This window comes from Morganella psychrotolerans, assembly GCF_001676055.1.
In the GTDB taxonomy this organism is placed as follows: Bacteria; Pseudomonadota; Gammaproteobacteria; order Enterobacterales; family Enterobacteriaceae; genus Morganella; species Morganella psychrotolerans_B.
On record NZ_LZEX01000023.1, the window covers coordinates 173,014 to 288,356 of the forward strand.

Annotated in this window: 96 protein-coding genes, 1 tRNA gene and 7 pseudogenes (2 of these 104 only partly in view); 63 read left to right on the forward strand and 41 right to left on the reverse strand. The window is 48.9% G+C overall.

The window, feature by feature from the left end:
• The 4 genes from AYY17_RS12745 to mtr all read left to right on the forward strand — a co-directional run.
• A protein-coding gene (locus tag AYY17_RS12745; protein WP_067424201.1) for a diaminopimelate dehydrogenase crosses the window boundary here: on the forward strand, positions 1–562 show its 3' portion. 332 nt of this gene lie to the left of the window's left edge; the window shows 562 of its 894 coding nt (coding positions 333–894); its start codon lies off the left edge, out of view; the stop codon is at positions 560–562.
• Positions 563–1,070: 508 nt separating this feature from the next.
• Positions 1,071–1,169, forward strand: a complete 99-nt coding sequence (gene tnaC, locus AYY17_RS21745; RefSeq protein ID WP_074401133.1) for a tryptophanase leader peptide — start codon at positions 1,071–1,073, stop codon at positions 1,167–1,169.
• A 142-nt stretch (positions 1,170–1,311) separates the two neighbouring features.
• A complete protein-coding gene (gene tnaA / locus AYY17_RS12750; RefSeq protein ID WP_067424203.1) occupies positions 1,312–2,709 on the forward strand; it encodes a tryptophanase in 1,398 nt (465 codons plus the stop codon).
• A 220-nt stretch (positions 2,710–2,929) separates the two neighbouring features.
• Positions 2,930–4,174: a tryptophan permease gene (gene mtr, locus AYY17_RS12755; protein WP_067403728.1), complete on the forward strand. Its 1,245-nt coding sequence runs from the start codon at positions 2,930–2,932 to the stop codon at positions 4,172–4,174.
• 54 nt (positions 4,175–4,228) lie between these two features.
• Here mtr and AYY17_RS12760 read toward each other — a convergent pair whose 3' ends face one another.
• Positions 4,229–6,340: a peptidase domain-containing ABC transporter gene (locus tag AYY17_RS12760; protein ID WP_067424205.1), complete on the reverse strand. Its 2,112-nt coding sequence runs from the start codon at positions 6,338–6,340 to the stop codon at positions 4,229–4,231.
• 286 nt (positions 6,341–6,626) lie between these two features.
• Positions 6,627–7,892, reverse strand: a pseudogene (locus AYY17_RS12765) (HlyD family secretion protein); the annotation flags it as partial.
• Between the two features lie 530 nt (positions 7,893–8,422).
• Between AYY17_RS12765 and AYY17_RS12770 the strand changes: the two are divergent.
• From AYY17_RS12770 to AYY17_RS12795, 6 genes are all read left to right on the forward strand, one after another.
• Complete coding sequence (locus AYY17_RS12770) at positions 8,423–8,716, forward strand: class IIb bacteriocin, lactobin A/cerein 7B family (protein ID WP_067424207.1); 294 nt, start codon at positions 8,423–8,425, stop codon at positions 8,714–8,716.
• Between the two features lie 373 nt (positions 8,717–9,089).
• A complete protein-coding gene (locus AYY17_RS12775; protein ID WP_067424209.1) occupies positions 9,090–9,380 on the forward strand; it encodes a class IIb bacteriocin, lactobin A/cerein 7B family in 291 nt (96 codons plus the stop codon).
• A gap of 550 nt (positions 9,381–9,930) precedes the next feature.
• Entirely contained in the window at positions 9,931–10,230 is a 300-nt protein-coding gene (locus AYY17_RS12780) for a class IIb bacteriocin, lactobin A/cerein 7B family (protein WP_067424211.1), read from the forward strand.
• 141 nt (positions 10,231–10,371) lie between these two features.
• Positions 10,372–10,665, forward strand: coding sequence for a class IIb bacteriocin, lactobin A/cerein 7B family (locus AYY17_RS12785; protein WP_067424212.1), 294 nt, complete (start codon positions 10,372–10,374; stop codon positions 10,663–10,665).
• Positions 10,666–10,999: 334 nt separating this feature from the next.
• Positions 11,000–11,293 carry a class IIb bacteriocin, lactobin A/cerein 7B family gene (locus tag AYY17_RS12790; RefSeq protein WP_067424214.1) on the forward strand — a complete coding sequence of 98 codons (294 nt, stop codon included), beginning with the start codon at positions 11,000–11,002 and terminating at the stop codon, positions 11,291–11,293.
• 332 nt (positions 11,294–11,625) lie between these two features.
• A complete protein-coding gene (locus AYY17_RS12795) occupies positions 11,626–11,907 on the forward strand; it encodes a hypothetical protein (protein ID WP_067424216.1) in 282 nt (93 codons plus the stop codon).
• Between the two features lie 319 nt (positions 11,908–12,226).
• On the opposite strand, the gene AYY17_RS12800 is transcribed toward AYY17_RS12795, so the two are convergent.
• Positions 12,227–13,054 carry a phosphoenolpyruvate hydrolase family protein gene (locus AYY17_RS12800; protein ID WP_067424217.1) on the reverse strand — a complete coding sequence of 276 codons (828 nt, stop codon included), beginning with the start codon at positions 13,052–13,054 and terminating at the stop codon, positions 12,227–12,229.
• Between the two features lie 11 nt (positions 13,055–13,065).
• Entirely contained in the window at positions 13,066–14,280 is a 1,215-nt protein-coding gene (locus tag AYY17_RS12805; RefSeq protein WP_067424218.1) for a Tm-1-like ATP-binding domain-containing protein, read from the reverse strand.
• A gap of 222 nt (positions 14,281–14,502) precedes the next feature.
• Between AYY17_RS12805 and AYY17_RS12810 the strand changes: the two genes are divergently transcribed.
• Positions 14,503–15,153 (forward strand): TetR/AcrR family transcriptional regulator, encoded by a 651-nt coding sequence (locus tag AYY17_RS12810; protein ID WP_067424219.1) that lies wholly within the window; start codon positions 14,503–14,505, stop codon positions 15,151–15,153.
• Positions 15,154–15,158: 5 nt separating this feature from the next.
• Here the strand turns inward: AYY17_RS12810 and AYY17_RS12815 are convergent, their stop codons facing one another.
• The gene (locus AYY17_RS12815; RefSeq protein ID WP_067424220.1) at positions 15,159–15,638 is read right to left on the reverse strand and encodes a hypothetical protein; all 480 of its coding nucleotides are present in this window, start codon (positions 15,636–15,638) and stop codon (positions 15,159–15,161) included.
• Between the two features lie 291 nt (positions 15,639–15,929).
• Between AYY17_RS12815 and AYY17_RS12820 the strand changes: the two genes are divergently transcribed.
• A complete protein-coding gene (locus tag AYY17_RS12820) occupies positions 15,930–17,546 on the forward strand; it encodes an amidohydrolase family protein (protein ID WP_082981390.1) in 1,617 nt (538 codons plus the stop codon).
• Between the two features lie 64 nt (positions 17,547–17,610).
• On the opposite strand, the gene fbpC is transcribed toward AYY17_RS12820, so the two are convergent.
• The 7 genes and pseudogenes from fbpC to AYY17_RS12855 form a co-directional block, all read right to left on the reverse strand.
• A complete protein-coding gene (gene fbpC, locus AYY17_RS12825) occupies positions 17,611–18,660 on the reverse strand; it encodes a ferric ABC transporter ATP-binding protein (protein ID WP_067424222.1) in 1,050 nt (349 codons plus the stop codon).
• A gap of 16 nt (positions 18,661–18,676) precedes the next feature.
• The gene (locus tag AYY17_RS12830) at positions 18,677–20,755 is read right to left on the reverse strand and encodes an ABC transporter permease (RefSeq protein WP_067424224.1); all 2,079 of its coding nucleotides are present in this window, start codon (positions 20,753–20,755) and stop codon (positions 18,677–18,679) included.
• A gap of 180 nt (positions 20,756–20,935) precedes the next feature.
• Positions 20,936–21,967 carry an ABC transporter substrate-binding protein gene (locus AYY17_RS12835; RefSeq protein WP_067424226.1) on the reverse strand — a complete coding sequence of 344 codons (1,032 nt, stop codon included), beginning with the start codon at positions 21,965–21,967 and terminating at the stop codon, positions 20,936–20,938.
• 16 nt (positions 21,968–21,983) lie between these two features.
• A pseudogene (gene uhpC, locus AYY17_RS12840) lies at positions 21,984–23,287 on the reverse strand (MFS transporter family glucose-6-phosphate receptor UhpC).
• An 84-nt stretch (positions 23,288–23,371) separates the two neighbouring features.
• Positions 23,372–24,919: an MASE1 domain-containing sensor histidine kinase gene (locus AYY17_RS12845; protein ID WP_067424228.1), complete on the reverse strand. Its 1,548-nt coding sequence runs from the start codon at positions 24,917–24,919 to the stop codon at positions 23,372–23,374.
• A 3-nt stretch (positions 24,920–24,922) separates the two neighbouring features.
• The gene (locus tag AYY17_RS12850) at positions 24,923–25,552 is read right to left on the reverse strand and encodes a response regulator transcription factor (protein ID WP_067403773.1); all 630 of its coding nucleotides are present in this window, start codon (positions 25,550–25,552) and stop codon (positions 24,923–24,925) included.
• A 165-nt stretch (positions 25,553–25,717) separates the two neighbouring features.
• Positions 25,718–26,062, reverse strand: coding sequence for a YacC family pilotin-like protein (locus AYY17_RS12855; protein WP_067403776.1), 345 nt, complete (start codon positions 26,060–26,062; stop codon positions 25,718–25,720).
• Between the two features lie 212 nt (positions 26,063–26,274).
• Here AYY17_RS12855 and cueO point away from each other — a divergent pair, with 212 nt between their 5' ends.
• The gene (gene cueO, locus AYY17_RS12860) at positions 26,275–27,894 is read left to right on the forward strand and encodes a multicopper oxidase CueO (protein ID WP_067424230.1); all 1,620 of its coding nucleotides are present in this window, start codon (positions 26,275–26,277) and stop codon (positions 27,892–27,894) included.
• 239 nt (positions 27,895–28,133) lie between these two features.
• Entirely contained in the window at positions 28,134–28,673 is a 540-nt protein-coding gene (gene hpt / locus AYY17_RS12865; protein WP_202906090.1) for a hypoxanthine phosphoribosyltransferase, read from the forward strand.
• 485 nt (positions 28,674–29,158) lie between these two features.
• Here hpt and AYY17_RS12875 read toward each other — a convergent pair whose 3' ends face one another.
• Together AYY17_RS12875 and can are read right to left on the reverse strand one after the other, a co-directional pair.
• A complete protein-coding gene (locus tag AYY17_RS12875) occupies positions 29,159–29,749 on the reverse strand; it encodes a hypothetical protein (protein ID WP_067424233.1) in 591 nt (196 codons plus the stop codon).
• A gap of 169 nt (positions 29,750–29,918) precedes the next feature.
• Positions 29,919–30,578 carry a carbonate dehydratase gene (gene can, locus AYY17_RS12880; RefSeq protein WP_067403807.1) on the reverse strand — a complete coding sequence of 220 codons (660 nt, stop codon included), beginning with the start codon at positions 30,576–30,578 and terminating at the stop codon, positions 29,919–29,921.
• A 183-nt stretch (positions 30,579–30,761) separates the two neighbouring features.
• On the opposite strand from can, the gene AYY17_RS12885 reads away from it, so the two are divergent.
• From AYY17_RS12885 to AYY17_RS12915, 7 genes are all read left to right on the forward strand, one after another.
• Positions 30,762–31,688: an ABC transporter ATP-binding protein gene (locus tag AYY17_RS12885; RefSeq protein ID WP_067424236.1), complete on the forward strand. Its 927-nt coding sequence runs from the start codon at positions 30,762–30,764 to the stop codon at positions 31,686–31,688.
• Positions 31,685–32,455, forward strand: a complete 771-nt coding sequence (locus tag AYY17_RS12890) for an ABC transporter permease (protein ID WP_067424238.1) — start codon at positions 31,685–31,687, stop codon at positions 32,453–32,455. Before AYY17_RS12885 ends, AYY17_RS12890 begins: the two co-directional genes overlap by 4 nt.
• A gap of 349 nt (positions 32,456–32,804) precedes the next feature.
• Complete coding sequence (locus AYY17_RS12895) at positions 32,805–34,259, forward strand: serralysin family metalloprotease (RefSeq protein WP_067424240.1); 1,455 nt, start codon at positions 32,805–32,807, stop codon at positions 34,257–34,259.
• A gap of 121 nt (positions 34,260–34,380) precedes the next feature.
• Positions 34,381–34,683, forward strand: a complete 303-nt coding sequence (locus tag AYY17_RS12900; protein ID WP_067424242.1) for an AprI/Inh family metalloprotease inhibitor — start codon at positions 34,381–34,383, stop codon at positions 34,681–34,683.
• Positions 34,684–34,759: 76 nt separating this feature from the next.
• Positions 34,760–36,475: a type I secretion system permease/ATPase gene (locus AYY17_RS12905; protein ID WP_067424485.1), complete on the forward strand. Its 1,716-nt coding sequence runs from the start codon at positions 34,760–34,762 to the stop codon at positions 36,473–36,475.
• Positions 36,465–37,781, forward strand: a complete 1,317-nt coding sequence (locus AYY17_RS12910) for an HlyD family type I secretion periplasmic adaptor subunit (RefSeq protein WP_067424244.1) — start codon at positions 36,465–36,467, stop codon at positions 37,779–37,781. Before AYY17_RS12905 ends, AYY17_RS12910 begins: the two co-directional genes overlap by 11 nt.
• A gap of 4 nt (positions 37,782–37,785) precedes the next feature.
• The gene (locus tag AYY17_RS12915) at positions 37,786–39,141 is read left to right on the forward strand and encodes a TolC family outer membrane protein (RefSeq protein ID WP_067424246.1); all 1,356 of its coding nucleotides are present in this window, start codon (positions 37,786–37,788) and stop codon (positions 39,139–39,141) included.
• On the opposite strand, the gene panC is transcribed toward AYY17_RS12915, so the two are convergent.
• The 5 genes from panC to sfsA form a co-directional block, all read right to left on the reverse strand.
• Positions 39,119–39,979, reverse strand: a complete 861-nt coding sequence (panC, locus tag AYY17_RS12920; protein ID WP_067424248.1) for a pantoate--beta-alanine ligase — start codon at positions 39,977–39,979, stop codon at positions 39,119–39,121. The genes AYY17_RS12915 and panC overlap by 23 nt on opposite strands.
• A gap of 52 nt (positions 39,980–40,031) precedes the next feature.
• Positions 40,032–40,514 carry a 2-amino-4-hydroxy-6-hydroxymethyldihydropteridine diphosphokinase gene (gene folK / locus AYY17_RS12925; protein WP_067424250.1) on the reverse strand — a complete coding sequence of 161 codons (483 nt, stop codon included), beginning with the start codon at positions 40,512–40,514 and terminating at the stop codon, positions 40,032–40,034.
• The gene (gene pcnB / locus AYY17_RS12930; protein ID WP_412779022.1) at positions 40,511–42,013 is read right to left on the reverse strand and encodes a polynucleotide adenylyltransferase PcnB; all 1,503 of its coding nucleotides are present in this window, start codon (positions 42,011–42,013) and stop codon (positions 40,511–40,513) included. Before pcnB ends, folK begins: the two co-directional genes overlap by 4 nt.
• A 427-nt stretch (positions 42,014–42,440) precedes the next feature.
• On the reverse strand, positions 42,441–42,896 hold the full coding sequence (dksA, locus tag AYY17_RS12935; protein WP_067424251.1) for an RNA polymerase-binding protein DksA: 456 nt from the start codon (positions 42,894–42,896) through the stop codon (positions 42,441–42,443).
• Positions 42,897–43,084: 188 nt separating this feature from the next.
• Positions 43,085–43,795 carry a DNA/RNA nuclease SfsA gene (gene sfsA / locus AYY17_RS12940; protein WP_067424253.1) on the reverse strand — a complete coding sequence of 237 codons (711 nt, stop codon included), beginning with the start codon at positions 43,793–43,795 and terminating at the stop codon, positions 43,085–43,087.
• 92 nt (positions 43,796–43,887) lie between these two features.
• Here sfsA and hrpB point away from each other — a divergent pair.
• The 5 genes and pseudogenes from hrpB (at position 43,888) to AYY17_RS12965 (ending at position 50,088) form a co-directional block, all read left to right on the forward strand.
• A pseudogene (hrpB, locus tag AYY17_RS12945) lies at positions 43,888–46,337 on the forward strand (ATP-dependent helicase HrpB).
• A gap of 205 nt (positions 46,338–46,542) precedes the next feature.
• Positions 46,543–49,056, forward strand: coding sequence for a bifunctional glycosyl transferase/transpeptidase (mrcB, locus tag AYY17_RS12950; protein ID WP_067424254.1), 2,514 nt, complete (start codon positions 46,543–46,545; stop codon positions 49,054–49,056).
• Positions 49,057–49,228: 172 nt separating this feature from the next.
• Complete coding sequence (locus tag AYY17_RS12955; protein WP_032097815.1) at positions 49,229–49,480, forward strand: type II toxin-antitoxin system Phd/YefM family antitoxin; 252 nt, start codon at positions 49,229–49,231, stop codon at positions 49,478–49,480.
• Complete coding sequence (locus AYY17_RS12960) at positions 49,470–49,751, forward strand: type II toxin-antitoxin system RelE family toxin (protein ID WP_067424256.1); 282 nt, start codon at positions 49,470–49,472, stop codon at positions 49,749–49,751. The genes AYY17_RS12955 and AYY17_RS12960 overlap by 11 nt, the downstream gene beginning before the upstream one ends.
• Positions 49,752–49,755: 4 nt before the next feature.
• Positions 49,756–50,088: a HigA family addiction module antitoxin gene (locus tag AYY17_RS12965; protein ID WP_328585540.1), complete on the forward strand. Its 333-nt coding sequence runs from the start codon at positions 49,756–49,758 to the stop codon at positions 50,086–50,088.
• 59 nt (positions 50,089–50,147) lie between these two features.
• On the opposite strand, the gene fdnI is transcribed toward AYY17_RS12965, so the two are convergent.
• From fdnI to AYY17_RS12990, 4 genes and pseudogenes are all read right to left on the reverse strand, one after another.
• Entirely contained in the window at positions 50,148–50,807 is a 660-nt protein-coding gene (gene fdnI / locus AYY17_RS12970) for a formate dehydrogenase-N subunit gamma (protein WP_067424260.1), read from the reverse strand.
• The gene (gene fdxH, locus AYY17_RS12975; RefSeq protein WP_067424262.1) at positions 50,800–51,693 is read right to left on the reverse strand and encodes a formate dehydrogenase subunit beta; all 894 of its coding nucleotides are present in this window, start codon (positions 51,691–51,693) and stop codon (positions 50,800–50,802) included. Before fdxH ends, fdnI begins: the two co-directional genes overlap by 8 nt.
• A gap of 9 nt (positions 51,694–51,702) precedes the next feature.
• Positions 51,703–54,751, reverse strand: a pseudogene (gene fdnG, locus AYY17_RS12980) (formate dehydrogenase-N subunit alpha).
• A 271-nt stretch (positions 54,752–55,022) separates the two neighbouring features.
• The gene (locus tag AYY17_RS12990) at positions 55,023–55,808 is read right to left on the reverse strand and encodes an AraC family transcriptional regulator (protein WP_067424264.1); all 786 of its coding nucleotides are present in this window, start codon (positions 55,806–55,808) and stop codon (positions 55,023–55,025) included.
• Between the two features lie 536 nt (positions 55,809–56,344).
• Here AYY17_RS12990 and AYY17_RS12995 point away from each other — a divergent pair.
• The 4 genes from AYY17_RS12995 to AYY17_RS13010 are packed head-to-tail and all read left to right on the forward strand — an operon-like array spanning position 56,345 to position 60,895.
• Positions 56,345–58,765, forward strand: a complete 2,421-nt coding sequence (locus AYY17_RS12995) for a DMSO/selenate family reductase complex A subunit (protein ID WP_067424266.1) — start codon at positions 56,345–56,347, stop codon at positions 58,763–58,765.
• Positions 58,762–59,406 (forward strand): DMSO/selenate family reductase complex B subunit, encoded by a 645-nt coding sequence (locus AYY17_RS13000; RefSeq protein WP_067424268.1) that lies wholly within the window; start codon positions 58,762–58,764, stop codon positions 59,404–59,406. Before AYY17_RS12995 ends, AYY17_RS13000 begins: the two co-directional genes overlap by 4 nt.
• The gene (locus tag AYY17_RS13005; protein ID WP_067424270.1) at positions 59,399–60,310 is read left to right on the forward strand and encodes a dimethyl sulfoxide reductase anchor subunit family protein; all 912 of its coding nucleotides are present in this window, start codon (positions 59,399–59,401) and stop codon (positions 60,308–60,310) included. The genes AYY17_RS13000 and AYY17_RS13005 overlap by 8 nt, the downstream gene beginning before the upstream one ends.
• Positions 60,311–60,322: 12 nt before the next feature.
• Positions 60,323–60,895: a molecular chaperone TorD family protein gene (locus tag AYY17_RS13010; protein ID WP_067424272.1), complete on the forward strand. Its 573-nt coding sequence runs from the start codon at positions 60,323–60,325 to the stop codon at positions 60,893–60,895.
• A gap of 126 nt (positions 60,896–61,021) precedes the next feature.
• On the opposite strand, the gene AYY17_RS13015 is transcribed toward AYY17_RS13010, so the two are convergent.
• From AYY17_RS13015 to hemL, 3 genes are all read right to left on the reverse strand, one after another.
• Positions 61,022–61,348, reverse strand: coding sequence for a low molecular weight protein tyrosine phosphatase family protein (locus AYY17_RS13015; protein WP_067424274.1), 327 nt, complete (start codon positions 61,346–61,348; stop codon positions 61,022–61,024).
• On the reverse strand, positions 61,345–61,575 hold the full coding sequence (locus AYY17_RS13020) for a hypothetical protein (RefSeq protein ID WP_067424276.1): 231 nt from the start codon (positions 61,573–61,575) through the stop codon (positions 61,345–61,347). The genes AYY17_RS13015 and AYY17_RS13020 overlap by 4 nt, the downstream gene beginning before the upstream one ends.
• 154 nt (positions 61,576–61,729) lie before the next feature.
• On the reverse strand, positions 61,730–63,010 hold the full coding sequence (gene hemL / locus AYY17_RS13025; protein WP_067424278.1) for a glutamate-1-semialdehyde 2,1-aminomutase: 1,281 nt from the start codon (positions 63,008–63,010) through the stop codon (positions 61,730–61,732).
• A gap of 318 nt (positions 63,011–63,328) precedes the next feature.
• Here hemL and erpA point away from each other — a divergent pair, with 318 nt between their 5' ends.
• From erpA to AYY17_RS13055, 7 genes are all read left to right on the forward strand, one after another.
• On the forward strand, positions 63,329–63,673 hold the full coding sequence (gene erpA / locus AYY17_RS13030; RefSeq protein ID WP_067367774.1) for an iron-sulfur cluster insertion protein ErpA: 345 nt from the start codon (positions 63,329–63,331) through the stop codon (positions 63,671–63,673).
• 666 nt (positions 63,674–64,339) lie between these two features.
• Positions 64,340–65,023, forward strand: coding sequence for a radical SAM protein (locus AYY17_RS22335; protein ID WP_235845380.1), 684 nt, complete (start codon positions 64,340–64,342; stop codon positions 65,021–65,023).
• A complete protein-coding gene (locus AYY17_RS22340; RefSeq protein ID WP_235845381.1) occupies positions 64,930–65,688 on the forward strand; it encodes a hypothetical protein in 759 nt (252 codons plus the stop codon). Before AYY17_RS22335 ends, AYY17_RS22340 begins: the two co-directional genes overlap by 94 nt.
• Positions 65,678–66,355 (forward strand): TorD/DmsD family molecular chaperone, encoded by a 678-nt coding sequence (locus tag AYY17_RS13040; protein WP_067424281.1) that lies wholly within the window; start codon positions 65,678–65,680, stop codon positions 66,353–66,355. The genes AYY17_RS22340 and AYY17_RS13040 overlap by 11 nt, the downstream gene beginning before the upstream one ends.
• A 35-nt stretch (positions 66,356–66,390) precedes the next feature.
• The gene (locus AYY17_RS13045; protein WP_067424283.1) at positions 66,391–68,970 is read left to right on the forward strand and encodes a molybdopterin-dependent oxidoreductase; all 2,580 of its coding nucleotides are present in this window, start codon (positions 66,391–66,393) and stop codon (positions 68,968–68,970) included.
• Between the two features lie 15 nt (positions 68,971–68,985).
• Positions 68,986–69,528 carry a DMSO/selenate family reductase complex B subunit gene (locus AYY17_RS13050; protein ID WP_067424285.1) on the forward strand — a complete coding sequence of 181 codons (543 nt, stop codon included), beginning with the start codon at positions 68,986–68,988 and terminating at the stop codon, positions 69,526–69,528.
• An 11-nt stretch (positions 69,529–69,539) separates the two neighbouring features.
• Positions 69,540–70,394 (forward strand): dimethyl sulfoxide reductase anchor subunit family protein, encoded by an 855-nt coding sequence (locus AYY17_RS13055; protein WP_067403877.1) that lies wholly within the window; start codon positions 69,540–69,542, stop codon positions 70,392–70,394.
• Positions 70,395–70,541: 147 nt separating this feature from the next.
• Here AYY17_RS13055 and AYY17_RS13060 read toward each other — a convergent pair whose 3' ends face one another.
• Positions 70,542–71,510 (reverse strand): macro domain-containing protein, encoded by a 969-nt coding sequence (locus AYY17_RS13060; RefSeq protein WP_067424287.1) that lies wholly within the window; start codon positions 71,508–71,510, stop codon positions 70,542–70,544.
• Between the two features lie 331 nt (positions 71,511–71,841).
• Between AYY17_RS13060 and AYY17_RS13065 the strand changes: the two genes are divergently transcribed.
• From AYY17_RS13065 to AYY17_RS13070, 3 genes are read left to right on the forward strand one after another with little or no spacing between them, the layout of a single operon-like run.
• A complete protein-coding gene (locus AYY17_RS13065; RefSeq protein WP_235845382.1) occupies positions 71,842–73,248 on the forward strand; it encodes an anti-phage dCTP deaminase in 1,407 nt (468 codons plus the stop codon).
• Positions 73,223–73,354: a hypothetical protein gene (locus AYY17_RS22565; RefSeq protein ID WP_268873033.1), complete on the forward strand. Its 132-nt coding sequence runs from the start codon at positions 73,223–73,225 to the stop codon at positions 73,352–73,354. The genes AYY17_RS13065 and AYY17_RS22565 overlap by 26 nt, the downstream gene beginning before the upstream one ends.
• Positions 73,351–73,533 carry a hypothetical protein gene (locus AYY17_RS13070; RefSeq protein ID WP_067424289.1) on the forward strand — a complete coding sequence of 61 codons (183 nt, stop codon included), beginning with the start codon at positions 73,351–73,353 and terminating at the stop codon, positions 73,531–73,533. The genes AYY17_RS22565 and AYY17_RS13070 overlap by 4 nt, the downstream gene beginning before the upstream one ends.
• 74 nt (positions 73,534–73,607) lie before the next feature.
• On the opposite strand, the gene btuF is transcribed toward AYY17_RS13070, so the two are convergent.
• The gene (btuF, locus tag AYY17_RS13075; RefSeq protein ID WP_067424291.1) at positions 73,608–74,429 is read right to left on the reverse strand and encodes a vitamin B12 ABC transporter substrate-binding protein BtuF; all 822 of its coding nucleotides are present in this window, start codon (positions 74,427–74,429) and stop codon (positions 73,608–73,610) included.
• A complete protein-coding gene (gene mtnN, locus AYY17_RS13080) occupies positions 74,426–75,127 on the reverse strand; it encodes a 5'-methylthioadenosine/S-adenosylhomocysteine nucleosidase (RefSeq protein ID WP_067424489.1) in 702 nt (233 codons plus the stop codon). Before mtnN ends, btuF begins: the two co-directional genes overlap by 4 nt.
• 138 nt (positions 75,128–75,265) lie before the next feature.
• On the opposite strand from mtnN, the gene dgt reads away from it, so the two are divergent.
• The 8 genes from dgt to AYY17_RS13120 all read left to right on the forward strand — a co-directional run bounded on the left by dgt (position 75,266) and on the right by AYY17_RS13120 (position 88,365).
• Positions 75,266–76,783, forward strand: coding sequence for a dGTPase (gene dgt / locus AYY17_RS13085; RefSeq protein ID WP_067424293.1), 1,518 nt, complete (start codon positions 75,266–75,268; stop codon positions 76,781–76,783).
• Positions 76,784–77,056: 273 nt separating this feature from the next.
• Positions 77,057–78,178 carry a glutamate-cysteine ligase family protein gene (locus AYY17_RS13090; RefSeq protein WP_067424295.1) on the forward strand — a complete coding sequence of 374 codons (1,122 nt, stop codon included), beginning with the start codon at positions 77,057–77,059 and terminating at the stop codon, positions 78,176–78,178.
• Between the two features lie 500 nt (positions 78,179–78,678).
• A complete protein-coding gene (rlmD, locus tag AYY17_RS13095; protein WP_067424297.1) occupies positions 78,679–80,019 on the forward strand; it encodes a 23S rRNA (uracil(1939)-C(5))-methyltransferase RlmD in 1,341 nt (446 codons plus the stop codon).
• 9 nt (positions 80,020–80,028) lie between these two features.
• A complete protein-coding gene (gene relA, locus AYY17_RS13100; RefSeq protein ID WP_067424299.1) occupies positions 80,029–82,263 on the forward strand; it encodes a GTP diphosphokinase in 2,235 nt (744 codons plus the stop codon).
• A gap of 215 nt (positions 82,264–82,478) precedes the next feature.
• Positions 82,479–83,285: a nucleoside triphosphate pyrophosphohydrolase gene (gene mazG, locus AYY17_RS13105; protein ID WP_067424301.1), complete on the forward strand. Its 807-nt coding sequence runs from the start codon at positions 82,479–82,481 to the stop codon at positions 83,283–83,285.
• A 204-nt stretch (positions 83,286–83,489) separates the two neighbouring features.
• Complete coding sequence (gene pyrG / locus AYY17_RS13110) at positions 83,490–85,127, forward strand: glutamine hydrolyzing CTP synthase (RefSeq protein WP_067424303.1); 1,638 nt, start codon at positions 83,490–83,492, stop codon at positions 85,125–85,127.
• Positions 85,128–85,199: 72 nt separating this feature from the next.
• Positions 85,200–86,498 (forward strand): phosphopyruvate hydratase, encoded by a 1,299-nt coding sequence (gene eno, locus AYY17_RS13115; RefSeq protein ID WP_067403904.1) that lies wholly within the window; start codon positions 85,200–85,202, stop codon positions 86,496–86,498.
• 481 nt (positions 86,499–86,979) lie between these two features.
• Complete coding sequence (locus tag AYY17_RS13120; protein ID WP_067424491.1) at positions 86,980–88,365, forward strand: SLC13 family permease; 1,386 nt, start codon at positions 86,980–86,982, stop codon at positions 88,363–88,365.
• A gap of 102 nt (positions 88,366–88,467) precedes the next feature.
• On the opposite strand, the gene mltD is transcribed toward AYY17_RS13120, so the two are convergent.
• Together mltD and gloB are read right to left on the reverse strand one after the other, a co-directional pair.
• The gene (gene mltD / locus AYY17_RS13125; RefSeq protein WP_067424493.1) at positions 88,468–89,865 is read right to left on the reverse strand and encodes a murein transglycosylase D; all 1,398 of its coding nucleotides are present in this window, start codon (positions 89,863–89,865) and stop codon (positions 88,468–88,470) included.
• Between the two features lie 82 nt (positions 89,866–89,947).
• A complete protein-coding gene (gene gloB / locus AYY17_RS13130) occupies positions 89,948–90,703 on the reverse strand; it encodes a hydroxyacylglutathione hydrolase (protein ID WP_067424305.1) in 756 nt (251 codons plus the stop codon).
• Positions 90,704–90,745: 42 nt separating this feature from the next.
• Here gloB and AYY17_RS13135 point away from each other — a divergent pair, with 42 nt between their 5' ends.
• A complete protein-coding gene (locus AYY17_RS13135; protein ID WP_067424307.1) occupies positions 90,746–91,477 on the forward strand; it encodes a methyltransferase domain-containing protein in 732 nt (243 codons plus the stop codon).
• Between the two features lie 14 nt (positions 91,478–91,491).
• Here AYY17_RS13135 and rnhA read toward each other — a convergent pair.
• Positions 91,492–91,961 (reverse strand): annotated as a pseudogene (gene rnhA, locus AYY17_RS13140) (ribonuclease HI).
• A 61-nt stretch (positions 91,962–92,022) separates the two neighbouring features.
• On the opposite strand from rnhA, the gene dnaQ reads away from it, so the two are divergent.
• The 4 genes from dnaQ to AYY17_RS13160 all read left to right on the forward strand — a co-directional run bounded on the left by dnaQ (position 92,023) and on the right by AYY17_RS13160 (position 94,577).
• On the forward strand, positions 92,023–92,796 hold the full coding sequence (gene dnaQ / locus AYY17_RS13145) for a DNA polymerase III subunit epsilon (RefSeq protein ID WP_067424309.1): 774 nt from the start codon (positions 92,023–92,025) through the stop codon (positions 92,794–92,796).
• Between the two features lie 41 nt (positions 92,797–92,837).
• On the forward strand, positions 92,838–93,092 hold the full coding sequence (locus tag AYY17_RS13150; RefSeq protein WP_067424311.1) for a YkgJ family cysteine cluster protein: 255 nt from the start codon (positions 92,838–92,840) through the stop codon (positions 93,090–93,092).
• A gap of 156 nt (positions 93,093–93,248) precedes the next feature.
• Positions 93,249–93,325: transfer RNA gene (locus AYY17_RS13155), tRNA-Asp, on the forward strand.
• Positions 93,326–93,782: 457 nt separating this feature from the next.
• The gene (locus tag AYY17_RS13160) at positions 93,783–94,577 is read left to right on the forward strand and encodes a DUF4225 domain-containing protein (protein WP_067424313.1); all 795 of its coding nucleotides are present in this window, start codon (positions 93,783–93,785) and stop codon (positions 94,575–94,577) included.
• Positions 94,578–94,939: 362 nt separating this feature from the next.
• Here AYY17_RS13160 and AYY17_RS13170 read toward each other — a convergent pair whose 3' ends face one another.
• Positions 94,940–95,413 carry an Hcp family type VI secretion system effector gene (locus AYY17_RS13170; protein ID WP_067424317.1) on the reverse strand — a complete coding sequence of 158 codons (474 nt, stop codon included), beginning with the start codon at positions 95,411–95,413 and terminating at the stop codon, positions 94,940–94,942.
• Between the two features lie 604 nt (positions 95,414–96,017).
• Here AYY17_RS13170 and tkt point away from each other — a divergent pair.
• The 4 genes from tkt to fbaA all read left to right on the forward strand — a co-directional run bounded on the left by tkt (position 96,018) and on the right by fbaA (position 101,682).
• Positions 96,018–98,012, forward strand: a complete 1,995-nt coding sequence (gene tkt, locus AYY17_RS13175; RefSeq protein WP_067424319.1) for a transketolase — start codon at positions 96,018–96,020, stop codon at positions 98,010–98,012.
• 267 nt (positions 98,013–98,279) lie between these two features.
• The gene (gene epd / locus AYY17_RS13180; protein WP_067424321.1) at positions 98,280–99,302 is read left to right on the forward strand and encodes an erythrose-4-phosphate dehydrogenase; all 1,023 of its coding nucleotides are present in this window, start codon (positions 98,280–98,282) and stop codon (positions 99,300–99,302) included.
• 66 nt (positions 99,303–99,368) lie between these two features.
• Positions 99,369–100,535: a phosphoglycerate kinase gene (gene pgk, locus AYY17_RS13185; protein ID WP_067424323.1), complete on the forward strand. Its 1,167-nt coding sequence runs from the start codon at positions 99,369–99,371 to the stop codon at positions 100,533–100,535.
• 70 nt (positions 100,536–100,605) lie between these two features.
• The gene (gene fbaA / locus AYY17_RS13190) at positions 100,606–101,682 is read left to right on the forward strand and encodes a class II fructose-bisphosphate aldolase (protein ID WP_067403924.1); all 1,077 of its coding nucleotides are present in this window, start codon (positions 100,606–100,608) and stop codon (positions 101,680–101,682) included.
• A gap of 58 nt (positions 101,683–101,740) precedes the next feature.
• On the opposite strand, the gene AYY17_RS13195 is transcribed toward fbaA, so the two are convergent.
• From AYY17_RS13195 to AYY17_RS13220, 6 genes and pseudogenes are all read right to left on the reverse strand, one after another.
• Positions 101,741–102,229 carry a tellurium resistance protein TerW gene (locus tag AYY17_RS13195; RefSeq protein ID WP_067424325.1) on the reverse strand — a complete coding sequence of 163 codons (489 nt, stop codon included), beginning with the start codon at positions 102,227–102,229 and terminating at the stop codon, positions 101,741–101,743.
• A 213-nt stretch (positions 102,230–102,442) separates the two neighbouring features.
• Entirely contained in the window at positions 102,443–103,390 is a 948-nt protein-coding gene (locus AYY17_RS13200; protein ID WP_067403930.1) for an HpcH/HpaI aldolase/citrate lyase family protein, read from the reverse strand.
• Positions 103,387–104,465 (reverse strand): annotated as a pseudogene (locus tag AYY17_RS13205) (cysteine protease StiP family protein). Before AYY17_RS13205 ends, AYY17_RS13200 begins: the two are co-directional and overlap by 4 nt.
• Positions 104,458–105,240 (reverse strand): HAD family hydrolase, encoded by a 783-nt coding sequence (locus AYY17_RS13210; RefSeq protein WP_067424496.1) that lies wholly within the window; start codon positions 105,238–105,240, stop codon positions 104,458–104,460. The pseudogene AYY17_RS13205 and the gene AYY17_RS13210 overlap by 8 nt, the downstream one beginning before the upstream one ends.
• Positions 105,233–106,375, reverse strand: a complete 1,143-nt coding sequence (locus AYY17_RS13215; protein WP_067424495.1) for a phosphoribosyltransferase domain-containing protein — start codon at positions 106,373–106,375, stop codon at positions 105,233–105,235. The genes AYY17_RS13210 and AYY17_RS13215 overlap by 8 nt, the downstream gene beginning before the upstream one ends.
• Positions 106,376–106,382: 7 nt before the next feature.
• Entirely contained in the window at positions 106,383–107,441 is a 1,059-nt protein-coding gene (locus tag AYY17_RS13220) for an ATP-grasp domain-containing protein (RefSeq protein ID WP_067424327.1), read from the reverse strand.
• A 318-nt stretch (positions 107,442–107,759) separates the two neighbouring features.
• On the opposite strand from AYY17_RS13220, the gene AYY17_RS13225 reads away from it, so the two are divergent.
• The 6 genes from AYY17_RS13225 to AYY17_RS13250 all read left to right on the forward strand — a co-directional run bounded on the left by AYY17_RS13225 (position 107,760) and on the right by AYY17_RS13250 (position 112,379).
• Complete coding sequence (locus tag AYY17_RS13225; RefSeq protein ID WP_067424329.1) at positions 107,760–108,347, forward strand: TerD family protein; 588 nt, start codon at positions 107,760–107,762, stop codon at positions 108,345–108,347.
• Complete coding sequence (locus AYY17_RS13230; RefSeq protein WP_067424331.1) at positions 108,347–109,522, forward strand: TerD family protein; 1,176 nt, start codon at positions 108,347–108,349, stop codon at positions 109,520–109,522. Before AYY17_RS13225 ends, AYY17_RS13230 begins: the two co-directional genes overlap by 1 nt.
• A gap of 18 nt (positions 109,523–109,540) precedes the next feature.
• Positions 109,541–109,996, forward strand: a complete 456-nt coding sequence (locus AYY17_RS13235) for a tellurite resistance TerB family protein (RefSeq protein WP_067367691.1) — start codon at positions 109,541–109,543, stop codon at positions 109,994–109,996.
• Between the two features lie 20 nt (positions 109,997–110,016).
• The gene (locus tag AYY17_RS13240) at positions 110,017–111,051 is read left to right on the forward strand and encodes a TerC/Alx family metal homeostasis membrane protein (RefSeq protein ID WP_067424333.1); all 1,035 of its coding nucleotides are present in this window, start codon (positions 110,017–110,019) and stop codon (positions 111,049–111,051) included.
• Between the two features lie 43 nt (positions 111,052–111,094).
• Positions 111,095–111,673 (forward strand): TerD family protein, encoded by a 579-nt coding sequence (locus tag AYY17_RS13245; RefSeq protein WP_067367685.1) that lies wholly within the window; start codon positions 111,095–111,097, stop codon positions 111,671–111,673.
• A 130-nt stretch (positions 111,674–111,803) separates the two neighbouring features.
• A complete protein-coding gene (locus tag AYY17_RS13250; RefSeq protein ID WP_067424335.1) occupies positions 111,804–112,379 on the forward strand; it encodes a TerD family protein in 576 nt (191 codons plus the stop codon).
• 83 nt (positions 112,380–112,462) lie between these two features.
• Here AYY17_RS13250 and ggt read toward each other — a convergent pair.
• Positions 112,463–114,234, reverse strand: a pseudogene (gene ggt, locus AYY17_RS13255) (gamma-glutamyltransferase).
• Between the two features lie 195 nt (positions 114,235–114,429).
• Positions 114,430–115,343, reverse strand: partial view of a dipeptide/tripeptide permease DtpB gene (gene dtpB, locus AYY17_RS13260; RefSeq protein WP_067424336.1) — the 3' portion only. The gene runs 568 nt beyond the window's last position; the window shows 914 of its 1,482 coding nt (coding positions 569–1,482); the start codon falls outside the window, past its right edge; the stop codon is at positions 114,430–114,432.

Consider the following 115,343-nt stretch of genomic DNA (forward strand, 5'->3'; position numbering starts at 1 on the left):
CACGGCGATTATCTCCGCCGGATGGGATCCCGGGTCTGATTCGATTGTCCGTACACTGATGCAGGCGATGGCACCCAAAGGGCTGACTTACACCAATTTCGGACCGGGTATGAGTATGGGACACAGTGTGGCGGCTAAAGCCATCCCTGGTGTAAAAGATGCGCTCTCCATGACCATTCCTATGGGCACAGGTGTTCACCGCCGTATGGTGTATGTTGAGTTATCAGAAGGTTATGATATAGATACTGTGACTGCACAACTCAAAGCCGACAGCTATTTCTCTTCTGATGAAACGCACGTCCGTCAGGTTGACAGCGTCGATGCACTGAAAGATGTCGGACACGGTGTGTCGATGATCCACAAAGGTGTATCCGGAAAAACACATAATCAGTTATTTGAATACACAATGCGTATTAATAACCCGGCATTAACATCTCAGTTTATGGTGTCTGCTGCGCGCGCTGCGTGCCGTCAGCAGCCGGGGGCTTACAGTGTGATTGAAATTCCGCCGGTCAATTTTCTGCCCGGTGATGTGAACAGCTGGATCCATAAACTGGTGTAACTATACTCGTCATACTTCGGGATGCCTGGGTGTTGACTGCGCTCAGCTTGACGGGTCACATAGTTTACCTATGCTCCCCGGCAATCTGAGCTTGTCGCCTACATGCATCCGGAATTATTTAGAGTATCTGTCGATGTTAGAGAGTAAAAATAAAAAAAAAGTGGTGAAAGCCACTTTTTTTATTGTTCCCGAAACAGCTAATTAACTTAACTGTTATATATGCAGTGTTATCTGGTCTTCTTTCTTTCTAAGATATAAAAAAACTCAATAAGATGAGGGGCGATTAATGAAACCGCACCATTCATGTAAAAGTGTTAAATACAGGACAAAAATGCAAAGATGCAATAACATCCGCAATTGATTAAATTTATTAATGGCATTGGTTTCAATTGGAAATAATGTCATTTATTTAATCATTTTATATATTAATTATGAGACATTCATCATAGACAAAAGGATTATTCAATGTAATTTTGTACATTACTTATCCACTGCAGGGGGCTTGTGTATGAATTTCTTATCCATTCAAAGTCGTCTTACTGATGCCTGTCATGCACAGGCGTGGTTTAATATTGACCATCGTATCTCCAATTTCTTTCCGAACTAATTCTCCCTCCGCGTATTTTCTTAAAATAAATAATTAAAAAACACACGAATAAATACCGTGGCTGTTTCTGTATCTCCTGTATTTTATTTTTAATAAAACGGGAGGCAGAATAATAAACAGCTGCCTGACGGAGAATTAAATAATGAAACGTATTCCTGAACCGTTCCGTATTAAAATGGTAGAAAATATCCGCATGACCACCCGTAATGAGCGCGAAGTTGCGCTGAAGGAAGCCGGATATAACCCGTTTTTATTACCCGGGGATGTGGTTTTTATCGATCTGCTGACAGACTCAGGTACCGGTGCAATGAGTGATCGCCAGTGGGCGGGCCTGATGATGGGAGACGAGGCGTATGCCGGTTCCCGTAACTATTATCATCTGTGTGATCAGGTGAAAAAGCTGATTGGCTATCCGTTTACCATTCCGACACACCAGGGACGCGGCGCGGAGCAGATCTTGTTCCCGTCACTGATAGCCCGCCGCCGTAAAACCGGAGCGGATAAACCGGTCTTTATCTCAAATTTCCATTTTGATACAACGGCCGCTCACGTTGAGCTGAACGGCGCAAAAGCAATTAATGTCGTCACACCGAAAGCCTTTGATACTACAACATATTATGACTGGAAAGGGGATTTTGACTTAGATCTTCTCAATGCTGCAATTGCAGAACACGGCGCAAAAAATGTAGCCGCTATTATTACCACCGTGACCTGCAACAGCTCCGGCGGACAGCCGGTGTCGATGGCTAATATGAAAGCGGTGTACGACATCGCGAAGAAACATGATATCCCGGTGGTGATCGATTCTGCCCGTTTCTGTGAAAACGCCTGGTTCATTAAACAGCGCGAAAAAGGGTATGCAGATAAAACCGTCAAAGAAATCGTCAAAGAGATGTACAAATACGGAGATATGCTGACAATGTCGGCGAAAAAAGATTCTCTCGTTAATATCGGCGGGCTGTGCTGTTTCCGTGATGATGAAGACCTGTTTAATGAAGTGCGTATCCGTTGTGTGCCGATGGAAGGTTTTGTGACATACGGCGGTCTGGCAGGACGTGATATGGAAGCGCTGGCAATCGGGCTGGAAGAGGGGATGGATGAAGATTATCTCCGCTACCGCATTTCGCAGGTTGAATATCTGGGAGAGCGCCTGCGCGAAGCCGGTATTCCGATCCAGTTCCCGGTCGGCGGGCACGCGGTATTTGTCGATGCGAAAAAAATGCTGCCGCATATTCCGGGCGATCAGTTCCCGGCGCATGCCCTGAATAATGCGCTGTACCTGGAGTCAGGCATACGCGGCGTGGAAATCGGCTCTCTGTTGTTAGGCCGTGATCCGGAAACCGGTATTCAGAAACCATCTCCGATGGAGCTGCTGCGCCTGACTATCCCGCGTCGTGTGTATACCAACGACCACATGGACTATATCGCAGATGCATTTATCCGCCTGATGGATAACGCATCAGCGATCAAAGGGCTGACATTTACTTATGAACCACCGGTTCTGCGCCACTTTGTCGCCCGCCTGAAACCTGTCATGTAGCTCTGTTATATACCCAACGTCATTCAAGATGCAGGCAGGCGGCAAAGGAAGATAGACGGGGAGCATAGATAAACTATGTGACTCGGCTATCTGAGAGCAGCCAACGAACCTGCAGTTTGAATGAATAAGGGTATGTAAACCTGTCGTCTTACAGGAGGATGTTGCGGCATCCTCCTGAATTCAAAAATAATCATAATGTTAAGCCACCAGAGGTACTCTTATGGCTACTGTTCCTGCGTCTTCTGTTTCGCCGTCGGTATTCGGCGGGGCAATGATTATCGGCGGAACTATCATCGGAGCGGGAATGTTTTCCCTGCCGGTGGTAATGTCCGGCGCATGGTTTTTCTGGTCGGTTGTGGCGCTGGTTTTTACCTGGTTTTGTATGCTGCATTCAGGGTTAATGATTTTAGAAGCAAATCTTAATTACCGGGTCGGTTCAAGTTTTGACACGATCACCCGTGATCTTCTGGGAAATGGCTGGAATATTATTAACGGAATAACGATTGCCTTTGTTCTCTATATTCTGACCTATGCCTATATTTCAGCCAGCGGATCTATTTTGGGGCATACCTTCGCTCAGATGGGGATTAATTTGCCCGGGCGGATGGGCGGGTTTTTATTTGCGCTGGTGGTAGCGTTTATTGTCTGGCTGAGTACAAAAGCAGTCAGCCGGATGACGACCATTGTTCTGGGAGCGAAAATTCTGACCTTTTTTATGACATTCGGCGGTCTGCTGTGGAATGTCAAACCTGCCGTATTACTGAATGTCGCCCAGCCGGATGCTTCTTATCTGCCTTATGTTCTGTTTACGCTGCCGTTTTGTCTGGCGTCCTTTGGTTTCCACGGCAATGTGCCGAGTCTGATGAAATATTACGGCAAAGATCCGGGTAAGATCCGCCGTTGCCTGACTATCGGTACACTGATGGCACTGGTGCTGTATATCATCTGGATGCTCGGTACAATGGGAAATATTCCGCGTCCGGATTTTATTCCGATTGCGGAAAAAGGCGGAAATATTGATGTTCTTGTGCAGGCACTCAGTGGCGTGTTGCACAGCCGGGGACTGGAGCTTCTGCTGATTGTGTTCTCAAACTTTGCTGTTGCCAGTTCGTTTCTCGGGGTGACATTAGGACTGTTTGATTATCTCGCGGACTTGTTTAAATTTGACGACAGCAAATCCGGGCGGCTGAAAACAGCCGGGGTAACCTTTATTCCGCCAATGCTGGGCGGACTGATTTACCCGGATGGTTTTATTTATGCTATTGGTTTTGCCGGTCTTGCGGCGACAGTCTGGGCAGCTATTGTGCCTGCATTACTTGCCCGTGAATCACGTAAACGTTTCGGCAGTCCGCAGTTCCGGGTCTGGGGCGGAGAGGCGATGATTTGGCTTATTCTGAGCTTCGGGGTACTTAACGCGGTAGTTCATATATTGTCGGGTTTTAATCTGCTGCCGGTATACAGATAGAAAATCCCGCCGTCCTTCATAAGACGGCGGGACTTCACTCATTCATTTATTCACTCACTCAGCAGGCGGGCTCAGATTAATGACCCGGTCTGCTGATTCAATAGTCGACTCGCGGTGAGCAATAATCAGGCGGGTTATCGGTAACTGACGGATAGCCTGATTAACATAGGATTCACTGTCTTTATCCAGCGCACTCGTCGCTTCATCCATAAACAGAATACGCGGTTTGCGGTACAGAGCACGGGCGATAAATACCCGCTGCTTTTGCCCGCCGGACAGACCTTCGCCCAGCTCACCTATCAGCGTTTCATAACCCATCGGCATCTGCGTGATAACATCATGAATAAAGGCGGCCTGGGCGCAGGCGACCATCAGCGGTTCATCCGGGTTTTCGGTAAAGCCGCAGATATTTTCACGAATGGAGCCGGAGAACAGTTTGTCATCCTGCATAACGCAGGCGATCATTTTGTGATAGTTATTCACACCGAGCTGTCGGATATCAATATTATCAAGAAATACCTTGCCCTCTGTCGGTTCAAACAGACCGCACAGCACTTTCATCAGCGTTGTTTTACCGGAACCGGATGCGCCGATAATCGCCACACTCTCTCCGGGCTTTATCGAGATATTAATATTGTGGAAAATCGGTGGTGACTGGCTGTCGTAGCTGTAAGCCAGATCTTTGGTTTCCAGTCCGGCGGCTTTCATCTGCGGCTCATACGGGATATCCGGTTTTTTATTTTCCGGTTCATTCAGGGCGATATCTGAAATACGCTCGTTGTGCAGGCTCATCATCCGCAATTGCAACAGGAATTCAATGACGGATGCGGCCCTGTCAGAGAATTGCTCACGGTAGGCGCCGAATGCCACAAACATCCCGATAGTCATCTCGTTGTCAATGACCAGGCTGGCCCCAATCCACAGAATAGCTATTTGGTCGCATGCCATAATAAAGGTATTGACCCCGCCGAACAGCAGGTTCATTTTTGTCAGCCGGATACCGGTATTGATGGAATCTACTTTCAGATTCAGCCAGTGATTACCCCGGCGCTCACTCATTCCCTGGGTTTTCACTGTGGTGATGCCGTACAGAGACTCCATAAAATAGGAACCGGCGCGCGCTTCTTTGATCAGGGATTCTTCTGAGAGCTGGCGGTAATAGCCATAGGTTGCCAGACGCAATGCAATATATGCCGTGGTAAATGCCAGTACAATCCAGGTCAGATGTCCGCCGTAGAGGATCATCATGATAAATACACCGATCAGCATGATGCCGTCCATGATCGCCCCGACCACACTGGTGGTAAAGGTTGATCGCAGGGCATCAAGGGAGGCAAAACGGGACTGGATATCCCCGAGCTTTCTTCGCTCAAAATAGCCGAGCGGCAAACGCAGCATGTGGGTGAACAGCCCGGATTGCCACTGAACATTAATCAGTGTCTCCATTATCAGAGTGGCCCAGGCCCGGCACATACTGACGGCGGCGCGCAGCAGAATAAAGAAGAGCAGGCCGATGGCTATCAATGACAACAGCCCTTTATCACCGGCGGGTATTGCATGGTCCATTACCAACTGAGTACCTATCGGCATAATCAGTCCGATGGCTTCAATTACCACAGAGAATGCAAAGATTTTCAGCAGGGCTTTTTTCAGCCCGTGAATATTCCCGATAAGCTTACGCAGGCTTAGTTTTTTAACTACTTCCTGCTTAGTAAAGGTACTGCCGGGCCAGGCTTCCAGCGCAACCCCGGTAAAGTTACGGGACATTTCTTCCATCCCGACCACACGGCGGCCGTATGCCGGGTCGTGCAGGACAAAACGATTTCCTTTTATTTTTACCAGCACCAGGAAGTGATTGAAATCCCAGTGTAAAATACACGGCAAACGCAGGTTCGGCAGATCTTCCATGTCCAGCGACAGTGCACGGGTTGTCATGCCCAGCTCTGAGGCAATACCCGTCAGCCCGGCCAGTGTTGCACCACGGGCGGACAGGTTAAACTGCTGTCGCAGAGAGATAAGGTCGATACTCTTACCGTAATGCGCGGAAATCATTGCCAGACTGGCAAGCCCGCACTCAGAAGATTCCGTCTGGTGAATAACCGGAATGCGCTGACGAATATTGATGTCGAGCTTTTCAATGATGCCTTTGATTGACAAACGGCTCATGAAGCCTCCCGGTCAACAGGCAGGCCGGAGATTAGTGTCCGTTGTGTCATGTTTTATCTGCTCCCTTTCCGTGGGCTGACGATGATGGTGGTGTACCGAAGGCTCCCAGTGACGGTTTGCCGGTTTCCGGTGGTGAACCCGCGTTACTTTCCGGTACGGTGTCCTGATATACATGTTCAGGATTAACCGGTTCCGGCAGGTTGAGTGCGGGTTGCACCGCTGACAGGCTGGTTAATTTCTGTGTTTCCTGAACCACGCCGGACAGCGGGTTTTCGTTGGCAAACTCAACCGGACCGGAAGCACTTTGTTTCATGTCGTAGAACGGTGATACCATCCACTGATAAATCTTCCGCTTTTCCAGGAAGAGGGAAGTGTTGGCTTTCATCCCGTTTTGCAGACTTAGTTCGCGGCCGTCATAAGCAATCATCTGCTTTTCCGGGCGCACAATGACTTTATAGTAAGGTATTGATTGTACTTGGTTACTTTTTGGTGCACCCGCGTAAGTCATCATCTCCTGCGGGGATGCCGGTGTTTTGGAGATAACCTCAATAACCGCAGCGAACTGACCAAATTTCTCAGCCGGAAACGCTTCGTAGCGGATATTGACGGCATCGCCGATATTCAGATACGGCAGTGCATCATTGGGAACCCAGAGCACCAGCCAGTATTGGGTAATATTCTCAGGAAGAATTTGCAGCAGCGTATCACCCGGGTTGACCATCTGCCCGACAGTCACCCCCAGTGAGTCAACGCGTCCGTCTGTCAGGGCGCGGACAATAATTTCACCGCCGACATCAGTATTAACTAACTCTTTTTGTAACTCGTAGCGCTGTAATTCCATCTGATAAATCCGGTTATCAAATTCAGCTGCCTGAGTGTAGATCTGGCTTTCCAGTGAGGTTATCTGCAGTGCATTCTGTTCATTCTGTCCGCTGAGGCCTAACAAACTGTTTTGCTGGGAATAATAAGTCACAACCTGATTAAGTAACTGATCTTTATTAATCAGCCCTTTTTCCTGGTAACCACGATAATTTTCCATATTCTGTTTCATTATCGAAATCCCTTCTTCGGCACGTTTAACAATGCCGGTCGAACGCCGGAATGCATCGACATAAAGGCTTTTTTGTTTCTCCAGGGCATCCTGTGTTGCACGTTTATTATCTTCCAGACGGGCGATAATTGTATCTATACGCTGTAACTGGTTTTCAATCTCACGGCGCTGGTTCTCATTTACAACCCCGCTGGAGGTTGCTTTACTGACATCGATGACATAAACCGGCTCGCCTTTTTTAATATGCTGGCCTTCACGGACATATTGTTTTGTGACAAAGCCCTGAACATTCGCGTAGATAGTAACAGCACGCGGGTAAGTGGTAACTTCTCCGGTCGCAACCACCTGACGGGTGTAGGATCCGAAAATAATAAATAGAAGAAAAATGAATAAAAATGCTGAGCAAGCAGCTGTAATTATCCATAGCGGAATACCGGGTAAAAGCATCGCTTTTCCCCGCCATTTCATTTTTCTGTTATCGAGAGCTTCCTGCCGGAACAATATGGACTCCAATCCTTAATCAGGAGGTGAGTAAATAAAATTACTGAAGTGTTCAATCCCTTTGAAGTGATTATTTTAATCATCAGGAATATTTTATCGTATCCGAAAATATACGTATTTACAGAAAAGGAACAGAGTAACGGCATAAATAATTAGTATTATCAGAATTATCGCATCCTGATAAATAAGAATTTTTACCTTTCATTTTCATTGTTGCGTATGTTCTGTACGATATTTTTTCATATGGTAATAGTTTTAACAGGCTTGGATAGAGTTTATTTGTTTGTGTGGATTTTTTCAAATAAAAGAATGATGAACGTGATTTTTTCAGATTAAGTATAAAATATTAATTAAGATTATTATTAATTTTAAAAAAGAATACATAACGAGGCTTTTTCTTGAAAAGCAAGGGTGTATACTCATCATCCATTACAGCGATTATATTAACGTGCTGTAATGTATGCCAGCCCCGAAATAATGGGAAACTGGTCAGGGATAATATTTCCGAACGGAAAATAAGGGAATGAAAAATGAAAGAATTAACTGCTCAACAAGTTAATGAAGTAAATGGCGGTCTGTTAGGTCTGGGTCTGGTATTCGGTGGCATTGGTGCTGCAATGGGTACTGCTATCGGTGGGATCGTTGATGCAGGCTGTAAAGCAGGCGGTTATACCACTAACTTTAAACAATCTGGTGCAATGTTAGGTGGTGGTATCGGTGCTGCTGTAGGCCTGAGCCCAATCTTAGCAACAGCAGGTATCGGTTTTGGTGTGACCAGCATTGTTGGTAATGCAAAAAGCATCAAAGCACAGAAAGGCTTGTAATTTATAATATATTATCCCGCTGATTCGGTGTAACACTATTATCCTGAATAAAGCGGGTAATAATATTATTGTGTTATTAAAAAACCGCTTCTCTCCGGAGCGGTTTTTTGTTTTTTAATATGGTTTTCAATCATATTTTATTCATGCGATACGTATTTATCTTTAAAAGATAAATGAGAATATAGTCATTTTATTTACCTTGCTTGCTATTAATGAGCTATTCGTGCGAAATATATCCTGATTTATGATGATTTTTTTATTTTATGTATAATGGCGACTTTCTGAAGTGAAATTAGTTTTTTTATTTCTTCAGGTAAATACTCTTTCTGTTTTATTACGGATATCTCTCTGCTAAATATGATAAGGAAATACAATGAAAGAATTAAACATAAATGAAGTTAGTCATGTTTCCGGTGGCCTGATTTTAGGTGCAGCAATCGGTAGCGTAGGTGCAGTTATGGGTACAGCGATCGGCGGGATTGTTGATGCAGGTTGTGCTGCTGGTGGTTATAAAACTAACTTTAAAGCATCTGGTGCAATGTTAGGTGGTGGTATTGGTGCTGCGGTTGGTTTAAGCCCGACTTTAGCAACCGCTGGTATTGGCCAGGGTGTTGTCAGCATCGTAAATAATGCGAACAGCATTAAAGCACAGAAACGCTGGTAGCCGTTGCATAAGTAATATTACCGTTGTCAGAAATAATCAGAATTAAGATCTGGTTTATCTGATTACTGGTATTTACTTTGTTATAATAAAGATCTGATATTAAGTTTTTTAATTTAATCAGATCTTTTTTTATATCTGTTATTTATACTGATATTTTAATCGATGAGAATCCTCCTATTATTTCCACTCATATTTTGTTTTTTTAATAAAATAAACGTACTTGTTTTTATTTAAGGGTTTTCCACTTGATTATTTTTGGTTTTATTTGTTTTCTTTTTAATTCATGTTGTTGTGGTGCTTGTCTTTCTTTTGTGTATCAATAAGGTTAATTTTTTACTCACTATATTTTATTGTCTTATGTTAACTATATATTAGTTCATGTTAATTTTAATATTAAGGTGATTTGTTTTAACTTATTTTATGACTATACTCAGAACAGCTGAAGAAAAGTATATCTCTCAGTTTGTATTATAGAGTGTGGCGCTTATTAGTTAACAGTGACCCACAGTCAAAGGATTTGATTTACGTATATTTGTATAAGGAGATCACGATGAAAGAATTAACTAAAAGCGAACTTAATGAAGTCAATGGCGGCCTGTTAGGTCTTGGTCTGGTATTTGGTGGTATTGGTGCTGCACTGGGTACAGCTATCGGCGGGATCGTTGATGCAGGTACAGCAGCTGGTGGTTATAAAACCAACTTCAAACAGTCCGGTGCCTTATTAGGTGGTGGTATTGGTGCTGCGGTTGGTTTAAGCCCAATTTTGGCAACCACAGGCATTGGCATGGGTGTTGTCAGTATTGTTGAAAATGCTAAAAGCATTCGTGGCCAGAAAAAAGGCTTTATTTAATTCAGTGATATAAGCATTGATAGTTTCACTTGTTCAGTAAATAAATTTTTTTTCTTTCGGTTTTGTATCATGAGTGGGTGGTAATAGTATTTACCATGGTAAAAAACCTTATTTCTGTATGGTAAGCATAAGGAAATCACTATGAAAGAATTATCACAACGTGAAATTAATGAAGTCAATGGCGGCCTGTTAGGTCTTGGCCTGGTATTTGGCGGTATTGGCGCAGCACTGGGTACAGCTATCGGCGGGATCGTTGATGCAGGTGCGGCTGCAGGTGGTTATAAAACTAACTTCAAACAATCCGGTGCCTTATTAGGTGGTGGTATTGGTGCTGCGGTTGGTTTAAGTCCGCTTCTGGCAACTGCTGGTATTGGTATGGGTGTTGTCAGTATCGTTGAAAACGCCAAAATTATTCGCGGTCAGAAAGTACCTTAATAATTAACGTAAAGCTTAATATCTTTATTTTTTAGTAAGCTATCAGATAAATACTATTCTGTGTTTAATCTGAATGTTTAATTATGGTTTTATATTAAAACCCGGTGTCCTATTATAGGTCTCCGGGTTTTTTAGTATTGTGATTAATTTTCCACAATTATAATTACGCTATTTTTAAAATAATCATTAAGATTTGTTTATTTATGTTATGTTATGCGTATAATGACCCTGTTCCTGAATGGAATGATAGAGTCTCTCTTATTTTGGTAAAACAACAAAAACAATTTTTAATATAAAGATGTGTTGTTGTTATGTAATTTTATAAGGAAATAAAATGAAAGTATTATCTTCAAATGAAGTTAACAATGTATCTGGTGGTCTGATCCTGGGCAGTATCTTTGGTGCTGTTGGTTCTGCAATGGGTTCTGCTATTGGCGGGATCGTTGATGCTGGTTGTGCATCAGGTGGCTATAAAACTAACTTCAAAGAGTCTGGTGCTCAGTTAGGTCACGGTATTGGTGCAATTGTTGGTTTAAGCCCAATCATGGCAACTAAAGGTATCGGCGCAGGCGTTACCGGTATTGTAAATAATGCACGCAGCATCAGAGCCCAGAAAAAAGGGTTCTGATTTAATTATTCTTTCTCATTACACTAAATGTTTTTAAATAAATATTATTGTATTGACTTAGTATAATTTTGGGGAAAGCCTGAATGAATATAATATATTCTTCGGGCTTTTTTAATTCCGGAATAATGTGTTTATTATAACGTAATAAAATAGTCGCAATTTAAAATTAATATTTAATAATTATCTGTGTTTATTTTTCTATGATCTTCTTTTTTTGATTTTAGTAATGTGTATAATATTTTCATTACAATGCAGGATATATTGTAATAAGCATATTACCATGTTAATTGGTGGTATAAATAGTAAGTGTTTTAGTATATAGGGAAATAAAAATGAAAGTATTAGCACAAACAGAATTAAATGATGTAAGTGGTGGTTTGATTCTTCTTTCTGCACTGACTTCATCTTATGGTGCTTCTATGGGTCAGGCTATCGGTTCAATTGTTGACGTGTCTTATAAAGTTGCCGGTAAAAATACCAACTTTGCACTTGCTGGTGCAACATTAGGCTCTGGTATCGGTGCTGCGGTTGGTTTAAGCCCGGTTAAAGCCATTGCAGGTATTGGTCAGGGCGTTAACCTGATCATTGATAACGCACGTATCCTGAAAGCATAAAAATCCATTTATGGCTGGTGTTATTCTTATAATATTATCTGATTAGTATTATACCCTTATTCATTCAAACTGCAGGTGTGTTGGCTGCGGTCAACCAGCTGGGTCACATACTGATGTATGCTCCCCGTCTGTTTTCCCTTGCCGCCTTCCTGCACCCTGAATGACGTTGGGTATATATAATTAAGATCTGACTTTAATAAGTCAGATCTTTTTATCGTTTGATTTGTGCTGAAAAAACGCAGATAAAAAATGCCTGCAACAGATATTGCAGGCACCCGGTGTCGGCTTTTGCCTGTGAAGACAGGCATAATGGTGATAACTATCTTTTTATATTTTTAAAGGCTTCGGTTGTCGCTTTCAGTGCTGTTTCTGCCGGTAAACGCTCCATAGAGCTGGCTCCGTAAAAACCGTGGCACTCAGGACAGTGTTCTAAAATATATTGCGCATCTTCCGGCGTGGCGATAGGCCCGCCGTGGCACAGGATAATCACATCCGGACGGATAGCTTTCGCCGCTTTCGTCCAGTCATTAATCATGTCAATGCAATCATCCAGGGTCGTTGCTGTTTCGGCACCAATATTGCCGCCGGTCGTCAGACCCATGTGCGGAACCAGAATATCGGCTCCCGCCTGTGTCATGGCAATGGCATCTTCACGGCTGAAAATATACGGTGTGGTAAGAAGCCCTTTCTCATGTGCTTTACGGATCATATCGACTTCAAGCGCATAGCCCATACCGGTTTCTTCCAGATTGGCACGGAATTTCCCGTCAATCAGCCCGACCGTCGGGAAGTTTTGTACCCCGGAAAATCCGGTTGCTTTGATCTCATCAAGAAATTTGTCAAACTGACAGAAGGGATCTGTTCCGTTAACCCCGGCTAAAACAGGGGTGTGTTTTACCACCGGAAGGACTTCTTTCGCCATATCCATCACGATTTCATTCGCATTGCCGTAAGCCAGCAGACCTGCCAGCGAACCACGCCCGGCCATACGGTAACGTCCTGAATTATAAATTACGATAAGATCGATACCACCGGCTTCTTCGCATTTTGCAGACAACCCTGTACCGGCACCGCCACCGATAATCGGCTCGCCGCGTGCGATCATATCATTGAATTTTTTAAGTAGTGCGTCACGGGAAAGTGGCATGCTGTGTCTCCTTATTTCGCCCGTAGTATCTGGTGTTGGTTAATGACAAATCGGGTAAATTCCGGGTCATTAATATGATACGGGCATTTGAGTAAAATACGTTTTTCTGTTTGTTTATAATGAGTTTCAAAAGCATCAATAAAAGCGTGGTCAGCTTCTGGTGACCAGAACGGTGCACCTTCGGCATCCAGTGCGGAAAAGCCACCTTCAGGAATGATAAAAATAACATCACCATTACAGCGGTTGAGTTTTTCTGCTATCCAGCGTCCCATTTCTGCATTTTCTGCCGGTGTGGTCCGCATCAGTGTGACCTGGGCATTATGATGATAAAACTGCCGGTCTGCGTACTTCTCCGGTACGGTAGACGGGCGGGAGAAATTCACCATATCAAGCGCGCCGCAGGAGCCGATATACGGCGTTTCTGAACGGGCAATGGCACCAAAACGGTCTTCATCACAGGCAAGAACGCCGCCGAAAAGGTAATCACACACCTCTGTCGTGGTCAGATCCAGGATACTGTCGAATAATTTATCGTCCGCCAGTTTTTCCATCGCCTTGCCGCCGCTGCCGGTGGCGTGAAAGACCAGACAATCATAATCTGTATCCAGTTCTTTACTGAGTTGCTGAATACAGGGTGTGGTGACACCAAACATTGTCAGTGCAATGGCAGGTTTATCAGTTACCTGCTCTTCCTGATTAAAGTAAACCGCCCCGGCAATTTGATTTGCCGCGTTACGGAGAACTTTACGTGAAATTCGGTTCAGGCCGGAGACATCAGTGACAGAGTAAAGCATGGCAATATCGCTTGCGCCGATATAGCCGGAAATATCACCGGATGCCATGGTGGAAACCATGAGTTTGGGAATGCCGATTGGCAGGGATTGCATTGCTGGTGTAATCAGTGCCGTTCCGCCGGATCCGCCTAAACCGAGAAGTGCTGCTATATCATGTTGTTTTGCAATAAAGCATTCAAATGCGACAGCCATCGCCGCAATAGCCTGACCGCGATCGCCGCAAAACACAGCATTTTCACCCTCAGGGTGGCATGCCGCAACATCGCGGGCGCAAACATCGGCTTCCCGTGCTAACTGACCGGGTTTGGTGGTTAAATCTACCGTCCGTACAGTTAAGCCGGTGCGCTGAATTAACCCGCTGATGTAAAAAATTTCATCACTTTTCGTATCAAGCGTTGTGGCGATATAGATAGCGCCTTTATTGTTAGTCATTGTTAACCTCAAAGGTATACCTGATGTCTGATAACGCATGATAACCAAAGTGAGACGACAGTATCATTTTGTTTGGCTGATTTTGAGACATTAGTCTCAATTTGTCTATCTTTAAATCATATTTATAATAAAAAATGGTCACAATGGTGTTGCAGGCGGGGATGTTGTGTAAGATAGCGACGCAAAAACTTACAGAAAGCATGTTTAAAGGATAAATCAGTTATGGCCTGTACTGATGATGGAGTGCCTTATTCCGGCACCCGGAGAAGGACATTTAATTTACTTATTAACACGGCACTGACTCTTTTTGAGCAGGGCGCGATTCCGTCAGTATCTGAACTGGCAGCCGATGCCGGTGTTTCCCGTGCAACGGCATACCGTTATTTTCCGACACAAAGTGATCTGATTTCTGCCACCGTCAATGCCAGCCTGGGCCCGATTCTGACCTGGCGTTCGGACAGCCCGGAGACACACACCCGCATGGAGCAGTTGCTTGCATTTGCGTATCCGCAAATGTTTAAACATGAAGGGGCATTACGTGCCGCGCTGTATGTGTCGTTACAGCAGTGGGCACAGGATCGCTCAGCATCTGCCAAATCGCAGGTTAATGATGAGAAAAAACTGATCAGAGGGCACCGTAAAGCGATTCTGGCAAATGTGGTGGAGCCGCTGAAAAGTCAGGTGGATAACGACACGCTGGATAAAGTTATCCGTGCATTTTCATTGGTTTATGGCTCAGAAGTTTTTCTGGTGATGAAAGATATCTGGAAGATGGATGATAGCGGGGTCATCGATATTACACAATGGATGGCAAAAGCGATTATCAACCAGGCACTGTCCGACAGCCGGGCGGATCAGGATCAGCAGCCGTAACCTGATTATTCTCTGACCTTAAAGCGCAGGGAATAGACCGGATCAGAAGTGCCGCACATGGTGCGGTAGGACGTACCTTTTATATTTACCCGAACGTTTCCGCGCTCCGGCGGTGTACCCTGCAGGCGGGCGGCGATCAACGGGCGTTCTTCCGCTTTCATCACACGCGTCTGCCATTCTTCTTCTGTGATAAGCGGTATCCATTCACCGGCGTTATTTTTTGATAAAAGCGTGACTATCATCCATTCCGGCTTACCGGTGACATCAAAGGGGATCATCCCGGAGTGAGGGGCAACCTCAATGATTTGATCATAAGGCTGAGCCACTGTTGCATCCGGAACCGGAATTTTTGTTACAGACTCCGAAGGCGTGAACAGAGTCATACTGCCGCACATTGCACCATAAAATACTCCACAGCCGCTCAGCAGCCCGCACAGTGCAAGAATACCTGTTTTCCTGATTAATCCGTTAACTACCGCCGACATCCTGTTTCTTACCCCGGTTAGATCTGTGAAAAACACAACCCGCAGTGTATACCCTTATCCATTCAAACTACAGGTTCGTTGGCTTCGCTCAGCCAGCCTGTAATCTGAATGACGTTGGGTATAACGAAATTACGCAGGAAAAACTGTGTGCCGTATCCGGCTGCACATAAAATCACACAATATGTACTGGAGAATACGAATTACTCTTGTTAGACTTTCATTCTGTACTGGTGGGTACAAACCCACCTGTGCGTTGATAACTAACAGTGCGATAAGCGGAGTAATAACGAAATGACAGATAAAGCGCAGGATCCCTCAAGACGATCTTTTCTGAAAAATGCCGGGATAGGAACAATGGGCCTGGCGGCCGGGGCTATCGGCAGCCACTCAGCGTTAGCCGGCGGTAACCCGGTATTGACAGGCGCGGATGATAAAAATAAAACCTATATTAAAACGGATAAACGTAACAAGCTGATTTATAACGGCTATCTCATCACAATGGATGAAGAGTTCGGGGATATTGAAGACGGCGCAGTGCTGGTTGACGGCGACAAAATTATTGATGTGGGTCCGGTATCTAAATTTGCCAATGTGGATGCGGAACTGATTGATGCTGATGGCGGTATTATTCTTCCGGGGATTATCGACAGTCACCGCCACACCTGGATGTCTCTGCTGCGCGGGATTTCGGCAGACATGTCACTGGCGGGTTTTCTTGGCTCCACGTTTTATGGCATCGGCTCGGTAATGGAAGCAGAAGACATCCGCATGGCGGCATTAGTCGGCTCAGTGGAAGCACTGAATGCCGGTGTGACAACTATTCTCGACTGCTGTGACTGTGTGAATTCACCTGATCACGCACCGGCGGCAATTGAATCCCTGCGTGCATCCGGGATCCGCAGCATCTACGCCTATGGTATGCAGGCGTATGATTTTAAAGGACCAAACCGTTTCCGCAGCCATCAGCAACGCCTGGATGTGATGAAACAAATGCATCAGCAATATTATGGCTCCGGCAATAAAACCCTGAACCAGATGGGTGTCCTGCTGAGTGATTTCGGGACGCTTCCGTTTGCAGATACAGCGAAAGAGATCGAGCTGGCAAATGAATTGGGTATTTTTGTGGCATCTCACACCGGGGCGGCAGAAAAATCAATCCTGCTCAAAGGCCTGCATGAACTGAAACATAATAACCTGCTGAAACCGGGACATTTACATATCCATTGTACTTCGCTGGACAACAGCGAGTGGGATATTCTGAAAGAAACCGGCGGTAAAGTGTCTATCGCACCGGAAACTGAAATGCAGATGGGGATGGGGCGTCCGCCGTTCCGTGCCAGTATCGATCATGGTTTTAAACCGGGTCTGAGCAGTGACATCGTGTGTGTCGGTTCCGGTGACCTTTTCTCTCAGATGCGTCTGGGGCTGCAGTTCCAGCGCTGCATGGACAGTGAAGCGGAAGCAAACCGTACCGGAAAAACCACCACTAAGATTGGTTTAGGTGTGCGCGATGCACTGACCTGGGCAACACACGGCAGTGCGGAAGCGATGGGGATGGAGAAAGAAATCGGCTCAATTACCAAAGGTAAAAAAGCGGATATCGTGATTGTTTCTCAGAAAGAAGCCTTTGTACCATCAAGCTATCCGGCGGGCTCTGTTGTATTACAGACCACGGCATCCGGGGTGGATACGGTGATTGTGAACGGTGATGTGAAAAAACGCTTTGGTAAACTGACCCAACAGAATACGGATAAAATCCGTTCTGATGCGACAGAAGCACTGAAACGTATTCAGCATGCCGCGAAAAAACTGCCGAAACAAACCGCAGAAGAAGTGGCTAAATTCTTTGACGCGGCACAGGATCAGGCACGTGAGAATTTCTCAGCGGGTTACAGTTATAAAAAATAAGTAAACGTGAGCAGTGGCTAAAAAAAACCGCACCATTTTGGTGCGGTTTTAATATTAATGTAATTTATTGTTTTTCTTCAAGAATAAACATACCGTACGGATGAATTTGCAGGAACAAACTCTCTCCCGCAGACGGCTGTAATTGAGTGGCATTGATTTGCAGCAGCATTGATTGCCCGTGCCAGTCTACAGTCACTTCATACTGCGGCCCCATATAAGCAACATGCGTGACTGTACAGCGCTGGCTTTCATCACCCTGTAAACTCAGGGTAATCGCTTCAGGGCGAACCCCTACAGTGACACTGCTTTTCTCTGTGACAAACTGCGGCGGACGCGGCAGGCGGTAATTGAAAATCTCCACAGCATCATGACTTAATGTGGCCGGGAAGATATTGGCATCCCCCATAAAGCTTGCCATAAATTTTGATGCCGGCTGGCGGTACAGCTCCTGCGGTGAACCGAGCTGCATAATCTTCCCTTTATTCATTACCAGCACCATATCGGAAACGGCAAACGCTTCGCTCTGGTCGTGGGTGACATAAAGAGAGGTGATATTAAATTGCTGCTGTAATTCACGGATTTTTTCCCGCATGCTGCGGCGCAGGTTGGCATCCAGGTTACTCAGCGGCTCATCAAATAACAGCACTTTCGGTTTGAGGATCAATGCACGCGCCAGTGCGACACGCTGCTGCTGTCCGCCGGAGATCTGATCAACAAAGCGATCGCCGAACCCGGCGAGATCGACCATCTCCAGAGCTTCTTCCACGCGCTCTTTGATCTCTGCTTTCGGACGCCCGAGCATTTTCAGCCCGTAACCGACGTTGTCCCCGAGAGACATGTGCGGGAACAGGGCATAAGACTGGAACACCATACAGATATCACGCTGCTGGATGGAACGGTCAGTTACATCCTCGCCATCAATAAACATCTTCCCTTCAGTCGGTTTTTCCAGACCGGCAACCAGGCGCAGTACCGTGGTTTTACCGCAGCCGGACGGGCCGAGCAGTGTGACCATGCTGCCTTGCGGAATGGAAAGACTTAAATCGTCGATGACCGTGTTGGTGCCAAAGCGTTTAGTCACATTTTTTAATTCAACAAAACTACGTTGTGTCATGTCGGTTACTCCGTGATTACTGTGCATTTTTGGCTTTGGAACGTGAAACACGGGCTTCGCCAATCAAAAAGTCGAACAGGAAGATAATCGCCAGCATCACGACGATAAGAATTGAACCATACGCAATCGCCACGCCGTATTCGCCGTCTTCCACCCGGTTGAGGATGTACGCGGTTGCCACGCGGGTGTCCGGTGTGACGAGGAACACGATGGCGCTGACCGTGGTTATCGCACGGACAAAGCTGTAGATAAGTGCTGAGAGAATCGCCGGGCGCAACAGCGGCAGCAGGATGTGGAAAATTGTCCGCATTGATCCCGCGCGCAGGCTGAGTGAGGCTTCATCCAGCGATTTATCTATCTGTCCCAGACCGGCAATACCGGCACGGATCCCGACCGGAACGTTACGCATGGTCATGGAGATAATGACGATAGCGGCAGTACCGGTGATATAAAACGGTGAATCATTAAAGGCGAGAATGTAAGAAACCCCTGCGACTGTGCCCGGTACAGCAAAGCAGAGCATGGTGGTGAATTCGATGGTTTTCTTACCCCGGAACTCCTGGCGTACAACAATGTAAGCTATCAGCAGACCAAGAACCGCCGTGATTGGTGCAGCGATACCAGCGTAGAGCAGGGTATCGAGCAGTGAAGGCCACGCGCCGTCATTCATGCCCTGACCAAACAGTTTGACAAAGTTATCCAGGGTTAAGGTGTAATCCACGCCCCAGTTTACAGTGAAGCTACCGTAGAAAATGCTGCCGTACAGTACCAGGTTGAAGACCACCCAGATTGCCAGGAAAATAGTCACAAAGGTAACCAGTGCCACCGGTAATGGCTGTACATCACCACGGTAGGATTTTCCGGAAACCGTGACGTAAGAGCGCTTGCCAATCCACATATACTGCACACAGAAGATAAGCAGGGAGAAGACCAGCAGGGATGCACCCAGGGTACTTGCTGCCTGATAATCGAGCTGGGAGCCGGTGATATAGAAATAGATCTGTGTGGCGAGCACATCAAAGTTACCGCCGAGAACCAGCGGGTTACTGAAGTCTGCCAGTGATTGCACAATAACAATCAGGAACGCATTCGCCAGCGCCGGTTTCAGCAGTGGCATAAAGACGTTGAAAAACGTCTGAAAACGGTTGGCGCGCAGGGTATAAGAGGCTTCTTCCAGCGACGGGTGAATCGTTTTGATAGCGCCGTCGAGGATCATAAAGGACATCGGTGTAAACGCGAGCACTTGTGCCAGCCAGATACCGGTGAAACCATACAGCCAGTTGGTGTTTTCAAGCCCGGCGTAAGTCGCCAGAAATTCGGTTACATACCCGGAGCGTCCCATCATCAGTGTCACACCCAGCCCGACAATAAACGGCGGGGTAACAATCGGCAGGATAGAGAAAATACGGCCGATAATGGCAGAACGTTTGGCGATTCGGGTGGTATAAATAGCCAGGATCAGCCCGAAGAAAGTACATCCCGCACCCACGGCGAGGGAGAGAATTACAGAGTTCCAGATAACCTGCACAATATGGGACTGCGTCAGGATCGCGACAAACGCGAAAGGCGCGAAATCCCCGTTATTGTCCGTGAACATCGGGATGAAAATCGCGACACTCGGGAAGACAATAAATACGGCAATCAGCCCGACAACGGCAATCAGTGATCCGATAACAAACTGATCGCCACCCAGCCATTCCAGGCGTTTGAGGGCGAGGGTCATTATCATGCCGAGTGAAATAAACAGCACAATGGCAGAGTAACCCAGTCCTTTGCCTTCCCATATTGCGCTGAGAATAGTCACAACCAGGGTCAGTGCCGCAATGGCAATATCGGTGTAGTGCCGGCTCCGCTGGTTACGGGACGCCGGTGTCAGCGGACGGAAAAACAGCACTGACGGCAGCAGATACCAGAGCCAGCTGATGTTAAGTCCGTTCCAGCCGTAAGCGGCTAAAATTTCATCTTGTGTGGAGTCGGTTAAACCATAATCCAGGCTCCATGACGGCAGCAGGGCAAAACCCAGCCACGCGATCAGTAACCATAAGAAGATGGTATCCCGTCCCTGTTTTGAAGACAGAGTCAGGGTCTGAGACATAGAAATCTCCCTTGCCCGCTCTCATTCAGTTTGCAGATGCATTGGCTTCATTCACAAACGGAATCACTTACAGGTGTAAGCTCATCGGTTTGTTTCATTTGCCGACCGAATGAATCAGAGCAATATAATTATTATTTAATTTAATAACGCCGTGCGGCGATCACCGCACGGCGGACAACATTACTTACTCATTTTGACGTCAGTGACCCATTTGTTGATCAGATCTTTACGGATTTCGGCATCGCCGTATTTATCCATATCGTAATTGATCAGTTTCAGGTCAGCGAGTTTCAGTGACATAGGTGAGGATTCAGCCGTGGTGTTGGTCAGGATCTGGTAAGATTTACCTTCTTTCCAGCTGATTTCCTGTGCTTCTTTGGAGAGCACGAAATCGGTGAACAGTTTGGCGTTATCCATGTTGCGGGCATTTTTCAGGATACTGATCCCGCCGATTTCATAACCGGTTCCTTCACATGGCGCGATTAATTCCAGCGGTGCACCGTTTTCGACTTCCAGAGAATAGTCATGCAGGAAGCCGATACCAATGGCTGATTCACCACGGGCGGCGTTACGCGCCGGGGCAATACCGGATTTGGTGTACTGGGAGATATTACCGTTGAGTTTTTTCAGGTAATCAAAGGCTTGTGCATTGCCCCATAACTGATCAAAGGTTGCCAGTGCGGTGTATGCCGTACCGGAGCTTTGCGGATCCGCAATCTGAATTTCGCCTTTGTATTCCGGCTTGGTCAGATCTTTCCAGCAGGTCGGGATCGGCAGACCTTTTTCTTTCAGACGATCTTTATTCACACCGAAGCCCAGGATCCCGACATAAACGGCGGAAGAGTAGTTGCCTTTGCGTTTGGCCGGATCACGGAACTGCGGCATGATCTGGTCTAAATTCGGGGATTTGTAAGGCTCCAGCAGATCCATTTCACCCGCCTGTGAATGCGGATCTAATGTACCGCCGTACCAGACGTCGGCCTGCGGGTTACGTTTTTCAGCTTCGATTTTTGCCAGCGTACTGCCGGAACCGTTGCGGACAAACGTGGTTTTGACATCATATTTTTTGGCGAATGCCTGGGTTTCGGCTTCGCACATCGCATTGGTTGCGCTGCAATAAACAACCAGACGACCGGCGGCATTAGCTGAGGTGGTAACAGCCGCCAGTGATAAACCGGCAGCAACAAGAGCAGAGAGGGTGTTAAGTTTCATTATCAGTTCATTCCTTTTATAGGGTTCTGTCATCGGAGAGTGAAACAGAGCCTGCCAGATGCTCGCGTTTGCTGACATTCGCAATCAGAAGAGGCATCAGCAGTAATCCCGTCAGCGCCGCAGCACTGGTCAGCAGGGTAAACATTCCCTGCCAGCCGTAATGTGCCATGACCTGAGCGAGTGGCCACCCCGCCATTGCCGCCCCTAAATAGGCGTACAGACCGAGGTAGCCCGTTACCGTGCCGGCGGCTTTTTTATGGCAATATTCTGTCGCCGCCAGCCCGATTAACATTTGCGGCCCGAATACAAAGAAGCCGATACTAAAGAAACATACTGCCAGCAGTCCGTAGTGATGGATTGGCATTAGCCATAAAGCGCTGACAGCAACAAACAAACCTAAGGAAAACAGCAGGATCATCGGTGCCCGCTGACCGCGGAACAAAATATCTGACCCCCATCCCGCACAGACCGCACCCAGTAATCCGCCTAATTCAAAGAGTGACAATATGGCATTGGCACTCAGCAGATTTGCACCGTGTGTTTCAGATAACCAGAGGTTCCCCAGTCGTTTATCGCCATACGGATGAGATAAACGAGAATGTAGGAAAAACCGAGTAACCAGATCATCCGGTTACATAAAATCGTCTCTTTCAGAATAGTCAGCATCGGCTGCGGCGGCGATAACTGCTCCTGGCGCAGCTCTGACGGGTCATGCCGCCATTGTCCGACACTCGGCAGCCCCTCTTCCTGCGGCGTGCCGTGTAACCGGGTACTGAGCCACAGACCGGTCACCATGCCGATAATCCCCGGCACAATCAGTGCCATCTGCCAGCTGTACTGTGTTGCCAGCCAGGCGGTCAGCAGCGGCAGGGTAATGCCGCCGAGGTTGATGGAGATATTCCATAATCCCCACCAGAAACCGCGCTCGTTGCGCGAATACCAGTGTGTCAGGATGCGGGCGCACGGCGGCCAGCCCCATCCCTGAAAAAAACCGTTCAGTGTCCAGACGATCAGCAAAGCAGGAAATGACAGGCACCAGGCGAATACGATATTGAGCACGCCGGTCATAAACAGCCCTGCACCCATAAACCAGCGGTAGCCTGTAATGTCGTGAAAAATTCCGGACAAAAACTTTGAGATGCCGTAGCTGAGGTAAAACGCAGTGGCTATCCAGCCGATATCGCTTTTATCCAGAAATAACTCAGCCTGCATAACCGGCATGACAAAATTGAAACTTTTGCGGGTCAGATAAAACGTGGCGTAACCGATAATCATCGATAACATCAGTTTGTTGCGCCAAAAATGATACGTTTTATCCATAGATGCTCCCGCTCAGGATGAGAAATGTAATCAATCTGTCAATGAAAAGGATGAGATAAGGTAGTAGGTGACTAGGAATTAGTCTTAGTTTTCATGATTTTCATCAGAAAATGTGGGCAGGTTAACAATAATCCGGGTACCGCCGCTGGTGGTCAGCGTCCAGTCGCCACCGAGCGCCTGCACCCGTTCTTCAATGCCGCGCAGGCCAAAGCCGCCGCTGCGTTTGTTATCAGGTATTCCGATGCCGTTATCACTCACATGAAGCTGTATCGTGTCACGGGTCTGTTTCAGTGAGATCAGAATATGCGTTGCCCCGGCGTGCTTGCTGATATTATTTAACAATTCCTGAACAAGCCGGTAGAGCGTAAACAGAACGGTCTCGTTTTCCGGTGCCTGTTTCAGCTCATAATGAAAATCACATTGAATGGCATTTTCCCCGAAAGCAAACTCCGCAATCAGGTGGCGCAGGGCATCTTCCAGTGACATTTCATTCAGTACCGGCGGGCGCAGTTCACGCAGTAACTGGCGGGTGGAGTGATGGATCTTCTGCGCCAGCTCGTTTATCTGTGCGGCGGCCTGACAACTGCGCGGATCAGGCGCTGTCTTTTTGACCAGCATGGATTGGATCTGAATCGCCGTAATGTTCTGCCCGATTTCATCGTGAAGCTCGCGGGCAATGGCTTTTTTGACATCTTCTTCCGTATGCACCAGTTTCTGCATCAGATCACGTCGCGCCTGCAGTTCCTGCTCCAGCCGTTCGCGGTAGCGCTGTAAATTGCGCGATAACTGCTGCTGGCGGCTGATGGCAATTCCTAATCCGATACCAATCAGCGCCTGGGTACTCATAAACATCTGTAATTCCTGAAGATCAGCAAATGCGCCGTTAAACTGCCGCGCAAAGGTGATGATCAGGCTGCCGAGCAGGGCGGATAACACGCCACCCTGCCAGCCATAGCGGTAGGCCATAAAGACATTCGGGATAAACACCAGCAGCACCAGAAGACGCTCAATCTCCGGGGTGAAAAACAGTTGTGCGCTGAGCCCCGCCAGACAGAAAAGAAAACACCACATCAGCAGTGATGTGCGCAGTTGCGGATCTGGTGAGCCATAATCTAGGATCAGGCGGAAATGCTGCTCATGGAGATATTCATAAATCAGATACACGAAAGGTGTCAGCAAAATACCGCCGGTAAAGCTGGTAAGAAATACCTGGCTGACACTCAGAGGAGTAAGCAGGGCGAACAGGACAGTATGCAGAATACTGTTGATCCCGACACCGGCAAGCAGCAGTAACAGCCGCTGCCAGTACAGTGTGTAGCGCCACCAGATAGCCTGTACGGCAAAGGCGGTAAGCAGGCTCAGCAACGGGGAGAGCAGAACAGCGGTGTGCGGCATCAGCTGTTCCTGCGATAACCAGATACTCAGCAATAATTCAGACAGCAATAATACCGGCCAGAAGCGACGCCACAGCAGGATCATCAGTGCCAGGCGTAATCCCTGCGGCAGAAATAAGGTGGACAGCATACTGTCCGGGCTGAGATAAAAACTGATGATCCAAAGCCCTATCCAGGTCAGTGAATAGGTAAACAGCAGAAACACAGATTGTAACAGCAGACGCGCACTGCGGCTCATGGGCTATTGTCCCGCGATCAGATGATGCGCCAGGGCAAAATGAACCAGATCAATGGTGTTGTCACAGTGCAGTTTTCCCAGCACGTTGGCGCGGTGAACATGCACGGTTTTGTGGCTGAGTGTCAATTTATCCGCAATGGCTTTCACACTCATTCCGCCGACCAGCAGGTCAAAAACTTCACGCTCACGCGGCGTCAGGTCATTCAGTGCCCGGTTTTCCGGCGGCGATTGGCGCAGGGCGCGCATTGCATCCGCACACAGATAACAGCCGCCCTGATGCACGGAACGTACCGCCTGAACCAGCTCTTCCGGACCGCAGCGTTTGGTCAGATAGGCCGCCGCACCTGCATCCAGTGCACTCTGCACAAAAGCCGGCGTATCATAAATACTCAGAATGATGGTGCGGAAAGCCGCATTGTGCTCACGCAGGCGGGTCAGCAACTGTAACCCGTTTTCATCGGGCATGGAGATATCCATGATAGCCACATCAATATTCAGGCGGGTCAGTTCCGGCCATGCTTCTTTGGCACTGGCATATTGTCCGGCAATTGTGATATCCGGTTCCAGGGTCAGGAGTTGGGCAAAACCTGACCGTACGACTACATGGTCATCGATGAGCGCTATTTTTATCATGTCCGGACAGCGTGTTATCAGTCAGAGAGGGGGAAATTGAGTAAAGGTTATATCAATATAGTGAATGATAATCGAGGGGATTCACGCAGAAATCAGCTATCCGGCGTTTTTTTTACAGCTTAACCGATTCGGTTGCGGGCAATTTACCGGCAACCGACAGGCTGATTATTTTACGTAAGCAAGCAGTGAGAGTGAATCACGGGCAAGAGCGGTACATTTATAGTTTTCTGAGAGCTTGATCTCTTTGATGTCGAGATAATTCTCTTTATTCAATTTTGCCATCTCTTTGATGTTGTAATTGCTCATATCCCAGCGGTTACTTTGTGCAAATAATAAAATGGCTTTTTCGATCCTGGAATTCTGCAGATCCTGATAGCCACAATCATTTTTCAGATAGATAAAAACAGCGGTCAGCCCGGCAAGATCTTCAGCCTGTGACGGCGTCAGTGCTTTCGCAGGAAGGGAAAGCAACATAGCAAAGCTGATTAAAAGACTAAGTAATATTTTCATAAAGGTAGTGTACCGGTGACGCCTGTCAGTTTATGTGAAGATTTTAATAGTTTTGTCGTGAATTTAATAGCCTGACTAAAGTGGTGTAAAGCCCCTGTTTTCAGCGTGGCATTATATTGACCTTGCCCTTAGGTCAGGGTTTAGCCTTTGCTATAACAGAACTGAATCAATTTGTCATAGCATATCATTATTGATGATAAAGGAAGCATATCATGCAACGACGTGATTTTTTGAAATATAGCGTATTCTTAGGTGCTGCCACGATGCTGCCGGCATGGAGCCGGTTTGCCTTTGCCGCTGAAAACCGACCTTCCCTGGGGATCCCGCCACTTTTAACCTCTGATAATGCACAAAAAATCACCCTGAACATTCAGCAGGGACAGGTCTCTTTTGCTGCCGGAAAAACCACACCGACATGGGGATATAACGGCGACTTGCTCGGCCCTGCGCTGAAATTGAAACGCGGCAAACCGGTCACCGTGGATATTGTGAATAAATTACCGGAAGCGACCACGGTTCACTGGCACGGGCTGGAAATCAGCGGTGAGCAGGATGGCGGTCCGCAGGCGATTATTGAGCCGGGTAAAACCCGGACCGTCAATTTTACCCCGGATCAACCGGAGGCAACTTGTTGGTTCCATCCGCATACCCACGGAAAAACCGGGTATCAGGTCGCGATGGGGCTCGCGGGACTGGTACTGATTGAAGATGAAAACTCCGCCACCACCGGATTACCGAATCAGTGGGGCGTGGATGATATCCCCGTCGTCTTGCAGGATAAGCGCCTGAAAGCAAACGGTGAAATTGATTATCAGCTCGATGTGATGTCTGCGGCGGTCGGCTGGTTCGGCGACATGATGCTGACGAACGGCGCGGTGTATCCGCAGCATATGGCACCACGCGGCTGGTTACGTCTGCGTCTGCTCAACGGTTGCAATGCCCGCAGCCTGCGGATAGCCACCAGTGACGGGCGTCCGCTGTACGTGGTGGCGAGTGACGGCGGTCTTTTGGGTGAACCGGTAAAAGTGCAGGAATTACCGATCCTCATGGGAGAACGTTTTGAAGTGCTGGTGGATACCTCTGATGGTCAGCCGTTTGATATTATCACGCTGCCGGTACGCCAGATGGGCATGACACTCGCTCCGTTTGATAATCCGCTGCCGGTACTGGCTGTCCGTCCGACACTGGATGCCGCGCGCGGTAAACTGCCGGATGTTCTGTCGGCAATGCCGGCGCTGATTGATGCCTCCCGCCTGCCGGTGCGTGAGTTCCGTCTGATGATGGATATGCGCCTTGATATGCAGGGCATGATGATGCTGACAGACAAATATGGCCCGCAGGCCATGGCCGGTATGGGCAATCATGGCGGCATGGGCAATATGGGTGGCCATGGCAATATGGGCAGCGGCATGAAAGGCATGAGCCGCGGAATGCACGGCGGCGGTAACAGTGGCGGCGGTCATTGCGGCTCCGGAAATATTGATATGATGAATGCCAACAGTATTAATGGTCTGCCGTTCTCAATGACAGAAAGTGCGTTTGATGTGAAACAAGGGCAAACGGAGCGCTGGGTGATTTCCGGCGTGGGCGACATGATGCTGCACCCGTTCCATATTCACGGCACGCGTTTTCGTATCCTCAGTGAAGGCGGACGTAAACCGGCAGCACACCGGCAGGGCTGGAAAGATATCGTCCGTATCGAAGGTGATGTCAGCGAAGTTCTGGTGAAATTTGATCATCCGGCAACCAATGCACATCCGTACATGGCGCATTGCCATCTGCTGGAGCATGAAGATACCGGGATGATGATGGGCTTTACGGTTTCTGCCTGATTTATTTCTGTGCATTCTGTCATCCGCGTCATTATGTGGCGCGGACACGTTTGTTCTCCCGCCCGTTATCGCGAATTTATCCGGGGTATGTTAAACTAACGCGCTTTCTGACCAGTATTATACCCTTATTCATTCAGACTGCAGGTTCGTTGGCTGCATCCAGAATGACGTTGGGTAGAAATTCCTTTCTGTTTAATACTGAACCACTGTAACAGCGTAGCGTTGACGGCAAAAAAATCATGAAGAAACATACCTTAGATACAATGATCTCCGAAGCGGAGATTCAGCAGCGTGTTGCCGAACTCGGCAGTGAAATTTCCGCACACTATCGTCACAGCGATAAAGATCTGGTCTTAGTCGGATTGCTGAAAGGCTCTTTTATTTTTATGGCTGATTTATGCCGTAAAATTGATGTTCCGCATGAAGTGGATTTTATGACCGTATCCAGCTACGGCAGCGGTACATCCTCCACCCGTGATGTGAAAATTGTCAAAGATCTGGATGAAGATATCCGCGGCAAAGATGTGCTGATCGTGGAAGATATTATTGATTCCGGTAATACATTGCATCGTGTGCGCGATATTCTCTCTCTGCGCGGCCCGAACTCTGTGTCTATCTGCACACTGCTGGATAAACCCTGCCGCCGTGAAGTAAATGTACCGGTGGAGTGGGTGGGTTATGCAATTGAAGATAAATTTGTGGTGGGCTATGGCATCGATTATGCACAGAGCTACCGCCACCTGCCGTATATCGGGCATGTGACACTGCTGGAAGAGTGATAGTTTTATTATCATCTCAGACAAAATGGCGCCGGAAAGGCGCCATTTTTGTATCGGAATATCAGCGTTTTATCAGTTTCAGGATGCCTGCCTGGATAAGCGGCGAAATAAATGCAGTTAACAGTAGTAACTGAAAATAATGAAACAGAGATGATGATATATAGTTCAGTTCTTCCGGCGCACTGGTACTGAAATATATTTTCCCGTAACAAAAGGATACAAGCATCAGCACAATAATATTACTCACTGTCATTAATATTGCGCTCATCACTGTTATTTTTTTCGTTATCGTATAAATAATACCAAATGATATCAGGCTGATACATAAGAATCCGGCCGAAAATATCAGGCTCGTGATGAAAATAGACGTAATATCATTATAAATTAATGTGCTGCCGGCCGGGAGGTAAGCGTCAGCTGCAAGCCGGACAAAAAAGTACCCGGTTAATAAATTGATAAAACCAAATAAAATGATTATCAGCAGATTATTTTTTTTCATAACCAGCCTTAATTAAATCCAATATTTTAGTGAAATCGCTTTCATTTTTGATGATCCCCAGATGGCGGTTTTTTTTATCAAATTTTCCCAATGCTGTAGGAATACCGGTTCCGCCCTGATCTATAAAAAATTGTACATGCGGGTTATTGTATAATCTGACCGATGGTATCGGATCTTTTCCGTAAAGGTACGGGCTTGGCAGTAAATCATTATTGTAGACATATTCGGTTGTCAGCGATTTTGGTAAAAAATTATCAAATCCGGCAACCGGTGTTACATAGGTATCAAATCCGGCATATTCTAATCCGACAATAGCTTTGCCGCCCTTTTTATCTTGCTGAGAGATAAGATTTTTATCAAACAGTGCCCGCAATTGCTGCCAGGTACTGAGGTCGTTGTGATTGACCCTTTTATTTTCGTAGAAAATATCCTGCTCAAGTTTAAGTTGAAAAACCATGCGGTAAATTTGTTTCCCTGACGGGCCTATTGTATTGGCGAATGAGGGAAAACCGGATTTAGGGTGGATTTGTTCTTTGATGAAATAAATACCCGTATCCCTGATAATCATTGTCTGCATAAACATCCTTTTATTATGAATAAAATGAAATTTATGGGGAGTTATATTAAATTATCAGGGACAGGGCAACTAAATCCCGGGTTGTCAGGTAACTATACGTAATAAAACCAGGGTATAAATAAAACAGTATCCGAAAATACTGTTTTATTTTACTGTATGAATCCCGGGATCAGGACTGTGACATATTAGACAGCTTGGCGACCGCCTGACGATAGACCAGTTCCATTTTTTCGCGGCTGTCAGAGCTGATATCCAGATCGTGAAGCAGACCTTTGTTTATCCCGTAGATCCAGCCGTGGATCATCACGCGCTGACCGCGTTTCCATGCCGCCTGCATAATAGTGGAGTGACCGAGGTTATACACCTGCTCAACCACGTTCAGTTCGCATAAGCGATTGATTCTGTCCTGCGGCGCGAGTTCACCCAGCAGAGAGCTGTGTTGATACCAGATATCACGGATATGCAGCAGCCAGTTATTAATCAACCCGAGTTCGGTGCCTTCGATGGCTGCCTGGATACCGCCGCAGTTATAGTGACCGCAGACGATAATATGTTCGACCTGTAAAACATCCACCGCATACTGGATAACGGAGAGACAGTTAAGATCAGTATGGATAACCAGATTTGCCACATTACGGTGAACAAACAGGTCTCCCGGGGCCGCTTCGATCAGTTTTTCGGCGGGAACACGACTGTCAGAACAGCCGATCCAGAGGAACCGCGGCTTTTGAGCCTGTGCGAGTTCTTTGAAAAAATCCGGATCTTTTTCATTTACGGATTCGGACCACTGTTTGTTATTGGCAAACAGCTCTTCGATTTTTTTCATCATGACGGATAGCCTGTTGGAGATCCTTTCGCTAGAATCTGTGTATAAAAAATTTAAATTTTAATAATTTGTTATTAAATAATTTCAGAAAAGAAGACAAATTGTCAAGAACCGATTCCGGTTCGCAGGTAATATTTTGGTTTATATTGCACTCAAATTTCTAAATTAAAAAGGTATTTTTCTGTTATGACCTATGCACTGGAAATATCACAATTAACCAAGCAGTATGCAGGTGGCGTACAGGCTTTGCGGGGAATTGACCTGAAAGTCAGCGCCGGGGATTTCTATGCGTTACTGGGTCCGAACGGCGCAGGAAAATCCACCACCATCGGCATTATCAGCTCTCTGGTCAATAAAACCGCCGGGAAAGTCTCGGTTTTCGGCTATGACATTGATACTGACCTGGTGCTGGCGAAGCGCCAACTGGGGCTGGTACCGCAGGAGTTTAACTTTAACCCGTTTGAAACCGTATTACAGATTGTATTACAGCAGGCGGGCTATTACGGCGTGCCGCACGATTTAGCGCAGGAGCGGGCAAAAATCTACCTGACGCAACTGGATTTATGGGGAAAACGCAATGAACGCGCTATGCGCTTGTCCGGCGGGATGAAACGCCGTCTGATGATTGCCCGCGCGCTGATGCATCAGCCGAAACTGCTGATCCTCGACGAACCGACTGCCGGTGTGGATATTGAACTGCGCCGCTCAATGTGGGGCTTCCTGAAAATGCTGAATGCGCAGGGGACGACTATCATCCTCACGACGCACTATCTGGAAGAGGCAGAAATGCTGTGCCGCAATATCGGGATTATCCAGCACGGCGAGCTGGTGGAAAACACCAGTATGAAGGAGTTACTCAGCAAGCTGGAGTCTGAAACCTTTATCCTGGATTTAGGCGCAAAAAGTCCGCTGCCGCAGCTTGAGGGCTATAAATATCAGTTAACAGATACCTCAACGCTGGAAGTGGACGTCCGCCGTGAGCAGGGGCTGAATGGTGTTTTTGCCCAATTGAATGCGCAGGGGATTGATGTGTTAAGTATGCGCAACAAAGCAAACCGTCTGGAAGAGTTATTTGTGCATCTGGTTAATCATGATGCGGAGGCTGAAAAATGATGTCGTTGTACTGGGTGGCGCTGAAAACAATCTGGCGCAAAGAGATCACCCGCTTTATGCGGATTTGGATACAGACACTGATCCCGCCGGTGATTACGATGTCGCTCTATTTTATTATCTTCGGGAATCTGATAGGTAACCGGATTGGTGATATGGGCGGCGTGGGGTACATGCAGTTTATCGTGCCCGGGCTTATTATGATGTCCGTGATAACCAACTCTTACGCTAATGTGTCGTCTTCCTTTTTTGGTGCAAAATTCCAGAAAAGTATTGAAGAACTGCTGGTCGCCCCGGTGCCGACTCATGTGATAATTGCCGGGTTTGTCGGCGGCGGCGTGGCGCGTGGTGTGCTGGTCGGCATACTGGTTACGCTTATTTCCCTGTTTTTTGTACCGCTGCATATCCACTCATGGTTTATGATTGTCACCACACTGCTGATGACCTCGATCCTCTTCTCGCTGGCGGGGCTGCTTAATGCACTGTTTGCGAAAAGCTTTGATGATATCAGTATTATTCCGACCTTCGTTCTGACACCGCTGACTTATCTGGGCGGCGTATTTTACTCCCTGACACTGTTACCGGCATTCTGGCAGGCAGTTTCAAAGCTCAATCCGATTGTGTATATGATTAGCGGCTTCCGCTATGGTTTCTTAGGGATCAGTGATGTTTCTGTGGCGACAACACTCGGCGTTCTGAGTCTGTTTATTGCCGTATTTTATATTCTTACCTGGCGTCTGATAGAGAAAGGACGTGGTCTGAGAACCTGATCTCTGATGACAGTTGTGACAGAAACCCGGCAAAATTATTGCCGGGTTTTTTTTTCGCCTCATCGCACCATTTCCCCGCGTGACGTAATTATTTTTCCTCCGGTTATCTCTGATAGCTGAGCGCCTTCTTCCGTTTCCTGCCATTCCAAAACCAAATAACAGAATTAATATGCATTTATTTATCATCACATAGATTAGTTAAATTAATGTGTTTATCGTGTGCAGACTGATGGGATACATCAGTTTTACTGAATTTTTAAGGTGAGCTTCGTTCTGTTTAACGACTATGCCTGATGTCATTCAGGATGCAGAAGTTTGAATGAATAAGGGTATATACCGGAGGTATTTTATGAGTGTGGTTGCATACGGCAAGGAAGGCGGATGGTCATTTATTCATGATTTTCTTAATAGTCCGGAGCGGGGTAACGGACGCTATATTAATAATAAAATCTCATACGATACATTTGATGCGGGTAGCCATATAGCCCGGGAAAATACAACATGGAATGGTATTGGTAAAATAGGGCAGCCGGCGGAGGTGACTTACTCTTTCCCGACATGGGACGGTATGTACAAAAATGGATTCGGTGATAAAGGACTACAGGGATTTAATGCAAACCAGCAGACACAGGCGCGGTTATCACTACAGTCGTGGTCTGATGTGGCAAATATTAAATTTACTGAAGTGAATGCAGGGAGAGGTGAAATCTATACCAATATCACCTTCGGATATATTAATGATAAATATACTCAGGCCTATGCCATGCTGCCGTTCAGTCGTGATGAATGGGGCAGACCGTATACAGATTCGCGCGGTTATGATGTGTCCGGCCAGACCTGGTACAGCTCAACACCGGGTGCGCTGAATATTACACCGGAAAACGGCAATTACGGCCGCCTGACTATTACGCATGAAATCGGTCACTCCCTGGGATTAATGCACCCGGGCGATTATAACGCGGGTCAGGGATCACCGTCTTATAAAAATGCTGATTATGCAGAAGATACCCGACAGTACAGTGTGATGAGTTACTGGAGTGAAAAAATGACCGGCGGGGATAATAAAGGAAGCTATGCTTCAGCCCCTATGCTGGATGACATCACGGCTATCCAGAAACTCTATGGTGCCAATTACAATACCCGGTCGGATGATACTGTGTATGGGTTTAACTCTAATACCGGGCGTGATTATTACTCGGCAAAAAGTGGCAGTGACAAACTGATTTTCAGCATCTGGGATGGCGGTGGTAATGATACGCTGGATTTCTCCCGTTATTCTGATGATCAGCGGATTATCCTGGAATCAGGCAAATTTTCTGATGTGGGCGGGCTGACCGGTAATGTCTCAATTGCACACGGTGTGGTGATTGAGAATGCCATCGGCGGGCGCGGTAATGATGTGATCATCGGCAATGATGCTGACAATATTCTCAAGGGTAATGCGGGGGATGATGTTCTGTACGGCGGTGCCGGGCAGGACACACTCTGGGGCGGCATCGGGCAGGATATTTTTGTCTTTTCTGCCGTAACAGATTCCCTGTATGCGCAACCTGATCGCATTATGGATTTCTCAACCGGCCTGGACAGAATTGACTTACAGGGTCTGAATCAGAACCGGTTTGGTGACAAATTTATTCACTTTGTGAATGAGTTCAGTGGCAGATCCGGGGAAGCCATGCTCAGTTATGATGATGACAGAAATCTGACAGAGCTGCTTATCAATATCGGCGGAAATCAGTATCAGCCTGATTTTAAAGTGGATATTGTAGGTACGGTAAATGTCGCGACTGACTTTATCGTGTAATGCAGCAGACGGGCGCGGCAGGAGTCACTGCGGCGTCCGTACCGCACAGGGAATGATTGAAATGCCTGTCATATACTTAATATTATCACTATTTTCTCTTCTTTTTCTTCCGGGATACAGCATGGCGGATAGTCAGGTTCTGCCCTCAGCGGGCGCGTTAAAAGGTGAATGGCAATTTACCGGCGGGCAACACACTCAGACGGTCATACTGACTGATATCCCGGATACATCGGCAAACGGTTTTGTGCTGCATTTCATGGCGGGCGCGGCAAACCAGCCTGTTACCGCCTGGCGTCCTGAGCCGGACGGTATTGCGTTTGTCACTGCAGACGGTACAGCCCGCTACTTTTTTTGTGCGGAGTCTCCCGGTCATTACCGGGCTGAAATCTGGCATGACGGTGGCGCACAGCTTGTGAAAAAGTAACCCGCCACCCGGCGTGTCCGCAGCATCCTTCTCATAACAAGATTCCTGAGCGATGACTCAGGCGGAGCACCTGTTTATGTTTTCCGGGAAAACCAGAAACGAAATCACCGCATTTATCGCCACACGCAAAAAACTCTTTACCACTCTCGCATTATTCACCGCACTGATTAATCTGCTTATGCTGGTGCCGTCCGTGTATATGTTGCAGGTCTACGATCGCGTTTTACCTTCCGGTAATGATATGACATTACTGATGCTGACACTCATTATGATCGGGCTGTTTATCCTGATGGGCGGGCTGGATTTCCTGCGTAATCTGTTGGTTATCCGTATGAGTAACCAGTTTGATATGGCACTGAATACCCGTATTTACACGGCTGCATTTCAGGCAAAACTGAACCGTACCCCGGGTATCATACCATCAGCGGCGCTGACCGATCTGATGCTGCTGCGCCGTTTTATTACCGGCAACGGTATTTTTGCCTTCTTTGATTTACCCTGGTTCCCGGTTTATCTGCTGATTATTGCGCTGTTTAACCCGTGGCTGGGATTATTTGCATTATGCGGGGCATTGCTTCTGCTGTTTCTTGCCATTATCAACGAACGCTTTTCCGGGCCACCGCTGACGGCGGCGAATCAGTTTTCCACCACCGCGCAACTGATGCAGAGCAGCCATTTTGAGCACACACAGCCCGCTGATGCGATGGGAATGCAGCAACACCTGCGTCAGCGCTGGCTCAATAACCACCTTTGCTGTCTTGAGGCGCAGACTCAGGCAAGTGATGTTGCCGCTAAAATGATGTCGCTGACCAAAACCACGCGCATAGCACTGCAATCCCTGATGCTCGGGCTGGGGGGCTGGCTGGCGCTGGATAATACCATTACGCCGGGCATGATGATTGCCGGTTCTATTCTGATGGGACGCGCACTTGCACCGATCGAACAGGTTATCGGTGTATGGAAAAGCGCGAAAGAGAGCAGGCTGGCCTATCAGCGCCTGAAAACCCTGCTGGCAGCACATCCGTTGCCGCCGGTGAAGATTGCACTGCCGGTACCAAAGGGAAATTTGTCCGTATCCGTAATGCAGGCGGGGTATCCTCACAGCAATGTGCCGCTGTTGCATAATCTGCATTTCAGTCTGGCGGCGGGAGAAGTGCTGGGGGTGATTGGCCCGAGCGGTGCCGGTAAATCGACCCTGGCAAAACTGCTTGCCGGGCTGTGGCCTGCAATGCGGGGTGCTGTCCGGCTGGATGGCGCGGATATCAGTCAGCAGGACAAAACGGAGATTGGTCAGTACATCGGCTATCTTCCGCAGGAAATTTCGCTTTTTACCGGTACAATCGCCGACAATATTGCCAGGTTCGATCCTCATGCGGATGCAGATAATATTATTTATGCCGCAAAAATGGCGCAAATCCATGAATTGATCCTGCAACTGCCGCAGGGATATGAAACGCTCACCGGAGCCAACGGAGAAGGACTTTCCGGCGGACAACGCCAGCGCATTGCACTTGCCCGCGCACTGTATGGCTCACCGGCGCTGATTATTTTAGATGAACCAAGCTCTAATCTGGATGACGCGGGGATCCTCGCACTGGTCAGTGCGATTAATACGCTGAAAGAACAGAAAAAAACCGTCATTCTGATCACTCACCATAAACAGCTGTTGTCCGTTACAGACAAACTGTTACTCCTGATTGACGGGCATGCAAAGTTGTCCGGACCAACGGCTCAGGTTATTACGCAACTGAGTCATTCACCGGCAGAACGGGCAGAACATCATGATAAATAAACACAAAAAAATAAACTCAGATGCGGTGACTGTGCCGGTGGACACACAGAAGTACCGGCGGGCGGGCAGCGTGATGATTATCGCCGGTTTCTGTGGTTTCTTGTTGTGGGCAGGGTTTGCACCACTGGACAGAGGTGTTGCTGCATCAGGAACGGTGATTGTATCAGGCAGCACAAAGCAGGTTCAGGCACCGGTGGACGGGGTTATCTCAGCCATAAAAGCAGAAAACGGGCAGCAGGTGGATGAAGGTCAGGTGTTGGTCAGCCTCAGCCCTGTGCAGTCACAGGCGCGCAAAGAGTCACTGGCGGAGCAACTTGACAGCACGCAGGTCACTATCCGCCGGCTGGAAGCCGAACTCAGCGGACAGAGCGGGTTTACACTGAATGCAACGGATAAATACTACGCGCCTGCGCCTTACAGAGAAGCGCAATTACAGGCGCAAAATGCATTACTGACAGACCGCCGTCTTGAGCTGGAGAGTGAAATTCAGGGCTGGCAGGTGACCATCAGCGGGCTGACCCGGCGGCTCGGCACACTCAGCGATATTGCCCGTAACAAGCAGCAGCAACTGACCAGCCTGACCACACAGACGGCAAACCTGAAATCACTGGCGGAGGAGGGCTATCTGGCACATCACCGTTATCTGGAGGTAGCCCGTGAAAAAGCAGCGTGTCTCAGTCAGATTAATGAAAACCGTCTGCACATCAGCCAGGCAGAAGAGCAAAAGGCGTCTCTGATACAGCGGATAGCTCAGCGGCAGGCAAATTTTCACCAGCAAGCACGTGAAACACTGGCGCGCCTGACGGTGCAGTACAGCGATTTGGAAAAGCAGCGGATTATTGAAACGGATCTGACGGATAAACATCAGATAACCGCGCCGGTGAGCGGAACGGTGATGGATATCTCTGTTTTCACACAAGGCGGCGTGGTGCGCACGGGTGAGAAACTGATGTCGGTTGTCCCGCAGGAGCAGATATTAATCATTGACGGAAAATTATCTCCACAGTGGAGAGACAAAGTGGCATCCGGTCAGCCGGTGGATCTTATTTTTACGGCATTCAACCAAAACCGGACGCCGAAGCTGCAAGGTGAGCTGACATTTATTTCAGCGGATCGCCTGACGGATCCCGATACCCGTGAGCCGTACTATCAGATTCAGGCAACGGTGGCACAAGCGGCCGGGATCCCTGCGATAAAGCCCGGCATGACGGCAGAGATTTTCATTAAAACCGGTGAACGCTCTCTGCTCAGTTATCTGTTCAGGCCGGTAACTGATCGCCTGCATTCCGCACTGTCAGAGGAGTAACAGCATGCACTATTTTTCAGGCGCACATTTTTCAGGCGCACTCTGTGCGGCAGTGTTGTGGCTGCTGACCGGAGCGGCACAGGCAATCACACTGTCTGATCTCTGGTTGCTGGCGCTGAAGTCAGATCCGCATTTTCAGGCGGCACTGAAAACCCATGAGGCGGATTTGGCTCAGGCAGATGCCGGGCTGGCACACCTCCTGCCGACAGCCTGGCTGAGTTATCAGAATACGCCGCAAAACCGCCTGACAAAACGGGAGCCGGTTGCGGAGCAGCAGACTTACCGCAGCCATTCGCTGAATGTGGTGGTGACACAGCCGCTGTTTGATTATGCGGCCTACAGTCAGTATAAAGCGTCCCTTATCAGCCGTCCGGCGGCGGACAGCCGCAGGCAGCAGCAGCTATCTGAGCTGATGGTCAGGGTGACAAAGGCGTATCTGGCACTTGCGTATGTTCAGGATAAACAGGCACTGAACCGGAAACAGGAAGTATTACATCATGCTCAGCTGGCAGCAGCGCAGCGGCTTTATCAGTCGGGAGAAGGCATGCTGACGGATATTCAGGCTCAGCGGACACAGTTATTACTGGTGCAGGCGCAGGTGGCGGATACCGAGCCGGAAATTGAACATGCCCGCCGCACACTGGCGGATATTATCGGTCAGCCGCAATTGCGGGCAGATGATATTGCCCGGCTGAATACGGGAAATTTTCAACCTCCGGCGCTGCTACCGGCAGAATACCCGGCATGGGAGCAGCGGGCGCTGGCAGAAAACCCGCAGATCCTGGCGGCACAGTACGACGTGAGCCTGGCAAAACAGGCGGCAGAAGTACAGCGTGGCGCTTTCATGCCCACCGCGCAGATCTTTGCATCCTGGTCTGATAATAAATCTGACAGCAATAATATGGTGAATCAGCGTTATGAGTCACTCAGCGCCGGTGTTCATCTCTCTGTTCCGCTGTTCAATGGTGGTAAAGATATGGCGGGCATGCGTCGTGTATCTGCACAGTATCAGACGGCTCAGCATGAGCGGGATGCGGTGGTGCAGACATTGCTGCGTGAGTTATCACGTCAGTATCAGATTTGCCGGGGCGGCAGGGTAAAACTGCTGGCGTATGACCAGGCCGTAGCGGCGGCACAACAGCAGATTCAGGCGACACAAAAAAGTATTGCAGCAGGACAAGGCAGCCAGCCGGAAATGCTCAATGCAAGGACGCAGTATTACCGGGTGCTTAATGAGCAGATAAAAGCCCGCTACGACTGGCTGGAGGCATGGATTTTGTTATTGCAGTACAGTCATACGCCGGACAGCGATACTGTCCGGCAGATTGAGGGGTATTTCAGTCAGCAGGCGGCAGATTAACATGCAGGCAATCAATCAGGCGGATGCTTCCCAGCCAGACAGAGGCCAGAATAACGGCTTTCTCACTGTTTACACGCACATCCTGTAGATCATCTGCATCACAGATTTCCAGGCTGATATCGCGGAAACCCGCAGTATTTAAATCTTCGCGGGCATTATCCAGGCTTTCGCTGATGGCACTCGGGCGTTCGCGGATCATATCTGCGAGTGTTTGCAGTGTCAGATAAAGACGCGGTGCTGTTTTTTTCTCATCCGCATCAAGCAGTGTATTGCAGGAACTGAGCGCCAGTCCGGTTTTTTCGCGGGCCGTCGGAATAGTTGCCAGGGCAATATCATAGTTCAGGTCGCGGATCAGGCGGCGGATGGTCAGATAGCGGGGATGGTCGTTTGTGCCGAAGAAAACAATGTCCGGACGGACAAGGTTGAATAATTTGCACATCACGGTGGCGATGCCTCTCAGACGTGTGCGCTGATGCGGCTCATCACACTGGTGAACCAGCGGCGGCACAACAACCTGTGTCTGATGTGTCAGCCCGTGAGGATAAACATCACTGACGGCAGGGGCATAGACCAAATCAACCTGTGCTTTACTCAGTTTTTCACAATCCGCCTGCAATGTCCGCGGATAGCGTTGTAAATCTTCTTCCCGCGCAAATTGCAGCGGATTAACAAAGACGGAGACCACCACAATATCAGCCTGTGCGCGGGCTTCTTTAATCAGCGCCAGATGACCATCGTGCAGGTTTCCCATTGTCGGAATAAACGCAACACGTTTGCTGCCGGTGCGCAGGCGGGCTAACTCGTTGCGCAGGATAAGCGCTGTTTCAATAATCCGCATCAGTGTCTCCTTGTCTGTCCGGTAAGCCAAAAGTACAGAGTCCGGGTGCTTCTCACGACCAGAGCGTGAGCCCGTTTTCCGGGGTACGGGCGATAACGGCTGCAAGTGATTCGCCATCCGGCAGGATAAGCCCGGGCGCTATCTCTGCCAGCGGATACAACATAAACTCACGTTCTTTCAAACCATAATGCGGTACTGTCAGCCGTTCATCATGAATGACTTTATCACCAAACAGCATAATATCTAAGTCTAACGTGCGCGGACCCCAGCGTTCATCTTTGCGCACACGGCCTTGTGACAGTTCGATAGCCTGGGTGGCATCAAGCAGTTCATGCGGGGTCAGCGCGGTTTCCAGCAGGACAGCCAGATTGAGATAATCAGGCTGACCGGCAGGCCCCATAGGGGCGGTGCGGTAGAATGCAGAGTGGCATACCAGGCGGCTTTGCGGTATATCACCTAATGCCGCAATCGCCCGGTTGACCTGATCCAACGGTGAGTCCAGATTACTGCCGATGGCAATATAGACCGGGATCACGATGCACTGTTCTCATTATTCTGACGGTTACGCGGGTGACGGCGGCGCGGACGGCGTTTGAGTGTATCACTGCCCAGGTCTGACACCATTGTGCGCTGTTGCGGGGCATTCGCCAGCTGGAAATCAGCCCACCAGAGTGTCAGTTCCTGCAATTCGTGACGACCTTCCACTTTTGCGCGTAATTCCAGTAAATCAAATGCTGCACGGAATTTCTGGTTTTCGATCAGCCGGTTAGCCCGTTTACCCTGACGGCGCGGCAGACGAAGCTGTAACTGCCAGATATCCCGCATTGCGGTTGTCAGTCGTTTAGGAATAGCAATTGCGCGGCACTGTTCATCAAGAATGTCATTAATGGCGATAGCAAAGGCTTCATAGTAAGCCAGGCCACTTTCCTGAGCGAGTTTCTCCGCATGTTCGCACAGCGGATACCACAACATTACCGCAAACAAGAATGCCGGATTGACCCGCTGATCATGATGGATGCGGTAATCGGTATTTTTCAGTACCTGGTCGATAATACGCGCCAGCGGCGTGTTATTACTCTCTTTTAATGGTCCGGCAACCAGCGGGAACAACATATCCAGCAGATCGTATTCACGCAGCAGATTGAATGTTTTATATCCGTCACCGGCCTGTAACAGCTTCAGCACCTCTTCAAACAGACGGGCAGGCGGGATATCGCGCAGCAGTGTGCTCAGTGTGCGGATTGGTGCGGCGGTTTGCGGCTCAATGGTCATGTCCAGCTTACCGGCAAAGCGGATAGCACGTAACATCCGCACCGGGTCTTCACGGTAACGGGTTTCAGGATCACCAATCAGGCGGATAATCCGCTGCTGTAGATCTGACAACCCGCCGACATAATCGCGTACTGAGAAATCAGACACGCTGTAATACAGGCTGTTGATGGTGAAATCACGGCGCACTGCATCTTCTTCGATAGTACCGAAAATATTATCGCGCAGCAGCATTCCGTTCTTACCCTGCTGAGAACGGGTTTTTTCATCGGTTCCGGCGGGTTCTTCCGCATTATCATGCGGACCACGGAAAGTGGCGACTTCAATAATATCCTGTCCGAACATAATATGTGCAAGGCGGAAACGACGACCCACCAGGCGGCAGTTACGGAATAATTTTCTTACTTCGTCCGGCGTTGCGTTAGTGGCAATATCAAAGTCTTTTGGTTTGCGATCCAGCAGCAGATCACGGACCCCCCCGCCGACAAGGTGAGCGTCAAAACCTGATTTATTCAGGCGGTATAGAACCTTAAGTGCATTCTCACTGATGTTCTGACGGGAAATAGCGTGACTGTTACGGGGAATGACGGTCGCCCGGATTGTTCCGCTATTATTATCCATTTGTGCCGGTTTTTTACGCTTCACGGCAGGACGCGCGGGCTTAGCTCTGCGGGTGGCCGGATTCTGTGGCGTATGGTCAGCATTCGGGGCCGGCCTCTCAATGGCAGCCTCTGTGCGATCTGGTTTATTTTCTCGTGAAATCAGACTGCGACAGAACTTTGCGACTCGATTTAAAATGGTACACCTCTGTATAACAATTAAATGATCTAAAAAATAAGCGACTAATAATATCGTACACTTGTATTTTTGAGAATGCTTTACCAAAGGTAAAGCTAAATTATTCCCTGTTTGCAATCATATTGTCACGGGGAATACAGGCCGTTTGCCCGGAGAGTTTACGCGCGGCAGGGCCTGGCATCAATGGTAAATGAATATATACCGGGTATAGGTGATTCACTGAGCCGGTGTTTATTGTGACGGCGGAACGTAAGACAGCCCCGGTACAACGGCCGGAGAGCCGGAAAGAGGCGCCGGAGGAGACGGGCACGCCGCATTTTTCAGAGTATATATTTGTGCAGAAGACAGAATAAAAACGGACGGCGCTGTAAAAGCGCCGTCTGAGGTAAATGTATCAGCCTGCCATCTGCTTTTCGCGGATTTCAGCTAATGTTTTACAGTCGATACACAAATCTGCGGTCGGGCGCGCTTCTAAGCGGCGGATCCCGATCTCGACCCCGCAGGACTCACAAAAACCAAAATCGTCGTCCTCAACCTTTTTGAGGGTTTTTTCGATTTTTTTGATCAGTTTTCGTTCGCGATCACGGTTACGAAGTTCCAGGCTGAATTCTTCTTCCTGAGCCGCCCGGTCGACCGGGTCCGGGAAGTTTGCTGCTTCATCCTGCATGTGGGTAACAGTACGGCCGACTTCGTCTCTCAGTTGGTTGCGCCATGCTTCAAGTATCAACTTGAAGTGGGCCAGCTGAGCGGCATTCATGTATTCTTCGCCTGCTTTTTCGTGATACGGCTCAACGCCGGCAATGGCAAGAATGCTCAGGGACGAGGTTTTACGTTTTTGCCCTTCCTGCATAATGCTTCTCCTACACACGCATCTCTGACAATATCCCTTAGAGGGGAAAAAATAGGTCGCTATAGATAGCAGATGATTACGGGTAATGCAACCCTTGCTCTCATTAGTTTTGTAAGGTGTGAAGAACAGCGTGTTTATTCGCCCACAGCTAACAAAACATCCTACTTATTATAAAAAAAAACTGATATTCACCCTGTGAATGAAAAGGGTATTTTTTCATCAACACTAATACCATCCGGTGTTATGCGCATCTTGTAGCAGATAATTTCCATTCCGGATAGTGCTGCCTGCTGTAATAGTGATGAATATTTTTTATCAATATGTGCAGCTCCTGATACTGACTCAATCCCTGAGTGCAGTACAGCAAAAAAGAGAACTGCACGGTTTCCCGCTTCAGCAATTGCTTGTAACTCACGTAAGTGTTTTTGTCCACGTAAAGTTACGGTATCGGGAAAATAACCTTGTTCGTTTTCCAGCAATGTGACGGATTTTACCTCGATGTAGCAGGGCGCTTTATGCGGATCCGTCAGTAAAAAATCGACCCGGCTGTTTTCGCCGCCGTATCTTACTTCCTGTGCCTGAGTTTCATATCCGGTAAGTTCCGGGATTTGCGACTGCATCAGCGCGTCACTCACTAACTGATTCGCTCGCAGGGTATTAACACAAATAAGATGTCCGTCCTGTGTCTGTGTCAGTTCCCAGCTATGTGGGTATTTGCGCTTCGTATTGGCAGACTCCGAATACCAGACTGTATCACCAGGCGTTGCACAGCCCGTCATTGCACCGGTATTGGCACAATGAATAGTGATAGTGCTGCCGTCCTGCGTGATAATATCAGCAAGAAAACGCTTATAACGCTGAATCAGCGTCCCCGCCTGTAACGGGGGATGAAACTCCATAGCAACTCCTGTCAATGTGACTGCACTTTTCAGGGGGCGGCAATGCTACAATGTTGTGCGCCGAAAGTTAAGCAGAAGATGATGAGGTTTTTGTGACATATTCCCCCGTTTGTAACATTTACCCTGCGCTGAGTGCCGCACTCAGGCATGCGCCACAGGTATTATTACAGGCACCGACCGGCAGTGGTAAGTCCACTGTATTACCCTTGCTTATGCTTGATGATGCATCCGTTACCGGGCGGATTATTATGCTGGAACCCCGCCGTATCGCGGCCCGCAGCGTGGCGCACCGGCTGGCATCACAGCGCGGGGAAAAGGTGGGTGAGACGGTAGGTTACCGGATGCGCGGCGAAACCCGGGTCAGTAAAACGACACAAATAGAAGTTGTAACAGAAGGCATTTTAGTCCGGATGTTACAGCAAGATCCGGAATTATCTGACGTAGATATAATTATTTTAGATGAATTTCACGAGCGCAGTTTGCAGGCCGATCTCGCGCTTGCACTATTATTAGATGTGCAATCTTCACTGCGCCCTGATTTACGTCTGCTGATTATGTCCGCCACATTAAATAATGAACAATTATTATCGCTGCTGCCGGATGCTGAAGTGATCACCGCCGAAGGCCGGGCATTCCCGGTTGAACGGCGCTGGCAGCCACTCAATCCGCATCAGCCGTTTATCAGCGAAGTTGCCCGTCATGTGTTGCAGCTGTATCAGCAGAACTCCGGGTCTGTGCTGGTTTTTTTGCCGGGTCAGGCAGAAATCTGTCGTTTACAGGAGCAACTTGCCGGAAAAACAGATGCGGATACCCTTATCTGCCCGCTGTACGGGGCGCTTTCCCTTGATGAGCAGCAGCAGGCAATTGAACCGCCGCCTGAGGGAATGCGTAAAATTGTGCTGGCAACCAATATTGCGGAAACCAGTCTGACAATAGAAGGTGTCACCCTGGTGGTGGACAGTTGTCAGGAAAAAGTGACTCAGTTTGATCCGCGCAGCGGGCTGACCCGCCTGGTGCGCAGCCGGATAAGCCGTGCTGCCATGACACAGCGCGCCGGACGTGCCGGGCGCTGAGTCCCGGTATCTGCCTGCATTTGTGCGGGCAGGCCGAGGCAGAGCGGGCGGCGGCACACAGTGAGCCGGAAATCTGTCACACGGATTTATCCGGATTAATGCTGAACCTGGCGCAGTGGGGCTGCCGTGATGTTTCTCAGCTGTCCTGGCTTGATACACCACCTGCGGTTGCGGTACGCGTTGCACAACAGTTGCTGACTGATATGGGCTGCCTTCTGCCGCAGGGCGGGCTGACGGCAAAAGGCGAAGCGATGGCGGGATCCGGCACGGAGCCCCGGCTGGCCGCACTGTGGTTATACACGCTGAATGAGTCCCCGCAGCAGATTTATTGGGCGGCAAGATTGATTGCCGTACTGGAAGAACCGCCGCGTGAGGGGAACGGAAACCTGTTACATGATCTGACTCACCCGTCTGCCCGGTGGGACAAGCGGGCGCAGCAATTACTGAGTGCCGCAGGGCTGCCGGTCAGAAAACCGGCACAACCGCCGGATAATGACTGGCTGTGCCGCACCTTATTACAGGGATTTCCTGATCGCATTGCCGGTAATCGCGGGCGCTTTGGTATTTTTCAGCTGGCAAACGGCGTGGGGGCGGTTACAGATGAAAGCAGTCCGCTCGGCAATGAAAACGGGCTGGTAGCTCCGCTGATTTTGCAAAATGAACAATATGCCAATGCGCGTATCCTGCGCGCAGTGCCGTTTGAGCTGTCACAATTGCAGGATCTCGCCCCGCACCTGCTGAAAACAGAGAACCGGCTGACCCGTGATGAGAGCCGCGGAACATGGCAGGCGTGGCGGGCGGTGACCTGTGGTCAGCTGATAATAGAGCGCAGACAGCTTGCCGCGCCTTCTGCTGACATTGTCCGTGAGGCATTACTGGGTTGGATAGGTGAGCAGGGATTATCCGTGCTGACGTGGCGTGATGAAAGTCAGCAGTTGCTCATCCGCTTACAGTTAGCGAAAATCTGGTTCCCGGAGAAAACGCTGCCGGCAGGGGATGATGAAACGCTGCGGGAAACACTTGCGGTCTGGCTCTCTCCTTACCTGAATAATGTGCGCAATCAGCAGCAGCTTGCGGGAATTGATCTGTATGGCGCATTGCGCCAGCGTCTTGACTGGTCACAGCAGCAGTGGCTGGATACACAGTTTCCCCGCCATTTTGATGTTCCCACCGGTTCGCGGATCCCGGTAGAATATACATTGGATAAACCACCGGTTATGGCAGTACGTATTCAGGAGATGTATGGTGTGGATGAAACACCGTCTGTGGCGCAGGGACGTCTGCCGGTCACCGTCAGTCTGCTGTCGCCCGCACACCGTCCGATTCAGGTCACCGCAGACCTGAAAGCCTTTTGGGCAGGGAGCTACAGGGAGGTACAAAAAGAGATGAAAGGGCGTTATCCCAAGCATTTCTGGCCGGATGATCCGGCGAACGCGCAGCCGACAAAGCGTGTAAAAAAGTTTATGTAAATGCAAAGATTGGTTTTTTTAACGCGATTTTTGCTGTGTATGTTTCCGGAATCGGCGACAATAGCAACTGATACCCTTTTCATTCAGACTGCAGGTTTGTTGGCAGCATGAAGCCTGCCTGCATCCTGAATGACGTTGGGTATATATATTATCGCCTGTCCCGCTGAAACAACGGAAGGCGGCAGACAGACTGACGGGAGAGAGCATGTCTGATTTTGATCGTGAACGCACCGGCCGCAGTGGCAAAAAAGCCGCTGCCGGTAAGAAAAGGCGCTCAGACCGCCGTCGCCGGGAAGCGGATTATGACGACGATTATGAGTATGACGATGAATTTACTGATGACGAATCTGAAGATGATGACGATTATGATGATGAGGAAGCAGCCCGCATGAGTAAAAAAGGGCGCAAAAACAAGCCGCCTAAGCGCCGCTGGCGCTGGATTTGGTTCCTTGTCAAAATTGGTGTTGTTATGGCGGTTCTGCTGGGCATTTACGGCGTGTATCTGGCCGGTAAAATCAGTGATCGGCTGGATGGCAAAGTCTGGGATCTGCCTGCGGCGGTTTACGGGCGTACCGTGAATCTTGAGCCGGGCATGGATTACAGCCAGAAAGAGATGGTGAAACTGCTGGAAGGCATGCAGTACCGTCAGGTGAGCAAAATTACCAGCGCCGGCGAATTTACCGTTAACGGCAATACGATCCAGCTGCACCGCCGTCCGTTTGACTTCCCTGACAGTAAAGAAGGGCAGATTAACGCCCGCCTGGTCTTTGGCGGCAGCGGGCTGGAAAAAATCGAAAACGTGGATAACGGCCGTGAATTCGGTTTCTTCCGCCTTGATCCGAAACTGATTACCATGCTGCAATCCGCAAATGGTGAGCAGCGGCTGTTCCTTGCCCGCAGTGGTTTTCCTGATGTACTGGTAAAAGCATTGTTGGTTACTGAAGACCGCAATTTCTATGAGCATGACGGGATCAGCATTACCTCCATCGGACGTGCGCTGCTGGCAAACCTGACTGCCGGACGTGCGGTACAGGGCGGCAGTACGCTGACACAGCAATTGGTAAAAAATCTGTTCTTATCAAATGAGCGGACACTGGTACGTAAAGCCAATGAAGCCTATATGGCGCTCATTATGGATTACCGCTATGACAAAGATCGCATCCTCGAACTGTACCTGAATGAAGTGTATCTGGGGCAGAGCGGTGATGAGCAAATCCGCGGTTTCCCGCTGGCAAGCCTGTATTATTTCGGGCGTCCGGTGGATGAACTGAGTCTTGACCAGGTTGCATTGCTGGTGGGGATGGTTAAAGGCGCGTCGTATTACAACCCGTGGCGTAATCCGCAAAATGCCCTTGAGCGCCGTAATGTGGTGCTTAAACTGTTGCAGACACAGGGCAATGTTATTGATCAGGATATGTATGATGTCCTGAGCGCCCGTCCGCTCGGTGTGAAAGAAAAAAGCGGGGTTATCACACCGCAACCGGCCTTTATGCAACTGGTCCGCCAGGAACTGCGTGAGAAGCTGGGTGATAAAGTGGATGATCTCTCCGGCGTGAAAATTTTCACCACGTTGGATCCTGTGTCACAGGATGCAGCTGAAAATGCCGTGGAAGAGGGAATTAAAGCTATCCGTGCTGAGCGGAAAAAACCAGGTCTGGAAGGGGCGATGGTTATCGTTGACCGGATAAGCGGGGAAGTCCGCGCCATGGTCGGCGGCTCTCAGCCGCAGTTTGCCGGGTTTAACCGCGCAATGGCGGCAGAGCGTTCTATCGGCTCGCTGGCAAAACCGGTGACGTATCTGACGGCGTTGGGCAATCCGGATACTTACCGTCTGAATACCTGGCTGGATGATAATCCGCTGACTATTCAGGTTCCGGGCGGCGGCGGTACCTGGTCACCGCGTAACGACAGTAAAACCTTCAGTGGCCGCGTGATGTTGGTGGACGGGCTTGCCCGCTCTATTAACGTGCCGACAGTTAACCTTGGTATGGCGGTCGGGCTGGATGCGGTAGCAGATACCTTTATCCGCCTCGGCGCACCGGCGAAAAATATACAGAAGATCCCGGCAATGCTGTTGGGTGCGGTTAATCTGACGCCGTTGCAGGTTTCGCAACTGTTCCAGACTATCGGCAGCGGTGGTAACCGGGCAACATTATCGGCACTGCGTTCTGTTATTGCAGAAGACGGTACGGTGATTTACCAGAGCTTCCCGCAGGCACAGCGTGCGGTTGCACCACAGGCGGCTTATCTGACCTTATATGGTATGCAGCAGGTTGTGGTGCGCGGTACGGCAGCCCGCCGGTTAGGGCCGAAATTCGGTAAATATAATCTGGCCGGGAAAACCGGGACCACCAACGAAATGCGCGACAGCTGGTTTGTCGGCATCGACGGGAAAGAAGTCACTGTGTCCTGGATGGGACTGGATGATAACAGTCCGTCCGGTTTGTACGGCGGCTCCGGTGCGCTGGTGCTCTATGCCCGTTATCTGGACAATCAGCCGCCGCTGGCACTGAACCTGAATCCGCCGGAAGATATTACCGATATGTCGGTTAACGCAGACGGTAATTTTGTCTGTGACGGCGTGGGTGTCGCCCGCACTCTGCCGGTCTGGACCACAGATGCTCAGGCATTATGCGGACAGCAGGCGGCACCTGTACAGCAGGAACCTCAGTCCGGTGAAGAAGCACCGGGCTGGTTAAAAGAGATGTTTGATCAGTAATCATTATGCTCTTTTATTTGCATTGAAAACCCGCCGCCAGGCGGGTTTTGTGTTTTTGTGGTATGTTTAAGTAATAGGTAAATAATTAGTTGTAAAATCATTAGATGGCATCTTTAATCGCATTTTTTTAAGTGCTATACATGTACGGAGGATAATAGTGCGGAGGCGCAAAATGACGTATCAGATACTCAGTAATACGGCTGCAAGTATTACTGATTTAAAACGTAATCCGATGGGAACGGTGCAGGAAGGTGAAGGTAACCCGGTTGCCATTCTTAATCGTAATGAACCTGCATTTTATTGTGTTCCGCCAGAGTTATTTGCCTGGTATGTGGAACTGGCAGAAGATGCTTTGCTTAATCAGCTGGCGGATGAACGTATGAAATCACCTGAGATAGTGAGTGTATCTCTGGATGACCTATAAGCTTGAATTTGAAAAAAAAGCACTGAAGGAATGGCGCAAGCTTGGTCATCCTGTTCAGATGCAGTTTAAGAAAAAACTGGCGGAACGTCTGGAAAATCCGCATATCCCGTCAGCACGACTGAGCGGATGCAATAACCGTTATAAAATTAAACTCAAAGCGTCCGGTTATCGTCTGATTTATGAAGTTATTGATGACTGTGTTGTTCTGTTAGTGATTGCGGTCGCTAAGCGGGAAAATAATACCGTTTATCTTATAGCTGATGGACGTTGACATAATGAAGGCTAATCCATTGATGAAACAAGCTATCGTTTCCCATCCCGGTGTTATTGTATCCAATATCCTTACTGATCTTGGTGTGGGAGTCCGTCAGTTTGCTAAAAATATTGGTGTGACACCGGCAACGGTTTCCCGTTTTTTATCCGGAAAAACAGCGCTTACACCCTCTTTGGCTATCCGCATAGCGGCAGCGTTAGGCAGTAATCCGGCTTTCTGGCTACGTTTACAGGCAAATTATGATTTGCACCGCCTGCAAAATGAAATCGATATCTCAGGTATCGTGTTATATGACGCTTTTGCATCTGAGAAGAAAGTATCGGAAACAAACTGATATAAAAAAACGCATCCGACCGGATGCGTTTTTTTGTTCAGCAACTGATTTTCAACAGCTTACTTCTGTTGTTTTGCGTCTTCAGCGGCTTCTTTGGCTTCCACTTCTTCATACCAGCGCGGGTGATGTTTCTTCGCCCAGCGGCGGCTGACTTTGCCTTCGATCATGCCTTTAATCGATCCTTTCACCCAGAATGCCATATACATATGGATAAGGATGGCGTGGATCAGAATGATAGCGGCAGCCGCATGAATAAGCAGGCTCCAGCGGATCATCCACATCGGGAAGTAATGCGCGAAGTACGGACGCCAGATGACAATACCGGTGGCAAGCAGCACAAAAATCATGCTCATAATGCTCCAGAACATCATTTTTTGTCCGGCGTTGTATTTACCGACCCGTGCCACATTGTGTTCATTGCCTTTCAGCACTTCCACAATATTCTTAACCCACGAGATATCCTGGCGGTCAGGAATATTGTGTTTGACGAAGCGGAAAAACATAAACATCAGCACGAAGAAAATCAGCACACCAAAGAACGGGTGCAGAATACGCCCCATCTGCGGTGTCCCGAATGTTTCTGTCAGCCATTGCAGTGTCGGAAAGAACAAGGCAATACCGGATAAGGAAACCATAAAAAAGCAGATAACCACGGTCCAGTGACAGGCACGATCAACAAACTTTGTGCGCAGGATCATTTTGCTTTTTTTCTTACTCATGATGGTTTTCCTCCTCTTCTTCTTCATCGCTTACTTCTTTATTCGGTCCGATCCCCACATAGTGGAAGATAAGCCCGGCAAACGTGGCGATAAATCCGATGGCAGACAGCGGTTTCAATACGCCTTTCCAGAGGTCGATCGGGGTATCTATCTGCGGATCTTTCGGCAATCCGTGATAGAGCTCCGGGTTATCCGCATGTTGCAATACATACATGACGTGTGTGCCGCCGACGCCTTCCGGGTTATACACACCCGCATTGGCAAACCCGCGTTTTTTCAGTTTCTGTACGCGTTCATCAGCCACTTCCAGCATGTCTGCTTTGGTGCCGAAATGAATTGCGCCGGTCGGGCAGGTTTTGACACATGCCGGTTCCTGACCCACTGTGACCCGGTCAACACAGAGCGTACATTTGTACACTCGGTTGTCTTTCGGGTTGAGGCGCGGAATATTGAACGGGCAGCCCGCAATACAGTAACCGCAACCGATACAGTGTTCTGACTGAAAATCAACGATACCATTGGCATACTGAATGATTGCCCCGGCAGACGGACAGGCTTTCAGGCAGCCCGGGTCTGTACAGTGCATGCAGCCGTCCTTGCGGATAAGCCACTCCAGCTTGCCGTTTTCTTTGGTTTCGCTGAACCGCATAACCGTCCAGGATTTAGCGCTCAGATCTGTCGGGTTATCATAAACCCCGGTACAGAATCCGACGTCATCACGGATATCATTCCACTCGGAACACGCCACCTGACAGGCTTTACAGCCGATACAGGTGGTGACGTCGATAAGCTTCGCGACTTCAAGTTTGTCGTCACGCGCCTGCGGAGGTGGCGTTATGCTGTTAGTCGCAGAACGTTTGATAATGTCTTGAGATTGCATGGACATAATTCCTCCTTACGCCTTCTCGATGTTAACTAAGAACGCTTTAAATTCAGGCGTTTGCGAGTTGGCGTCACCGACTCCCGGCGTCAGTGTATTGGCGATAAAGCCTTTTTTGTGTCGCACCTTCAAAGCCCCAGTGAATCGGGATCCCGACTGTTTCGATTGGTTTTCCGTCCACCATCAGGGTTTGCAGGCGCGGTGTGACGACAGCTACGGCGCGGATAAAGCCACGTTTGCTGCTGACTTTCACTTTATCGCCACTGCTGATCCCTTTGGCTTCACCCAGTGTTTCACTGATTTCGACAAACTGTTCCGGCTGCGCGATAGCATTAAGCCGCGCGTGCTTGGTCCAGGTGTGGAAATGCTCAGTCAGGCGGTACGTTGTCCCCACATACGGGAACTCGGTATGACTGCCCAGGCGTTTCTTGTCATCTTCAAAGATACGGGCGGCCGGGTTAGAAATCACATTCGGGTGAAGCGGGTTCGTCCCGAGCGGTGTTTCAAACGGCTCATAGTGCTCAGGGAACGGACCTTCCGCCATTTTATCGATAGCAAACAGGCGGCCTAAGCCTTCCGGTTGCATGATAAACGGCCCTGTACCGACTTCCGGTGCCGAGGTGTTGAAGTCCGGGATATCATTACCGACCCATTTCTTGCCGTTCCACTCGATAAGTATGCGGTTTTTATCCCACGGTTTACCCTGCGGATCCGCAGACGCGCGGTTATAGATAACGCGGCGGTTCAGCGGCCATGCCCATGCCCAGCCCAGCGTGTTGCCGATACCGGAAGGATCACTGTTATCCCGGTTCGCCATCTGGTTACCTTTTTCCGTCCAGCTGCCGGTGTAGATCCAGCAGGAAGATGCGGTGGTACCATCATCACGCAGGTGTGCAAAGGTACTGAGAAGCGCACCTTTTTTCGCCAGCAGATTACCGTCGGCATCAAAAAGATCTTCCAGTGCAACACCGTTATTTTCACGGGCAACTTCATCAGATTCCGGGTGGAATTTACGTTTGTAATCCCACGACATCTTCATCAGCTGATCAACACCTTTACCGCCTTCTTCTTCATATAATTCACGGATCTTATAAAGAATACCGGCAAGGATCTGACCATCGTTGCGCGCTTCGCCCGGGGCATCCGCTGCTTTCCAGTGCCACTGTAACCAGCGTCCGGAGTTGGCAATGGAACCATCTTCCTCAGCAAAACAGGTGGATGGCAGGCGGAATACTTCTGTCTGAATTGATGCGGTGTCCACATCATTCATCTCACCGTGGTTCTGCCAGAAATTCGAGGTTTCTGTGACCAGAGGATCGACTGTTATCAGGTATTTCAGTTTACTCAGGCAACCAACGACTTTGTTTTTGTCCGGGAAGGAGGCAACCGGGTTGAAGCCCTGACAGATGTAGCCGGTTATCTCATTCTTATTCATCATGTCGAAATACTTCAGCACGTCATACGCCTGATCCCATTTCGGCAGCCAGTCATAGCCCCACTGGTTTTCCGGCGTAGCCGCATCACCATAGAAGGATTTCATCAGACTGACAAAGAACTTAGGATAGTTGCTCCAGTAGTTCACCTGGTTCGGCAGTGTCGCTTTCGGCGTATTTGCTTTCAGGTAGCTGGTGATATCCGTCTGTTTCTCTGACGGCAGCGTCAGATAACCCGGCAGGCTGGTGGACAGCAGACCGAGATCAGTCAGACCCTGAATATTTGAGTGACCACGCAGGGCATTAACGCCACCGCCTGCCACACCCATATTTCCGAGCAGTAACTGGATCATTGCCATAGTACGGATGTTCTGCGCACCAACGGTGTGCTGAGTCCAGCCTAAGGCATACAGGAACGTGGCTGCGCGGTTTGCCGGACTGGTAGAGGCCAGAATTTCGCACACTTTAAGGAAATCTGCTTTTGGTGTACCGCAGATTTTCTCAACCATATCCGGCGTATAGCGGGATACGTGTTCTTTCATCAGGTTCCAGACACAGCGCGGGTTTTCAAGTGTATCGTCGCGCAGCGCATGACCATTTTCATCAAACTGGTAGTTCCAGGTTGCTTTGTCATAGCGGCGTTTTTCAGCATCATAACCACTGAATAAACCGTCATCAAAAGTGAAATCCTCACGAACCAGTAAAGCGGCATTGGTATAATGGCGCACATACTCGTCATGGAATTTCCCGTTCTGTGTCAGATACAGAATAACCCCGGAAAGGAAGGTAATATCAGTACCCGAACGGATAGGAATATAATGATCCGCAACTGAGGCTGTCCGCGTAAAGCGCGGGTCAACCACGATCAGCGTAGCATCGTTATTATTTTTGGCTTCCATCGCCCAGCGGAATCCGACAGGATGCGCTTCTGCCGCATTCCCGCCCATGACCACAACGACATTGGCATTTTTGATATCAACCCAGTGGTTGGTCATCGCACCGCGACCAAATGTTGGAGCAAGACTTGCTACCGTTGGTCCGTGTCAGACACGCGCTTGGTTATCAACTGCCAGCATCCCGAGGGAGCGGGTAAATTTCTGGGTTAACATGCCGGTTTCATTACTGGCAGCGGAAGCGCAAAGCATCCCCGTTGTCAGCCAGCGGTTAACTGTGGTGCCTTCGTTGTTTTTTTCAATGAAGTTGGCATCACGGTCAGCTTTCATCAGACGGGCGATGCGTTCAAAGGCATCATCCCAGCTGATACGCTGCCACTTATCCGAGCCCGGAGCACGGTATTCAGGGTAGCGCAGACGGCTGTTACTGTGGATATAATCCAGCAAACCGGCACCTTTCGGGCATAATGCCCCGCGGTTAACCGGATGATCAGGATCACCCTCGACGTGGAAAATCGCTGATTTAGCATTCATGGCACCATCGCCCATGCTGTACATCAGCAACCCGCACCCGACTGAACAATAAGTACAGGTGTTCCGGGTCTCTTTCGAGCGGAGTAATTTGTATTCCCGTACATTAGACATTGCTACTGACGGCATAAAGCCTAACGCGGCGGCTGTAGTTCCGGCCAGCCCGCCCGCACAAATCTTAAAGAACTGTCTGCGGCTGAAATTCATCGCATCCTCTTTTTTTATATATTTGTAAAAAATCATGAGGAGAATATCAGCAAAGGTTGAATTTATATTGCCTGAAATCAATGAAAGTGAACTTTAATGTTTAATTAAAATTAATCGGAGGAATCAGCACGATTTGAATAATCACAAAGTAGTAGTGATTTCTTTATAATTGACGCAGATCAATTAATATAAATTTCTGCTCACAGAGGGGATGAATTAAATCAACTTTAATTTCGCCGTCATAATAAGTTTAAATGCCGGAAAATACAAATTAAAAATGCCGGATATCCACGTCATCCACTTTAAAATGGGAAGGTGACTGACCCATTTGTTTCTTAAACATAATAGAAAAAGCCCCCGCGCTATTATAGCCAAGATCATAAGCAATTTCTGTAATCGATTTCCCCGATAATATATGAGAAAGAGAATTAAGCAGACACGCCTGCTGACGCCATTCTGAGAATGACATCCCGGTTTGTGTGCGGAAAAACCGGCTGAATGAGCGCTCACTTTTATGCAGTTTTTCCGCCCAGGCGCCGGGCTGGGAGGTTATCACCGGATTGCGCATAAACTCACGGCACATCAGGCCGAGCTTCTCATCCCGCGGAACCGGCACAAAAAACGGCAGGGGCCGGGCGCGGCTCAGTTCACACAAGATCAACTGCATCAGCATCCCGTCGCGCCCCTGAATATCATATTCGGCGGGCACATCAGCGGCTTCAAGCAGTAACTGACGTAACAGCGGAGAGACACTCAGAACTTCGCAATCCGCCGAATGACGCGGCTTTGCCGCCGGTTCAATATACAGGCTGCGGGTGCTGACATTCAGCATGCGGGTTTCGTGGGCGATCAGCGGAGGGATCCACACGCCACATGAGGGCGGAATAACCCATTCACCGCCTGCCGTACTGACTTCAATCAATCCCGTTGCCGGGTAGAGAAACTGCGCACGCCGGTGAGAATGGTACTCCAGCAGGGTATCCGGCAGATAATCTGTTCCGAGGGCAATAACATCCCGCGCAATATTATCCACGCTTTTCAACGGAATATTTCTCATAAGTGATGTGCTCCCCGCTTTCTGACTGAAGATGATGGCCTGCCTGCTGCTATCGGCAGGACGCCGGCTGTTATATCAGATCCCTGTGCCGCAAAACAGGTGTTTTACGATAACATTTTGTAATCACATATACATTCAGGCGTATTGAGCAACAACTATAACGCATTAAATTAACAGTGACGGAAAAGAGGCTGAAATTCAAATGTTCTTGTCCGGTTTGCGTATGGCAGCAATATATTAATCCATTACCATTCTGCTGCCGCCATTTTGTTTATTCAGATTCTGATTACTTCCGGTTATTAATGTGTTGCCGGGGGCGCGGCGTTATTTCCGGTCATTTAAAATTAAATATTATTTATTATTTATTGTTTTTATACCCAACGTCATTCAAGTTGCAGGCAGGCGGCAAGGGAAGATAGGCGGGGAGCATACATAAGTATGTGACCCGGCTGGCTGAGTGCGGCCAACGAACCTGCGGTTTGAATGAATAAGGGTATAAATGTCGCTCTCTGTTTCTCACCCGGGGTAAATCCACTATGAGTCATCAATCCGGCCATGATAATGAAGGTTCCGGCGCTATCGGTGAAATAAGCCGCCGGCGCTTTATACAGGTCAGTTCTGTATTATCTGCGGTGCCATTTCTGGCATCAGAAAGTATTGCTTCCGTTTCACCTGATCCGGCACACATTCCTGTGCATCCGGTGGATGACGGCGTGCGGGTTGTTCCCACATGCAGCAGTTTTGACTGCGGCGGCAAGTGCGATATCCGCGCGCATATTAAAGATGGTCAGGCCATCCGTATCACGACGCGTCCGGATGCTGATTTAAATGAAGAGATGCCGATCATGCGGGCCTGTGTGCGCGGGCGCGGTTACCGGAAATTTATCTATCATCCTGATCGCCTGAAATACCCGATGAAACGTGTCGGTAAACGGGGGGAAGGGCGCTTTGAGCGGATAAGCTGGGAAGAAGCGACATCATTAATCGCACAGCAATGGCAGCGGATCAGTGAAAAATATGGCTCCGCATCGCGCTTTGTCAGCCTGAGTACGGGTGTGACCGGCGGGATTTTCTCCGGTGCAAATATGCTGCGCCGCCTGTTTAACCTGACCGGCGGGTTCCTGGAAAATTACCACTCAGTCAGTAACGGCAATACCATGGCGGCAACGCCGTACACTTATGGTACGTCTGCCAGTGGCAGCACACTGGATACCCTTGAAAATACGCCGCTGGTGATTTTGTGGGGGCATAACCCGAACGAAACGATTTTCGGGCACAGCAACCACTATTTTCAGAAGATGAAAAAGAACGGCACAAAATTTATTGTCGTTGACCCGCGCTATTCCGATACCGCCTCTTCCCTGGCGGATCAATGGATACCTATCCTGCCGACCACCGATAACGCCATGATGGATGCGATGATGTATGTCATCGTGACAGAAAATCTGCACGATCAGGCATTTATCAATAAATATACTCTGGGATTCAGTGAAGATCAGATGCCGGAAGGCGTTGCTGATAATGAATCGCTGGTGGCGTATCTGACCGGTAAAAAAGACGGTATCGCCAAAACGCCTGAATGGGCGGAGAAAATAACCAAAGTTCCGGCGGACACTATCCGCCAACTGGCGCGTGAATATGCCTCAACCAAACCGGCGGTGCTGATGCAGGGCTGGGGACCACAACGGCATATCTGCGGCGAGCGCAGCGCCCGGGGTGCCACTTTGCTGGCAACGATCACCGGAAACGTGGGTGTGCGCGGCGGCTGGGCGGCGGGTTACGGCATGGCACTGAATCCGGATCTGCGTAAAACCATTGCCGGACCGGCGCTGTTTGATAATCCGGTTAAAGAAAAAATCAATATCACCAACTGGGTGCAGGCGTGTGAAGACAAAAATCTGGTCACACCGGCAAACGGCCTGAAGAATGCAGAGAAACTCGGCACAGAGATCAAAATGATCTTCTCGATGGCGGGTAACTACATGACAAATCAGAACACAGACATTCTGCATGCTGCAAAAGTGCTGGAGGATGAATCGAAGGTTGAATTTATCGTGTGCAGTGATCTCTATCTGACGCCGAGTGCGAAATACGCCGATCTGCTGCTGCCGGAGACCAGTTTTCTGGAGCGCTGGAATATCGGCGGCACCTGGAGTTACGGCGATTACCTGATCCTCTCGGAAAAAGCGATTGAACCTGATTTTGAGCGCCGCACAGACTATGACTGGCTGTGTGAAGTGGCGGAAAAACTGGGTGTATATGACGAGTTTACCGCCGGTCACCGCACGGATCGTGACTGGATTGAATTCCTGGTAAATGATGCGGCAGCTAAGCGTCCGGAAGATAATATTCCCACCTTTGATGAACTGCTGGTCAAACGTCGTCATTTATTAACGCACCGTCCGCATACGCAAAATGTGGCGTTTGAAAAAAATATTCAGGATATCGAAAACAATCCGTTCCCGACGCCGTCCGGCAAAATCGAGATTTTCTCCAAACGTCTGTATGACATGGATAACCCGGAAATCCCGGCGCTCTCCCATTATGTGCCTGCGGTTGAAGGTCCGGAAGACAGACTCACCACAACCTATCCGCTGCAATTAATCACCTGGAAAGGGCGGAACCGCGCTAACTCCACGCAGTTTGCCAATCCGTGGTTACAGGAAGTTCAGCGCCAGGAACTGTGGATCAACCCGTTTGACGCACAAGATCGCCGTATTAATGACGGTGACAAAGTGAAGATCTATAACGGGCGCGGCATAACGATGATCCCGGTAAAAATTACCCAACGAATTATGCCGGGTGTGGTTGCACTCCAGGCGGGAGCCTGGTGGCTGCCGGACAGTAACGGTGTTGATCAGGGCGGCTGCGCCAATGTGCTGACCTCGTCACGCAGTACGGCGCTGGCGCACGGTAATGCGCACCAGACACTATTAGTTGAGGTGGAAAAAGCATGAGTAAATTCATTATTTATCCGGCAGTCAGTGAAAAACAATTAGGGTTTTATATTGATTCAGCCCGCTGCTCCGGCTGCAAAGCCTGCCAGGTTGCCTGTAAAGATAAAAACAATTTAGATGTCGGGCGCCGCTTCCGCCGCGTGTATGAAATGACCGGCGGCGGTTACAGCCGTAACAATAATGGTGCGCTGATCAACAATGTGTTTGCTTATACGCTCTCCATTTCCTGTAACCACTGCAAAGATCCGATTTGTGTCCGCAACTGCCCGACCACTGCAATGCACAAGCGCGACGGCGACGGCATCGTGATGGTCAATACAGACAAATGTGTCGGCTGTGGTGCCTGTGCGTGGTCTTGTCCGTATGGCGCGCCGCAGATGAACCCGGAAACCAAACAGATGTCGAAATGCGATTTTTGCATTGATTTACAACAAAAAGGTGAGCAGCCGGTATGTGTCAGCACCTGTCCGCTGGGCGCTATTCAGTTCGGACCGATTGATGAGTTGCGGGCGAAATACGGCAATCTGGATTATGTAACCGGTCTGCCTGATCCGTCCATTACACAGCCGAACCTGGTGATCAATGCGCATCACGGGGCACATTTTGATGACATAAACAGTGAGAGAAAAGAAAATGAATGAGTGGTCGCTTTTAATTTTCACTTACATGATGAATGCGGCGGTGGGGTTGTGCGTTGTGAGCGGGGTGTTTGCCGCACCGCTCTCCCGCCGCCTTACGGCAGACAGTTTTAAACGTATGATGATGCTGACGATTTTTATTATCTGCATTATCGCGGGGATAGGATCAGTGGCATCAATCACGCATCTGGGCGTGCCGTTGAATGCCCCGAATGCCATTAATAATGTATTCACCGCCTGGCTCAGTCGTGAAGTGGTAGTGACGGCGGCATTTGTCGGCAGTTTAGGCGTGACATTTCTCTGGCTATGGAAGTCAGGCAAACTCTCTTTTCTGTTGTTTGGCGCGGCAATGGTGATTGGTTTGGCTGACATTTATTGTATGGCGTCGATTTACCGCTATACCTCGATTCTGACGTGGAATGATGCCAATACTTATCTGATGTTTTTCGCCACCATGCTGAGCCTCGGTGCAGCGCTGTATGTGTTGCTGATGATGCTGTCACAGCGTTTTGGTCAGAAAGCAGGGATTATTATCCCGGCAGATTATCTGTCAGTGTCCCGCTTGTGGCTGCTGTGGAGTGTCATGGCGGTAAGCCTGACCGCGCGCCTGTTATATCAGCCATTTTATGAACACTGGCTGACCGCCACACAGTTATCGCAAAAATCGGTTACTTTTCCGCTTTCGCCAATCACGGCTTATTACAGCATTGCCGGGTTGCGGGTAAGCACCTGGATTATGGCGGTTGCCGGGCTGCTTTTGTGTGGTATCGCACTGGTTCGTGCGGTGGGACCGAAAAGGCGGGATACGGAGTATCAGGCAGCGGGCGGTTTGTTTCTTACCGGGTGTCTGCTGACCATTATTGCCGAATTTATGCTGCGTTATGTTTTCTATTATATTCACGCCTGACGGGAGCGCCTGATGAGTAAAATCTCCCATTATGCGGCGGCATTTAACGTGCTGGGTATTTGTTATCTGTTCTCCCCGGATGATGACAGCAACCGCGTTGCTATGCGGCTGTTCACCCTGCCCGGGTTTGCGCAGCAATGGCCCTGTGAGGTGGATGAAGCACTCCGTACACAGTTAAGCCGTTCAGCCGGTTGTGATGCAGGAACACTGAAATCGGCCTGGCAGGATTTGTTTGCCGGTCCGGGAGCTCTGCCGGCGCCGCCGTGGGGCTCGGTTTACCGGGATGCGGAAGGGTTGTTACAGGGGGATTCCACCCTGGCGCTGAATGCGTTTTTAAAGCAGGAGCGATTGAAACTGAGCACGGCGTATCCGGAACCGGCAGATCACATCGGGCTGATTTTATTTCAGGCGGCAGTATTAGCGTCTGAAATGCGGGCACCGGCAGTAAATACGCTGCTGAGTCAGCATCTGCTCACCTGGCTGCCTCAGTACGCTGAACGTCTTAATGCTCACGGACACAGCCCGTTTTATTGTGCGCTGACACAACTGGCAATGGTGACGGTTCGCGCATTTTTAAAAACATAATATTGCGCAGTAATATAGCTTTATTACATTGCCCGCAATCTATACGTCCCTTTTTCCGGGGCGTATTTTTTATCTGCGCCGGGGCAGATTGAGCTGTGACAGATACGTTGTAAAAAACCTGTGGATTTAACTATCGCTGAGATACGGCGGCACCAGGTCGTCGAGCAGTGCAATCAGCGCCGGGTCGTTGTACTGGTAATCATCAGGGATTTCAAGGATGTGCAGGGTTTTATGATCGAGAAGGCGGGAGTATTCGGCTTTCAGGCGATTTTTGTGTTTCTGCTCCATGACAAAAATCACATCTGCCCACTGAAGTAACGCCGGGGTGACCCGGCGTTTTGCATTACGGCTGGTACCCGCTGAGCGGACAGACCACTGCGGATGGTTCCGCCAGTGGTGTTCGGCCGTCGGGCTGCGCCATTGGTTGCGGCTGCAGATAAACAGGATATTCACTGGTCACTTTCCTCATAACGGGCGTTGCGTGTCAGCATCGCCTGACTGACCCGTGGATAATCTATGCCTAACTGAGTGGCTCTGATCAGTTTATCGCCGCGGGTGTACAACATTTTCCAGCGTTTTTCGGGGGAAAAATCATACAGACCGCTGTGGTGTTTCTGATCACGGGATTTATTTATACGATTCTTAAATTTGCGCCAGGCGCGGTTTCGGGTGTTATCCATCTTTTTCTCTCTTTACGAAATTGAATTACCGGGTTCAGCAGCCGCGGTAATACGGAAAAAGGGAGGGCTAACAAGGTGAATTTTAGGCAGAGAAACACAGAATGCAAGTAAAAAAAAACGCGCCCGGATCCGGGCACGGTTCATCAGCAGTCAGTTACAGTTCCGAAAACGCGTAAGCGGCTGCATCAATGGTTTTGCGGATATCTTCATCACTGTGTGCGACAGACATAAACCCGGCTTCAAAGGCGGATGGAGCGAGATAAATGCCTTTTTCCAGCATCAGATGAAAGAACTTTTTGAAGCGCTCCACATCACAATTCATCACATCCTGATAGCAGGTGACAGTCGGTGAATCAGTAAAGAAGATACCGAACATCCCGCCGACATGATTGACCACCAGCGGAATGCCCGCCTGTTCTGCTTTCGCAGTCAGACCTTCAGCCAGCATCTCTGTCAGTTCAGTCAGGCGCTGATGCACACCCGGCTGTGAAATTTCCTGTAAGCAGGCAAGACCGGCTGCCATGGCAATCGGATTACCGGAGAGCGTGCCCGCCTGGTAAACCGGGCCTGTCGGCGCGAGTTTTTCCATGATCTCACCACGCCCGCCGAATGCACCGACCGGCATTCCGCCGCCGATAATTTTACCCAGGCAGGTCAGATCCGGCTCAACATCATAATATGCCTGCGCGCCGCCGAGAGCGACACGAAAGCCGGTCATCACTTCATCGATAATCAGCAGTGCGCCGAATTCATCACACAATGCACGCAGCCCCGGCAGGAAATCAGCGGCCGGCGGAATGCAGTTCATATTACCGGCCACCGGCTCGACAATAATACAGGCAACATCGTGAGGATGTTTTTCAAAGGCTTCGCGGACAGAACCCAGGTCATTATAGGTGCAGGTCAGCGTGTGTTTGGCGAAATCCGCCGGCACACCCGGTGAGTTTGGCTGCCCGATAGTCAGTGCGCCGGAACCAGCTTTGACTAACAGGCAGTCTGCGTGTCCGTGATAGCAGCCCTCAAACTTGATAATTTTATCGCGGGCGGTGTAACCACGCGCCAGGCGGATAGCGCTCATGGTCGCTTCCGTTCCGGAGTTCACCATGCGCACCATGTCCATGGACGGCACCAGTTCGGTGACAAATTTAGCCATTTCCACTTCATCAGCCGTCGGGGCGCCGAAACTCAGCCCTTTTTCAACCGCTTTGATAACCGCGGTGCGGATAGCAGGGTGGTTATGGCCCAGCACCATCGGCCCCCAGGAGCCGACATAGTCAATGTAGGCTTTGCCGTCAACATCATAGATATACGCACCGTTGGCGCGTTCAATAAACAGCGGAGTGCCGCCGACGCCGTTAAACGCGCGGACCGGGGAATTTACTCCGCCGGGGATAAAGTGCTGTGCTTCGGTATATAAGGTTTCAGAGCGGCTCATTCAGGACTCCCGTCAGTCAGTGAGCAGAAAGTTGATCACAGTGTAATGGAGAGCGCGGCTGAATCCAACTTGTCACATTATTCTTGTGAGGACTATATCCAATGTCATTCAAGATGCAGGCCGGCGGGCTGAACGCGGCCAACGAACCTGCGGTTTGAATGAATAAGGATATATATCCTTATTAATAATATGGTTACTATGCTTTATGTGTGGCGAAACTTGAACGATTCCGTGAGGTGGTAGATAATTGATAATAATGTCCGGGAGCTGACAGCTTTCTGAGTGTGTTTACTGGTCGCGGCCAGTCTGGAGTAATAAATGAGCGATGATTCAGCACTGCCCCTGCAATTTACGGATGCGGCAGCTAAAAAAGTAAAAATTCTGATTTCGGATGAAGAAAATCCGAACCTGCGCCTGCGTGTTTATATCACCGGCGGCGGGTGCAGCGGGTTTCAGTATGGTTTCACCTTTGATGATGCCATGAATGACGGCGACATGACTATCGAGAAAGAAGGTGTGGCGCTGGTGGTTGACCCGATGAGTCTGCAATATCTGGTCGGCGGTTGTGTGGATTATACTGAAGGGCTGGAAGGCTCGCGGTTTATCGTCACCAATCCGAATGCCAAAACAACCTGCGGCTGTGGTTCTTCATTCAGTATCTGATTGAATTACCGGCAGCTATCAAGAACGGACGCGCAGGCGTCCGTTTTTTTATCGGGTAAAAAGTGGATAACACTACAGGATGGATATAGCGCAGAGTTAACAGGTGTACGCGTGCTATATTATTCCGGTATGCGGGGAAATAAAGAATCTCCGGCTAAAATAAGATATTTTAATATTATTAATAACAGTTCTGGTATGGCAGTTTATGGTTATTAATACGGGTAAATTAACAAAATGAAACAAAATAATATTATTTAAAATCTTTATGATTTTAGAGTGAAATGAAGCATTAAATAAAATGTTAGTTACTTTATTCAGCATCCCTGCATTATGTAAAAACCGGAAGATATCTTTTATCGTTTGATTTTAAAGGAATTTAATTTCATTTGTGATTTGTTGTCATATTAATGATATTACGTTCTCTTTATAATCGTTATATATCTATATTTATATCGATAATAAGTTACAGGATAATAAAGGTGAAAACATTTTTTGATCCTGCTCAATGACCTTATATTTCATTCCTCTACACTAAAGATGTAAAAATATTACACCTATTCCTCCGTAAATATGAGAATAACCCGGCGTGAATCACATCACCGGCTGTTAACCATCAAATCGTGACCCCTGCCGACTGTCCCCGGCAATATACGTAAAGGAACAGCCATGATTTATCCGCTGACAGAGCAGCACCTGAGCACTTACCGCAACAGCACATTGCAGCGCTACGCGCAGCGCTATCTCGATATTGAAAAACAGACGCAGCAGGCGATTGCGCAGTATGGACTGACATTTGAAGCGCCATACCGGCGTCAGGTGCAGATTGATACATTGCGTAGTGAAGTAAAAGCGCTGGGGGCAACGTTTTCGAATAACGGCAAAAGTATTCACAGCAAATGGCTGTCCGGTGCCTGTGTGCAATGTCGCACGGGCGAGGGCAGCTATACCACGTTTTTATCGCTGAAATGCCACCGCGACTGCTATTTTTGTTTCAATCCGAACCAGGAAAATTACGATGGTTTTCAGCATGAAATGCGCGATGCCATTGGTGAAGTGAATGCGATTGCGCAAGAGGGCTATCCGCTGAGCCATATTGCACTGACCGGCGGCGAGCCGCTGCTGTTCCGTCAGGAAAGTATCCGTTTCTTTGAGACAGTACAGGAAAAACTGCCGGGCGTTCATACCAGACTTTATACCGCAGGGGATCCGTTGGATCGCAATACTGCGTTGGCACTGGCGGCAGCGGGTCTGAAAGAGTGCGTTTCAGTATCAAAATTGACGATCCGCCGGAAAAACGGGAAAAAGTACTCAGCCGTATCGCACTGGCGCGGGAGATTTTCCCCGATGTGATGGTGGAGATGCCGGTTATCCCGGGCAGTGAAGAACAGATGAACGAACTGCTGCTGAAACTGGACGCTATCGGTATCGACGGTATTAATCTGCTGGAGTTCTGCTTTCCGCTGACCAATAGTCCTGAATATCAGGCACGGGGCTTTGCCCTGAAAAATCCGCCCTATGAAGTCTATTACAACTACTGGTACGCGGGCGGGCTGGCGGTTGCCGACAGTGAACTTGCCTGTCTGCGGGTGCTGAAATTTGCTCTGGAAAATAACCTTTCCACCGGCGTGCATTATTGCTCGCTGGAAAACAAACACACCGGGCAGGTGTATCAGAACAATGCTTTCTGTAATGCGGGTCCGCATTATCTTTTTTCTTCCCGTGACTATTTTTTCAAAAGCGCCAAGGTGTTCGGTGACGATTGTTCATGTGTCGCCGCTATCCTGCGTGAGGCTGGTCTGCCGTTTCATGAAGATATTCTGCATGATTTTTTACAATTCAATCCTGAATCGATTATGCATCTGACCTCTTTCCCCGATCTACCTGTTGCCCTTACTTCTCATATTGCGGAAGACGACGGGCAGGGCAATCCGTTAATTAAAGAAGTGCGGGTGGAATTCACCACACCCGCTGAATTTTCGCCTGATGATATACACGGAGGTGTATGTGAGCAGTGACAGCCGGGAACTTGATTATCTGTATGCGCGTCAGTTTGCTTATGACGTATTACGCCGCCTGCTGACAGAAGAGCCGACAGCAGAGCTGCTTGTTTATCTGCGCGATGAGGGGCTGTCTCTGTTCCCCGCCGATGAGAGCCTGCCAGCCATGCAGACCGCGCTGGATGCAATGCAGGATGATTTGAACACCCGTATGCTTAAAAGCGGTGCATCCGATTTTGAAACCCTGCACTGGGATTTCACCCGGTTGTTTATCGGGCCGGAATCCCCGCCTGCCGCGCCCTGGGAGTCAGTGTATGTCTCGCGGGATAAATTGTTGTTCCAGGAAAGCACTCTGAGTGTCAAAACCTTTTATCAGCAGCACGGATTTCATCTGCCGGAAACAGAGTATGAAGCCGCCGACCATATCGGCTACGAGCTTGATTTTCTGTGGAATTTGAGTGTGAAAGCGTCACAGGCGCTTGATCGTGAACAGATTGGGGATATTACCGCGCCGTTGCAGGCGTCAGCTGAATTTATGCAGACGCATTTACTGGCCTTTATGACGCCGTTTTGCCGTGAACTGAATAATCACGCAGAGACGGTGTTTTACCGTCAGTTCAGTATTCTTCTTGAAGTTTTTACCCGTAACGACCATAAAAAAATCAATGAATTAATAAATTTATAATAATAATTTTAAAACCTGATGATGAGGTATGAGCAATGTCAGACAGACAAAAAACAGGCTTAACCCGCCGTTCATTTGTAAAATGGACGACAGCGGCATCAGCTATGGCTGCACTGCCGTTAAGCAGACAACTTCATGCTGCGACACCGGCACCGGAAAAAACAACGCCCGACGCCGGGACTGCTGCCAAAGGGCAGTGGAAACCGGTCGCCTGCTGGCATAACTGCGGCGGGCGCTGTGTAAACAAAGCGCTGGTTGTTGATGGCGTGGTAGTCAGACAAAAAACCGATGATGTGGTTGCCGACTCGCCGGACTTCCCGCAGCAGCGCGGATGTCTGCGCGGGCGCTCACAGCGTAAACAGGTTTTCGGTGCAGATCGCCTGAAATACCCGATGAAACGCAAAGGTTGGGCACCGGGCGGCGGGGATAAAACCTTGCGCGGGCGCGACCAGTGGGTGCGCATCAGTTGGGATGAGGCGCTGGATATCGTCGCTTCTGAAACCAAACGGATCACCGGGCAGCACGGCAACGAATCTCTCTGGGTGACCGGCGGGAACGGTACGGATTTCCAGAGCGTGTTCGCCAAAGCAGGCGGTTTTACCGGTGACTGGGGAACCACCTCCTGGGGCGCCTGGTTTGAAACCCCGGCACACCTGGGTCTGCTGGAAGGATTTTACACCTTCGGCACCAATGACCGCTTTGATATGCGCAACTCACAGCTGATTGTGATGTGGGGTGCGAACCCGGCCTGGAGCAGTCCGGGCAGCCCGACGTATAACTATTATCAGGCGAAAAAAGCCGGTGCGCGTTTTATCAGTATTGATCCGAGCTACACGGCAACGGCAGAACTGATGGATGCAGACTGGTATCCGATCAATCCGGGAACCGACCACGCGCTGGCGCTGGGCATTATGTCCGCACTGCTGGAAATGGACAGCCCGGCGAACCCGCTGATTGACTGGGATTTCCTGCGCCGCTGCACAGTGGGCTTTGATGAAACCAATATGCCTGCGGGTGCGGATCGTCAGAAAAACTTCAAAGATTACCTGCTGGGAACCTACAGCGGTGAACCGAAAACCCCGGAATGGGCATCGGACATTACCGGAATTCCGGCGTCTGATATCCGCTCGCTGGCACGCCAAATCGGCGGCACACAGCGGGTGGCGCTGTTAACCGGCTGGGCGCCTGCCCGTATTCATAACGGTGAAGGATGGGTTCAGGCGTTTTCAACGCTCGGATTTATGACCGGGCATATGGGGCGTCCGGGGCGTATGACCGGGGTGAGTTGTCACTTTGCGGCAGGTAATAACGGAACACGGCTGGTGGTCGCCGGTGCAAACGGGTTGCCTGCGGTGAAAAACCCGGTCAGCCTGAAAATCAATCACAACGAACTGAACCGCGCATTGCTGGAGAAAAAATTCCGCCAGCGCGGTACAGGTGATGTGGATGCCAATATTCAGATGATTTTTCATCCGTTTAACGCCACATTGCAGACCCGCGCCAATATCATGCAGGGAATCGAAGCCTATCGTCAGGGGGTTGAGTTTATCGCGACCGCCGCGTATGTCCCGCATACCTGTGCGAAATATTCTGATCTGATCCTGCCGGTGACGACAGAGTGGGAGCGCGAGGGAACCATTCTTAATCCGAGTAACCGCGAAGTTATTATTGCCGCGGTGAATGTCACTCCGCCACTGTATGAGGCGAAAAGTGATCAGTGGATAGCAAAAGAGCTGGGTAAACGCCTGGGTGTGAATGTGGATGAGATCTTCCCAATCTCTGAAAAACAGCAGTTTTTCAATAAACTGAATGGTGCCACTATCATCACGGAAGACGGTGTTAGCAAAGCACCGCTGTTTACGGTCACTCAGGCTGATATTGATGAATGGCAGGTAACCGGTACGCCGCAGGAAGGGCGCATCACGCTCAATGAATTCCTGACCAAAGGGAAGTATCAGGTAGAGCGTACGGCGGATGATAACTACAGTTATATTGCCTATGAAGACTTTATCCGCGACCCGGCAGCAAACCCGCGTCCGACACCGAGCGGTAAGTTTGAAATCTACTGTGAAACCCTGGTTGAGAAAGCAAAAGAGTGCGGCTGGACTGAATTACCGCCTATTCCTGAGTATATTCCGTCCGCCAGCGGCTATGAAGCCAGTTTCAGTGATTTCGCCAAAAAAGAGAAAGGTGATTATCCGTTCCAGGTCTATAACCCGCACTATCTGCGGCGCTCACACAGTACGCTGGATAACGTGCCGTGGCTGCGCGAGCAGTGGCCGAGCCCTGTCTATATTAACGCTTCCGATGCAAAACGCCTGGATATTAAGCAGGGTGAAACCGTTATGGTCACCAGCCCGCAGGGTAAAATTCTGCGCCCGGCGCTGGTCACCCAGACCATGAAACCCGGCGTGATCGCTCTGCCGCACGGCAGCTGGACCAATGTGGATGAAACCACCGGCATTGATATGGCGGGGGCGGATAACACACTGACTATTCAGGTGCCGACCGGGCTTGGAACATCCGGATGGAACACGATGCTGTGTAATATCGAAAAATGGCATGGCGAACAGTTGACAGAAGATGCGCGACTGCCGCAGCGGATCATCGGATAAGGGGCACAGACAGATATGGACAAACAAGTAGGATTTTATATTAATGTCGCTGCCTGCATCGGTTGTAAAACCTGTGTTGTGGCGTGTAAGGATAAGAACGATCTCGAGGTCGGGCGTAATTTCCGCCGGGTTTATGACATTGAGGTTGGTGAGTATCCACGCCCGCGCCGCTGGCATCTCTCCATCGCCTGTAACCATTGTGACGACCCGCAGTGTGTCAGCCATTGCCCGACCACGGCAATGCATAAGCGGGAAGAGGATGGTGTGGTGCTGGTGGATCATGATAAATGTGTGGGCTGCCGTTATTGCACCTGGGCGTGTCCGTATGAAGCGCCGCAGTTTGACCCCGCTATCGGGATGATGACCAAGTGCGATACCTGCCTGGATCTGCGTGAGCAGGGCGGTAATCCGATGTGTGTGGATTCCTGTCCGATGCGTGCAATTGAGTTCGGTCTTATCAGTGAACTGCGTAAAAAACACGGTACGAACGCGGATATCGCCGGGCTGCCAAGCTCATCCATTACCAAACCGAACCTTGTGGTCGGGATGAAAGGATAAGGAGAATTATCATGCATGAACTGCCTCTTGTTATATTCACCTTATTTATGCAGGCGTCAGTCGGCTGTCTGGTGATCACATTGCTCTGCTATTTCCGTCTGTTCGGCAGCAAAGATCCTCAAATTGCGATGAAATGGGTGCGTGCGCCACTGATCGCGAGCTTCCTGCTGGGCTGCGCCGGGTTGCTCGGCTCCCTGTTCCACATGGGAAATCCGCTGCACATGTTTTACACCCTGATGCACGTTTCTTCATCGTGGATGAGCCGTGAGGTTCTGGCAACCGCTGTCTATATGGGGTTGTTGTTCCTCAGTGTTGCACTGCTGCTGTTAAAACAGAAAGTGAATGGTTTGCTGCTGCTGTTAAGTGCCGCAGCAGGGCTGGTGTATATGTATGCGATGTCTGCCCTTTACGCCGATACCCTGTTCACGCTGTGGAGTGGTTTGTTCACATTTGCCGGTTTTGCCGGGACGATGCTGCTGACAGGCGGGATAATCTCTGCACTGCTGCTGGTAACAGCACTGGGCTATGCCCGTGAAGATGAACTGATCCGCCGTGTCGTAAAAATTGCACTGGCGGCAGGTGTGGCAGGGCTTCTGCTGATGCTGCTGGGCGCACTGTCGCTGCTGGGTAATATCGGCGAGCCAATCTATATGGGTATGACACCACGGGCGATGCCGGAAGGATTGCTGAGCCTGAATATTATCCGTGTTGTACTGATTGGTCTGGGATTATTTTTTGCCGGGCGTCTGCTGTGTCAGAAACAGGCTGAGATAACCAATGCCACGCTGATAATGTCACTGGCAACAGTCTGTGTTTTTGCCGGGGAAGCGGTGGGCAGGGTAGTCTTCTTCTCTCTCGGTGGCTGATATACTCTTATTCATTCAACCTGCAGGTTCGTTGGCTGCATCCTGAATGACGTTGGGTATATAATTAATTGAATCATCGATAAAAAAAATCCGGATGAGAATGCATCCGGATTTTTTTATGCTGTACTTACAGAGGGCAGAGGGTAATCAGCGGGTCAGGATCACTTCTCCTAAAATATTATCTTTCAGCAACCCGCCATTTTTTGCCTGATAAAGAACAAAATCAATATCACGCGCCTGATAACGTTCGCGCAGAATAGTGGTGATTTCTTTAATCGGCTTGCCCTGTAATAACCCGTCAATCACCATCGCCAGCATCAGTGACTGATCACTGTATGTCAGTGGATTAAGTGAGCCCATCACCCGGTTCAGGTAATGATCAAACGCCGGCAGCGGATTCTCCGGATTCTCCCGGTTCAGTTTGATCTGAACATCAATCAATGTATTAAAATCAATACCATGATTAGCAATCCAGTCACGTAATTCATTGACGTAGGCATCCACATCATCTGAATGCAGGGTGCTGATGGTGCCGCTGAAATTAAACAGATTCACCCCGCTGAGCCGCTGCAGAATATAAATTGCAACATACAGATTATAGCGGGATGGGATCAGCAGGCAGTTATCAATCCACCAGACTAATACATGGCGCGGGCTGATACGGTCATCAATATATTTCGCCGGCGGATACACCATGATATCAACATCGGTTAATTCACCCAGGTGAGTCTGGATCAGGTTATCCACCTGACGCCAGTCCAGCCCGCCGCTGCCACAGCCGAGTGCGGGCATTGCCACCGATTTCAGTCCCTGTTTTTTAATCAGTGCTTTCAGTTCCCGCAGGCCATTTTCGATAAATTCATAGCCGGAGGGAGAGTCCCATTTGTCACGGGTCGGAAAATTAATAATATTCCGGCCGTGCTCTTCGGTAACGGATAACTGTCCGATACCGATCTTATTGCTTTTACACAACGCCTCATAGGCCCGTGCATTTATCGGATAATCCAGTTTGAATTGATAGGCTATTCCTTTCCCCATTACACCCTGGCAGTTAACCGCGTTAACCAGACCCCGGGCATCCGATCTCAGTAAATCGCCTTTAAGGTATTTAATCATCGTTGCAGTCCGTTTCTTTTTTCACTCAATTCCTCCGCGGCCTTTAATCACAGGCAGATATGCCCCGAACCAATCCGGAATTATTCAGATTATAAATTATCCGGTTGCGGAGACCAGAATCCTCTGACATTGTCGCTTTCTCCGGCACCGACTGATATCAGAATCTTCTTGGGTTTGTTGTGAAAATAAAAAATTATCTAAGTAAAAATAATTAGCTAATATATTATTTGGAGTTCAATTTAAATAATTTGTCGTCATTGAAATATAGATATTGGTCACTGAAATTATTTTTATACACACTAGTATTTATTCTTTTTTGATAGGGTGCCATATGGAATATAATTACAATGGATATCAGGATTCAGAAATAGTCATTGGTTTGGTCGGGGCTGTAGGTGTTGATTTAAATCAGGTAATTGACAATCTTAAAGATCAATTTAATTTCTTTAGTTATAATATAAAAATGATAAAAATATCAGAGCATGTAATATCGGTTCTGAGTAGTGAATTTGATGCTCCCCCTAAAAGATGTGACAGAGTTAATTACTTAATAGAAAAAGGAAATACATTAAGAGAAAAAACAAAAGATAATGCATTTATGGCTAAAGCAGTTGCTGCAAATATTAGTTTTTACAGAAATATCAATAAAAAGAAAGCAAAAAAAGACAATCCGTTAGGACGGGTTGCATTTATCATTTCATCATTAAAAACACCTGATGAAGTTCATGAGTTACGGAAAATATATTCTGATGGTTTTTTTCTGATAGGTGTTTATTCATCTGAATCGTTAAGATTATCGGAGTTAACTAAAAAAAATATGACAGAAGAAGAAGCAGAGGAACTAATAGACAGGGATAGTGATGAATCCCATAAATATGGACAGAAAACACGTGATACTTACCATTTATCCGACTTTTTTATAAATTATGATGGAAGTCCATCTAAACTTTCAAATGATACAAAACGTATAATTGATTTGATATTTGGTCATCCATACATTACACCAACTTTTGATGAATATGCGATGTTTATGGCATTCTCAGCGTCGCTACGTTCGGCTGATTTATCGCGGCAAGTCGGCGCTGTGGTGACAAATGATAATCAGATCCTATCCACGGGAGCAAATGATGTACCCGCTTATGGTGGTGGTTTGTACTGGCCCGAATATAATATTGACAATAAAAAAATAGAAGACTATCAGGATGGACGGGACTATATAAGGGGGTTTGATTCAAATAAAAATGAACAGACTAATATTATTGATAGCATTATTGATGATCTTGAGAATGATTCCAATATTGAACTTACTTCAGAACAACTGAAGGAAATAAAAATAAGATTAAGAAAGTCAAAAATAAAAGATATCACAGAGTACGGCAGAGTTGTTCATGCTGAAATGGAGGCAGTGTTATCTTGTGCAAGAAATAATATATCAACAAAAAATGCTACTCTTTATTGTACTACATTCCCATGTCATAATTGTGCAAAGCATATTATTGCATCGGGTATTAAAAGAGTTTTATATATTGAGCCATATCCGAAAAGTAAAGCATTGGAATTTCATAATGATTCAATTTCTCTTATAGATGCAGATAAAGATAAAAAACATAATAAAGTGATTTTTGAACCATTCGTTGGTGTAGGACCAAAATCATTTTTCAAGTTGTTCTCAATGAATATTGGTATCGGAAACATAATAAAAAGAAAAGATCATGAAGGAAAAAAAAATAGATTTTAATCGTGAAAATGCTAAACTTAAAACGGTAATGCTTCCTTCATCTTATATTGAAAGAGAACGTTATGCAGCATCACAATTAGTTGATATGATGGAGAAAATAAAATGAATGATGACGAAAAAGAAGCATTTTTAAACCATATAAGAGAATCCAAAGAAATTGTTGACGGATGGCCGGCATGGAAGCGTGAAAATAGTGATAGTATCAGAAATAATAATCACGAAAATCCACTTTATGATCGTCAACCGACCATTCGGCATAGCTCTGAAACTGAAACAAAGTCCTGAGTCATTTCTATTGATAAGCCACCCGTACCGCAGGTGGCGTTAATCCTGATAAATTCGCCTTCTATACCATGATGTTATCCGGCAGTATTATTAATCTTCTCACATAACACTTCTGCGGCCTGTAACAGGCGGGGCGTGCCACGCTGGAACCAATCAGCATTTATTGTGATGATGGGCACATCCAGTTGCGGAGACCAGAAGCGCCGGACGTTGCCGACTTCCCGTTCATCACCGGATATCAGAATCATTTCCGGTTTGCGCGTCAGTACCTGTTCCCGGTTGACCTGCGGCCAGGGCACCGGGCTGTCAGCAAAGATATTTTTGCCCCGGCACAGGGAAACCACTTCACTTTGTAATGTCGCGCCGGAGGCGGTAAAAATCGGGTTCTGACCAAACTGGAGAAAAATCGGTTTTTCCTGTTTGTCCTGATAGCGCGTTTTCAGTGATTCAACACCCCGGCGCATATCTTCTGCGGCTTTTTCAGCCAGTGCCGGTTGCACGCTGTAGGGTGCCAGACGATCAAGGTCGCCTGCGATATCATCTAAGTTTTTCGGATCGAAATACTCAACTTTTATTCCCAGATGCTCCAGCTGGCTCAGCGGACGCTGCGGGTTACCACCGCGCCAGGCCATAATGAGATCGGGTTTGAGCGCGATGATGCGCTCAAGATTAAGCCCCTGCCAGTTGGACACCTGCTCAATATCTTTCGCCTGCGGCGGGTAATCCGCATTGGCGCTGACGCCGACCAGGTTATCACCCATGCCCGCGGCATACGCCATTTCAGCCAGAGAGGGCGACAGTGCAATCACCCTCTGTGCGGCGGCCTGTGCTCCGCAGGCTGCGAGCAGCAACAGCGGAAGGCACAGACGGCGGACAAAACAGGAAACCGGGATCATCTCAGTGTATCAATATTGGCGAGGATCTCTGTCACCATCAGGGAAGACTGCTTTGCTGCCAGAGGCAGGAATTCGTCAAAACTGAGGTGAGATGCTTTATCCGCCACATCAGAGATTGCGCGAACAACCACAAACGGCACATTGTACTGATAGCAGACATGACCAATCGCGGTGGATTCCATTTCAACCGCAACCACGGACGGGAAGTTTGCACGGATACGTGCCAGCGGCTCTGCACCGTTAATAAAGGCATCACCGCTGCAGATCAGGCCACGGACAGCATTCAGCCCCGTCGTTTTAATGCATTTTTCTGTCAGCGCGATAAGACCGGCATCGGCAATAAATGCCGGCGGGCATTGTGCCATCTGACCCGGTTCATAACCGAATGCGGTGACATCCGCATCGTGATAACGCACTTCAGTGGAGATGACGATATCACCGACATTCAGATGTGTTGCCAGACCGCCCGCAGAGCCGGTATTAATGACCACATCAGGTTTGCACAGCTCCAGCAGCAGGGTGGTGCCGATAGCGGCGGCCACTTTACCGATGCCGGATTTGAGCAGCGCCACATCTGTGCCGTTAATTTGTCCGGTATAGATTTCACAACCGCCGTGACTGAGGGTTTGCATGTTGGTAATCTGATTACGCAGCAGGGTTACTTCCTGCTCCATCGCACCTATGATACCGACTTTCATTATGTCATACTCCCTGAATAGAAATTGAACTGCAGAATAGCGAATCAGCAACAGTTTATCACTGAATCCCGGCGGAATGTGTCTTTTCCCGTCCGTCAGAATGTCACGCCGCGGGCTGAATAGAAAGACGGAGGCAATGTGCCGGTAATTGATTTTAAAAAGAAGCTGAATTTTCACCGCCAGTTCGGACCGCAATCTGAAATATGTGCTGAAGAACATATTGTTAATCAGGCATTTGAAAGTGATCGCGGGCGTATTATCAATTCTGCCGCTATCCGCCGGCTGCAACAAAAAACCCAGGTATTCCCGCTTGAACGCAACTCGGCTGTCCGCAGCCGCCTGACGCATTCGCTTGAAGTTCAGCAGGTGGGGCGCTATATCGCCAAAACGATCCTCCGTCAGTTAAAACAGGCGGGAAAGCTTGCGGAGTATGGTCTGGATGAGCGCCCTGATGCCTTTGAGAGTGTCGTCGAAATGGCCTGCCTGATGCATGACATCGGCAACCCGCCGTTCGGGCACTTTGGCGAGGCCGCTATTCAAAAATGGTTCAGTACGCTGCTGGGTGAACCGCACAGTGAAAATGAAGCAGAAGACAATTGTCAGATTGCGGTACTGAAACTGACCGGAAATCCGCAGGCAGATGAACTGCGGCGCATATTGCGCCGGGATTTGTGTCAGTTTGAGGGCAATGCGCAGGGGATCAGAATGGCGCATCATCTGCTGAAACTTAACCTGACCTTTGCTCAGCTCGGTAGTGTGCTGAAATATACCCGGCCTGCGTATCAGCAGTCATCTGTACCGGATGAATTCAGCTATCTGACGAAAAAACCGGGTTATTACTGGTCTGAAAACGCCCTGATCCTGCGGCTGCGTGAAGAACTGCAACTCGGCGAATTCTGCCGCTTTCCGCTCTGTTATATTATGGAAGCGGCGGATGATATCTCTTATTGCATTGCGGATCTGGATGATGCTGTGGAAAAAGGCATTCTGACGCCGGACTCCCTGGTTGATTATCTGCGCCTGGAGTGGCGGGCACTGGAGGGAGATCCTGATTCAGCCCTGTTCAGCGAAACCGTGGAGCGTGCATATACCTCGCTTGCGCGCGATCATCACCGCAGCGCTCAGGATCAGTTTTTTATGTATTTGCGGGTGTATATCACCAATAAACTGGTGCCCTGTGCGGCGCAGCGGTTTATTGATAATCTCCCGGCGCTGTTTGACGGCACCTATAATCAGGCGCTGCTGGAAGATAAAAGTGAAGAACACCGCCTGCTGAAAACCCTGAAACGTGTTGCCTTTAAGTATGTATTTACGCATCACGAAGTGGAAGAACTGGAATTACAGGGATTTAAAATTATTAATGGTCTTCTGGATTTTTACCGGCCGCTGTTAATGATGTCCGGTCCCGACTTTGCAGAACTCGTCCGTGAAAACTTCCATAAACGCTATTTTATTGAAACCAGACTGTTGCATAAACTGTCCCGCAAACAGAGAGCGGCATACAGTGAAGCCGTGGAAGCGCTGGCAGATAAACCGGAAGATGAACGGAGCATATCGGAATTTTATTACCGCGCCCGGCTGATTCAGGATTATATCAGCGGAATGACCGACCATTATGCTTATGAAGAATACCGGCGCTTTTCCGTTTGTCAGTAACCTGCTGATTAATGACATAACAATTCCTGTTCATTATTTCTGGTATTGTTGCTACGATTAATCAACAGGTGTTGTTGAAATAGATGCACTGTATTCAGTGCGGAATAGTTGTTATTTTATAAAGTAACAACAGCATAAATTGCTGTTGAAATGTTAATTAATATAAAGTGATTAGTTATTATCTGTGCATCATATTATCGCTGTCTGAATAGCGTTCAGATGCAATAGATACAATAAAATACAATAAAGGTATTAACCGGGATTACATCGCTTATGCAAAAAGAGTATCGGGTCGGGATTGAGTTTGAATATTGGCTGACACAGTACCGGGATAAACGTGCCGCGGGTATTAAATCCTTTGACAATATTACCTTATCAGAACTGGCACCGGCGCTGGATAACCGCCCGGGACTGGATGATGAATCTCTGCATAAAGGCGACGCAGGTATTAAGGCCGGTTACTGGTATGTTGAAGGCGATGAGCGCTTTTCAACGACAGGAAAGCTTACCGGGCAGGTGATTAAAGGCATTGAAATTCGCACGCCGCCTGCGGCATCGGTTACGGATGCGCTGACAGCATTACAGACTATCGAGGCGCAACTGAGTGAGCGCCTGCGTCTCTGCGGGCTGGGATTGGCGATCAGCGCTTATCACCCGGTATCACCGCGCTATCAGTTTACCCCGCCGCTCAATGACTGGGAAAAGGCATTTCGTGAAGAACATTCCGCTTTTCATCATGCGGATTTGGTAATGCAGACCTGCGGACCGGACGTTAATATCTCCGTGCCGGAAATGAGTGATGCCCGTGTTGTACAGGCTGTTGAAAAACTAACCTTTTTTGCACCTTATCTGGTCGCGTTATCTCTGAACGGCCCGATAGAGAACGGACAGCTGTGGGGCGGATTGTCACGGCGGACGGCGCTGCGCAGTTGTCATCGCCCGTCATGCAAAGGATTTCTGACAAACGCGGCGGTGTATCCGCATGATTTTATTTATCCGGCGCGAAATGAGAATGAACACGGGCGAATTGAATTTAAAGCCTTTGATGCCGTACCTGATCCGGTGCTGCTGGGCGCATTTTGCGCGTGGATCCTGGGGCTGGTACTGGATGATACCATCTCGTTTAACTATGGCGTGCAGCCCGATGCCCTGTTTAAAGCTATTGCCCGTGACCCGTTTGCGGATCTGACAGTATCAACAGTCGTTGAAACATTGCTGAATGCCGCAAAGCGGGCACTGGAGCAGCACGGTCTGCTGAACGAAGCGCAGCGCCTGACATTACTCAGTGAACGCCTGGCCGCTAAAATGACCCCGGCTGATGAGGCTGTTACCCGTTTTCTTACCAACGGGGAATTAATGCATTTCGGCGGGCTGTGGCCGGATTCAGTAAAATAAATCCAGTGTCATATATACCCAACGTCATTCAAGATGCAGGCAGGCGGCAAGGGAAAACAGACGGGGAGCATACATTAGTATGTGACCCGGCTGGTTGAGTGCAGCCAACGAACCTGCAGTTTGAATGAATAAGGGTATCAGTACACATTTTAAAACCCATAAAAAGAGTCGTTATTATTCTTAATAGCGGCTTTTTTTATGATAAAAAACAGGACGGTAAGTTCACGTAAATTTATTATTAATCGGGCGTTAATGTTGTGTATTATTTAATTTATCATTATTGTATCGGGCGTTATAAATAACAAAATTAAAAACATAGATGTATATAGACATATATAGATAAATATCGTTTATGCTTTTAACAAATAATGCTAAGGCGCTATCCGGCCTTATGATATGATTTATGTGATCCGCAAAGTGTGATGCAGCCGAATAATCCATTGGTCAATGCGTCACTTTATGGGAAAATCACCGGCCTCACAGACTAAGTTTCTATCACTATGGCGCAATTTTATTCTCAGCCCCGTCAGACCCCGCGGCAGTCACGGACTGTTACGGTAACTGCTGACTCTCTCGATGCCCAAGGGCAGGGTATTGCCCGCCTTCAGGGAAAGACGGTTTTTATCCCTGATTTGATGCCGGAAGAATCCGCTCAGGTCAGACTGACTGACGAAAAACGCCATTACGCCAAAGGTGTGGTGGTTAAGCGTCTGTCAGATAACCCGGCACGCCGTAAGCCGCTGTGCCGCTACGCCGGTCAGTGCGGCGGATGTCAGCAGCAGCATATTCCTGTTGCCATGCAGCGTGACACCAAAGCGGCGTATCTTGCCTATTTGCTTACCCGTGAAACCGGAACTGAATGCGGACCGGTCACAGTACTTGCCGGTGAAGAATACGGCTACCGCCGCCGGGCGCGGCTGGCACTGATGTATTCCCCGAAAACACAGCAACTGACCATGGGATTCCGTCAGGCACAGAGTAAATCGCTGGTGGCGGTGAAACACTGCCCGGTGCTGGTGCCGCGTCTGGATGCGTTATTATCACCGCTGAGTGCCTGTCTGTCGTCCCTGTCAGCTGCACCGGAACTGGGTCATGCGGAGCTTGTGGATACGCAGGACGGGCCACTGCTGGTGCTGCGTCATCTGGCACCGCTGAATGAGGCGGACATGTCCGTCCTGACTGCATTTTGTGCAACACATAGTGTGGCACTGTATTTACAGGGCAGTCATGATGAGCCGCCTGTTGCTGTTTGTGCGCAGCACACTGCATATTATTCGGTAGCCGGGTTAAAATTACAGTTCAGCCCGCAGGATTTTATCCAGGTAAACGGTGAACTGAATGAGATAATGGTAGCTCAGGCACTGAACTGGTTGGAGCTGACAAAACACGATCGCGTGTTAGATCTCTTCTGTGGCATGGGCAACTTTACCTTGCCGGTTGCACAACGTGCCGCAGATGTTGTGGGTGTGGAGGGCGTGGAAGCGCTGGTCCGTACCGCTAAGGAGAATGCGCGTTGTAATAATCTGGCGAACGCCACATTTTATCACGCCGATTTATCGCAGGATATGACCCGTGAGCCGTGGGCGGCTCAAGGGTTCAGTAAGATTTTATTAGATCCGGCACGCGCCGGTGCGGCAGAGATGATGCCGCATATTGTTGCGCTTTGCCCTGAGCGTATTGTTTATGTTTCCTGTAATCCCACCACACTTGCGCGGGATAGTCAGGTTCTGCATGATGCCGGGTATTACCGGAATGCTGTCTGTATGCTGGACATGTTTCCGCAAACCGGCCATCTGGAGTCGATGGTGCTGTTCACAAAAACACCACCGGTCAGTCAGTAGGGAGAATTTATGGTTGCGGTAAGAAGTGCGCATTTAACACCCGCCGGTGAATTTGATCCGGTTCACTGGATTAACAGTCTCGGGCTGCATGGTCCGGCAACGGGTGAAAAACTGGAACAAGTCTGGCATTACTGTCATCAGCAGGTTGATGGGCATCAGAATGCGGCGCTGTTGTTGGGGCGCGGTATTGAGATGGTGGAAATTTTATCCACCCTCAGTATGGATTTGGACAGTTTACGCGCAGCTCTGCTTTTTCCGCTGGCTGAGGCGGGCATCCTCAATGAGGAAAAGATAAGCGAGACCTTTGGTCCTGCTATCTGGCTGCTGGTCAAAGGCGTGATGGATATGGATGCTATCCGTCAGCTGAAAGCGACCCATAACGACGAAACCAGCTCTGTGCAGGTGGATAATATCCGCCGTATGCTGCTGTCGATGGTGGAAGATTTCCGCTGCGTGGTCATCAAACTGGCTGAGCGCATCGCCCATCTGCGGGAGGTCAAAGACGCCTGTGAAGATGAACGCATCCTGGCGGCCAAAGAGTGTTTTAACATTTATGCGCCGCTGGCAAACCGCCTCGGGATCGGGCAACTGAAGTGGGAGCTGGAAGATTATTGCTTCCGCTACCTGCATTCCGATGATTATAAACGCATTGCCAGCCTGCTGCATGAGCGGCGTCTTGATCGCGAAGAGTATATCGACAACTTTGTCACCTCTTTGCGTAATGACATGAAAAAAGAAGATATTCAGGCTGAAATCTACGGGCGTCCGAAACATATTTACAGTATCTGGCGCAAGATGCAGAAAAAAGCACTCACATTTGATGAGCTTTTTGATGTCCGCGCGGTGCGGATTGTTGTCGAGCGTCTTCAGGATTGCTACGCGGCGCTGGGTATTGTCCATACACATTTCCGCCATCTGCCGGATGAGTTTGATGACTATGTGGCAAACCCGAAACCAAACGGTTATCAGTCAATTCATACTGTTGTATTAGGTCCGCAGGGCAAAACCCTGGAAATTCAGATCCGCACCCGTCAGATGCATGAAGATGCAGAGCTGGGGGTTGCCGCGCACTGGAAGTACAAAGAAGGTACGGCAGTCGCGGGTAAAACCGGCAGTTACGAGAACCGGATTGCCTGGCTGCGCAAACTTATCGCGTGGCAGGAAGAAATGTCGGATTCCGGCGAAATGCTGGATGAAGTGCGCAGCCAGGTCTTTGATGATCGGGTTTACGTATTTACCCCTAAAGGTGATGTGGTGGATTTACCGGCCGGCTCCACGCCGCTGGATTTTGCCTATCATATCCACAGTGATGTGGGTCACCGCTGTATCGGGGCGAAAATCGGCGGTCGTATTGTGCCGTTCAGCTATCTGTTACAGATGGGCGACCAGATTGAAGTGATCACCCAGAAACAGCCGAACCCGAGCCGTGACTGGCTGAATCCGAACCTGGGCTATGTCACCACCAGCCGCGGACGAGCTAAGATCCACAACTGGTTCCGCAAGCAGGATCGCGATAAAAATATTATTGCCGGACGTCAGATGCTGGATAACGAACTGGCGGCGCAGGATCTCAGTCTGAAAGAAGCTGAAAAACTGCTGATCGCCCGTTATAACGTTCATTCTATTGATGAAGTCCTCGCAGGTATTGGTGTGGGTGATATCAGGATTAATCAGTTATCTAATTTCCTGCAAAGCAAACTGAATAAACCGACAGCCGAAGAAGCCGATCGCGAAGCACTGAAAACACTGGAAAAAGCCCCGCCTGCCAAACCGGCTCCGGCGCACCAGAACAGCGGGCGCATTGTGGTCGAGGGTGTCGGCAATCTGATGCACCATATTGCACGTTGCTGCCAGCCGATACCCGGCGATAATATTACCGGGTTTATCACCAAAGGGCGCGGGATCTCCATCCACCGTGCCGACTGTGAGCAGTTGCTGGAGTTACAGGAACAGGCACCGGAGCGGCTGGTGGAAGCGGTCTGGAGCGCGAGCTACTCCAGTGGTTACTCACTGGTTGTCCGCGTGGTGGCGAATGATCGCAGCGGCCTGTTGCGGGATATCACCACCATCCTTGCCAATGAAAAAGTCAATGTTCTGGGTGTGCGCAGTCACAGTGATGTAAAACAGCAGATAGCGACCATTGATATGGATGTGGAAATTTACAACATCCAGACGCTCAGCCGCGTGCTGGTAAAACTGAGTCAGTTGCCGGATGTGATTGAGGCAAAACGGCATACACAGTGATCCCGCAGAGGCTGTTTACTTATATACCCTTATTCATTCAAACCGCAGGGTCTGGGCGGCATGAAACCAGCCGGGTCACATAGTTTATCTATGCTCCCCGTCTGATTTTCCTTGCCGCCTGCCTGCAATTTGAATGACGTTGGGTATCGTATTCAGCCTCTGTGCTTTTTACTGACAACACATCTTCAGAAATAAAGTCTTCAGGAATAAATTCTATGTCTGCACCAATTGAGCGTCTGCTGACCATCATGTCACAACTGCGTGACCCGCAAAGCGGCTGTCCGTGGGATAAAGCGCAAACCTATGACACTATCGCGCCCTATACGCTGGAAGAGACTTATGAGGTGCTGGATGCGATTGCACGCGCTGATTTTGATGATCTGAAAGGCGAGCTGGGTGATTTATTGTTCCAGGTGGTGTTTTACGCGCAGATAGCACAGGAAGAAGGGCGTTTTGATTTCAGTGATATTGTGAATGCGGTCAGTGACAAATTAACCCGCCGCCACCCGCATATTTTTGCTAAAGAGCAGGGGATCAGTGCGGACGCCGCGATTTCCGGCTGGGAGCAGCGAAAAAGCAAAGAGCGGGCAGAAAAAGCACAATATTCATTGCTGGATGATATCCCCGTCAATCTGCCTGCACTGATGCGGGCGTATAAAATCCAGAAGCGCTGCGCGACAGTCGGGTTTGACTGGGACACACTGGCGCCGGTTCTCGGGAAAGTTTACGAAGAGCTGGACGAGGTGATGGAAGAAGTGAACCAGCCGCAGGTCAGTGACGAGCGGGTGGCGGAAGAGCTGGGCGACCTGTTGTTTGCTGTGGTGAATTTTTCCCGCCATCTGGGACACAAGCCGGAGATGGTGCTGCACAAGGCGTGCCGCAAGTTTGAAGCCCGTTTTCGTCAGGTGGAAACGCAGATTGCAGAGCAGGGGCTGACAATGGAGTCAGCAACACTTGCAGATATGGAGAAAAGTTGGCAGGATGTTAAATCCCGTGAGGTTGAGCTTAATGCTTTCAGCTAATGATTTACCAAGAGAATGAAAAGTTTTTTATTTTATGTAACCGATTGATTTTTTAGTGATAAAAGCCGGTTTTAACAGGGCGGAAGGTAACAGATGACCTAAATGAGGCGACGAGATTATTTGTCGGCAAAATAAGGTTAGGGTATACTATTTTCCCGTCCGGTTATCTCCATCATCTATTACACCTAAACTTTCAGGTTCAGCATGAAAACTAATTATATTTTTGTGACCGGCGGGGTCGTATCCTCTCTGGGTAAAGGCATTGCCGCAGCCTCTCTGGCAGCTATACTCGAAGCCCGTGGACTCAATGTCACCATGATGAAACTGGATCCGTACATCAACGTCGATCCGGGAACAATGAGCCCGACCCAGCACGGGGAAGTCTTCGTCACCAATGACGGCGCTGAAACTGACCTCGACTTAGGTCACTACGAGCGTTTCATCCGCACTAAAATGACCCGCCGTAATAACTTTACGACCGGGCGTGTTTACTCCGAAGTTTTGCGCAAAGAGCGCCGTGGCGACTACTTAGGTGCCACTATTCAGGTTATTCCTCACATCACCAATGAAATCAAAGAACGCATCATCCGTGGTGGTGAAGGCCATGATGTCGTGCTGGTGGAAATCGGCGGAACCGTCGGTGATATCGAATCACTGCCATTCCTTGAAGCTATCCGTCAGATGGCAGCACAGGTTGGCCGTGAGCACACGTTATACATGCATTTGACATTAGTACCGTATCTGGCCGCTGCCGGTGAAGTAAAAACCAAGCCGACCCAGCATTCTGTAAAAGAATTATTATCTATCGGAATTCAGCCGGATGTGCTGATTTGCCGCTCTGACAGAGTGATCCCTGCTAACGAAAAAGCAAAAATCGCCCTTTTCTGTAATGTTCCTGAAAAGGCCGTGATCAGTCTGAAAGACGTCGATTCCATTTATAAAATCCCCGGCCTCTTGAAATCCCAGGGATTAGATGATTATATCTGTAAACGATTCAGCATAAATGCACCTGAGGCAGATCTCTCTGAATGGGAGCAGGTGATTTACGAAGAAGCCAATCCGTCAGGTGAAGTAACCATCGGGATGGTCGGTAAATATGTTGAGTTACCGGATGCCTATAAATCTGTAATCGAAGCGCTGAAACACGGGGGTCTGAAAAACCGTGTCACGGTTAACATCAAACTGATCGATTCTCAGGATGTTGAAACCCGTGGCGTTGAAGTATTACAGGGACTGGATGCAATCCTGGTACCGGGCGGATTCGGTTCCCGTGGTGTGGAAGGCAAGATAATGACTGCCCGCTATGCCCGCGAGAACAAAATCCCGTATCTGGGCATTTGCTTAGGGATGCAGGTGGCGTTAATTGATATCGCCCGCAACCTGGCCAATATGGAAGGTGCCAACTCCACAGAGTTTGATGTGGATTGTAAATATCCGGTTATTGCGCTTATCACTGAATGGCGCGATGAAGAAGGCAATCTTGAAGTCCGCAGCGAAGAGAGTGATCTCGGTGGTACGATGCGTGTCGGCGGTCAGTTATGCCATCTGACGAACAATTCACTGGTTCGCCAGCTGTATGGTAAAGATGCGATTACTGAGCGTCACCGCCATCGCTATGAAGTGAACAACATGTTGCTGAAGCGTCTTGAAGATGCAGGTTTGCTGGTTGCAGGCCGTTCAGTTGACAATAAACTGGTGGAAATTATTGAAAACCCTAATCATCCGTGGTTTGTGGCTTGTCAGTTCCACCCTGAGTTCACATCAACCCCGCGTGATGGTCATCCGCTGTTTGCAGGTTTTGTCAAAGCGGCCTCTGATAACCAGAAAGGTCTGCTGAAATAAGATATGAGATAAGTGACCGGTGATAAGTGCCGGTTACTTATCAAAAATTTAACGTGTACTGAGGAAAACCTAATGTCCAAAATCATTAAAGTGATCGGCCGTGAAATCATCGACTCCCGTGGTAACCCGACTGTAGAAGCTGAAGTCCATCTGGAAGGCGGTTTTGTCGGTATGGCTGCTGCTCCGTCAGGTGCATCTACCGGTTCCCGTGAAGCACTGGAACTGCGCGATGGTGATAAGTCACGTTTCCTGGGTAAAGGGGTTCTGAAAGCGGTTGCCGCAGTTAATGGTCCGATTGCACAAGCGCTGCTGGGTCAGGATGCAAAAGATCAGGCTAAAGTTGACCAGGTAATGATTGACCTGGATGGTACTGAAAACAAATCCAACTTTGGTGCAAACGCGATTCTGGCTGTCTCTCTGGCAAATGCCAAAGCCGCAGCAGCATCAAAAGGTTTACCTCTGTACGCACACATCGCAGAACTGAACGGCACGCCGGGCAAATATTCTATGCCGCTGCCGATGATGAATATCATCAATGGTGGTGAGCACGCAGATAACAACGTTGATATCCAGGAATTCATGATCCAGCCTGTCGGCGCACCTTCTCTGAAAGAAGCGGTTCGCATGGGTTCTGAAATTTTCCATCACCTGGCGAAAGTGCTGAAAGCGAAAGGCATGAATACCGCAGTGGGTGATGAAGGTGGTTATGCACCAAACCTGGGTTCAAACGCAGAAGCACTGTCTGATATCAAAGACGCGGTTAAAGCAGCCGGTTATGAGCTGGGTAAAGATGTTACCCTGGCGATGGACTGTGCAGCATCTGAGTTCTATAACAAAGAAACCGGGATGTATGAACTGAAAGGCGAAGGCCGTACCTTTACCTCTGCCGAATTTACCCATTACCTGGAAGACCTGACCAAAGAGTATCCGATTGTCTCTATTGAAGATGGTCTGGATGAATCTGACTGGGATGGTTTCGCGTATCAGACTAAAGTTCTGGGCGATAAAATCCAGCTGGTCGGTGATGACCTGTTTGTAACCAACACCAAGATCCTGAAAGAAGGTATCGAAAAAGGTGTTGTTAACTCCATTTTGATTAAATTCAACCAGATCGGTTCTCTGACTGAAACGCTGGCTGCAATTAAAATGGCAAAAGATGCCGGTTACACTGCGGTAATCTCTCATCGTTCCGGTGAAACTGAAGATGCGACCATTGCTGACTTAGCAGTCGGTACCGCAGCGGGTCAAATCAAAACCGGTTCAATGAGCCGCTCTGACCGTGTTGCAAAATACAACCAGCTGATCCGTATTGAAGAAGCGCTGGGTGAACGTGCACCGTTCAACGGCCGTAAAGAAATCAAAGGTCAGTAATTTATCAGCTGAATTTATTTTGTGAATTCAGCCGGTGAGTGTTAAAAAGGTGTGTCCGTCGGACACGCCTTTTTTGTTTCCGCTCTGATGGTGTCTTACGAATATCCCCTCTGTCTTCATCCGTTTTCTCAATGAATAAAACTGGTCATTTATCCAACTATCACAAGTTTTTTTACTTGTTCTGTAGTTGCAGATCCCAAAACCAACGTTTTGTGATGTCTTTTGTCATTAATAGTTTTTATATTTCACATGAAGATAAATTGATTAACATTTTTAGCATTCGCGCAAAATAACCGGTTGCTAAATTCTATACCCAACGTCATTCAAGTTGCAGGCAGGCGGCAAGCTCCGATTGCCGGGGAGCATACATCAGTATGTGACCCGGCTGGCTGACCACAGCCAACGAACCTGCAGTTTGAATGAATAAGGGTATATGGTGATCGGTTTCGTGAATGCTTTATATCAAACTGAGGGAATTATCATGGACGCTTCAGAAACGCTCACCCAATCCACCGGGATGAGTTCTTTTAATAAAAAAGGACTTATCATCGTGGCTCTGGATATCGTGCTGCTGGTGTTGCTGCTGAAATATCTGCCATACAGCGATAAAGAAAACGCGGGTCTGGCTTTAATGGTCTTTGTCGCTATCTTATGGCTGACAGAAGCAATACATGTCACGCTGACGGCACTGCTTATTCCTATTCTGGCGGTCTTTCTCGGGTTACTGGGAACAGGGAAAGCACTGCAATCCTTCGCCAGCCCGACAATTTTCCTGTTTTTCGGTGGTTTTGCGCTGGCAACCGCATTGCATATTCAGGGGTTAGACCGCCTGATCGCCAACCGCCTGCTGGTGATCGCCAAAGGGCGCTTATGGGCTGCGGTTATCTTACTGTTCAGCGTGACCGCCGCACTTTCCATGTGGATCAGTAATACCGCAACTGCAGCAATGATGTTACCGCTGGTGCTCGGTATTCTGAGTAACCTGGATATCCGCAATGACCGCAATACCTTTGTGTTTGTGCTGCTTGGTGTGGCTTACAGCGCCAGCATCGGGGGGCTCGGGACAATGGTCGGCAGCCCGCCGAATATCATTGCCGCAAACCAGCTGAACATGGATTTCTTTACCTGGATGAAATACGGCATCCCGATGGTGTTGATTCTGATGCCTATCATGTTCGGTATTATGTATCTGATGTTACGTCCTAAGCTGGGTGCGCATTTTGATATTGAAGTTGAACAGGTTAAGTGGACACCAAAGCGCTTACTGACGCTCGGTATTTTTGGTCTGACCGTTATCTGCTGGATAACCAGTGTTCCGCTGAGTGAGTTGTTCGGCAATCTCAAAGATTTTGACACCATTATTGCCCTGAGTGCAGCGACACTGATTGGTATTACCGGTGTGGCGAGCTGGTCACAAATTCAGAACAACACTGAGTGGGGGGTTCTGTTCCTGTTCGGCGGGGGTCTGACACTGAGTATGATCCTGAAAGATTCAGGTGCCAGTGAAGTGATGGCTGACTGGATGAAAACCACATTTGGTAACAGCAGCTGGCTGGTGATTATTATCGCGGTGACAACATTTATTATTGTACTGACTGAGTTTACCAGTAATACCGCGAGTGCCGCTCTGCTGGTGCCTATCTTTGCCGGTGTGGCTGACGGGCTGGGAATGCCGGTTATGGCACTGACAATGATTATCGGTATCGGTGCATCCTGTGCCTTTATGTTGCCGGTGGCAACGCCGCCGAATGCTATCGTCTTTGGTACCGGGTTTATCAAACAGTCAGAAATGGTGCGCGTCGGGGCAGTACTGAATGTCGCCTGTATCATTGTTATTTCAGCATTTGCCTGGTTGTTCTGGGTGTAGCTGAAACGAAAATAGCCGTAATCATTACAATGTTAAAAAAAAACCGCCGCTGACATATCAGCGGCGGTTTTATTTTTACCCGGCAAATCGGTTGTGTTTAATTCAGCTGCGTTTTCCGGCTAAATAAACCGTTAATTCAACACCCGGATGTAAATCTTTCATTTTTACTTTACTGTTCCAGGACATCAGCTCTTTCAGGCTGACACCATGACGCTGTGCAATACCGTAGTAAGAATCACCCTGGCGCACTTTGTATTTTGCCAGACGCATGGCATTTTTAGTTGCCGCTTTTGAGGGTTTAACCACCGGGCTGCCTTTTACCTGCAATGTCCGGCCCGGCTTGATAGCACTGGTGGTTTTCAGTCCGTTCAGTTTTGTCAGTTCAGTGACCGTCATTTTATGACGTGAGGCGATAGCATAGAGAGAATCCCCGCTCTTCACTTTGTATTCGCTTGCTTTCACGCGACCTGCCGGCGTGCTTAACTGATTGCTTCGCTGGTTATTTTTGGCAACTGCCATGCGGATATCACTCAGAACCGCATCATCAGACAGTGCACTCATCAGCTGATCAACTTTTGTTTTCGGCAGCATCAGATAGTGCGGGCCTGCCGGTGAAGTCACACCGCGCTTCAGGCTCGGGTTATAGTCTTTCAGCTTTGCGACCGGCATATCCAGCAGCTGTGCTGCCATATCAAGCGAGATTTGCTGCCCGATATTGACCCGTGCCAGAGCACGTTCTGAATTCGGCGCCGGTAAATTCACGCCGTTACGATCGCTGTTGCGGATAACATTGCTCAGCGCAAAGATACGTGGCACATAATCCATCGTTTCTTTCGGTAATGACAGTGACCAGTAATCGGTCGGCTTGCCGGCTGCGGCATTAGCTTCCATTGCGCGCAGAACACGGCCTTCACCGCTGTTATAAGCGGCAAGTGTCAGTGCCCAGTCTCCGCCGAACATACCGTTGAGGCGCTCCAGCAGATCGAGCGCCGCTCTGGTTGATGCGGCGACATCCCGGCGGTCATCGACCCACTGGTTCTGACTCAGCCCGTTCGCTTTACCGGTACTCGGGATAATCTGCCATAAACCGGCAGCCTGCGCTGATGAGGTGGCATGGGGGTTAAAAGCACTCTCCACTATGGGCAGCAGAACAAGTTCCATCGGCATATTCCGTTCATCGATTTTACCGATGATCCAGTACATGTAAGGTTCTGCGCGGAGTGTCACATCGTGGAGATAGCTCTTTTTAGACAGGTAAGACCGTTCTTCAGCACGGACACGGTCATTGTCCGGGATGTTCATTGTCATTTCATCACGGATATAGCCCCAGATATCGTCGTCCGGATTAACGGATGACGCTTTCGCCATTTCCATCTGCTGAGCAGACAGTAAAAAACCGTTACCTGAAGGTTGATAAGATTTCTGAACTGTTTTGGGTGGTGTACTCTGACACCCCGCTAACAAAATAGCAGCGGCAAGTAGGGTGGCTTTAATTTTCATGTTGGCGGAGTCAGTACCATTATATTTAGTCTTTAAGTTCAGCAATCATACGGGGGTTGCTCCGCCCTGACAACGTTTCCGGCTAAAATTTATCCTTTTTTACACGTATTGCGGCAAAAGTCTGCTCAGGCGTCATAGTATGTTTACCTGCAGATAAATTATGTTGCAGATCAAGATCATCACAGTTAAGAAAAATATTAATTTTCCTTTCTATTTCCAGTGTGACAGGCACGGTAGCGTCATTATTCTGTCGTAATTTTGCAATATGCGTCTGATATGCCTGAATTATATTATTTTCGGGCCAGATGGTGCGGGCAAAGGCGATATTGGATTGTGTATATTCATGCGCGCAACAGACCAGGGTTTCATCCGGCAAAGAGGCGAGGCGGGTAACCGAATGATACATTTGCGCAGCGGTTCCTTCAAAAATGCGCCCGCAGCCACCTGAAAACAGGGTGTCGCCGCAAAACAGATAGGGTGCGCAATAATAAGCTACGTGACCAAGCGTGTGTCCCGGAACGGCGATAACCTGAAAAACGAATTCGCCGCAGGTGATAATATCATTGTCTTTTACGCAATGATTTGCCCCTTTATCCTGTGTTTCTTCCGGGCCGTATACCGGCAGATCCGGATAGCGTGATAAAAGATCCGCTACTCCGCCGGTATGATCGGCATGGTGGTGAGTCAGCAGGATGGCGGCGGGTATTAATCCGTGTTCTTGCAGTGCCGCCACGACGGGGGCGCTCACGCCGGGATCGACAATTACGCAGGTGTGCGCATTATCGCGTAACAGCCAAATGTAGTTATCCGATAACGCGGAAATTCTGATAAGCTCCATACATACCTCACCTTTAATTGAGTGTAAATCAAGGATAACGCCATGTTTTCTGCGCGAGCGACAAATAAACTGACGATGCCGGGCTCATGGTGCGATATCCCCCGCGGGCGTCAGTTCCGCCAGTCACTGGAGGCACAGTTAGCGCCCTGGTGGCCGAAAATGTTTGGTTTTCATCTGATAAAAATCGGGGCGTTGAGCTGTGAAATTGACAGCAGCGACTGCATGATCCCGCATCAGGTGAATGTTGCACCACAGGGTAACACCTTACAGGTATTCGGGGAGGCAGCGCAATTACCGTTTCTGGATAAATCCGTGGATGTCTGTGTGCTGGCGAACAACCTGGGTTACAGCAGTGATCCGCACTGGCTTCTGCGTGAGGCAGACCGTGTTCTGATCGAGGATGGCTGGTTAATTCTCAGCGGATTCAATCCGTTAAGTTTGCTCGGGTTGCGTAAACTGATCCCGCTGTATTCCAATCAGCACCCGCAGTCCAGCCGGATGTTTTCACAATTTCGGATGCTGGACTGGTTGAGTCTGCTTAATTATGAAGTTATGCACCACCGCCTGTTCACTCCGGTTCCCTGGTGTGATCCGGACAGTTTCGGTAACCGGCATGGTCGTCTTCTGGGCTGCATCAGTGTCATTGTCGCCCGCAAGCGTACTGTTCCGCTGACCTTTACGCCACAGAAGCGGCGGGTACTCAAACCGGGTCTTAATAATGTGGTGGGCGCAACCCGGCAGCAGACGCCGCCGGATTGTCTGAAGCGCCGCTGATTAAAGCAGCTGCGCTATTCTGTTGCGGGCTGATAGCCGGTATCTGCCTGTGTCGGGGACTCTGCTGCCGCGCGGGCAAGCTCATCACAGCGCTCATTCTCCGGATGACCCGCGTGGCCTTTGACCCACTGCCAGTCAATAGAGTGAGTCGCAATCGCCTTATCGAGCGCTGCCACAAATCAACATTTACGACCGGGGATTTATCCGCTTTACGCCAGCCGCGTCGTTTCCAGTTATGGATCCATTGTGTTATTCCCTGGCGCACATACTGGCTGTCGGTGGTCAGAACAATATCACACGGGCGTGTGAGGCTTTCCAGCGCAACAATAGCCGCCAGTAACTCCATACGGTTATTGGTGGTAAGGAAAAAACCGCCGCTGAGGGGTTTTTCATGGCCTTTATAGCGCAGTAACGCGCCGTATCCGCCGGGCCCGGGGTTACCGAGGCAGGAGCCGTCGGTGAAAATTTCTACCTTGTCACTCATCTCTGGTAGACTCATCCTTTGATCGATTGGCAATTATCTGAGTCTGACATAAAACAGCATTATGAGCACTGATATTACACGACAAATTGTTCTCGATACCGAAACAACCGGTATGAACAAACTGGGTGCCCACTTTGAGGGGCACAATATAATTGAAATTGGTGCGGTTGAAGTGATCAACCGGCGCCTGACCGGTCGTAACTTTCATCTGTATATCAAGCCCGACAGACTGGTTGACCCTGAAGCATTCGGCGTCCACGGGATCAGTGATGAATTCCTGATGGATAAACCGGTTTTTGCTGATATTGCTGATGAATTTATTGAATTTATCCGCGGAGCAGAGCTGGTTATTCATAATGCGCCCTTCGATATCGGCTTTATGGACTATGAATTCCGTAAGCTGAACCGGGGGATCCCGCCGACAGCCGAATTTTGTACCATCACGGACAGCTTAACACTTGCCAGGAAACTGTTCCCCGGCAAGCGTAATAACCTTGATGCGCTGTGTGACCGCTATCTGATAGATAACACCAAGCGCCTCTTGCACGGCGCACTGCTCGATGCCGAAATTTTGTCAGATGTCTATCTGGCAATGACCGGCGGGCAGACATCACTGGCATTTCAGACCGAAGGTGAGAACGCAGGTCAGAAAAATGAGCAGGTTATTCAGCGTATTACCCGTCCTCAGACAGGGCTGCGGGTGGTGTACGCCACGGATGAAGAAGTTGTGGCTCATGAGGGACGCCTTGATTTGGTTGAGAAAAAAGGGGCGAACCCCTGTATCTGGCGTAAACCTGCTGACGATGAAGAAACGCCCACTGATAAGGCCGAGTGACTCAGCGTAATTCGGGTAGTTAACAGTAAAAGGCGGAATATATGGAATGTCGCAGTGGTTGCGGGGCTTGTTGTATCGCGCCTTCAATTTCGTCACCCATTCCGGGTATGCCGGACGGAAAACCGGCTAATACCCGATGTGTGCAGTTATCAGCTCATAACGCATGCCTTATATTTGGTCTGGCATCACGTCCGCAGGTCTGTATCAGTCTCAATCCGGCGCAGGAAATGTGTTTATCGACCCGTGCGGAGGCAATAACGTATTTGCTGGATCTCGAAAAGAGCACATTACCGTAAATGCTGACGGCATTTTTTATAGTGTCATCTGTTGTATCTGCATAAAATCACATCCACAGTCTAAAAACTGTGCAACCGCATGGTTTTACGCAAATTAACATTGACGAATGAAACCGGGGATCGTATTATCCGCGACGTTCCCGAAAGGAACAATCCGGAGCGGTAGTTCAGTTGGTTAGAATACCTGCCTGTCACGCAGGGGGTCGCGGGTTCGAGTCCCGTCCGTTCCGCCACATTAAGACGCCATGCTATTTTTTAGCATGGCGTTTTGCTTTTTGTTTTTTACTCAATCTTTTCTGCAAGCGCTTCTGTATCTCATCCGTTTCTTCAATTGCTATGCTCTGAATGAGCGACTTCACCACCTTTGCCACCTGATTTTGTGCCGGAAACAGACTTGCCGTGGGATGATTTTTATTTTCCGGGCAGATCCCTGCTAATCAAAACAGAGTGAAGCTACAGTCGTATCCTGTCTTTGCTTTCTTCCATGACCTGCTTCTTTCAACTGTGTTATCCAATAATTCCCGGTACATTGATTAATAGGCTGATAGCTATTTAAATTGGGAATCTAACCACATTTACTTATTAATTTTCTTTACTATTAATTCTGGTTAAGCGAATATTATCTGTAGGTATAATGACAAAAAAACATATAATACATTTATATATCATCAACATTAGTTAAGGTGATGAATGAGCCATTCAGAATTAGATTTTTCATTCAGCGACGGGTATCAAAGTGCTCTGCATAATACAGCAAATGAGCTCCGGAAACTGGCTGAGGAAATAGCCTTTGTGAATATACACAATCCGGGAGTGCGGCTGCAGTTTCTACGCGACATTGGCAATTTCATTGTCAAAAACGAGTGGGATGTAAAAAATAATTGCTTAAGTTTATCTGCCGGGCTGGATAATATCGAGGATATGAGAACGCTTCTTGAAAAACAGCGATTCGCTATTATGACACGCGAAGCTGTACAATATGCTTATGTTGAAGCGGTCAATGATGAAAAAAATGGATTTACCACCCTTCTGTTAAAACAGGTAGGTTTTGTTGGTGGCAGTATGCAGGTTATAGCCGGTTATGGTGCCTGTTCAGCCAGTGTAGGTCTGCTATGTAACTCATTGAGTGTGGGACTGGTTGCTCAGGGCATGAATAACATGTATGAAAATGGTTACTATCTTTTGTTCCGGGAAAGCACAAGCGGATATTTAAGAGATGGCTACAGATATTCTGCACAAGCGTTAGGATACAGTAATCACGAAGCTGATATGGTTTATAACTTTGTTGACCTGACATTATCTGCCGGAACACTTTTTAATCCCGCATTAAAACCAGGAGCTTTTAAGTTATTTAATTACTATGATATGGATTTTATTGCATCATGGAAACTAATGAATACAAGCACATTTATTACAGAAAGTTTCTTTGATGGCATGACAATTTATTCAACATATGATTTAATCCAAAAAGAAAATAATAAATGACAGATTTTAATACTTTATCAATAGTTCCATTTGGCTGGTTTAAACTAATATTATTTTATATAACCTCCATAATCATTTTCTTACTAATACGAAAAGCAAAGGCATTCTTCACGCCAAAGAGACCGTTCTTCTTGGAGTTGTTATATCTGATATCAATACTGATTATAGGTAGCTCTTACCTTATAATATTTGCTCATGGTGAGAAATTTTATATCGGAAGTTTGTTTATAGAAAAGGGTAATAAAGATTTAATCAGGTATAGTAGTTTGTTTTTTTATGTTGTTGTTATCAGTGTATTACTCTCCAAATATAAAAAAATAAATTAATTACCGGCTGGTATGAAAAAACACCAGCCAGTCAGATTATACCACGCTGGCTATGCTGTAACCTGAGGTTGATGCCATGATATGATTGCAGGTGATGCTTTCATATCGAAGTGTCAGCGTTTCACTGGGTAAAGCATCATTTTGTGTCAGTGAATTGGCGTGAGTCTGTGAAAAATTAATAATACTCGCTTTCCGTAAAAGAATAGTCATGTATTTTTCCTGAGCACCTGCATCAGATGTCCGGTAATAATCAAGCTCACAATCCATTATCTCATTATTCGTTACCGCAGTAAGTAACAGCGGCGTGGATTTATCCACATATTTCGTTATTGAAACCGGTCCGTGAGTAAGGTTCTGCGCTCTTGATATATCAAAAGAAACCGCTATGACCAGTATCTCATTAGTGTGTGATGCCTGATATTTATTACCCAGTGATTTGTAGGAAGAGCATCCGTCAGAAATACCTCCCTGAGACTTTCCTTTTATCGTCATGTAAATGTTGTTAGCCACAATTAGATTCCTTGCTTAGATATTGTTTGTCTTACACTTCTACACTTCAGTTAAATTTAACTGAAGATCATCACTTTCTGAATTTCAGTGCAATAAAAAATAATCAGAACTTCGACTTTCAGCAGTGTAATTTCAGGTTTTGTGGTTTTTATTCAAAAAATCAATATGTCAGGGCTTTTCTGTTTTTATCACTCCGGAGCACCATCAATCCTGTTATTTTTCCGTTCTGTTCCTGTCGTACAAGCGCACAGAAAGCGGTATTTCTGCTTGCTATTCGTTGGGGTAATCGGGTCTAATAGGTCACTTCCGCTGTTGCGCAATATCAGTAGCTAAAAGGATTTTGTCAGCAAAAATGCCGCGGGCGCGAAGTTTCATGACAAATTATTCATCCGCTGTATATTTTGCCTGACAAACCTCGCCCGACGTCTTATCTTTTGCTTTTTTTTAGCGCCGACGCTTTACCCTGACCGGTGAACGGATTGTCATCCGGGCGTGGTACTGCGAAAATAGCCTATGCCTGACATCATTCAGGATGCAGCCCAGACCCTGCAGTTTGAATGAATAAGGGTATATATCTGCTTTTTATCCGAACCTGGAGTAGACAATGACCTCTCGTAAAACTCTTGCTAATGCGATTCGTTTCCTGAGCATGGACGCGGTGCAGAAAGCAAATTCCGGACATCCCGGCGCACCAATGGGCATGGCTGATATCGCAGAAGTTCTGTGGCGCGACTATCTGAAACACAACCCGTCCAATCCGCTCTGGAGTGATCGTGACCGCTTTGTGCTGTCAAACGGTCATGGCTCGATGCTGATTTACAGCCTGTTGCACCTCACCGGCTACCACCTGTCGATGGATGACTTAAAAGCATTCCGTCAGCTGCATTCAAAAACCCCGGGTCACCCTGAATACGGTTACACGCCGGGCGTGGAAACCACCACTGGTCCATTAGGACAGGGTATTGCGAACGCCGTTGGTTTTGCTATCGCAGAACAAACTCTGGGCGCACAATTCAACCGTCCGGGCCATGATATCGTTGACCATCACACCTACGCCTTTATGGGCGACGGTTGTATGATGGAAGGGATCTCTCACGAAGTCTGCTCACTCGCCGGTACCCTGAAACTGGGTAAACTGGTTGCATTCTATGACGACAACGGGATTTCCATCGACGGTAATGTTCAGGGCTGGTTTACTGACGATACCGCTAAACGCTTTGATGCTTACGGCTGGCATGTCATCAGCGGCATTGATGGTCATAATCCTGACCAAATCAAAGCCGCAATTGAAGAAGCAAAATCCGTTACCGACAAACCGTCTCTGCTGATGTGCAAAACCGTTATCGGTTTCGGTTCGCCGAAGAAAGCCGGTACAGCAGATGCGCACGGCTCTCCGTTAGGGGATGCTGAAATCGCGGCAACCCGCGCGGCACTGAACTGGCCGTATGCGCCATTTGAAATCCCGCAGGATATTTATAACGAGTGGGATGCGAAAAAGGCCGGTAAAGCAGTTGAATCTGAGTGGGATGTAAAATTTGCTCAGTATGAAAAAGCCTTCCCTGAACTGGCGCGTGAATACCGCCGCCGTGTTGAAGGCGAACTGCCTGCACAGTGGAAAGCGGATGCAAAAGCCTTTATTCAGAATCTCCAGGATAACCCGGCAAATATTGCCAGCCGTAAAGCGTCACAAAACGCGCTGGAAGCATTCGGTAAAGTCCTGCCTGAATTTATGGGCGGCTCGGCTGACCTGGCGCCAAGTAACCTGACCATGTGGTCCGGCTCTGCGCCAATCAATGAAGATAAAGCCGGTAACTACATTCACTACGGTGTGCGTGAGTTCGGTATGTCTGCGATTATGAACGGGATCGCCCTGCACGGCGGCTTCATTCCTTACGGTGCGACCTTCCTGATGTTCGTTGAATATGCCCGCAACGCGGTGCGTATGGCGGCACTGATGAAAATCCGCAGCATCTTCGTTTATACCCATGACTCTATCGGTCTGGGCGAAGACGGCCCGACACACCAGCCGGTTGAGCAAATCGCCAGCCTGCGTGTGACACCAAATATGAGCACATGGCGTCCGTGTGACCAGGTGGAATCTGCGGTTGCCTGGAAATATGCGATTGAGCGTAAAAACGGTCCGACCTCGCTGATTTTCTCCCGTCAGAACCTGGCTCAGCAGCCACGTACAGCACAGCAACTGGCTGATATCGAAAAGGGTGCTTATATCCTGAAAGATTGCGCCGGTCAGCCGGACATCATTCTGATCGCAACCGGTTCTGAAGTGGAACTGGCGGTGAGCGCGTATGATCAACTGACAGCCGAAGGCCGTAAAGCGCGCGTGGTATCCATGCCGTCAACGGATGCCTTTGACAAACAGGATGCGGCTTACCGTGAATCTGTCCTGCCGTCAGCCGTGAGTGCGCGTGTTGCTGTTGAAGCAGGTATCGCTGATTACTGGTTCAAATACACCGGTCTTCAGGGTGCCGTTGTTGGTATGCATTCATTCGGTGAATCTGCACCTGCCGGTCAGCTGTTCAGTGAATTTGGTTTCACTGTCGAAAACGTTGTTTCTCAGGCAAAAGCCCTGCTGAAATAATCAGCTGATTGTTTTTTTGAAAGCGCATTTCGGTTTTTTTGACCGAATGCGCTTTTTTCGTTTTTGCCCGCCGGACGGTCTTGCGATTTTTTTCCAATTAGCATAATGTGGTGTTAGTAAGCTGAACCGTTTCAGTTTTTTGTGACTATATATTTCTCTGCTGATGAACAAAAAAAGTTTACGGTTTCTATGATAAATGCCCCGTACAAAAACCGGTGAGTCCGTTATTCTTAGTGCGCTGATAATTTGGCTATTTCTGAGGATACTATGACAATAAAAATTGCAATCAACGGGTTTGGGCGAATCGGGCGGAGTGTGCTGCGGGCGTTGTATGAAACCGGGCGTAATACGCAGATTACCGTGGTTGCCATTAATGAGCTGGCGGATACCAAAGGTATCGCTCATTTACTCAAGTACGACACAAGTCACGGACGCTTTTTTAAATCAGTACAGATTCTGGCAGATGATTTACTCACAGTCGGGGATGATAACATCCGTATCCTGCATGAAGCGGATATTCATCAGCTTCCCTGGGCTGAGCTGGGTGTGGATGTGGTGTTAGATTGCAGCGGTGTGTATGGCTCCCGCGAAGACGGTGAAGCACATATCGCCAACGGAGCAAAAAAAGTCCTGTTCTCGCATCCCGGTGGTAATGATTTGGATGCCACCATTGTGTACGGCGTGAATCACGACACACTGACCGCGCAGGACAGAATCGTTTCGAATGCATCCTGCACCACTAACTGTATCATCCCGGTGATTAAATTGCTGGATGAAGGGTTCGGGATTGAGTCAGGCACAGTGACAACCATTCATGCGGCAATGAATGACCAGCCGGTGATTGATGCGTATCACAGTGATTTACGGCGCACCCGGGCGGCAGGGCACTCCATCATTCCGGTGGATACCAAGCTGGCAGCAGGGATCCGGCGGATTTTCCCGAAATTTGAAGATCATTTTGAGGCGATTTCAGTCAGGGTGCCTACAATTAACGTAACGGCGATTGATTTGAGTATCACCGTGAAGAATAATGTGACCGCGCAAGAGGTGAACCGGCTTTTGCAAAACGCAGCGATGACCTCATTTCGTGGTATAGTGGACTACACAGAATTACCGTTAGTCTCTACAGATTTTAACCATGACCCGCACAGTGCAATCGTTGACGGCACACAAACGCGGGTCAGCGGACAGCACCTGATTAAGATGCTGGTCTGGTGTGATAACGAATGGGGTTTTGCAAACCGCATGCTGGATACCACTCTGGCAATGGCTGAGACTGGTTTTCACTGAGGCTGGTGCCCCGGCAGAAAATTGTAGACAATTTAACTGATAAGAGAATCAACAAGAGGATTCACCATGTCCGTAATTAAGATGACCGATCTGGATCTGGCGGGTAAACGTGTTTTTATTCGTGCTGACCTGAACGTTCCTGTCAAAAATGGCAAAGTTACCTCTGATGCACGTATCCGTGCCTCGCTCCCGACAATCGAAGCTGCCCTGAAACAGGGTGCTAAAGTCATGGTGACCTCACATCTGGGTCGTCCGGTTGAAGGGGAATACAACGAAGAGTTCTCACTGAAACCGGTTGTTGATTATCTGGCAGATAAACTGAACTGCCCGGTGCGCCTGGAAAAAGATTATCTGAATGGTCTGGAACTGAATGCCGGTGAACTGGTGGTTCTGGAAAACGTCCGCTTTAATAAAGGCGAGAAAAAAGACGACGAAACCCTGTCTAAACAATATGCATCACTGTGTGATATTTTTGTGATGGATGCATTCGGCACAGCACACCGCGCTCAGGCATCCACCCACGGTGTGGCAAAATTTGCAGACGTTGCCTGCGCAGGCCCGCTGTTATGGGCTGAATTAGATGCTCTGGGCAAAGCACTGAGCAATCCTGCACGTCCGATGGTCGCGATTGTCGGCGGCTCTAAAGTGTCCACAAAACTGACCGTTCTGGACTCTCTGTCCAAAATTGCGGATCAAATCATTGTCGGCGGCGGTATCGCCAATACCTTTATTGCAGCAGAAGGCCACAATGTCGGTCGTTCACTGTATGAAGATGACCTTATCCCTGAAGCCAAAAAATTACTGCTCACCTGCGACATTCCTGTCCCGACAGATGTCCGCGTGGCAACGGAATTCTCCGAAACCGCAGACGCTGTCCTGAAATCCGCTAATGACATCAAAGATGATGAGCAAGTGCTGGATATCGGTGATGAATCTGCGGCACATCTGGCTGAGATCCTGAAAAGTGCGAAAACCATTCTGTGGAATGGCCCGGTCGGTGTGTTTGAGTTCCCTAATTTTCGTAAGGGAACTGAAATCGTTGCCAACGCTATCGCAGACAGTGACGCATTCTCTATCGCAGGCGGCGGTGACACATTAGCGGCCATCGATTTATTCGGTATCGGCGACAAAATTTCGTATATCTCTACCGGCGGCGGCGCATTCCTGGAATTCGTCGAAGGCAAAAAACTGCCTGCCGTTGTAATGCTCGAAGAACGTGCTAAACAGTCATAATCAGATGAAAATAACGGGCAACTCCGGTTGCCCGTGACAACTTCCGACAGACCAATACAGGAAATTTGACATGTCTAAAGTTTTTGATTTTGTAAAACCCGGTGTCGTCACTGGCGATGATGTTCAGAAAATCTTTGCTGTTGCCAAAGAAAACAAATTTGCGCTGCCAGCGGTAAACTGCGTCGGTACAGACTCGATCAACGCCGTATTAGAAGCGGCAGCCAAAGTCCGTTCTCCTGTCATTGTTCAGTTCTCCAACGGTGGTGCTGCATTTATCGCCGGGAAAGGTTTTAAAGGCGAAGGCCAGCAGGCTGCGGTTCTGGGTGCTATTTCCGGTGCGCATCATGTGCATCAGATGGCTGAATATTACGGTGTGCCGGTTATTCTGCATACTGACCACTGCGCGAAAAAATTACTGCCATGGTTAGACGGATTACTGGATGCCGGTGAAAAACACTTCGCTGCAACCGGGAAATCCCTGTTCTCTTCTCACATGATTGACCTGTCAGAAGAGTCCCTGGAAGAAAATATTGAGATTTGCAGCAAGTACCTGGTGCGTATGGCAAAAATTGGTATGACACTGGAAATCGAACTGGGTTGTACCGGCGGTGAAGAAGATGGCGTGGATAACTCCCATCTGGATAACTCTGCGCTGTATACTCAGCCGGAAGATGTGGCATACGCATACGAAAAACTCAATGCAATCAGCCCGCGTTTTACTATCGCAGCGTCATTCGGTAACGTTCACGGTGTTTACAAGCCGGGTAACGTGCAGTTAACGCCAAAAATTCTGCGCAATTCTCAGGACTATGTTTCTGAAAAATATAACCTGCCGCACAACAGCCTGGATTTCGTTTTCCATGGCGGTTCCGGCTCTACAGCAGAAGAGATCAAAGAAGCGGTCGGTTATGGTGTGGTGAAAATGAATATCGATACCGATACTCAGTGGGCGACCTGGGAAGGGATCCTGCACTATTACCAGAAAAACGAAGCTTATTTGCAGGGTCAGTTAGGTAACCCTGAAGGTGCTGATAAACCAAATAAAAAATATTATGATCCGCGTGCCTGGTTACGTGCCGCTCAGCAGACCATGATTGAACGTCTGGAAAAAGCATTTACTGAACTGAACTGCGTTAACGTTCTGTAATATTTTCTGCGTGAATAATTAAGCCGTCCGGTATCGTACCGGACGGTTTTTTTGTACCTTATTTTTTGTTTTCTTCCCCGATCTCGTTTCTTCTGATAACCGATTCAATTAATTCATCGATATGAAGCGTCACCAGCATTTCAACCGCATCACTGCGGGTTTTTCCTGAAAGCAGAGCGAGATGGTTGATTTTTCTGATCATTGTACCGGTCAGTGACAGCGAAATGGCTTTTTTCTTCTCTTTATCCAGAGAGACTTTCCCGCTGTAATGTGTCGGTTTCTGCCCGCTGTTATTTTCCAGACCTTCTTCCATTTTCCGCAATGCTTTGCGGCTCAGTTCTCCGGCATCCGTCATCTGATAAGTATGTGAGGCTTTACGATAGCGGATCTCTGCATTATAGGTATCACGTAACTCTTTGAATGTACGGGTCAGTGTTGCTTCTGAGCAGCGCAGTGTTGTCAGAATGGCATCCGATGAAACAGGTTTTCCTGTACCGAGCAGTGTTGCCAGTGTGAATAAGCGGACTTGTCGTGTGCTTAATTGCATAGTCTGAAGGCACCTGTATAAGAACAAAATCAAAAAAATAACGTTATGCCGGATACGGAAAGTACTGTCCGGCAGGATCCTTGTCATCCGGTCTTTATGACTATTTAATCAGTTTGTAAAGATATTTCAAGATGCCCAAATACAATAGAATAAGATATTTATATCAGAAATACATACCCATGTTCATTAAAACAGCAGTTTCATTGGTGATGCTCAGCCATTTTGTGTTTTAAACGGCATACCGTCTGTTTTGCGTTGTGAAATGCCGTAAACCCGTGCCCGTGCCAGGATCGCAGATGCCCAGCGGCGGTGTGTTGCCGGTTCGCACATGGCACCTTGTGATTTAAATACTGCCTGAGTGGAGTTCAGGATGCGCAGGGCATCTGCGTGTTCATCGGCTGAAACCCGCAGCGCCTGTTCAATTACCGCGACCTGATTCGGGTGAATGGCTGTTTTACCGACCAGCCCGTGGGCGATATCCAGCGCCAGTTCCCGGGTCATAACGTCGTGATCATCAATGTGCTCACACACCGGCGCGGTCATGGCAAAGTCACGTGAAGCAAACACAGCGACCAGCATTTTAATGACATACCCCATAGGCCCGTCATACAGCGTCAGGTGCCGGGAGCGGCGCAGTGAAATGACATTCATCAGGTCGTTACCGCCGATACGCAGCGCGATAATCCGCTCATGGCAGGGATGTGATTGCAGTACCTGCGCCAGCTCGCGCATCTGCACAACATCATAAACTTCTTCTGTTTCCAGGGTCGGCATCATGCACAGCGGGCTGTTTTTTACCACCTGCCACCAGACCGGCAATGTTGCCTGTGTAAATTTCGGCAGGACCAGCCCGTCGATTGCACTGAGGTCACAGTTATCGCGCAGCCACAGCCCCATTTCAGGGTGACGCGGGCGGATAAACACCAGCGGCCAGTTCTGATTGCCGGTGCGCTGCTTTTCTGCAGTCAGTGCCGTTAAAATATCATGCAGATTTCGCAGTGCCTGCGGGATATCTGCTTCGCTGACGGCATCTTCCAGGCAGATTATCAGGGAGCGCAATCCGCTGATTTTATTGTTTATAATCACGTCAGCAATATCTGTGCGTGTCGCAGGCATATAGAGTGACGCCCCTAAATTCCAGGGAGAGAGACGCTGTGTCATGGTGATACCTTTTTGATAATAGTAACGGCGCGGTATTGCCCCAGGGCATCACCCGCCTGCGTAATAGTAATATTTTTCTGACGCGCCAGATAAACCAGTAATTCCACATCCGGTTCATTACAGTCACGTACTAAAACATGTTCCGGTACACGGCGCAGTACCGCCCGGGTCGCTTCGGCAATACCGGGTTTCAGCCGGTTGAGATCGCTCACGTCATAACGCGCAGCCAGTGTGTTGATGACGGTTTTACTTTTTGCCCGCAACACGGATTTTTCGTGCGGATCCGGTAATGTCACCACCGGCGTGCCGGTGAGTTTACGGCGCAATGCAGCAACCGTATCTGTCAGCAGCGGCTGCACTCATATTGTTGTAAATGTTCACAATGTACGCAGCCGTGCGGTCCGTTATCTGACCAGACAGAGCGGGAGATAAGCCCGGAAACCGGCGCGCCCATAATGCCGGACGGGATCAGCCAGTCATCGTCTGCGGCTGAAAGCCAGGCACAGCCTGCGGGATCAGCCAGCACAACCAGGCGGGGATCTGCCGGATAGCCCGGGCGGTTATGCAGTGAGCGGATTAATTCACCGGTAATAGCGCCTTTACCTGTCCAGCCATCGACAAACACAATACCGGCAGTTCCGTGGTTATGCTCAATCCATTCCAGCGCAGCCGTATCAATTCCCCGGTCGCGGATGATGCTTATCCCGTAATGATGTGAGATTTTGCCCGCATCACGCAGCGCCTGATGCAGCATCACACCTAATGGCACACCTGCGCGGACAAGGCTCACCAGGACAATGGGCTGCTCCGCAAAATGGTTGCTCAGGGCTTGCGTGAGAAATGCAACATCCCGCGCCAGGCGGGGGGCGCCTTTCTCCAGCGCGCGGTTAAACAGATCAAGATGCCAGGTGGTCGGCTCCGGCTCCTGACTGAGCATATCGGAGTAATGCTTTTTACCTGACTGAATAAGCTGTTCTTTTAATTCAACCGGCGTCATATCAAGGCTGACGGGTTTGAGCAGAAACCGGACATCGTCCGGTAAATAACTACCTGAGAATTCAGGGAAATTATACATCAGATACCTCACTGAATATCCGGCGGGCAATAGCATCCGCAAACTGACTGCGGCGCGGCAGACCAAACCAGGTGCAGTGCTGCATAAAGCGGTAGTCGCTCAGACTGTCACCGAGTCCGATAACCGGAAATGTTCCGCGCTCTGCCCGCAGTGTGTCTAATAACCAACTGACTGCACGCCCTTTTTCGATGGCATCAGGCAGCCAGGCAATATTGTTGCCGTTGCGGTGGATATAAAATCCGTCCGTTCCGAAACGCTGCTCTGCTTCATCACCAATATCATACAGTTCATCCAGGCGGTTGCTGTCCGTGTGCTTCATCACCAGATAGACAGGTTCACCGCCGTATTCATAATTGATCCGCGCCCATGCATCAATGCCGCGCTCTGCCATTAGTTGTGTGCAGAACTGCTGTAATGAGAGCAAACGTTCGCGGTAAGGTGCCAGCGCGCTGAGTATGAGTGCCTGCCAGTGCGGATCCGGCGAGCCGTCCGGTGTGAGGATCACCGCACCGTGTGTGGTTACAGCATAAGAGCGGAAGGGGATCGTCACGCGGCTGAACTCTTCTGTACCCCGGGCGGTCACGGGGATCAGATCCGCGTGCGCCAGCAGCCAGTCAACCAGCATGGACTGTTCTTCTGTCATAAAGCTGCGCGGCTCCAGGCCGGGGTCAAGTGCGCCTGCCCGGAATGGGGTAACTTTTTGTTCTTCCGTCATTTTTCTCCGGGTCTGAAACAGCGTGTCATCCAGATCGGAGAGGATAACCGGGTCAGTCATCATAAATTACCTCCGTCAGGGGAGCTACGCGGGCAAGTGCGCGAAGCAATTGCGGATCCACACCTGCGGGATCGGTTTCAGTACAGAGCAGAATGCGATCAAATGACTGGTGCGCGACATTGTAGAGGTAATTAGGTATTCCCAGCCCGTAGTTATCTGTAAATGAAATAACGGATTCGATTGCACCACCCGGCGCTATCGGAGAGCGGGTCAGGGCGCTGAATTTAACGTCTGCACCCAGCGCTTCCAGGCGCTCCGCCAGCAAAAACGGCTCCCAGACAAATTCCCCGGAGCCAAGCACCAGCACCCGTTCACCGGGGGCGGCAGTAATATGTTTGCCAAAGTCCGCGCGGGGCTCTGCCATGCCGAGTCTTATCCGGGATTGCGGGCGACGGATAGCCACATTGCCGCCGGCCGTCACATTGACATCCGGCATAGCGGGCAGCGGTGCGGTTTTATCCGCTTCCCAGTGCCAGCTTCCGTTTATCAGTGAGACATTTGTCAGCGGCAGATTATTGCAGGATGTCTGAGGTTTATCACGCCAGTCTGTCAGCGTGACAGTTACTATCTGTTGTAAATCAGGCAGCTGTCCGGTTTCACTCAGCGCGGTCAACAGGTTGATAAAGGTATTTCCGGTTGTCGCTTCATCATCAACCAAAACCAGTGTCCGTGCCTGTTGCAGCCGCTGCTTAAGTTGCGGATCTGCCGGGAAATACAGAAGATGATCAGTCGCATGGCTGTGATTTTCTTTAAATTCACACAGCAGTTCCCCGTCCGCCGGATGGCGGGTGGATGAGAGATACAGGGAGTCAGGATAGTGGCGGCGTATTTCATCAAATACACCTGCGCCCAGCCCGACTGCGGTTTCTGCCATACCAATCACCAACAGCGGCTGTGGCAGATCCTGCGGGAACTGATGGCTCAGTTGCCGGTAAATCCCCCGCATGATCGCCGGCTCAACAGGGATATGACGTCCGAGCACCTTGCTGACAAACAGAAAAGCGCGTTTCGGATTACGCCGCTCTGCAATATCAAACAGGGCATCCAGTGTTTGTGGGGTGGCCTCGCTGGTAATGTCCAGCGTGCCGGTGGAGAGTTGAAACCGGTAAAGACCGGGATGTGATAAACCGGACATATTTACCTCAGTCTGTTTCATTGTTCAGTGAAAGCGGATAACTGATGGCCTCAGTCAGGGCGCGGATCACCGCAGGGCGGAATGCCGTGCGGTTTTGTTCCTGCACATCAGAAGCACTCATCAGCCCGAGACGGCGAAATGCGAATAAGCCGGGCAGATTCAACCCGCTGAGTGCGGTATAACCTATACCGCCTGACGGACGCATATTGATTTCGAGTAACAAAGGCTGCCCGTGACTATCATTGCGGGTCTGAACATTGACCAGTCCGTCAGCATTCATTGCCTGTGCACAGGCACAGCCCAGTTCAAACGCCGCACCATCATGCTCCAGGTATTGCAGTGCCCCCTCTTTGCGGCGGGCGACCGCCGCGAGAACCTGCCCGTTTTCAGCGAGAATATCCACGGAATATTCAGGTCCGGGCAGATACGGCATCAACACCTGCGGCGAAAATTTACCGGCGCTTTCCAGTGCGTAAAGATATTGCTGTGGTGTGGTTATCCGCCGTTCAGGGTTATGAAACATTGCCATCGGAGATGCATTGTCATCAAACTGCCAGAAACCTGCGCCATAAATACCCTGTACGGGTTTAATGCACAGCGGGGCTCCCGGAAAAGGTGTATTTTCCAGTGCGGTGCGCAGTTCTGCTGCACTATTAATGCGCATGGAGGGCACAACCGGCAGTCCGAGCGTATTCATCGCATCAGCAAAACAGGTTTTATCTTCCGCAACGCTGAGATCGGACAGGGACACAGCCCCGGTTGTCAGGCTTGCACCGCTTGCCGTGATAGCGTCGCGGTGAGTTTCAAACCAGGCGGTATGCCGTCCGGTATGGATAGCCTGTATATGATGCTTTTTTACCACGGACAGAATAAAGTCCAGGCGCTCATCATCATTTTTCGGCTCTGTCAGGGCATAATCGGCAAGAGCCAGGATCTCATGACGTGGTTGCCGGTGGGAGGCAAATATCGTGAGGTTAACCTGTGACTTTCGTGAAAATAGCCTGATGTTCTGAATAAGGTCCCGCTGTGAAGAGAGCCCTTCCATAAGCCAGATAGTATGAGCCATTATTGTTTATTCCTGTTTCCCGTTATCCGGTAAATTAGAAATAAGTTTATTTAGAATAAAGCAACTTGTCAATCATATTATGATTGCGTATCAGGTTCTGTGATGGTTGACAAAAGTTGACATTGATCACAGTTAAAAACAGATAGAATCAATATTAAATTATTTTTCAATCTATTGTTTATTAAGTAATTAAATTTCATTTGTGCTTTTTTTGGAAAATAGGGCTTGTCAAAGAACTTCATCATGATATGATTTTTTTCATGAAAGGAATACATCTGTTATCACCAGTTATTTTTCTCCCGTTTAAGGAATGAAAATATGGTTTCATTAAATAAGAATCAAACCGTTTCTCTCAGTAAAGCATCAGCTGCATTAAATCAGCTGCATTTTGGTCTTGGCTGGGATCCGGTACAAAAGAAAAAAAGTTTTCTCGGCTCCTTATTCGGGGGCGGCAGTGACTCGATTGATTTGGATGCCAGCTGTATTTTGCTGGACGGTCACGGCAAAATTCTTGACACCATCTGGTTTCGTAAACTGAAATCTGATTGTAAATCCGTTATACATGAAGGTGATAACCTGACCGGCGAAGGTGATGGTGATGACGAAGTAATCCGCGTGGATTTGACTCGTCTGCCGGCAAAAGTCGAGTATCTGGCATTTACGGTAAACAGTTTCCGCGGACAGTCATTTAATGATGTGGAAAATGCATTCTGCCGTGTGCTGGATCAGAGCGGTAAAGAATTGGTGCGTTATCAGCTGAATGAGCAGGGTTCTCACACCGGTATTGTTATTGCCTCTCTGCGCCGCAGCGGTGGCGAGTGGAATTTCACGGCACACGGTGATGCCTGCCGCGGCCGGACAATCGACGAAATGTCATCTGACATTATCAGTACGGTGGTGCGCTGATGAATATGACACCCGGGGGAAATGCTCCCGTTCCGGTAAAAACATTGCAGGTTAATGTATTGTCCGGTGCGGCGGCAGATGCATCAGCTTTCCGGTTATATGCGGACGGCAAAGTGCAGGGCGATCCGGATATGGTGTTTTACGGGCAGCCACAGAATGATGATAAAACCATCAGTTGGCAGCAAAATGGTAATAACACCATTTTTACGGTAGATCTCAGCCGTTTGCGTCAGGAAGTGCAGAAAATAGCGTTTGTTGTTACCTGTGACGGCGGAAAAACCGTTGCCGGGCTACGCAGTCTGGCGGTTCAGGTTGAATCTGACCGGGAGATTTTACTTAACGGCACGGTGGAAACAGCAGGACGCCCGGAAGCAGCGCTGATCCTGGGTGAACTGTACCGGCGTAACAATGAATGGAAATTCCGTTTTGTTGCGCAGGGTTTTAACGGCGGATTGCAGCCGCTGGCAGAGCACTTCGGTGTGGATGTCGCCGCAGAATCTGCCCCGTCAGCGCCGCCGGCACCTGCACCGGTTGTCAAACCGGCAGAAAGTAAAATCAGCCTGAGCAAGGTTTCACTGACAAAAGAGAAACCGTCAATCAGTCTGACCAAGCGCGACAATTTTGGTGAAATCCGCATTAACCTGAACTGGCACCGCGGTGATAATACCGGGGCTTCCGGCGGGTTCCTGAGCAATGTGTTCGGGGGCGGTAATAAAGGTATTGATTTGGATCTCGGGGCGTTCGCTGAGTTGCAGAATGGTCAGAAACTGGTCATTCAGGCACTGGGTAACGCGTTTGGTGATTATCGTCGCGAGCCTTATATTCAGTTACAGGGTGACGATCGCACCGGTGAGGTTTCAGACGGTGAATGGCTGCATATTAACGGCGGCGAATGGAAACATATCCGCCAGATCCTTATCTACGCGTTTATATATCAGGGCGTGCCGAGCTGGGATAAAACGGATGGTGTTGTCACCGTTCATGTTCCGGGACAACCGCCGATTGAAACCAGGCTGACAGAGGGCGATAACCGCCGTACTATGTGTGCGATTGCGCGTCTGGTAAATGAAAACGGGTCAATAAAGGTTGAACGTCTGAACCGTTTCTTTAAAAATCAGAGTGATATGGATGAAGCTTTCGGCTGGGGATTCCGCTGGAAAGCAGGCTCTAAATAATTCAGAGAGGATGAAGTGATGAGTATACTGAACCGGGTAAAAAATGCGTTTAACACAGGTCGTGAAGAGCTGACAAAACAGGTCGGTCGTTTTAAAAACCGTAAGTTTATGGAAGGTACGGTTGCTGTTTGTGCCCGTATCGCTGTTTCCAGTGATGGTGTCAGCGCAGAAGAAAAACAGAAAATGATCGGTTTTCTGAAATCATCTGAAGAACTGAAAGTATTTGAAACCGCAGAAGTCATTGAATTTTTCAACAAGCTTGTTACCAGCTTCGATTTCGACATGGAAATCGGTAAAGGTGAAACAATGAAATACATACTGGCCTTGAAAAGTCAGCCTGAAGCCGCACAGTTAGCAGTGCGTGTCGGTATTGCAGTTGCGAAGAGTGACGGTGATTTTGACCAGGATGAACAGAAAGCTGTAAGAGAGATAGCGACCGCTCTGGGTTTTGAACCCGCTGAGTTTGGTCTTTAATTTTTACCTAAGGGTTAACTATGGAATCAACACATATCGGTTTTCCGATGGAAACGGTCACTGTTTTCGTTGTCCTCGCTATTGGTGCGATTTTTATTGATTTGTTTATGCATCGCGGTGATAAACCGGTTTCGCTGAAAAATGCCGCTATCTGGTCTGTTTTCTGGGTCGCGGTTGCAATGGGGTTCGCCGGGTTTCTTTATATTCACCACGGCGCGGAAGTGGCAAGCCTGTTCGTCACCGGTTACGCGCTTGAGAAAGTGCTGTCGGTCGACAACCTGTTTGTGATGATGGCGATTTTCTCCTGGTTCTCCGTGCCGGATCGTTTCCGTCACCGTGTACTCTACTGGGGGATCATCGGCGCTATCGTATTCCGCGGGATTTTCGTGGCGATCGGTACCGGTTTACTGAGCCTCGGACCGTATGTGGAAGTTATTTTTGCGGTGATTGTTGCCTGGACTGCAGTAATGATGCTGCGCAGTCGTGAAGAGAAAGATGAGATTGAAGATTATTCTCAGCACATTGCGTACAGGGCCGTGAAAAAGCTGTTTCCTATCTGGCCAAAACTGGCAGGGCACGCGTTCCTTCTGACACAAAAAGAAGTGGATGCAGAGCTGGCGAAACCGGAAAACAAAGACGTTACTATCGGTCGCGGTACGAAAGCGGCACTGTACGCAACCCCGCTGATGCTGTGTGTGGCGGTCGTTGAGTTATCCGATGTGATGTTTGCATTTGACTCTGTACCGGCGATTATCGCCGTCAGCCGTGAACCGCTGATTGTTTACAGTGCCATGATGTTTGCGATTCTGGGTTTACGTACCCTGTATTTTGTTCTGGAAGCACTGAAACAGTATCTGGTTCACCTGGAGAAAGCCGTCATTGCGTTGCTGTTCTTCATCGCGCTGAAACTGGGTCTGAATGCAACAGACAGTCTGTGGGGTCATGGATTACATATTTCAGCAACCAGCAGTTTACTTGTGGTTATCGGGGTTCTGGCTATCGGTATTATCGCCAGCCTGGTTTTCCCGGACAAAACGGAAAACGCGGATAAATAAGTTATCCGCCTCCCGTCACTGATTTAACTAAGGAGTAAGTGAAATGAGCGTTTCTCTTTCCAAAGGCGGCAATGTGTCGCTGAGTAAAACCGCGCCTTCAATGAAAAATGTTCTGATCGGCTTAGGCTGGGATGTCCGTTCCACGGATGGTCAGGATTTTGACCTTGATGCTTCTGCTTTCCTGTTAACAGCAACCGGCAAGGTGCGTGGTGATGCAGATTTTATTTTCTACAACAATCTGCGTTCAACGGACGGCTCTGTATCACACACCGGTGACAACCGCACCGGACAGGGTGATGGTGATGATGAATCACTTATCATCAAACTGGATATGATCCCGGCGGAGATTGATAAAATCGTCTTTGTCGTCACTATCCATGATGCGACGGCGCGCCGTCAGAGTTTTGGTCAGGTATCCGGCGCATTTATCCGCCTGGTCAATGATGATACCAATACCGAAGTTGCCCGTTATGATCTGACTGAAGATGCGTCAACAGAAACGGCTATGCTGTTCGGTGAACTGTATCGTCATAACAGCGAGTGGAAGTTCCGTGCAGTGGGTCAGGGATATGCCGGTGGTCTGGCATCTGTGTGTGCCGAATACGGTATCAACGCATCCTGATAATCGTTTTTTATTTTCTTTCAGCGGGCCGGGAACCGGCCTTTCTGATACCCAACGTCATTCAGGATGCAGCCAACGAACCTGCAGGTTGAATGAATAAGGGTATATAATTGGTAGCAGGAGTTAAAATATGGCAGTTTCTCTTACTAAAGGCGGTAACGTATCGCTGACGAAAGAAGCCCCGACAATGAGCGTGGCAATGGTTGGGTTAGGTTGGGATGCACGCGTAACTGATGGTCAGGATTTCGACCTCGATGCGTCTGTATTCATGGTGGGCGAAGACGGAAAAGTATTATCCGATGGTCATTTCATCTTCTTTAACAACAAAACCAGCCCGTGCGGCGCGGTAGAACACCAGGGCGATAACCGCACCGGTGAAGGCGATGGCGATGATGAGCAGGTTAAAATCAGCCTGAACACCGTCCCTGCTGAAGTGAAAAAACTGGTTTTCTCCGTGACTATTTATGATGCGGAAGGCCGTAAACAGAATTTTGGTATGGTCAGCAACAGCTTTATCCGTATCTGTAATAATGATAACGGTGCTGAGATTGCCCGCTTTGATCTGTCTGAAGATGCATCAACAGAAACAGCAATGGTCTTCGGTGAATTATACCGCCATGGCGCAGAGTGGAAATTTAAAGCCGTTGGTCAGGGCTTTGCCGGTGGCCTGGATGCATTAGCCAAACAGCATGGTGTGAATATCTGATCGTAGTTTTCAGATCTTTTCAGTAATAATGCCCTGTCCGTGACGGACAGGGCATTATTGTTTATGGCTTCCGGGGACAGGAATTACTCAACGCCTGTCGCTTCACCTGCCGGACGGCGGACATCATTGGCACCATAGAGATACCCTTCACGGACTTTGCCGGAGACAGCGGAGTCATTACCGGACGAATCTGCACTGACACCGGCGGCCCCCGGTAATCCCACCATAATCAGCTCTGCCGCTCCCCACGGAGTCTGCTCCACCATTTTGTAGCCCATTTTAGCCAGCAGATTCAGCGAATCTTTTGATACACCACGCTGCTCATAATAGACTTCATCCGGCAGCCACTGGTGATGAATACGCGGCGCATTTACCGCTTCCTGTGGTGACATGCCGTGGTCAATAATATTCAGAGCTGTCTGCAGGGTGATAGAGATAATCCGTGATCCACCCGGTGAGCCGAGAACCAGGAAGACGTTTCCGTCTTTTGTCACGATAGTCGGGCTCATAGATGACAGCGGACGCTTGCCGGGGGCGATAGCGTTGCGTTCCCCCTGCACCAGGCCATACATATTTTTCTCACCAATCTTTGTTGTGAAATCATCCATTTCATCATTGAGGAAGAACCCGGTTCCCGGCGGGATCACCACGCACCAAAGCGCCCGTTAATAGTATACGTTGTGGAAACCGCATTGCCTTTATTATCGACAACAGAATAGTGCGTGGTTTCCGGTTTTTCATGCGGACCGCTGCCCGGCTGCACCTGTGCGGAAGGCGTTGCTTTGCCCGGGACTATCTCTTTGCGCAGTTCGGCGGCATAGGTTTTGCTGAGTAATTTTTCGGTCGGATTATCCACAAACGCCGGGTCACCCAGGAAGGTATTGCGATCCATATAGGCATGACGCATTGCTTCTGTCAGCGTATGAATATAGTCAGCGGAGTTAAAGCCCATCGCCTGTAAATCATAGCCTTCAAGAATATTAAGTGTCTGGCAGATAGTCACTCCGCCGGAGCTTGGCGGTGGTGCGGAAATAAACTCATAGCCGCGATAGGTACAGGTGACCGGCGCGACTTCGGTTATCCGGTAATCAGCGAAATCTTTCGCTGTCAGTTTACCGCCGCCTGCCTGTGATGCTTTTTCCACGCGCTGAGGAATATCACCCTCATAGAACGCAGGCGGGCCTTTTTTGGCGATCTGTTCCAGCGTATTGGCGAGATCGGTCTGGATCAGCCGATCGCCAGGCTGAAAGGCGCTGCCGTCCGGTTTCAGGAAAATCCGTGCGACTTCTGCATCCTGTTTAAAGCGTTCTGTGGTGGTATCCAGCACATCGGTATCCGCGCGGGTCAGGATAAACCCGTCACGCGCCAGTTTGATTGCCGGTGCCATAACCTGCTCCCGGTTCATTGTGCCGTATTTTTCCAGGGCATAATCCAGCCCTTTTACGGTTCCCGGCACACCGGCGGCAAGGTAGCCGTATAAGCTGGCACCTTTAATCAGATTACCGTCTTTATCCAGATACATATCAGCAGAAGCCGACGCAGGCGCTGTTTCGCGGAAATTAATAAAAATATTTTTTCCGTCAGCCGTGTGAAGCGTCATAAAACCACCACCGCCGATATTTCCGCAGCAGGGATTCACCACCGCCTGTGCATAGCCGACGGCAACAGCGGCATCAATGGCATTGCCACCGGCTTTCAGAATATCAGCTCCGACCTGAGATGCGAGATGCTGGGAAGAGACAACCATCCCGTTTCGGGCTTCCACAGCCGGCTCAGATGCCGCAAAAAGTTGTGGAGAGAGAAGCAGGGAGAGCAGGATTAAAGAGGTTCGCAGGGTTTGGTGTGGGGGTATCATTATTATCTCCAATAATACGTTTGTTAATTTTTAGTTAATTAACGTATAGACAAAAAATGATTATTTGAAAAATGATTTTTAGTGAAATGTGAAGCCAGGCAATAAAAAAACCCGGTATATCCACCGGGTTTTGTAAACAATGTGTAACGCAAATATTACCTCAGACAAGCGCTGCAACGCCAGCGCCTGCTGTTATCAGGCAAGATTTTTGGTTACGCTGTCGTCTTTCATGATTTTGTTCAGTTTCGGTACAATTGCCCACATTATAAGAGCAACAACAAAAGTGGCGATCCCTATTTTACCGAATACATCGGTATAGACACCCAGGGTTTGCAATGGATCCGTTACACCCTGCGGTGCTGCGGTAAATGTCGCAACATAACCACCTAACAGTGTTGCCATCGCTTGTGTCAGGAACCACATCCCGAGGATAAAGCCCATCAGATATTGCGGAACGAACGCTGCAATCATGGCCAGACCCAGCGCACTGATCATCAGCTCACCGACTGCCTGGAAGAAATAAACCAGCACGATAAACCACGGTGATGTCATACCGGTGGCATCGGCAAACCACATACCGGATGCGGCAGCGGTCAGGAAGCCGGCTGAGCAGCAGAACATACCGATGGTGAATTTACCCGGCATAGAGATATCTTTACCGCGGGCACCCATTTTACTGTAGAAATAGGCCAGAACCGGGCTGAGGACGATGATCCAGAACGGGTTCAGTGCCTGGAAGCTGACCGGGTGTACATCAATACCCATAATGGTGTGATGTACGTTATAGATAGCGAAGAAGTTCAGTGAGGTCGGCATCTGTGCATACAGGACGTAGAAGATAACCGCTTCCAGCATCAGAACAAACGCGACATACATCTTGTTACGCTCAATACCTTTCAGTTTGAAGGTTTCGCGGAAGAAGAAGAAGATAACCACAGCGGTTACGCCGAGCAGCACATAGTTGGCTACCACCACGTTATGCAGTAACCATGCACACAGGAAAACGGTCGCCACACTACCGGCTAACACAACCAGCAGACTGCCGAATTTCATTGGTTTATGATCCGGCTCAGAACCGATATTGCTAACCATCTTCTGGCAGAACAGGA

Coding starts and splice junctions, on each gene's coding strand:
- AYY17_RS22565 (WP_268873033.1), top strand. CDS start 73,223: ATGAAGGAAAAAAAAATAGATTTTAATCGTGAAAATGCTAAACTTAAA.
- relA (WP_067424299.1), top strand. CDS start 80,029: ATGGTTGCGGTAAGAAGTGCGCATTTAACACCCGCCGGTGAATTTGAT.
- AYY17_RS12780 (WP_067424211.1), top strand. CDS start 9,931: ATGAAAGAATTAACTAAAAGCGAACTTAATGAAGTCAATGGCGGCCTG.
- AYY17_RS13120 (WP_067424491.1), top strand. CDS start 86,980: ATGGACGCTTCAGAAACGCTCACCCAATCCACCGGGATGAGTTCTTTT.
- AYY17_RS12815 (WP_067424220.1), bottom strand. CDS start 15,638: ATGTCGGCGGTAGTTAACGGATTAATCAGGAAAACAGGTATTCTTGCA.
- AYY17_RS12835 (WP_067424226.1), bottom strand. CDS start 21,967: ATGAAACTTAACACCCTCTCTGCTCTTGTTGCTGCCGGTTTATCACTG.
- AYY17_RS13055 (WP_067403877.1), top strand. CDS start 69,540: ATGCATGAACTGCCTCTTGTTATATTCACCTTATTTATGCAGGCGTCA.
- AYY17_RS12795 (WP_067424216.1), top strand. CDS start 11,626: ATGAAAGTATTAGCACAAACAGAATTAAATGATGTAAGTGGTGGTTTG.
- AYY17_RS13245 (WP_067367685.1), top strand. CDS start 111,095: ATGAGCGTTTCTCTTTCCAAAGGCGGCAATGTGTCGCTGAGTAAAACC.
- AYY17_RS13020 (WP_067424276.1), bottom strand. CDS start 61,575: ATGGATAACACCCGAAACCGCGCCTGGCGCAAATTTAAGAATCGTATA.
- AYY17_RS13200 (WP_067403930.1), bottom strand. CDS start 103,390: ATGACACAGCGTCTCTCTCCCTGGAATTTAGGGGCGTCACTCTATATG.
- AYY17_RS12990 (WP_067424264.1), bottom strand. CDS start 55,808: ATGAGAAATATTCCGTTGAAAAGCGTGGATAATATTGCGCGGGATGTT.
- AYY17_RS13010 (WP_067424272.1), top strand. CDS start 60,323: ATGAGTAAAATCTCCCATTATGCGGCGGCATTTAACGTGCTGGGTATT.
- AYY17_RS12960 (WP_067424256.1), top strand. CDS start 49,470: ATGACCTATAAGCTTGAATTTGAAAAAAAAGCACTGAAGGAATGGCGC.
- AYY17_RS12760 (WP_067424205.1), bottom strand. CDS start 6,340: ATGAGCCGTTTGTCAATCAAAGGCATCATTGAAAAGCTCGACATCAAT.
- AYY17_RS13135 (WP_067424307.1), top strand. CDS start 90,746: ATGTTTTCTGCGCGAGCGACAAATAAACTGACGATGCCGGGCTCATGG.
- can (WP_067403807.1), bottom strand. CDS start 30,578: ATGATGAAAAAAATCGAAGAGCTGTTTGCCAATAACAAACAGTGGTCC.
- AYY17_RS13060 (WP_067424287.1), bottom strand. CDS start 71,510: ATGATTAAATACCTTAAAGGCGATTTACTGAGATCGGATGCCCGGGGT.
- AYY17_RS12805 (WP_067424218.1), bottom strand. CDS start 14,280: ATGACTAACAATAAAGGCGCTATCTATATCGCCACAACGCTTGATACG.
- mtnN (WP_067424489.1), bottom strand. CDS start 75,127: ATGAAAGTCGGTATCATAGGTGCGATGGAGCAGGAAGTAACCCTGCTG.
- btuF (WP_067424291.1), bottom strand. CDS start 74,429: ATGATCCCGGTTTCCTGTTTTGTCCGCCGTCTGTGCCTTCCGCTGTTG.
- rlmD (WP_067424297.1), top strand. CDS start 78,679: ATGGCGCAATTTTATTCTCAGCCCCGTCAGACCCCGCGGCAGTCACGG.
- AYY17_RS13160 (WP_067424313.1), top strand. CDS start 93,783: ATGAGCCATTCAGAATTAGATTTTTCATTCAGCGACGGGTATCAAAGT.
- AYY17_RS12875 (WP_067424233.1), bottom strand. CDS start 29,749: ATGCAGACAATGATTATCAGGGATACGGGTATTTATTTCATCAAAGAA.
- AYY17_RS12895 (WP_067424240.1), top strand. CDS start 32,805: ATGAGTGTGGTTGCATACGGCAAGGAAGGCGGATGGTCATTTATTCAT.
- AYY17_RS13225 (WP_067424329.1), top strand. CDS start 107,760: ATGGTTTCATTAAATAAGAATCAAACCGTTTCTCTCAGTAAAGCATCA.
- AYY17_RS12955 (WP_032097815.1), top strand. CDS start 49,229: ATGACGTATCAGATACTCAGTAATACGGCTGCAAGTATTACTGATTTA.
- mrcB (WP_067424254.1), top strand. CDS start 46,543: ATGTCTGATTTTGATCGTGAACGCACCGGCCGCAGTGGCAAAAAAGCC.
- AYY17_RS12785 (WP_067424212.1), top strand. CDS start 10,372: ATGAAAGAATTATCACAACGTGAAATTAATGAAGTCAATGGCGGCCTG.
- AYY17_RS12915 (WP_067424246.1), top strand. CDS start 37,786: ATGCACTATTTTTCAGGCGCACATTTTTCAGGCGCACTCTGTGCGGCA.
- AYY17_RS12855 (WP_067403776.1), bottom strand. CDS start 26,062: ATGAAAATATTACTTAGTCTTTTAATCAGCTTTGCTATGTTGCTTTCC.
- epd (WP_067424321.1), top strand. CDS start 98,280: ATGACAATAAAAATTGCAATCAACGGGTTTGGGCGAATCGGGCGGAGT.
- AYY17_RS12830 (WP_067424224.1), bottom strand. CDS start 20,755: ATGTCTCAGACCCTGACTCTGTCTTCAAAACAGGGACGGGATACCATC.
- AYY17_RS12890 (WP_067424238.1), top strand. CDS start 31,685: ATGATGTCGTTGTACTGGGTGGCGCTGAAAACAATCTGGCGCAAAGAG.
- panC (WP_067424248.1), bottom strand. CDS start 39,979: ATGCGGATTATTGAAACAGCGCTTATCCTGCGCAACGAGTTAGCCCGC.
- AYY17_RS13070 (WP_067424289.1), top strand. CDS start 73,351: ATGAATGATGACGAAAAAGAAGCATTTTTAAACCATATAAGAGAATCC.
- pgk (WP_067424323.1), top strand. CDS start 99,369: ATGTCCGTAATTAAGATGACCGATCTGGATCTGGCGGGTAAACGTGTT.
- dksA (WP_067424251.1), bottom strand. CDS start 42,896: ATGCAGGAAGGGCAAAAACGTAAAACCTCGTCCCTGAGCATTCTTGCC.
- fdxH (WP_067424262.1), bottom strand. CDS start 51,693: ATGTCCATGCAATCTCAAGACATTATCAAACGTTCTGCGACTAACAGC.
- AYY17_RS13050 (WP_067424285.1), top strand. CDS start 68,986: ATGGACAAACAAGTAGGATTTTATATTAATGTCGCTGCCTGCATCGGT.
- hpt (WP_202906090.1), top strand. CDS start 28,134: ATGAAGAAACATACCTTAGATACAATGATCTCCGAAGCGGAGATTCAG.
- eno (WP_067403904.1), top strand. CDS start 85,200: ATGTCCAAAATCATTAAAGTGATCGGCCGTGAAATCATCGACTCCCGT.
- fbaA (WP_067403924.1), top strand. CDS start 100,606: ATGTCTAAAGTTTTTGATTTTGTAAAACCCGGTGTCGTCACTGGCGAT.
- AYY17_RS12885 (WP_067424236.1), top strand. CDS start 30,762: ATGACCTATGCACTGGAAATATCACAATTAACCAAGCAGTATGCAGGT.
- gloB (WP_067424305.1), bottom strand. CDS start 90,703: ATGGAGCTTATCAGAATTTCCGCGTTATCGGATAACTACATTTGGCTG.
- AYY17_RS13005 (WP_067424270.1), top strand. CDS start 59,399: ATGAATGAGTGGTCGCTTTTAATTTTCACTTACATGATGAATGCGGCG.
- AYY17_RS12900 (WP_067424242.1), top strand. CDS start 34,381: ATGGCGGATAGTCAGGTTCTGCCCTCAGCGGGCGCGTTAAAAGGTGAA.
- AYY17_RS12905 (WP_067424485.1), top strand. CDS start 34,760: ATGTTTTCCGGGAAAACCAGAAACGAAATCACCGCATTTATCGCCACA.
- mltD (WP_067424493.1), bottom strand. CDS start 89,865: ATGAAAATTAAAGCCACCCTACTTGCCGCTGCTATTTTGTTAGCGGGG.
- pyrG (WP_067424303.1), top strand. CDS start 83,490: ATGAAAACTAATTATATTTTTGTGACCGGCGGGGTCGTATCCTCTCTG.
- AYY17_RS13065 (WP_235845382.1), top strand. CDS start 71,842: ATGGAATATAATTACAATGGATATCAGGATTCAGAAATAGTCATTGGT.
- AYY17_RS12850 (WP_067403773.1), bottom strand. CDS start 25,552: ATGATAAAAATAGCGCTCATCGATGACCATGTAGTCGTACGGTCAGGT.
- AYY17_RS13230 (WP_067424331.1), top strand. CDS start 108,347: ATGAATATGACACCCGGGGGAAATGCTCCCGTTCCGGTAAAAACATTG.
- tnaA (WP_067424203.1), top strand. CDS start 1,312: ATGAAACGTATTCCTGAACCGTTCCGTATTAAAATGGTAGAAAATATC.
- AYY17_RS22335 (WP_235845380.1), top strand. CDS start 64,340: ATGATTTATCCGCTGACAGAGCAGCACCTGAGCACTTACCGCAACAGC.
- AYY17_RS13215 (WP_067424495.1), bottom strand. CDS start 106,375: ATGTCCGGTTTATCACATCCCGGTCTTTACCGGTTTCAACTCTCCACC.
- AYY17_RS13235 (WP_067367691.1), top strand. CDS start 109,541: ATGAGTATACTGAACCGGGTAAAAAATGCGTTTAACACAGGTCGTGAA.
- cueO (WP_067424230.1), top strand. CDS start 26,275: ATGCAACGACGTGATTTTTTGAAATATAGCGTATTCTTAGGTGCTGCC.
- hemL (WP_067424278.1), bottom strand. CDS start 63,010: ATGAGCCGCTCTGAAACCTTATATACCGAAGCACAGCACTTTATCCCC.
- fbpC (WP_067424222.1), bottom strand. CDS start 18,660: ATGACACAACGTAGTTTTGTTGAATTAAAAAATGTGACTAAACGCTTT.
- tkt (WP_067424319.1), top strand. CDS start 96,018: ATGACCTCTCGTAAAACTCTTGCTAATGCGATTCGTTTCCTGAGCATG.
- AYY17_RS13195 (WP_067424325.1), bottom strand. CDS start 102,229: ATGCAATTAAGCACACGACAAGTCCGCTTATTCACACTGGCAACACTG.
- AYY17_RS13240 (WP_067424333.1), top strand. CDS start 110,017: ATGGAATCAACACATATCGGTTTTCCGATGGAAACGGTCACTGTTTTC.
- AYY17_RS12800 (WP_067424217.1), bottom strand. CDS start 13,054: ATGCCACTTTCCCGTGACGCACTACTTAAAAAATTCAATGATATGATC.
- AYY17_RS13045 (WP_067424283.1), top strand. CDS start 66,391: ATGTCAGACAGACAAAAAACAGGCTTAACCCGCCGTTCATTTGTAAAA.
- AYY17_RS12845 (WP_067424228.1), bottom strand. CDS start 24,919: ATGAGCCGCAGTGCGCGTCTGCTGTTACAATCTGTGTTTCTGCTGTTT.
- AYY17_RS12910 (WP_067424244.1), top strand. CDS start 36,465: ATGATAAATAAACACAAAAAAATAAACTCAGATGCGGTGACTGTGCCG.
- AYY17_RS12995 (WP_067424266.1), top strand. CDS start 56,345: ATGAGTCATCAATCCGGCCATGATAATGAAGGTTCCGGCGCTATCGGT.
- AYY17_RS13000 (WP_067424268.1), top strand. CDS start 58,762: ATGAGTAAATTCATTATTTATCCGGCAGTCAGTGAAAAACAATTAGGG.
- AYY17_RS12790 (WP_067424214.1), top strand. CDS start 11,000: ATGAAAGTATTATCTTCAAATGAAGTTAACAATGTATCTGGTGGTCTG.
- AYY17_RS13210 (WP_067424496.1), bottom strand. CDS start 105,240: ATGACTGACCCGGTTATCCTCTCCGATCTGGATGACACGCTGTTTCAG.
- erpA (WP_067367774.1), top strand. CDS start 63,329: ATGAGCGATGATTCAGCACTGCCCCTGCAATTTACGGATGCGGCAGCT.
- AYY17_RS12770 (WP_067424207.1), top strand. CDS start 8,423: ATGAAAGAATTAACTGCTCAACAAGTTAATGAAGTAAATGGCGGTCTG.
- sfsA (WP_067424253.1), bottom strand. CDS start 43,795: ATGGAGTTTCATCCCCCGTTACAGGCGGGGACGCTGATTCAGCGTTAT.
- AYY17_RS13150 (WP_067424311.1), top strand. CDS start 92,838: ATGGAATGTCGCAGTGGTTGCGGGGCTTGTTGTATCGCGCCTTCAATT.
- fdnI (WP_067424260.1), bottom strand. CDS start 50,807: ATGAGTAAGAAAAAAAGCAAAATGATCCTGCGCACAAAGTTTGTTGAT.
- AYY17_RS13090 (WP_067424295.1), top strand. CDS start 77,057: ATGCAAAAAGAGTATCGGGTCGGGATTGAGTTTGAATATTGGCTGACA.
- AYY17_RS12775 (WP_067424209.1), top strand. CDS start 9,090: ATGAAAGAATTAAACATAAATGAAGTTAGTCATGTTTCCGGTGGCCTG.
- AYY17_RS12820 (WP_082981390.1), top strand. CDS start 15,930: ATGACAGATAAAGCGCAGGATCCCTCAAGACGATCTTTTCTGAAAAAT.
- AYY17_RS12810 (WP_067424219.1), top strand. CDS start 14,503: ATGGCCTGTACTGATGATGGAGTGCCTTATTCCGGCACCCGGAGAAGG.
- mazG (WP_067424301.1), top strand. CDS start 82,479: ATGTCTGCACCAATTGAGCGTCTGCTGACCATCATGTCACAACTGCGT.
- tnaC (WP_074401133.1), top strand. CDS start 1,071: ATGAATTTCTTATCCATTCAAAGTCGTCTTACTGATGCCTGTCATGCA.
- dnaQ (WP_067424309.1), top strand. CDS start 92,023: ATGAGCACTGATATTACACGACAAATTGTTCTCGATACCGAAACAACC.
- mtr (WP_067403728.1), top strand. CDS start 2,930: ATGGCTACTGTTCCTGCGTCTTCTGTTTCGCCGTCGGTATTCGGCGGG.
- AYY17_RS13220 (WP_067424327.1), bottom strand. CDS start 107,441: ATGGCTCATACTATCTGGCTTATGGAAGGGCTCTCTTCACAGCGGGAC.
- AYY17_RS13250 (WP_067424335.1), top strand. CDS start 111,804: ATGGCAGTTTCTCTTACTAAAGGCGGTAACGTATCGCTGACGAAAGAA.
- AYY17_RS12965 (WP_328585540.1), top strand. CDS start 49,756: ATGAAGGCTAATCCATTGATGAAACAAGCTATCGTTTCCCATCCCGGT.